Source organism: Nocardia sp. NPDC004068 (assembly GCF_042874315.1).
In the GTDB taxonomy this organism is placed as follows: Bacteria; Actinomycetota; Actinomycetes; order Mycobacteriales; family Mycobacteriaceae; genus Nocardia.
Genome location: NZ_JBIAMW010000012.1, coordinates 53,565 through 165,839, shown reverse-complemented (window position 1 = coordinate 165,839; position 112,275 = coordinate 53,565). Strand labels below are relative to the sequence as shown.

At 67.3% G+C, this 112,275-nt stretch carries 103 protein-coding genes, 3 tRNA genes and 2 pseudogenes (1 of these 108 cut by a window edge); 54 read left to right on the top strand and 54 right to left on the bottom strand.

Annotation, left to right across the window (positions count from 1 at the left end):
- From ACFYTQ_RS28100 to ACFYTQ_RS28090, 3 genes are all read left to right on the top strand, one after another.
- A protein-coding gene (locus ACFYTQ_RS28100; protein WP_387367368.1) for a hypothetical protein crosses the window boundary here: on the top strand, positions 1-65 show its 3' end. The gene continues 334 nt to the left of window position 1, outside the view; the window shows 65 of its 399 coding nt (coding positions 335-399); its start codon lies beyond the left edge, outside the window; its stop codon occupies positions 63-65.
- 125 nt (positions 66-190) lie between these two features.
- On the top strand, positions 191-616 hold the full coding sequence (locus ACFYTQ_RS28095; RefSeq protein ID WP_387367365.1) for a hypothetical protein: 426 nt from the start codon (positions 191-193) through the stop codon (positions 614-616).
- A 362-nt stretch (positions 617-978) separates the two neighbouring features.
- Positions 979-1,515: a hypothetical protein gene (locus tag ACFYTQ_RS28090; RefSeq protein WP_387367363.1), complete on the top strand. Its 537-nt coding sequence runs from the start codon at positions 979-981 to the stop codon at positions 1,513-1,515.
- A 1,008-nt stretch (positions 1,516-2,523) separates the two neighbouring features.
- Here the strand turns inward: ACFYTQ_RS28090 and ACFYTQ_RS28085 are convergent.
- The 6 genes from ACFYTQ_RS28085 to ACFYTQ_RS28060 all read right to left on the bottom strand — a co-directional run bounded on the left by ACFYTQ_RS28085 (position 2,524) and on the right by ACFYTQ_RS28060 (position 10,451).
- Entirely contained in the window at positions 2,524-4,020 is a 1,497-nt protein-coding gene (locus ACFYTQ_RS28085; protein ID WP_387367360.1) for a cutinase family protein, read from the bottom strand.
- Positions 4,021-4,135: 115 nt separating this feature from the next.
- Entirely contained in the window at positions 4,136-5,146 is a 1,011-nt protein-coding gene (locus tag ACFYTQ_RS28080) for an NlpC/P60 family protein (RefSeq protein WP_387367357.1), read from the bottom strand.
- Positions 5,147-5,153: 7 nt separating this feature from the next.
- Positions 5,154-6,170 carry a replication-relaxation family protein gene (locus ACFYTQ_RS28075; protein WP_387367354.1) on the bottom strand — a complete coding sequence of 339 codons (1,017 nt, stop codon included), beginning with the start codon at positions 6,168-6,170 and terminating at the stop codon, positions 5,154-5,156.
- Positions 6,167-8,758 carry a helicase HerA domain-containing protein gene (locus tag ACFYTQ_RS28070; RefSeq protein WP_387367351.1) on the bottom strand — a complete coding sequence of 864 codons (2,592 nt, stop codon included), beginning with the start codon at positions 8,756-8,758 and terminating at the stop codon, positions 6,167-6,169. The genes ACFYTQ_RS28075 and ACFYTQ_RS28070 overlap by 4 nt, the downstream gene beginning before the upstream one ends.
- The gene (locus ACFYTQ_RS28065; protein ID WP_387367349.1) at positions 8,755-9,783 is read right to left on the bottom strand and encodes a TRM11 family SAM-dependent methyltransferase; all 1,029 of its coding nucleotides are present in this window, start codon (positions 9,781-9,783) and stop codon (positions 8,755-8,757) included. Before ACFYTQ_RS28065 ends, ACFYTQ_RS28070 begins: the two co-directional genes overlap by 4 nt.
- A gap of 53 nt (positions 9,784-9,836) precedes the next feature.
- Positions 9,837-10,451, bottom strand: a complete 615-nt coding sequence (locus tag ACFYTQ_RS28060) for a hypothetical protein (RefSeq protein ID WP_387367346.1) — start codon at positions 10,449-10,451, stop codon at positions 9,837-9,839.
- Between the two features lie 499 nt (positions 10,452-10,950).
- Between ACFYTQ_RS28060 and ACFYTQ_RS28055 the strand changes: the two genes are divergently transcribed.
- From ACFYTQ_RS28055 to ACFYTQ_RS28040, 4 genes are all read left to right on the top strand, one after another.
- Positions 10,951-11,838, top strand: a complete 888-nt coding sequence (locus ACFYTQ_RS28055) for a hypothetical protein (RefSeq protein WP_387367343.1) — start codon at positions 10,951-10,953, stop codon at positions 11,836-11,838.
- Positions 11,829-12,239 carry a pilin gene (locus tag ACFYTQ_RS28050; RefSeq protein WP_387367340.1) on the top strand — a complete coding sequence of 137 codons (411 nt, stop codon included), beginning with the start codon at positions 11,829-11,831 and terminating at the stop codon, positions 12,237-12,239. The genes ACFYTQ_RS28055 and ACFYTQ_RS28050 overlap by 10 nt, the downstream gene beginning before the upstream one ends.
- Positions 12,240-12,541: 302 nt before the next feature.
- The gene (locus ACFYTQ_RS28045) at positions 12,542-14,116 is read left to right on the top strand and encodes a hypothetical protein (RefSeq protein WP_387367337.1); all 1,575 of its coding nucleotides are present in this window, start codon (positions 12,542-12,544) and stop codon (positions 14,114-14,116) included.
- The gene (locus tag ACFYTQ_RS28040) at positions 14,113-17,073 is read left to right on the top strand and encodes a PrgI family mobile element protein (protein ID WP_387367334.1); all 2,961 of its coding nucleotides are present in this window, start codon (positions 14,113-14,115) and stop codon (positions 17,071-17,073) included. The genes ACFYTQ_RS28045 and ACFYTQ_RS28040 overlap by 4 nt, the downstream gene beginning before the upstream one ends.
- A gap of 128 nt (positions 17,074-17,201) precedes the next feature.
- Here ACFYTQ_RS28040 and ACFYTQ_RS28035 read toward each other — a convergent pair whose 3' ends face one another.
- Entirely contained in the window at positions 17,202-17,441 is a 240-nt protein-coding gene (locus ACFYTQ_RS28035; RefSeq protein WP_387367331.1) for a hypothetical protein, read from the bottom strand.
- A gap of 1,519 nt (positions 17,442-18,960) precedes the next feature.
- Here ACFYTQ_RS28035 and ACFYTQ_RS28030 point away from each other — a divergent pair.
- Positions 18,961-19,968 (top strand): annotated as a pseudogene (locus tag ACFYTQ_RS28030) (recombinase family protein); the annotation flags it as partial.
- A gap of 309 nt (positions 19,969-20,277) precedes the next feature.
- On the opposite strand, the gene ACFYTQ_RS28025 reads toward ACFYTQ_RS28030, so the two are convergent.
- The gene (locus ACFYTQ_RS28025) at positions 20,278-20,538 is read right to left on the bottom strand and encodes a hypothetical protein (RefSeq protein ID WP_387367328.1); all 261 of its coding nucleotides are present in this window, start codon (positions 20,536-20,538) and stop codon (positions 20,278-20,280) included.
- Between the two features lie 326 nt (positions 20,539-20,864).
- Positions 20,865-20,938, bottom strand: a tRNA-Arg gene (locus tag ACFYTQ_RS28020).
- 184 nt (positions 20,939-21,122) lie between these two features.
- On the opposite strand from ACFYTQ_RS28020, the gene ACFYTQ_RS28015 reads away from it, so the two are divergent.
- Positions 21,123-23,162 (top strand): cytochrome c oxidase assembly protein, encoded by a 2,040-nt coding sequence (locus tag ACFYTQ_RS28015; RefSeq protein ID WP_387367325.1) that lies wholly within the window; start codon positions 21,123-21,125, stop codon positions 23,160-23,162.
- Positions 23,159-24,115: a threonine/serine dehydratase gene (locus ACFYTQ_RS28010; protein ID WP_387367322.1), complete on the top strand. Its 957-nt coding sequence runs from the start codon at positions 23,159-23,161 to the stop codon at positions 24,113-24,115. The genes ACFYTQ_RS28015 and ACFYTQ_RS28010 overlap by 4 nt, the downstream gene beginning before the upstream one ends.
- Before the next feature lies 1 nt (position 24,116).
- On the opposite strand, the gene ACFYTQ_RS28005 is transcribed toward ACFYTQ_RS28010, so the two are convergent.
- On the bottom strand, positions 24,117-24,791 hold the full coding sequence (locus ACFYTQ_RS28005; protein ID WP_387367319.1) for a hypothetical protein: 675 nt from the start codon (positions 24,789-24,791) through the stop codon (positions 24,117-24,119).
- Between the two features lie 349 nt (positions 24,792-25,140).
- Between ACFYTQ_RS28005 and ssb the strand changes: the two genes are divergently transcribed.
- From ssb to ACFYTQ_RS27980, 5 genes are all read left to right on the top strand, one after another.
- The gene (gene ssb, locus ACFYTQ_RS28000) at positions 25,141-25,629 is read left to right on the top strand and encodes a single-stranded DNA-binding protein (protein ID WP_387367316.1); all 489 of its coding nucleotides are present in this window, start codon (positions 25,141-25,143) and stop codon (positions 25,627-25,629) included.
- A 102-nt stretch (positions 25,630-25,731) separates the two neighbouring features.
- A complete protein-coding gene (gene ettA, locus ACFYTQ_RS27995) occupies positions 25,732-27,408 on the top strand; it encodes an energy-dependent translational throttle protein EttA (protein WP_387367313.1) in 1,677 nt (558 codons plus the stop codon).
- Positions 27,409-27,781: 373 nt separating this feature from the next.
- Complete coding sequence (locus ACFYTQ_RS27990; RefSeq protein WP_387367310.1) at positions 27,782-32,668, top strand: NAD-glutamate dehydrogenase; 4,887 nt, start codon at positions 27,782-27,784, stop codon at positions 32,666-32,668.
- A 166-nt stretch (positions 32,669-32,834) separates the two neighbouring features.
- Positions 32,835-33,254, top strand: a complete 420-nt coding sequence (locus tag ACFYTQ_RS27985) for an acyl-CoA thioesterase (RefSeq protein WP_387367532.1) — start codon at positions 32,835-32,837, stop codon at positions 33,252-33,254.
- 16 nt (positions 33,255-33,270) lie between these two features.
- A complete protein-coding gene (locus tag ACFYTQ_RS27980) occupies positions 33,271-33,957 on the top strand; it encodes a hypothetical protein (RefSeq protein WP_387367307.1) in 687 nt (228 codons plus the stop codon).
- A 21-nt stretch (positions 33,958-33,978) separates the two neighbouring features.
- Here ACFYTQ_RS27980 and ACFYTQ_RS27975 read toward each other — a convergent pair whose 3' ends face one another.
- A complete protein-coding gene (locus tag ACFYTQ_RS27975) occupies positions 33,979-34,293 on the bottom strand; it encodes an AzlD domain-containing protein (RefSeq protein WP_387367304.1) in 315 nt (104 codons plus the stop codon).
- A 52-nt stretch (positions 34,294-34,345) separates the two neighbouring features.
- Positions 34,346-35,209 (bottom strand): AzlC family ABC transporter permease, encoded by an 864-nt coding sequence (locus ACFYTQ_RS27970; protein WP_387367301.1) that lies wholly within the window; start codon positions 35,207-35,209, stop codon positions 34,346-34,348.
- 75 nt (positions 35,210-35,284) lie between these two features.
- On the opposite strand from ACFYTQ_RS27970, the gene ACFYTQ_RS27965 reads away from it, so the two are divergent.
- Entirely contained in the window at positions 35,285-35,857 is a 573-nt protein-coding gene (locus tag ACFYTQ_RS27965; protein ID WP_387367298.1) for a helix-turn-helix domain-containing protein, read from the top strand.
- Here ACFYTQ_RS27965 and ACFYTQ_RS27960 read toward each other — a convergent pair.
- A complete protein-coding gene (locus ACFYTQ_RS27960) occupies positions 35,836-36,807 on the bottom strand; it encodes an NAD-dependent epimerase/dehydratase family protein (protein ID WP_387367295.1) in 972 nt (323 codons plus the stop codon). The two genes, ACFYTQ_RS27965 and ACFYTQ_RS27960, sit on opposite strands and share 22 nt — an antisense overlap.
- Before the next feature lie 175 nt (positions 36,808-36,982).
- Positions 36,983-37,675, bottom strand: a complete 693-nt coding sequence (locus ACFYTQ_RS27955; protein WP_387367292.1) for an HNH endonuclease — start codon at positions 37,673-37,675, stop codon at positions 36,983-36,985.
- A 266-nt stretch (positions 37,676-37,941) separates the two neighbouring features.
- Here ACFYTQ_RS27955 and ACFYTQ_RS27950 point away from each other — a divergent pair, with 266 nt between their 5' ends.
- The 5 genes from ACFYTQ_RS27950 (at position 37,942) to ACFYTQ_RS27930 (ending at position 41,573) form a co-directional block, all read left to right on the top strand.
- Entirely contained in the window at positions 37,942-38,346 is a 405-nt protein-coding gene (locus ACFYTQ_RS27950; protein ID WP_387367289.1) for a globin, read from the top strand.
- Positions 38,347-38,479: 133 nt separating this feature from the next.
- A complete protein-coding gene (locus ACFYTQ_RS27945; RefSeq protein ID WP_387367286.1) occupies positions 38,480-40,063 on the top strand; it encodes a glycoside hydrolase family 13 protein in 1,584 nt (527 codons plus the stop codon).
- A gap of 73 nt (positions 40,064-40,136) precedes the next feature.
- Complete coding sequence (locus ACFYTQ_RS27940; RefSeq protein WP_387367283.1) at positions 40,137-40,409, top strand: hypothetical protein; 273 nt, start codon at positions 40,137-40,139, stop codon at positions 40,407-40,409.
- Positions 40,396-40,866, top strand: a complete 471-nt coding sequence (locus tag ACFYTQ_RS27935) for a DUF5130 domain-containing protein (RefSeq protein ID WP_387367280.1) — start codon at positions 40,396-40,398, stop codon at positions 40,864-40,866. The genes ACFYTQ_RS27940 and ACFYTQ_RS27935 overlap by 14 nt, the downstream gene beginning before the upstream one ends.
- A gap of 347 nt (positions 40,867-41,213) precedes the next feature.
- Positions 41,214-41,573 carry a helix-turn-helix domain-containing protein gene (locus tag ACFYTQ_RS27930; protein WP_387367277.1) on the top strand — a complete coding sequence of 120 codons (360 nt, stop codon included), beginning with the start codon at positions 41,214-41,216 and terminating at the stop codon, positions 41,571-41,573.
- Between the two features lie 139 nt (positions 41,574-41,712).
- Here the strand turns inward: ACFYTQ_RS27930 and ACFYTQ_RS27925 are convergent, their stop codons facing one another.
- Both ACFYTQ_RS27925 and ACFYTQ_RS27920 read right to left on the bottom strand, forming a co-directional pair.
- The gene (locus ACFYTQ_RS27925) at positions 41,713-42,303 is read right to left on the bottom strand and encodes a ClpP family protease (protein ID WP_387367274.1); all 591 of its coding nucleotides are present in this window, start codon (positions 42,301-42,303) and stop codon (positions 41,713-41,715) included.
- Positions 42,300-42,902, bottom strand: coding sequence for a ClpP family protease (locus ACFYTQ_RS27920; RefSeq protein ID WP_387367271.1), 603 nt, complete (start codon positions 42,900-42,902; stop codon positions 42,300-42,302). Before ACFYTQ_RS27920 ends, ACFYTQ_RS27925 begins: the two co-directional genes overlap by 4 nt.
- A gap of 461 nt (positions 42,903-43,363) precedes the next feature.
- Here ACFYTQ_RS27920 and ACFYTQ_RS27915 point away from each other — a divergent pair, with 461 nt between their 5' ends.
- Positions 43,364-43,882, top strand: coding sequence for a MarR family winged helix-turn-helix transcriptional regulator (locus tag ACFYTQ_RS27915; RefSeq protein ID WP_387367268.1), 519 nt, complete (start codon positions 43,364-43,366; stop codon positions 43,880-43,882).
- 6 nt (positions 43,883-43,888) lie between these two features.
- Positions 43,889-44,875 (top strand): EamA family transporter, encoded by a 987-nt coding sequence (locus tag ACFYTQ_RS27910; protein ID WP_387367265.1) that lies wholly within the window; start codon positions 43,889-43,891, stop codon positions 44,873-44,875.
- A gap of 3 nt (positions 44,876-44,878) precedes the next feature.
- Here the strand turns inward: ACFYTQ_RS27910 and pepN are convergent, their stop codons facing one another.
- Complete coding sequence (pepN, locus tag ACFYTQ_RS27905; RefSeq protein ID WP_387367262.1) at positions 44,879-47,440, bottom strand: aminopeptidase N; 2,562 nt, start codon at positions 47,438-47,440, stop codon at positions 44,879-44,881.
- 133 nt (positions 47,441-47,573) lie between these two features.
- On the opposite strand from pepN, the gene ACFYTQ_RS27900 reads away from it, so the two are divergent.
- Entirely contained in the window at positions 47,574-48,398 is an 825-nt protein-coding gene (locus ACFYTQ_RS27900; RefSeq protein ID WP_387367259.1) for a phosphoribosylaminoimidazolesuccinocarboxamide synthase, read from the top strand.
- A 96-nt stretch (positions 48,399-48,494) separates the two neighbouring features.
- Here ACFYTQ_RS27900 and ACFYTQ_RS27895 read toward each other — a convergent pair whose 3' ends face one another.
- The 3 genes from ACFYTQ_RS27895 to ACFYTQ_RS27885 all read right to left on the bottom strand — a co-directional run bounded on the left by ACFYTQ_RS27895 (position 48,495) and on the right by ACFYTQ_RS27885 (position 51,516).
- On the bottom strand, positions 48,495-49,703 hold the full coding sequence (locus ACFYTQ_RS27895) for an RNA polymerase sigma factor (RefSeq protein ID WP_387367256.1): 1,209 nt from the start codon (positions 49,701-49,703) through the stop codon (positions 48,495-48,497).
- Positions 49,704-49,898: 195 nt separating this feature from the next.
- Positions 49,899-50,291, bottom strand: coding sequence for a YciI family protein (locus ACFYTQ_RS27890; protein ID WP_387367253.1), 393 nt, complete (start codon positions 50,289-50,291; stop codon positions 49,899-49,901).
- A 4-nt stretch (positions 50,292-50,295) separates the two neighbouring features.
- Positions 50,296-51,516 (bottom strand): NAD(P)/FAD-dependent oxidoreductase, encoded by a 1,221-nt coding sequence (locus ACFYTQ_RS27885; protein ID WP_387367250.1) that lies wholly within the window; start codon positions 51,514-51,516, stop codon positions 50,296-50,298.
- Between the two features lie 143 nt (positions 51,517-51,659).
- Between ACFYTQ_RS27885 and ACFYTQ_RS27880 the strand changes: the two genes are divergently transcribed.
- Positions 51,660-52,310 (top strand): DsbA family protein, encoded by a 651-nt coding sequence (locus ACFYTQ_RS27880; RefSeq protein WP_387367247.1) that lies wholly within the window; start codon positions 51,660-51,662, stop codon positions 52,308-52,310.
- A gap of 270 nt (positions 52,311-52,580) precedes the next feature.
- Here the strand turns inward: ACFYTQ_RS27880 and ACFYTQ_RS27875 are convergent, their stop codons facing one another.
- On the bottom strand, positions 52,581-53,690 hold the full coding sequence (locus tag ACFYTQ_RS27875; protein ID WP_387367244.1) for a M48 family metallopeptidase: 1,110 nt from the start codon (positions 53,688-53,690) through the stop codon (positions 52,581-52,583).
- Positions 53,691-53,768: 78 nt separating this feature from the next.
- Between ACFYTQ_RS27875 and ACFYTQ_RS27870 the strand changes: the two genes are divergently transcribed.
- Together ACFYTQ_RS27870 and ACFYTQ_RS27865 are read left to right on the top strand one after the other, a co-directional pair.
- On the top strand, positions 53,769-54,239 hold the full coding sequence (locus tag ACFYTQ_RS27870) for a ribose-5-phosphate isomerase (protein ID WP_387367241.1): 471 nt from the start codon (positions 53,769-53,771) through the stop codon (positions 54,237-54,239).
- A gap of 32 nt (positions 54,240-54,271) precedes the next feature.
- A complete protein-coding gene (locus tag ACFYTQ_RS27865; protein WP_387367238.1) occupies positions 54,272-55,087 on the top strand; it encodes an Fpg/Nei family DNA glycosylase in 816 nt (271 codons plus the stop codon).
- Positions 55,088-55,091: 4 nt separating this feature from the next.
- Here ACFYTQ_RS27865 and ACFYTQ_RS27860 read toward each other — a convergent pair whose 3' ends face one another.
- Both ACFYTQ_RS27860 and ACFYTQ_RS27855 read right to left on the bottom strand, forming a co-directional pair.
- Complete coding sequence (locus ACFYTQ_RS27860) at positions 55,092-55,949, bottom strand: DUF1542 domain-containing protein (protein WP_387367235.1); 858 nt, start codon at positions 55,947-55,949, stop codon at positions 55,092-55,094.
- A gap of 300 nt (positions 55,950-56,249) precedes the next feature.
- Positions 56,250-57,251, bottom strand: coding sequence for a diguanylate cyclase domain-containing protein (locus tag ACFYTQ_RS27855; RefSeq protein WP_387367232.1), 1,002 nt, complete (start codon positions 57,249-57,251; stop codon positions 56,250-56,252).
- A gap of 406 nt (positions 57,252-57,657) precedes the next feature.
- Here ACFYTQ_RS27855 and ACFYTQ_RS27850 point away from each other — a divergent pair.
- A tRNA-Gly gene (locus ACFYTQ_RS27850) sits at positions 57,658-57,728 on the top strand.
- 20 nt (positions 57,729-57,748) lie between these two features.
- Positions 57,749-57,822, top strand: a tRNA-Pro gene (locus tag ACFYTQ_RS27845).
- A 691-nt stretch (positions 57,823-58,513) separates the two neighbouring features.
- Here ACFYTQ_RS27845 and ACFYTQ_RS27840 read toward each other — a convergent pair.
- The 12 genes and pseudogenes from ACFYTQ_RS27840 to ACFYTQ_RS27785 form a co-directional block, all read right to left on the bottom strand.
- Positions 58,514-59,470, bottom strand: a pseudogene (locus tag ACFYTQ_RS27840) (recombinase family protein); the annotation flags it as partial.
- Positions 59,471-59,572: 102 nt separating this feature from the next.
- A complete protein-coding gene (locus tag ACFYTQ_RS27835; RefSeq protein ID WP_387367229.1) occupies positions 59,573-61,036 on the bottom strand; it encodes a tyrosine-type recombinase/integrase in 1,464 nt (487 codons plus the stop codon).
- The gene (locus tag ACFYTQ_RS27830) at positions 61,033-61,416 is read right to left on the bottom strand and encodes a helix-turn-helix domain-containing protein (RefSeq protein WP_387367226.1); all 384 of its coding nucleotides are present in this window, start codon (positions 61,414-61,416) and stop codon (positions 61,033-61,035) included. The genes ACFYTQ_RS27835 and ACFYTQ_RS27830 overlap by 4 nt, the downstream gene beginning before the upstream one ends.
- Positions 61,417-61,464: 48 nt before the next feature.
- A complete protein-coding gene (locus ACFYTQ_RS27825; RefSeq protein WP_387367223.1) occupies positions 61,465-61,860 on the bottom strand; it encodes a helix-turn-helix domain-containing protein in 396 nt (131 codons plus the stop codon).
- A 210-nt stretch (positions 61,861-62,070) separates the two neighbouring features.
- Positions 62,071-62,424 carry a hypothetical protein gene (locus tag ACFYTQ_RS27820; RefSeq protein WP_387367220.1) on the bottom strand — a complete coding sequence of 118 codons (354 nt, stop codon included), beginning with the start codon at positions 62,422-62,424 and terminating at the stop codon, positions 62,071-62,073.
- Between the two features lie 80 nt (positions 62,425-62,504).
- Positions 62,505-63,539, bottom strand: coding sequence for a DNA-methyltransferase (locus ACFYTQ_RS27815; protein WP_387367217.1), 1,035 nt, complete (start codon positions 63,537-63,539; stop codon positions 62,505-62,507).
- The gene (locus ACFYTQ_RS27810) at positions 63,536-64,558 is read right to left on the bottom strand and encodes a replication-relaxation family protein (RefSeq protein ID WP_387367214.1); all 1,023 of its coding nucleotides are present in this window, start codon (positions 64,556-64,558) and stop codon (positions 63,536-63,538) included. Before ACFYTQ_RS27810 ends, ACFYTQ_RS27815 begins: the two co-directional genes overlap by 4 nt.
- Positions 64,555-66,744: a type IV secretory system conjugative DNA transfer family protein gene (locus ACFYTQ_RS27805; protein ID WP_387367211.1), complete on the bottom strand. Its 2,190-nt coding sequence runs from the start codon at positions 66,742-66,744 to the stop codon at positions 64,555-64,557. The genes ACFYTQ_RS27810 and ACFYTQ_RS27805 overlap by 4 nt, the downstream gene beginning before the upstream one ends.
- Positions 66,734-66,940, bottom strand: coding sequence for a hypothetical protein (locus tag ACFYTQ_RS27800; RefSeq protein ID WP_387367208.1), 207 nt, complete (start codon positions 66,938-66,940; stop codon positions 66,734-66,736). The genes ACFYTQ_RS27805 and ACFYTQ_RS27800 overlap by 11 nt, the downstream gene beginning before the upstream one ends.
- 392 nt (positions 66,941-67,332) lie before the next feature.
- Positions 67,333-67,623, bottom strand: a complete 291-nt coding sequence (locus ACFYTQ_RS27795; protein ID WP_387367205.1) for a hypothetical protein — start codon at positions 67,621-67,623, stop codon at positions 67,333-67,335.
- Positions 67,620-67,907, bottom strand: a complete 288-nt coding sequence (locus ACFYTQ_RS27790; protein ID WP_387367202.1) for a hypothetical protein — start codon at positions 67,905-67,907, stop codon at positions 67,620-67,622. Before ACFYTQ_RS27790 ends, ACFYTQ_RS27795 begins: the two co-directional genes overlap by 4 nt.
- 73 nt (positions 67,908-67,980) lie before the next feature.
- On the bottom strand, positions 67,981-68,286 hold the full coding sequence (locus ACFYTQ_RS27785; protein ID WP_387367199.1) for a hypothetical protein: 306 nt from the start codon (positions 68,284-68,286) through the stop codon (positions 67,981-67,983).
- A gap of 182 nt (positions 68,287-68,468) precedes the next feature.
- Between ACFYTQ_RS27785 and ACFYTQ_RS27780 the strand changes: the two genes are divergently transcribed.
- Positions 68,469-69,809, top strand: a complete 1,341-nt coding sequence (locus ACFYTQ_RS27780; protein ID WP_387367196.1) for a hypothetical protein — start codon at positions 68,469-68,471, stop codon at positions 69,807-69,809.
- 404 nt (positions 69,810-70,213) lie between these two features.
- Complete coding sequence (locus ACFYTQ_RS27775) at positions 70,214-70,573, top strand: hypothetical protein (protein WP_387367193.1); 360 nt, start codon at positions 70,214-70,216, stop codon at positions 70,571-70,573.
- 60 nt (positions 70,574-70,633) lie between these two features.
- On the opposite strand, the gene ACFYTQ_RS27770 is transcribed toward ACFYTQ_RS27775, so the two are convergent.
- From ACFYTQ_RS27770 to ACFYTQ_RS27760, 3 genes are all read right to left on the bottom strand, one after another.
- Entirely contained in the window at positions 70,634-70,966 is a 333-nt protein-coding gene (locus tag ACFYTQ_RS27770; protein ID WP_387367190.1) for a hypothetical protein, read from the bottom strand.
- Between the two features lie 4 nt (positions 70,967-70,970).
- On the bottom strand, positions 70,971-71,165 hold the full coding sequence (locus tag ACFYTQ_RS27765; RefSeq protein ID WP_387367187.1) for a hypothetical protein: 195 nt from the start codon (positions 71,163-71,165) through the stop codon (positions 70,971-70,973).
- Positions 71,166-71,227: 62 nt separating this feature from the next.
- The gene (locus ACFYTQ_RS27760) at positions 71,228-71,407 is read right to left on the bottom strand and encodes a hypothetical protein (protein WP_387367184.1); all 180 of its coding nucleotides are present in this window, start codon (positions 71,405-71,407) and stop codon (positions 71,228-71,230) included.
- Between the two features lie 201 nt (positions 71,408-71,608).
- Between ACFYTQ_RS27760 and ACFYTQ_RS27755 the strand changes: the two genes are divergently transcribed.
- The 3 genes from ACFYTQ_RS27755 to ACFYTQ_RS27745 are packed head-to-tail and all read left to right on the top strand — an operon-like array spanning position 71,609 to position 73,351.
- Positions 71,609-72,076, top strand: a complete 468-nt coding sequence (locus ACFYTQ_RS27755; RefSeq protein WP_387367181.1) for an NUDIX domain-containing protein — start codon at positions 71,609-71,611, stop codon at positions 72,074-72,076.
- Between the two features lie 2 nt (positions 72,077-72,078).
- A complete protein-coding gene (locus ACFYTQ_RS27750; RefSeq protein ID WP_387367178.1) occupies positions 72,079-73,005 on the top strand; it encodes a carbohydrate kinase family protein in 927 nt (308 codons plus the stop codon).
- Between the two features lie 25 nt (positions 73,006-73,030).
- The gene (locus tag ACFYTQ_RS27745) at positions 73,031-73,351 is read left to right on the top strand and encodes a hypothetical protein (protein WP_387367175.1); all 321 of its coding nucleotides are present in this window, start codon (positions 73,031-73,033) and stop codon (positions 73,349-73,351) included.
- Here ACFYTQ_RS27745 and ACFYTQ_RS27740 read toward each other — a convergent pair.
- The 6 genes from ACFYTQ_RS27740 to ACFYTQ_RS27715 all read right to left on the bottom strand — a co-directional run bounded on the left by ACFYTQ_RS27740 (position 73,348) and on the right by ACFYTQ_RS27715 (position 77,155).
- Complete coding sequence (locus ACFYTQ_RS27740) at positions 73,348-73,638, bottom strand: hypothetical protein (protein WP_387367172.1); 291 nt, start codon at positions 73,636-73,638, stop codon at positions 73,348-73,350. The two genes, ACFYTQ_RS27745 and ACFYTQ_RS27740, sit on opposite strands and share 4 nt — an antisense overlap.
- Positions 73,639-73,658: 20 nt before the next feature.
- Positions 73,659-74,027, bottom strand: a complete 369-nt coding sequence (locus tag ACFYTQ_RS27735; protein WP_387367169.1) for a hypothetical protein — start codon at positions 74,025-74,027, stop codon at positions 73,659-73,661.
- Between the two features lie 76 nt (positions 74,028-74,103).
- Entirely contained in the window at positions 74,104-74,409 is a 306-nt protein-coding gene (locus tag ACFYTQ_RS27730) for a hypothetical protein (protein WP_387367166.1), read from the bottom strand.
- Between the two features lie 261 nt (positions 74,410-74,670).
- Complete coding sequence (locus ACFYTQ_RS27725; RefSeq protein WP_387367163.1) at positions 74,671-75,324, bottom strand: hypothetical protein; 654 nt, start codon at positions 75,322-75,324, stop codon at positions 74,671-74,673.
- A 5-nt stretch (positions 75,325-75,329) separates the two neighbouring features.
- The gene (locus tag ACFYTQ_RS27720) at positions 75,330-76,475 is read right to left on the bottom strand and encodes a radical SAM protein (protein ID WP_387367160.1); all 1,146 of its coding nucleotides are present in this window, start codon (positions 76,473-76,475) and stop codon (positions 75,330-75,332) included.
- Positions 76,472-77,155 carry a hypothetical protein gene (locus ACFYTQ_RS27715; protein ID WP_387367157.1) on the bottom strand — a complete coding sequence of 228 codons (684 nt, stop codon included), beginning with the start codon at positions 77,153-77,155 and terminating at the stop codon, positions 76,472-76,474. Before ACFYTQ_RS27715 ends, ACFYTQ_RS27720 begins: the two co-directional genes overlap by 4 nt.
- A 193-nt stretch (positions 77,156-77,348) precedes the next feature.
- Between ACFYTQ_RS27715 and ACFYTQ_RS27710 the strand changes: the two genes are divergently transcribed.
- The 4 genes from ACFYTQ_RS27710 to ACFYTQ_RS27695 all read left to right on the top strand — a co-directional run bounded on the left by ACFYTQ_RS27710 (position 77,349) and on the right by ACFYTQ_RS27695 (position 81,751).
- Positions 77,349-78,785, top strand: coding sequence for a helix-turn-helix domain-containing protein (locus tag ACFYTQ_RS27710; RefSeq protein WP_387367154.1), 1,437 nt, complete (start codon positions 77,349-77,351; stop codon positions 78,783-78,785).
- On the top strand, positions 78,782-79,681 hold the full coding sequence (locus ACFYTQ_RS27705) for a phosphotransferase enzyme family protein (RefSeq protein ID WP_387367152.1): 900 nt from the start codon (positions 78,782-78,784) through the stop codon (positions 79,679-79,681). The genes ACFYTQ_RS27710 and ACFYTQ_RS27705 overlap by 4 nt, the downstream gene beginning before the upstream one ends.
- Positions 79,682-79,787: 106 nt before the next feature.
- Positions 79,788-81,104, top strand: a complete 1,317-nt coding sequence (locus tag ACFYTQ_RS27700; protein ID WP_387367149.1) for an AAA family ATPase — start codon at positions 79,788-79,790, stop codon at positions 81,102-81,104.
- Positions 81,101-81,751, top strand: a complete 651-nt coding sequence (locus tag ACFYTQ_RS27695) for an HNH endonuclease (RefSeq protein WP_387367146.1) — start codon at positions 81,101-81,103, stop codon at positions 81,749-81,751. Before ACFYTQ_RS27700 ends, ACFYTQ_RS27695 begins: the two co-directional genes overlap by 4 nt.
- A gap of 1,704 nt (positions 81,752-83,455) precedes the next feature.
- On the opposite strand, the gene ACFYTQ_RS27690 is transcribed toward ACFYTQ_RS27695, so the two are convergent.
- Positions 83,456-83,794: an Lsr2 family protein gene (locus ACFYTQ_RS27690; protein WP_387367529.1), complete on the bottom strand. Its 339-nt coding sequence runs from the start codon at positions 83,792-83,794 to the stop codon at positions 83,456-83,458.
- 277 nt (positions 83,795-84,071) lie between these two features.
- Between ACFYTQ_RS27690 and ACFYTQ_RS27685 the strand changes: the two genes are divergently transcribed.
- The 3 genes from ACFYTQ_RS27685 (at position 84,072) to ACFYTQ_RS27675 (ending at position 86,892) form a co-directional block, all read left to right on the top strand.
- On the top strand, positions 84,072-84,851 hold the full coding sequence (locus tag ACFYTQ_RS27685; protein ID WP_387367143.1) for a DUF4389 domain-containing protein: 780 nt from the start codon (positions 84,072-84,074) through the stop codon (positions 84,849-84,851).
- Between the two features lie 42 nt (positions 84,852-84,893).
- Positions 84,894-85,361: an NUDIX domain-containing protein gene (locus tag ACFYTQ_RS27680; protein ID WP_387367140.1), complete on the top strand. Its 468-nt coding sequence runs from the start codon at positions 84,894-84,896 to the stop codon at positions 85,359-85,361.
- A gap of 64 nt (positions 85,362-85,425) precedes the next feature.
- Positions 85,426-86,892, top strand: a complete 1,467-nt coding sequence (locus ACFYTQ_RS27675; protein WP_387367137.1) for a sensor histidine kinase — start codon at positions 85,426-85,428, stop codon at positions 86,890-86,892.
- A 6-nt stretch (positions 86,893-86,898) separates the two neighbouring features.
- Here ACFYTQ_RS27675 and ACFYTQ_RS27670 read toward each other — a convergent pair whose 3' ends face one another.
- Together ACFYTQ_RS27670 and ACFYTQ_RS27665 are read right to left on the bottom strand one after the other, a co-directional pair.
- Complete coding sequence (locus ACFYTQ_RS27670) at positions 86,899-87,480, bottom strand: hypothetical protein (RefSeq protein WP_387367134.1); 582 nt, start codon at positions 87,478-87,480, stop codon at positions 86,899-86,901.
- A 137-nt stretch (positions 87,481-87,617) separates the two neighbouring features.
- Positions 87,618-90,086, bottom strand: a complete 2,469-nt coding sequence (locus tag ACFYTQ_RS27665; protein ID WP_387367131.1) for a phosphoketolase — start codon at positions 90,084-90,086, stop codon at positions 87,618-87,620.
- A gap of 105 nt (positions 90,087-90,191) precedes the next feature.
- On the opposite strand from ACFYTQ_RS27665, the gene ACFYTQ_RS27660 reads away from it, so the two are divergent.
- The 7 genes from ACFYTQ_RS27660 to ACFYTQ_RS27630 all read left to right on the top strand — a co-directional run bounded on the left by ACFYTQ_RS27660 (position 90,192) and on the right by ACFYTQ_RS27630 (position 96,589).
- Positions 90,192-90,761, top strand: coding sequence for an FKBP-type peptidyl-prolyl cis-trans isomerase (locus ACFYTQ_RS27660; protein WP_387367128.1), 570 nt, complete (start codon positions 90,192-90,194; stop codon positions 90,759-90,761).
- A 104-nt stretch (positions 90,762-90,865) separates the two neighbouring features.
- Positions 90,866-92,236, top strand: coding sequence for a trigger factor (gene tig / locus ACFYTQ_RS27655; RefSeq protein ID WP_387367125.1), 1,371 nt, complete (start codon positions 90,866-90,868; stop codon positions 92,234-92,236).
- Between the two features lie 197 nt (positions 92,237-92,433).
- On the top strand, positions 92,434-93,030 hold the full coding sequence (locus tag ACFYTQ_RS27650; protein ID WP_387367122.1) for an ATP-dependent Clp protease proteolytic subunit: 597 nt from the start codon (positions 92,434-92,436) through the stop codon (positions 93,028-93,030).
- Positions 93,031-93,058: 28 nt separating this feature from the next.
- The gene (locus ACFYTQ_RS27645; RefSeq protein ID WP_387367119.1) at positions 93,059-93,724 is read left to right on the top strand and encodes an ATP-dependent Clp protease proteolytic subunit; all 666 of its coding nucleotides are present in this window, start codon (positions 93,059-93,061) and stop codon (positions 93,722-93,724) included.
- A 279-nt stretch (positions 93,725-94,003) separates the two neighbouring features.
- The gene (gene clpX / locus ACFYTQ_RS27640; protein WP_387367117.1) at positions 94,004-95,287 is read left to right on the top strand and encodes an ATP-dependent Clp protease ATP-binding subunit ClpX; all 1,284 of its coding nucleotides are present in this window, start codon (positions 94,004-94,006) and stop codon (positions 95,285-95,287) included.
- Positions 95,288-95,415: 128 nt separating this feature from the next.
- Positions 95,416-96,009, top strand: coding sequence for a TIGR03086 family metal-binding protein (locus ACFYTQ_RS27635; RefSeq protein WP_387367114.1), 594 nt, complete (start codon positions 95,416-95,418; stop codon positions 96,007-96,009).
- A 124-nt stretch (positions 96,010-96,133) separates the two neighbouring features.
- Entirely contained in the window at positions 96,134-96,589 is a 456-nt protein-coding gene (locus tag ACFYTQ_RS27630) for a MarR family winged helix-turn-helix transcriptional regulator (RefSeq protein ID WP_387367111.1), read from the top strand.
- A gap of 139 nt (positions 96,590-96,728) precedes the next feature.
- Here ACFYTQ_RS27630 and ACFYTQ_RS27625 read toward each other — a convergent pair whose 3' ends face one another.
- The 3 genes from ACFYTQ_RS27625 to ACFYTQ_RS27615 all read right to left on the bottom strand — a co-directional run bounded on the left by ACFYTQ_RS27625 (position 96,729) and on the right by ACFYTQ_RS27615 (position 100,462).
- Positions 96,729-97,262 (bottom strand): hypothetical protein, encoded by a 534-nt coding sequence (locus tag ACFYTQ_RS27625; RefSeq protein WP_387367108.1) that lies wholly within the window; start codon positions 97,260-97,262, stop codon positions 96,729-96,731.
- A 93-nt stretch (positions 97,263-97,355) separates the two neighbouring features.
- Entirely contained in the window at positions 97,356-98,171 is an 816-nt protein-coding gene (gene fdhD / locus ACFYTQ_RS27620; protein WP_387367105.1) for a formate dehydrogenase accessory sulfurtransferase FdhD, read from the bottom strand.
- Positions 98,168-100,462, bottom strand: a complete 2,295-nt coding sequence (locus tag ACFYTQ_RS27615; RefSeq protein WP_387367102.1) for an FdhF/YdeP family oxidoreductase — start codon at positions 100,460-100,462, stop codon at positions 98,168-98,170. The genes fdhD and ACFYTQ_RS27615 overlap by 4 nt, the downstream gene beginning before the upstream one ends.
- 134 nt (positions 100,463-100,596) lie before the next feature.
- Between ACFYTQ_RS27615 and ACFYTQ_RS27610 the strand changes: the two genes are divergently transcribed.
- The gene (locus ACFYTQ_RS27610; protein ID WP_387367099.1) at positions 100,597-100,998 is read left to right on the top strand and encodes a hypothetical protein; all 402 of its coding nucleotides are present in this window, start codon (positions 100,597-100,599) and stop codon (positions 100,996-100,998) included.
- On the opposite strand, the gene ACFYTQ_RS27605 is transcribed toward ACFYTQ_RS27610, so the two are convergent.
- Positions 100,908-102,407: an MFS transporter gene (locus tag ACFYTQ_RS27605; RefSeq protein WP_387367096.1), complete on the bottom strand. Its 1,500-nt coding sequence runs from the start codon at positions 102,405-102,407 to the stop codon at positions 100,908-100,910. The genes ACFYTQ_RS27610 and ACFYTQ_RS27605 overlap by 91 nt on opposite strands.
- Positions 102,408-102,482: 75 nt before the next feature.
- Here ACFYTQ_RS27605 and ACFYTQ_RS27600 point away from each other — a divergent pair, with 75 nt between their 5' ends.
- Positions 102,483-102,926 carry a MarR family winged helix-turn-helix transcriptional regulator gene (locus ACFYTQ_RS27600; RefSeq protein WP_387367093.1) on the top strand — a complete coding sequence of 148 codons (444 nt, stop codon included), beginning with the start codon at positions 102,483-102,485 and terminating at the stop codon, positions 102,924-102,926.
- 68 nt (positions 102,927-102,994) lie between these two features.
- Positions 102,995-103,789, top strand: a complete 795-nt coding sequence (locus ACFYTQ_RS27595) for a VOC family protein (protein ID WP_387367090.1) — start codon at positions 102,995-102,997, stop codon at positions 103,787-103,789.
- 7 nt (positions 103,790-103,796) lie between these two features.
- Here the strand turns inward: ACFYTQ_RS27595 and ACFYTQ_RS27590 are convergent, their stop codons facing one another.
- The 3 genes from ACFYTQ_RS27590 to ACFYTQ_RS27580 form a co-directional block, all read right to left on the bottom strand.
- Complete coding sequence (locus tag ACFYTQ_RS27590) at positions 103,797-104,348, bottom strand: DinB family protein (protein WP_387367087.1); 552 nt, start codon at positions 104,346-104,348, stop codon at positions 103,797-103,799.
- 97 nt (positions 104,349-104,445) lie between these two features.
- Positions 104,446-105,972: a glycerol-3-phosphate dehydrogenase/oxidase gene (locus ACFYTQ_RS27585; RefSeq protein ID WP_387367084.1), complete on the bottom strand. Its 1,527-nt coding sequence runs from the start codon at positions 105,970-105,972 to the stop codon at positions 104,446-104,448.
- Positions 105,973-106,101: 129 nt separating this feature from the next.
- Positions 106,102-106,692, bottom strand: coding sequence for a TetR/AcrR family transcriptional regulator (locus ACFYTQ_RS27580; RefSeq protein ID WP_387367081.1), 591 nt, complete (start codon positions 106,690-106,692; stop codon positions 106,102-106,104).
- 113 nt (positions 106,693-106,805) lie between these two features.
- Between ACFYTQ_RS27580 and ACFYTQ_RS27575 the strand changes: the two genes are divergently transcribed.
- The 3 genes from ACFYTQ_RS27575 to ACFYTQ_RS27565 all read left to right on the top strand — a co-directional run bounded on the left by ACFYTQ_RS27575 (position 106,806) and on the right by ACFYTQ_RS27565 (position 112,268).
- Positions 106,806-108,383: an FAD-binding oxidoreductase gene (locus tag ACFYTQ_RS27575; RefSeq protein ID WP_387367526.1), complete on the top strand. Its 1,578-nt coding sequence runs from the start codon at positions 106,806-106,808 to the stop codon at positions 108,381-108,383.
- Positions 108,380-109,369 (top strand): diacylglycerol kinase family protein, encoded by a 990-nt coding sequence (locus ACFYTQ_RS27570; protein WP_387367078.1) that lies wholly within the window; start codon positions 108,380-108,382, stop codon positions 109,367-109,369. The genes ACFYTQ_RS27575 and ACFYTQ_RS27570 overlap by 4 nt, the downstream gene beginning before the upstream one ends.
- 205 nt (positions 109,370-109,574) lie before the next feature.
- The gene (locus ACFYTQ_RS27565) at positions 109,575-112,268 is read left to right on the top strand and encodes a valine--tRNA ligase (RefSeq protein ID WP_387367075.1); all 2,694 of its coding nucleotides are present in this window, start codon (positions 109,575-109,577) and stop codon (positions 112,266-112,268) included.
- The last annotated feature ends 7 nt before the right edge of the window (positions 112,269-112,275 follow it).

The window sequence follows — 112,275 nt, the reverse complement described above, 5'->3', positions numbered from 1 at the left end:
TGCTGCCCGACGGCCGGGTGTTCGACAACCCCACCGCCGCCACGCTGGCCGTGCGCGGACAGTGACACCCACACCGCCGCGCAGCGGAACCACGGCACGCGCGCCGCCGCGTCCCGCCCAGCCCCGCCGGGCTGGGCGGCACACCGGGGCACCCCCTTTTTTGATCCGATTAGAGAAAGGCTCGACCGGAATGACCGAGACCATCAACGCCAGCACCCGCGCTCGTTTCGCCGCTGTCGCGGTCGCGTTGCACGAGGCATTCGACGCCTCCCCGCACGCCCCCGACAGTGTCGAGGTGTGGCTGGCGATCGCCGAGGAGGCCGCGCGCCGCCTCGCCACCGATACTGTTGCGCCGCAGTGGTTTCCGGTGTTCGCCATCTACCGCAAGGTGCGGACCGAGGCCCGCGTCTACCCCGACACCGGGCAGGTGGAGATCACCAGCGGAGATCTGGAGGGAAATACCTATCCCGATCTCGCGGGCGCGGCCCGCGCGGTGGTCCTGAACTACCACCGTTGGGCCGGGGTCGGTGCGATCGGCGGTCCGCCTGCGTGGCGGCTGGACAGCCTCGGGCACCTGCCGGTTCGGCGGGCTCTCGCGGGCACCCCCGGCCACTGATCTCACCGGGCCACCCGGGCTAACGACGGACAGGGGTCGGGCAGAACCATCTGCCCGGCCCCTGTCCGTCGTGTCGGTCCGGCGGCGACGTGGGTCACCACCGGGGTGCCCTGGCGGGTCAGCGCGGGCGCAATGGGGGGAATCCCGCCGGATGTGGGAATCCTGCCGGTCATAGCCGCGCGTCTTGCCGTGTGTCTGCCCGTCGTGAATAGGGCGGGTTGACATTCCGGGCCTATCGAGCGTCAATGCATTCACGGGAATTGTTCCCGACCCAGATTTTCGGGCTTTGGCCGCACTGCGGGAGTAACCGGCGTTTCTCTCGCGGGCGGTTTTCATTTCATCTTGTGACAGGGAGTGCGGTAATGAATAGTGCGATCGTGGACACGATTGTGTCGCATATGGTGCGCGGTGACGACCTCGGGGTACTGACCGATTTCGCCGCGAGACACGTCACCCACGGGTATGAGACGAGTGGACCGTGGGAGGCGGGGGAGGGGCGGTGGGAGGTGCTTCTGTCGCAATCGCTGGCCTCCGACCTCGGGCGCGAGGAGATCGAGGCCCGCTGTGCGGCAGCGGGTCTGACCTACATGGGCACCGCGACCGAACACCTCATGCACGACACGGCGACACACGACAGCCAGGGTGTGATCAAACTGTCAGCCAAACTCGGCGGGAGCGTCTATGTGTCCGTGTGCGATAAATACGCCAAAACTGTGGGCAGAGTGTGGTTGCGATCCCCTGACACGTGTAACCACGGCGTGACGATATGCCACCAATGCGCCGAGAGCTGGGAAATAGATTACGACGTCCTGTATTCGAAAACCCAAGCCGGGCGGAAATTGTCTCAGCAACGCGCCGACACCCGCCCGACACCTGCCCCTCCGTTCCCCGCTGAATAGGGACGGGATACGATACGGGCACCGGGATGCCGGTTCACACCCATGTGGACGACCCCGGTGCCTGTATCGGTTGTCGCGGGGGTCGGGGCCGCCCCGCCACGCTGACGCCGCGATCGGGCGGGGGAGGAGGGGGACCCGGCACGGCGGGTGTGTCCGGTGACCTACTGCCCGCGCCCCCAACCGCCCGGCGGTCCCGTCCAGCGTCCCTCACTCGCTAGCTGGTGCGCGTCCCCGCAGCCGCGCCCTACCTTCCCCCAATCGCACCGCCGTGGTTCGCGATTCTCTGTAACGTGTCCGGCCGCGCCCCTGATGATTGTGGCATAAACCCATGTCCCTGGTGTTCGTCGCGCTGATGCACCAATATTTGGTCGGTCTCCCACGGCTTTGGCGGGCAGCGTCTTCAGGCGTCACCGCAGAGGATGGGGTTCACTGAGCAAGTCTGCGAGAGGCGAAGCCGGTCGCAGACCGTGCAGTTGAGGTTTAAGTTCGGGACTCCAGGCGTTGCGAGAGCCCCGGTACGCCGGTATGGTCGTTCCCCGTGAAGCGAGCCAACAGGCTTCACGATGAAGTCGGCCCCCCGCACGCGCGGGGGACTGCCAGCGAAGGGGATCCGGCGGGTCGTTGCCTCCTTCGCTTATAGCGACTTTGTGTAGCTTTGCAAGACACGTCAAGATCCCGTTAGCCGGGCAGGACTTGGCTCAACCAGACACGTTCTGGTCGAGCTGAGGCTGCCCCACCCTCACTCGGCCATCGAGGAGGGACGGTAAGTAGTGAACGGGTATCAGCTCGCCGTGCTGGTCGGTGTGAGCGTGACCGGTGTCTCTGCGTCGATAGCTGCCGCCGTGGCAAAGGTTGTCGTCACCAAGAACAAGATCAGGCTCACGCGTGAGGCATTGAAGGGCGTGCGTGGTCCCGATCGGGCTGCTGTGCTCCAAGCCCTCGGGGACGTTCTGTGAGCGCGACCGGCTCATGCGAATGCCGGACCGTGAGGACTAGAGCTGTGCGACGCTATCGGTCGGTGTCGATTCGGTTGTCCAGCCAGGTCACGATCTGCTCGATGTTGGTGGAGTAGCTGCTGGGATGCGCCTGCGAGTTGGTGAGGTGAGCGGCGTCCCCCATTCGGCGGGCCATGTCGGTCAGGGCGGTGCTCGTGGTGGGAGCGGTCGCGGCCGTGAAGCTGTCGGCGAGGGTGGGGAGCCGGGTGCCGGTGAAGGCGGTGGCCGTGGTCGCGGCGAGGTCGGTGGCGATGGGCGCGAGGCGGGAGACCGCGAGCAATGCGGCGAGGGGGTCGCCCGCGGCGAGGGCTTCGAGGGCGGTCCAGGCGGTTTCTTGGGCGTGGCCGAGGTCGGTGGCGATGCGGGTGATGTCGAGGTCGGCGAGAAGGTCGACGATTTGCGCGGCTAATGCCGTCCAGCCGGTGGTGTCCAGTGGTGCGGCGAGCGTCAGCGCTTGTGCGACGAGGTGTAGGTCGATCCCGGCGAGTAGATCCACGAGGGGACGGAACTGGTTGTTGAGGTCTCCGGCGATGCGGTGCAGTCCGGGGATGTCGCCGGTGCTGATGAGGGCGGGTAGTTGGGCGAGATCGGCGGCGATCGTGGGTACGTTCGCTGCGAACCGGGACAGCGCGCCGAGCACGGACACCACCTGGTCGAGGACCTCGGCGGCATCCAGCCCTCCACTCGGCATCGTTGAGCCCGCGCTCGGGTCGGGCACCGGCGCGGGGGTCGAGTCGGGAACCGGGGTCGCGGTGGGTGCCGCACCCGGGGTCGGGAACAGGGCCGGGCCCGGGGCGGGCAGGGGGTCGTCGGAGGCCGGAGTGGCGGTGACGGCGCGGCCGACCGGAGCGAGGGCGGGCGTTGCCTGGGCTGGGGTGGCGCAGGTTAGGTCGTGTTCGTCGCAGAGGGTGCGGACGCGGTCGGTCAGTGCGCCGAAGTCGTGGGAGCGGAGGCCGAGGATGCCCTGGCCGGGCAGCGGGCGGCCGAGTTGTGGGGTGGCGGGGTCACGGCGGGGGTCGGCGACCAGACCGACCGCGACGACCCGGGAGGCGGGGATCGGGCCCTGGTTGTGGCCGATCGCCGCGGCGAGGTCCCCGGCGCCTCGGGCACCGTCGGAGTATCCGGCGAGCACGACCCTCGTGTCCGAACACAGCCCGGCCAGGGCAGCCGAAACCGCTTGTGTCCCTGCTGTTTCGGAGCGGGAGTCGGGGGTGTAGGTCACGGTGCGGACATCGATGTCGCGGCCGTAGCGGGCGCGCAGCGCCTCGGCGACGGGAGCGAGTAGTCCTTCCGGTCGAGCAGGGTCGGGGGCCGAGGTCGTCTCCGACGCGGCGGGCACCAGCAGCGCGGTCCAGCGCGGGCAGGGCGTGGCGGCCGGAGTCGGGTCGGCGGCGGCGATACCGGCCCCGGCGGCGGTCAGAGCGGCGACGGCCGTACACAGCAGCGCGCGGGCGACGCGGCGGTGGGAGCGGTCGGCTCGGGGAGAGCGGTAGTGGTGCCGGGTGGGCATGGTGGTGTGTTCTCCTTTCGGTGGCCTCGGGGCCGAACAGGTGGGGGCCGAGGCGATTTCGGGTGAATCGAGGTAAGAGTCCGGGGAGGCGGGCACGCGGCGCGCCGGGCTGGTGCTAGGCGGAATCGCGTGCGCCTACCTGTGCCGGTACGGCAACGGCGGCGGGGCGGGTCGCGCCGTAATAGTCGTCGCCGGGGTAGCGGTAGTTGCTGATCTGGACGGGTTGTCCGACGTCGGGGGCGTGGATCATGCGGCCTGCTCCCAGGTAGAGGCCGACGTGGTGGATGTTGCCGGGGGTGCCGTAGAAGAGGAGGTCGCCGGGGGCGGGGCCGCCGAGAACAGTTGGGCCTGCGGCGTATTGGGTGTCGGTGGTGCGGGGCAGGGTGATGCCGCTGGCGCGGTAGGCGGCTTGGACGAGGCCGGAGCAGTCCCAGCCGCCGTTGATGTCGGGGCCGTTGCCGCCCCACACGTACGGCACTCCTAGTTGCGCGCACGCGAACGAGATCGCCTGCACCACAGCCGTATTCGCCGCCGAGGACGGTCGGCAGTCCCCGGTGCCGGGGTCGGGGGCGATGCGGTAGCGGGCGGCTTGGTCCAAAACTTGGTCGACGTACCAGTCGGCGTGGTTGTACGCGAAGATCGCCGCGTGGAGGTCGGTGGGTGCGCCGGAGTCGCAGAGGTAGTAGGCGGCGGCGTGGATGGCGTCGGACGGGTTGTAGCGCGAGGGCGGGCTCGCCCCGCCCGGAGGTAGCGGGTGGCGGGCGACGACCGAATCGAAGGTGGGGGCGAGGAACTGCATCGGCCCGGCGGCTCCCGCGGCGTTCTCCCCCGACCGCACTCCAGGCAGGGACGAGCGGCCGTGGTCGGTTTCGATCTTGCCGATCGCGGCGAGCACCGACCAGTCCAGTCCGGGGCAATCGTTCGCGGCTGCCTGGTAGAGCACCAGCAGATCGGGTGGAATGTCTTGGCGCGCTTGCGGACTCGGTTCGCTACCGCCTCCGGCCGTGGGTGGGGTGGGTGTGGGGAGGGGGTGGTCGTAGAGGATGACGGTGGTGACCACGGCGGCGATCACCACGACGCAGAACACGACCGCTGTCCCGCCCGCGGCGAGGGCTTTGACCAGCATCGCGGTCTCACCAGGGCTCGGGTGCGGGCGGGCGCGGGGGTGGTGGGGCGAGCAGGACCTGCCCGGCGAGCGTGGCCGTGGTCGTGGGTTCGGTGTCGAGGGTGTCGGGGTCGGGTGGGGTGCGCCGCGGCCAGGCGGCGGCCAGTTCGTGCACCCGAAGCCGCTCGGTTCCGCCGCTGTCGAGGGGTAGCCAGACCCGGTCGGCGGGGCTCGGGTCGGGAAGGGGGGTGAGGAGTTCGGCGGCGGCGGTGGCGACCGGTACCGTCCCGGGGTCGGGGAGTCGGTCCCAGGTGTGGCGCAACGCGTGCCGGGCGCTGGTCTCCCGGGCGAGGGTCGGCACCCAGAACAAAACCGGGGTGATGACCCCGGTGGTGCGGGCGAGTTCGCTGTAACCGCTCAGCTTGGCCGCGACGCGAGCCAGGGTGGTGCTGGCGAGGTCGTATTCGAGGAAGAAGTCGAGCACCGTGCCGGTGTGGGTGTGGCGGCCGAAGGCGTCGGGGCGGGCGAGGTCGCCCCACAGCCGTTGGCAGCGGTCCTGCGACCACCATGCGTCCACTCGCGCGCTCGCGTCGGGGTCGTCGTGGGGGTGGGGGTGGCGGGTGAGGGTGGTGAACCAGGTGTTGATGCCGAGGGTGTGGGTCAGGTGCACGCTGTGCGCCACGGCGAGGGCGCGTTGGGGGTTGTAGCCCAGCTCGCGGACGGTGACTCCGGCCTCGGCGGCGAGCACCGCGGCGCCGGGAGAGGCGAGGACCCAGTGCGAGGGCGCGCTGCCTCGCGGGCGCAGCGGCCGGAACCGGTCCACGACGCCGTAGCGGTGCAGCCGCGCCAGCCGCCGCAGGGCCAGTTTCGGGCTGGAGAAGGCCAAATCACCGAGCTGGAGGGTGGTCAGGACGCGGTGCTCTAGCAGCATCCGCAGGATCCAGCGGTCCCGCGCGGTCAACCGCGACACCAACACCACAACCTCGCCGCCCGAGGCGGGGCGGGGGGCACGCAGATCGGCTTGCCGGTCAGGGAAGGAGATCATCGGTGCGAGTGCCCCTTTCGTGCGGGGAGGCGGGGATCATGGCGGACCGCCGACCCGCCGGGGGACTCACCGCGGCGGGGAGCGGGCGGCGGGCTGGGTGGGGTCGCGAGGCGGGTGTGGGCGGCGGCGGCGATCTCGGCGGCGCGGCCCGGGATCGGCGGGGGCAGGGGGCGGGTGGTGAGGGTGAACGGGCGCGCGTTTTGGCCGTCGACGAGGAGACGGGCGGCGGCGTGGAAGGCGTCGAGGTGGGTGAGGTCGTGCACCGTCAGCCAGGGGTCGGTGTGGCGGGCCAGGTCACGGGCGTCCTCGGGGCTCACCGCGAAGATGATCTTGTTTCTCGCGTTGGCGGAGATGCCGTCGCGCAGTTCGCTGGTCAGCTGGCCGAGGTTCTGGTGGGCGAGCGCCAAGGACAGGCGCAGGCCGCGGGCTTCGGCGAGCATGTCCTCCACGGGCGTGCTGAGATTCAGAAAATTTTGCGCCTCGTCGAGCACGAGGGAGGCGTCGGGCCGGTTGGCGGCGGGGACGCGGGCGCGGGCGGTGGCGGCTTGCCAGGTGCGGGCGACCAGCAGTGACCCGACCAGGCGGCTGGTCTCCTCCCCGAGCGACCCCTTCGGCACGCGGGCCAAACAGATTCCGCCGTGGTCGAGGACATCGGCGAACTCGACAGTCGACGGTCCGCCCGCGAGGGCGGCGCGCACGAACGGCCGCAACAAGAAAGCGCGGAGTTTGTTCAACAACGGGCCGATGAGTTGGGCGCGGCCGGTGTCGCTGAGTTGTTCGTAGCTGTCCCAGAAGCCGCGCAGGACCGGGTCGGGAGTGGTGCGGGTGACCCTTTGGCGGAAGGCGGGCTCGGTGAGCAAACGCGGGAGATCGGCGAGGGTGGGGGTGCCGGGTTGGGCGCACAGGGTGAGCAGGCTCGCCCGCATGATGTCGTCGGTGCGCGGCCCCCACCACGCCTTGTAGATCCGGTGGAACACGGTCACGAGGTTGTCCACCGTGAGGTCGAGCCCGGTCCGGCCGATCCGGCCGATGTCGAGGGGGTTCACGCACGGGGGTGGGGCAGTGGAGTCGGCGTCGAACAACACGACCCGGTCGGCGAAGCGCGACGGGAGCCGGGACAGGATGTCGGTGACGAGGTCGCCTTTGGGGTCGATGACGATCACGCCGCGTCCGGCGTCGGCGTCGTCGAGGATCACCCGCGCCAGCAGGGTGGATTTCCCGACCCCGGTGGGGCCGAGGATGTGCAGGTGGTGCCGGGCGTCGGACACCTTCACTGCGACCGGGCGGCGACTGCCGCTGTCGGCGAGGCCGAGGGGCTTGGTGTGAGGCCCGGAGGTGGGGATCTGCGGGGCGGGGGGCAGGGCGCGGGCTCCGGCGCGGTGCAGGCCGGGCAACCCGTCGTCGCTGGGGAGGTGCGCGATCGCGGCCAGTTCCGGCACCGACAGCACGTCCCCGCGCCCGAGCCGCCGCGCACCCAGCAACGCGTCGACGCGGACGCGGCGGCGTCGCCGGTAATAGTTGTGATCCGACACCGCCCCGAACACCGTCGCCAGGGCGTCGGCGCGGCCCCGCGCCACCGCCCGCGCCCCCGCGACACCCGCCCGCCCGGAGGTTGCGCCGTCCTCACCGTCCGCGCCGTCGTCGGGGACAGGGACGGAGACGGCGTAGCGCACGACGGTCTCCCAGTGCGGGCCGCGTGCTTTGATCGCGGCGGCGCGTGCGGCGGCGGCGTATTCCAACCGGGTCTGCTGATCGGCGGGCCGCGCGTCGACTGCGCCGCTGCTGCGGGGGGTGCGGGTGGTGGGGCCGGGGGTGAGCAGGTTCAGCACGTCGAGGGCGAGGGCGGCGGCCAGCCCGCTCGCCGCGCCGCCGGTGCGGCCGGTGCGGCCGGTGCCGGGGGTGCGGGTGGCGCGGGCGACGCGGCGGCCGGTGACCGGGCGGGCGAGGATCTGCACGCACGCGGCCTGGCCGGGGCCCAGGTCGTCGGCGGCGGTGATCAGATCCCGCACCAGATCCCCGTCGTAATCGGTGCGGATCGGCAGCCCCTCGCGGCGGCCCAGCCGCAATTCGCCCCCGGCCACCACCCGCCGCCGACCCGCTTCGGGTTCGGGCAGGGGCGGTGGCGCGGTGTGGTCGGTGGTGGTGTGCGCGCCCGGCCACGCGGAGGTGACGGCGCGTTCGATCAACCCGGGCGGGACGCTGGCGGGGACCCAGAGCCGGATCGCGGCCCCGTCCTCGGGGGTGACGGTGTACTCGAAGCCCAGATGCGGCTGCCCGAACAACACCCTCGCCCAGGCGGGGCGCAGCTGCCCGATCAGGTGAGCCCAGAACGCGAGCGCGCCTTTCGGATCGGCCTCGGGCGGGGTGAGCACGGTGACCAGCCGCGCCTCCGCGCTCAACCGTCGCCGCCGCAGACTCACTGCCGCCCGTGCCGCGGCGAGCACGCACACCGCCACCGCCGCCGCGGCGACCGCGGCCGGGATCGAGGCGGCGTGCTCGACCCGGGCGCCGAGGTCACCGAACACCGTGTCGGGGTGGAGCAGGATCCGGCCCAGCCACCCCTGCTCCGGGTTCGCGAGGGTGCTCACGCGGCCACCGCCGGGTGCGCGGTGCTGACGCCCCAGAACGGGGCGGCCCCGAACTGCGGGCGGGGACCGTGCCCGCTGCCGGTGGCCGTGGCGGTATCGGGTTTGCGCAGCACGATCACGTCCTCATGCGCGATCAAATGCATCGGCAGCCCCGCCGCCCGGTTCTTGATGATGAAGTCTCGTTGGAAGAAGCTGCTGCGGGCGACGAGGTCGCCGTCGGCCAACCGCCCCAGCAGCGCCACGCACCGCTCGACCGGGACGAGCCCGGCCAGGGTGCCGCAGGTGATCAGATGCGCGGGCAGGTTCACCAGTTCTGCGTGCTGCCGCCACGGGCGCGCCGTGATCACCACGTGCCCGCCGGGGGCGAGGTAGTCGGCGGCCCCGCCCAGGATGCGCGTGAATCCCGACAGCAAGCGGCCGAGGCCGACGTTGGCGAGATTGCCGCGGTCCAAGGTCGACCCGTAGCGGTGATCGAACTTGTGCACCTGGTGGCCGGGACGGATGCGGACGTGGCCGTGGACGGAGTCGCCGTAGGGCGGGGAGGTGATCACCAGCCGCACCCGCCCGCGCAGCGAGTCCGGTAGGAGTGCGGGGAGTTTGCGGGCGTCGCCGGTGTAGACGGCGGCGTCGAGATCGATCCCCGCCTCGCGGGCGAGCCCGATGTTGGCGCGGGCGAGGTCGGCCCAGCGGGGTTCGTATTCGACGCCGATCGCGCGGCGGCCGGTGTGGAGGGCTTCGACCAGGGTGGTGCCGATCCCGCACATCGGATCCAGCACCAGATCACCCGGGGCGGTGTAGGTGGTGACGGCGTGGGTCACGATTGCCGGGAGCATCTTCGCCGGATGCTTCACGCTGTCGGGGTGGTAGCGGCGGCCCCTCCGCTGCACGGCGGGCGTGGCCTGGCCCGTCGCCCACACCGACACCGGCACCGACGTGATGGAGAGGGCCTCGGTTCCAGTGCCCGAGTCGCCGCTGCCGGGGGTGGCCTCGGGGGTGGTGGGGGTGGGGGTGGGGTCGAGAGTCATGCGAGTGTCCTTCGAGTCGAACCGGGGTCGAGGGGGAGTGGCCGGGCGGGGGGTCATGCGGAGGGGCGGAGGAACACGAACACGTCGGTGTGCACGACGACATGCGGTGCGGGCAGCGGGTCGGGGGCGTCGGCGGGCGGGGCGGCGGGGATGGTGTCGCCGGTGACGGGGGCGGCGATAATGTGCTGGAGGTAGAGCAGGTCGGCGGCCTGGGCGGCGGCCACCACGGCACCGGCCGGATCGAGCAGCACCCCGCCGCGGGTGTGGCGGCAGCGGGCGAGCACGACCAGCACCGCCCCCGCCCCCATCCGCTCCACCGCCGCATCGACCGCGCGGTCGGCGGCGTCCGCCTCGGTGTCCTCGCCCAGCAGCGTGACCACCACGAGATCGGCGGACTCCTCGAGACCGGGGGCGGTGTGGCGGCCCAGGGCGCGCACCGCCGCCTGCGCGGCCTCGGTGTCGGGCTCGGCCACCCGCAACCCGCCGCGGGTGGTGGGGGCGGGCCACCCGAGCAACGCCACCCGCTCGCCAGGCGCGGAGAACTCGCGCACCGCGCGCGACATGATCGGTGCGGGCCACCGCTGGCCGGGGTCGAGCGGGCCGGGGCCGATCGCCCAGAGGGTCGACGGCACCACCACAGTGGCCGAGGCGGGGGAATTCGCAAGCATGAGAAGAGCGCTCCTTGGTGAGAGAGGACTGTCACTCACCTACTTCCGTCGAAATCGTCTTTTCGGGACACCGCCCGGAAAAATTCTTCGACGCAATCCGAGCGAGTGGGGGCTGGGGCGATATCGCCGCCGCGATGAGAAATCTGGCTGGCCAGAAATCCAGGGAGAATTCTGACCATTAGCTCGGGGAGGAACACGGCATGTCCCGGCGGCAGCCGCACCGCATCCTGATCACACCCGCTCGTACACATCTACTGGTAGAGACACTGTTTGTGAGGGGCTGAGGTGCGAGAGTGAGAGGGTTCACCGGTTGATAGCCGAGTTCATCGGGTGTGGTGTGGATGTTTTGCGGGGGTGTTTTGGGTGTGCTGTGGGTGTGGTTTGGGTGTGGGTGTTCGGTCTGCTTGTGAGGTCGGAATTCTTTTCGTGACTTCACGAGCAGGAGTTGATGATGGCGAATTCGAGATCGAGAAACCACGCGAGCCCGGGAGGGTCGCCGTTGGAGGTGGTATCGGCGGCATTCGACCGCCTCGCCGACCACCGTCTGCCCGCCGATCTTCTACCGCTCCCGCTCCCGGTCCCGGGCGCGGACGCGGCGGGTGGCTGGGTGGAGTCGTGGGCCGGGTTGCGGGCGCTGTTGTGGGACCGCGCGCTGCCGATCGCGGCGGTCGACGCGATCTGGGCGCGGTTGATCGGCCACGCCCGCGGACACGGCGGCGACGCGACCCTGGTGTGCGCGGGTTCGGCGGTGCCGATGCTCGCGGGGATGGCGAGTTTGTTCGCCGCGCCGGGCAGCCGGGACCGCCACGACGTCGAAGCCGACGTGCTCGCGGGTTTCCTCGCCCACCTGGGCCGGGTCGAGCTGGAGGGCCCGGGGTTGTGGCATCGGCTGCGGTGGGCGGCCTACCGCGCGGCGGACCGGGCAGCGCGCCACCAGCCCGTGCTGCCGCTCCCCGACCTCGACCGCGATCTCGACTGGCTCGGCGCCGCGAGGCCGGTGGCAGGAGCCCGACCGGGTCACCCGGAGGCGGTACTGGCCGAGGCGGTCGCGGCCGGGGTCCTCAGCCCGGAGGCCGCGGAGTTGATCGCTGAGTCGCGGTGGGAACGCCGCACGCTCACCTCGCTGGCTCGTGCGCGAGGGCAGTCCCCGTACCGGTTGCGCAAGCTGCGCCGCCGCGCCGAACACGCCCTGCTGCCGTGGCTGACCGACCGCGCCCGCGACCTCGGCGACACCCACACCGTCGAGGCCCAAGCGATCATCGCCCTGCCCGACAACCCCGCCCCACCCACACCCCACAGCCCTCGCCAGCGAGAACCGCACGCGCCCACCGCGGCGCGCCCGCGAACCGGATTCGACGGATACGAGGAGGTGCGGGCATGCGCGTGACACGAATCCTCGACAACACCCCCCGCCTCACCCGCGGCCCGCGGCGACGCCGCCTGCGGTGGCTGACGGTGCTGGTGGTGGCGGCAGCGGTGCTCGTGGTGTCGGCGGCCTCAGCGTCAGCCGCGCCGCCCGCGCCCTCGGTGCAGGGCGAGCAGGTGCTGGCGATCGCGTCGTCGCTGGGTCAGGTGCTCGACAATCTGCGCACCTGGTTGATCGGGCTCCTGGCGGCGCTCGCGACAGTGTGCCTGACGGTTGCTGGGGCGCGGTATCTGATCGGTGGGGGCGATCCGGGCGAGCTGGAGAAGGCCAAGACCGCGCTGCGGGCGGCGTGTGTGGGCTACGCGCTGGCGATGCTGGCACCGGTCATCGTCGACGTCCTCAAATCCATCGTCGGAGCCTGAGCATGAACACGCTGGCTCCCACCCGGCCCGCCCCCGCGCCGCGACGGGCACCCTGCATCAGGCGAGTCTCGGCCGCCGCGGTGGGGGCGGTGCTCGCCGCGGCACTGACCATCCTGATGGGCGGCGGGACCGCTGGGGCGCAGCCGCCGCTCCCGCCGGTACCCCCCACCATCCCGACAACGCCCACACCGCCTGTCACGAGCACACCGGCACCTTCGCCGCCCCCGGGGGTTCCGTCCTCGCGGTGGGCTCCGCCTCCACCGACGACCTCGGTGCCCCCCTCGGTCCCGCCGAACCCGGGGGTGACCGGCCCGCTGGTTCCGCCCCCGGATTCGCCCGGCGGGGGCGGGTGCGGGGTGATCAACATCGGCGGCTGCGTGGCGACCGCGATCGACGGATTCTTCCAACGGCTGGTCGACTCCGGCCTGGACCCGATGCTCGGGCTGCTGTCACACACCCTGCTCACCACGCCGGGCCCGGACGACTTGCCGCAGACGAAAGCACTGTGGTCGCAGTCGTGGGAGCTGGTGGTCGCGGTGTACGGGCTGCTGGTGATGGCGGCCGGAGTCCTGTTGATGCTGCGCGAGACGCTGCAAACGCAGTGGTCGCTGCGCGAGCTGGCACCGAGGCTCGTGGTCGGGTTCGTCGCGGGGGCGATGAGCATGGCCCTCGCCACCGCCGCGATCGGTCTGGCCAACGCTTTGGCCCAGGCGGTCGCCGGGGACGACGGCGAGTCCGACTCGGCCGCGGCGGCGTTGCGGCAGTTGGTCGGGGCCGGGGCGCACACCGGGATCTTCGCGCTGCTGCTGATGAGCGCCCTGCAGGTGATGCTCGTGGTGCTGTTGGTGACCTACGTGGTGCGGGTCGTGGTCACCATCCTGCTCATCGTCGCGGCCCCGCTCGCCCTGATGTGTCACGCGCTGCCCGGCGCGGACGCGGTCGCGCGATGGTGGTGGCGCTCGTTCGCGGCGTGCCTGGGCATCCAGGTCGCGCAATCACTGATCCTGGTCACCGTCGTGCGAGTGTTCCTCACCCCCGGCGCGTGGGGGTTCTTCGGCCCCACCAAAACCGGGATGGTGGACCTGGTCGTCGCGCTCGCGTTGATGGCCGTGTTGATCAAAACACCGTTCTGGCTGCTGTCGACCCTGCGGATCGGGAACGGCCGTCGCACCTTCATCGGGTCGCTGGCCCGCGGCTACGTCGCCTACAAAACCTTCGGCCTGCTCAAGGGCGGCGGCGCAGCCCGCACCGCCGCTCGGTCGGCCTCGCGAGCGCGCCGCACCGCTGCTGGGCCGCCCGACCCGTACGCGCGGGTGCGCGCCACCCGCGACGGGCAGCTGATGCTTCCCCTCGAAGGCGTGCACCGCGTCCGCAAACCCCGCCGCGACCCCCCACCCTCCCCGTCCGCCGGTGCGCAGCCGAAACCCGCCCGCCCGGCACGGGGCAGGCAGCTCGCGTTCGACTTCAGCTCCACTGAACCCGACCCCTACCGGGGGATCCGGCCCCGCCGCGACGGCCAGTACCCGCTGCCGATCCCCGTGACCCGGGTCAGCAAACCCACCTCACCGCCCGGACCGCGGCCCGCGGCGCGCGCCCCGGCGGTGCCGCGCGGTCGCCGCCCGGAGCAGCTCGCGTTCGACTTCGACACGCCCGCGCCGGGCGGGGACGACCCCTACGCGGGGATCCGGCCGCGCCGCGACGGCCAGTACCCGCTGCCGTTCCCCGTGACCCGGGTCAAACCCGCCCCGCCGCCGCCCCCGCCTCCACTCCCGCCTGCGCGGGTGCGGCCGGTGGGGCGGCAGTTGCATCTTCCGTTGCCTGATCTGCCGGTGCGTCGCCGCGCGCCGCGCGCTCCCCGAGGAGGAACCCTTCGATGACCACGACCGTGCGGATCCCCGCCGACGTCGACCGCGGCGACCGGCTGCTGGGCCCGTTCACCGCCCGCCAGCTCGCCGTCCTCGCAGCCACCGCCCTGCTGCTCTACGCGGCATGGCTCGCCAGCCGCACCCTGATCCCGCCCCTGGCGTTCCTCGCCGCCGCCACACCCCTCGCGAGCCTCGTCACCGTCGCGATCCTCACCCGCCGCGACGGCCTCCCCGCTGACCTGCTCCTCGTCGCCGCGATCCGCCACCGCCTGCGCCCACGGCACCTCGTCACCGCCCCGGAGACCGGGGTCATCGCGAGGGCGCCGAGATGGATCACCGACCGAACGAGGCGAGCACGCCCGCGCCCCCCGGTCCCGACCCCACTCGCGCCCGAGGCGTTGCGGTTGCCGGAGGCGGTGGCCCCGCGCGGCGGGATCGGGGTGATCGACCTCGGGGCCGACGGGTTGGCGGTGGTCGCGGTCGCGGGCACCGTCAACCTGTCCCTGCGCACCCCGACCGAACAAGACGCGCTGGTGGGTCAGCTCGCGGGCTGGCTACACACCCTGCGCCAACCGGTGCAGATCCTGCTCCGCTCCGCCCGCCTCGACCTCACCCCCTACCTCGCCACGCTGCACGCCGCCACCAGCGACATGTCCCCGGAGCTGGCTGACGCCGCCCACGACCACCTCACCCACCTGACCGACCTCGCCACCGACGACCACCTCACCCGCCGCCAGGTCCTGCTCATCTGGCGCGACCCCCTCGACACCCTCACCGCCCCCTCCGGCCTCGGGCTGCGCGGACGTCGCCGGGCCCGGCGGGGGGTGTCGGAGGCGGCGCGGCGGAGCGCGGAGTCGCGGCTGCTGCGCCGGATGAGCGAGGCCGCCGACACCCTCGCCCCGCTCGGGGTCACCGTCAGCGCCCTCGATGACACTCAAGCCGCCGCCGTCCTGACCAGTTGCTGCAACCCCGACCACCTCGTCACGACCGAGGAGACCACCGCCCGCGACACCGTCGTCACCACGGCGACCGGGTTCGCTGACACCGGCCTCACCGTCGAGGATCCGTTCGCGCCCCGGGGTGGGTTCGGGCCGGAGTCGGTCACGATCGGCACCCGCCACCTCGTGCTCGGCGGGGACTGGACGACCACGCTCGCGGTCACCGGCTACCCCCGCGAGGTGACCGCCGGGTGGCTGTCTCCGCTGCTGTCGCACCCCGGACGCGTCGACGTCGCCGTCCACATCGACCCCGTCGACCCGGTCACCGCCGCCACCCGCCTGCGCCGCCAACTCGCCCGCCTCGAATCCTCCCGCCTGCACGACGCCGGACGCGGACGGCTCCCCGACCCCCACGTCGACGTCGCCGTCGAAGACGCCGCCGACCTGTCGGCGCGGGTGGCGCGGGCCGAGGCGCGCCTGTTTCGGGTGGGGGTGTATCTGTGCGTGCACGCCGACAGCGAAACCGAGTTGGCCGAGGAGGTCGCCGCGGTGCGCGCGCTGGCGGCGAGCCTGCTCGTGGACACCTGCACCCTGTCCTACCGCGCCGCCCAAGCCTGGGCCACCACCCTGCCCCTCGGCCTGGATTTGATCCGGGTCCAGCGCACCTTCGACACCCCCGCCCTCGCCGCGATGGTGCCGTTCGACTCCCCCCAACTGCCCGTCGCCGACCCGGTCGCGGCCACCCGCCCCCACGGCGTGCTCTACGGCCGCGACGCAGGCGGGGGACTGCTGATCGTGGACCGGTTCGCCCCGGAAGCCCACAACCACAACACGGTGATCCTCGGCCGCAGCGGCGCTGGGAAGTCCTACCTGGTCAAAACCGAGATCCTGCGCTCGCTGTATCGGGGCATCGAGCAGGTGGTGATCGATCCCGAAGACGAGTACCGCCGCCTCGCCCACGCCGTCGGCGGCACCCACATCCGCCTCGGCACCCGGCACCGGCTCAACCCGTTCGACCTGGAAATCCACACCCACCCCGACGGCCGCCACACCGCCCCACCCGACGCCCTCACACGGCGAAAACTCGTCCTGCACACATTGATCCAGGTCTTGCTCGGCGACCAAACTCCCGCCCAGCGCGCCGCGCTGGACACCGCTCTGACCGCGACCTACACCGCCGCCGGGATCACCGACGACCCCGCCACCTGGACCCGACCCGCCCCCACCCTGACCGAGCTGCGCGAGCATCTGACCCGCCTCGGCGCACCCGCCGCCGCGGAACTGGCCGCCGCGTTGCATCCGTATGTCGCGGGCGGGGCGTTCGCCGACCTGCTCGACGGCCCCACCACCATCAACCCCGACGGCGGGCTGGTGGTGTTCTCGCTGCGGGACCTGCCCGAGGAGTTGATGGCGATCGGGACCCTGCTCGTGCTGGACGCCACCTGGCGGCGCGTGGCGAACCCCGCCGACCGGCGGCCCCGCATGGTCACCGTCGACGAAGCCTGGCTGCTCATGCGCCAACCCGCCGGAGCCCAATTCCTGGCCCGAGCGGCGAAAGCCTTCCGCAAACACTGGGCCGGACTCACCGTCGCCACCCAGGACTGCGCCGACGTGCTGTCCACCGACCTCGGGCGCGCGATCGTCACCAACGCGTCCACCCAAATCCTGCTCCGCCAAGCCCCCCAAGCCATCACCGAGGTCGCCGCGGCGTTCCGGCTTTCCGAGGGCGAGCAGCAATTCCTGCTGGCCGCCGGGCGCGGCACCGGGTTGCTCGCCGTCGGGACCGATCGGGCGATCTTCGCGTCGTTGGCCTCACCCGCGGAGAACGCGCTGATCACCAGCGACCCGAACGAACTGGCTGCCCTCGACACCAGCGACAGCAGCGATGACATCGACATCGACCGGTCGATGTCGCTGAGACCGCTCACCGAACCCGACCCTGATCCCACGGCCGCGCTCGACGCCTGCGGTGAGGTCACCGTCGACACCGCCTACGAGCAAGCCGCGTTTAACAGGAGAGAAGCGGCATGACCCGTGCTTCACGCCCTCGCTGCACATGGGCTTGCTCCCGGGGGCGTTGCCGCATGAGTGATTCTGCGTTTCGACTACGCCTTGTATGGTCACGAGTTACAGCCACCGCGACCGACACGCGAAACATGTCAGTGTCCGAAAAGATGCAGACGACTCGCCACCTGCGTGCCAATCACACCGGCAGCGCCACTCGCGCTTGCGATTACCCAGCGGAACCGCTCAAGTGCCCTGATCCGCGTTTCGTGGTCGACATTGCCAGCTACAAGCTGTTCGACCTTGGTTTCCAGGCGGGCAAGCCTTTCCGCCTCCTCAAGGCCGCGGCTCGGCTGTGCAGGCAACTCCGGACGACCCGATGCGAAAATAGACATGAGGAACTAACCCCTTCCGGGATCTCGTTCCTGGTACCCATCTCCAGGCGGCCACGTGCATGGACTGAGGAGCGTCCAAGTCTCACTTATGCGGCGCGGGCCCTGTTAAATTGACGGTCAACTCTATCATGAGCGGCCAACCGACCTCGGGCGAGCCATCCATCGATCCGGTGGAGGTACGAAAACCCCGCTGCGCCAAGCAATTTGGTACTCGCGGGGCGCGCCCGATCGGTCAGGATGGAGGCCCGCAATCGCTTTCTCGGCCAGCGGCCTAGGCATGGTCGCCAGGATGTCTTCCGAAGGCGGCTCCGGCTTCATAGCTGCTTCCATCAACTCAGAGGAGCCCAATTTTACATGTCCGTGCTTGCATCCGACCTGCCACCATCGGTCGAGCCCGTCCCAACAGTCAGCGAAAGCCCAGTTGCAAATACCATGCCTCCTCTTTCCGCTCGACGTTTTGCCAACAAAGTAGAAGCGCTGTGCGTCGACCCTGCGAAATTCGTATACCCTGCCAAGCTGGCAACCATTGTCGGGGCACCGAAAGACCACCTGCGGAAGGGTAGAGCGGCGGCGCTGACTCAAGCTTGCAAGTTCGGCGGCGTACCATTCGCTGGCCTTTTTCCACACTGCCAGTTCAGCAGGCCAGGTTACGCTGCGTTGCCAATCGTGATAAGCGCGCCAGCCTTCCGAACTCTTGAGCATACCTCGCTGCAGTTCAGCTCGCCGTTCGTAGCCAGCCGTAGCGTCAAGCTCGGACTGCCACTCGTCCCACGGCTCAGGTCCAAACACTGCCACCCCCGCAGCACCCCCTCTCTACGCCTCGTAAACAACGCCGATGATACCGATTCCCGGGGGTGCAGGCGCGGCCAGGCGACGAGCCGAGGGCCTATCGGTTTCTCCAGGCGGGCCAGGCCCTGGGCCGTGGTTCGGGTCCATGCCGTCTTCGGGCACAGGGCCTCCCTGGGATTCCTGTGCGGTGTTTCTGCGCGCGGATTACGGCCGATTGGAATAGCAACCGGCAGCGGCGCTACACGAGACGATTGCTTGACAATTCCGGCACATGGAGCGTCCATTACGTTTTGCGCCATTGATTTGCCGATACCTGAATCGGTGCGTGCGACCAGAAATCGCATTGTTTCGGGGATTGGGCGACGGCGCGGAGAGAAAACGCGAGAAGTATTCCGCTCGAGAAATCGAAGCAACCGGAGAAAGGGATGGAGTTGGACGAGAGAACTACGGACGAGACGGTCGTGCCGCTACACGAAAGAAGGACCGTGCGCCGGTCACGACGGGCGCGGCGTCTCGCGGACGGGCGGGTCGGCGAGCTGACGGTGTCGTTCCAGGTGCGCTACGTCCACGGCGCTGAGGCCGACCGTGTCTCCGCCGCGCAGGCACGCGCGCTCGCCGCCCTGCTGCGATGGGCCGCCGCCTCCGCTGCGACCGCGCCGACTCCGGTCGAGCAGGCGATCGAGCGCGGCCCCGTGACAGGCCGCGACACCGGTGAGGAGGCCGCAGCGTGATGATGCCCGAAATAGCAACCGGCACAGCCGATTCGCTGGGATTGATGGGTCTCGGTGATCAGGCGCAGGTCCCGGTCGCGGTGTTCCTGCGGACCTCGACGCGGGATCTGCAGGACCCGACGTTGTCGCTGCCACGGCAGCTGGAGAACTGCCGCAGCGTGTTGCCGCCGGGATTCGTGATCGTCGCGTTCTTCTACGACGTGGAAAGCTCCCGTAAAGATCTCGATGAGCGCGGGTTCGGTCACGCCCACGAAGCGTTCGACATCCCGATTCCCCGCGATGGCGGGTTGGCCGATCTGCTGGCCGAGGCCAAACACCCCGGGCGGCGCTTCGAAGCGGTCGTCGTGGAGGAGATCGAACGCGCCGCTCGCTGGACCCACCAATCCACTCAGCTCGAACACGAGCTGGAATCGGTCGACGTGCCGCTGTTCGCCGCCGACGAGGGACCGATCGCCCTGACCGAGAAGCGAGCCACCCAGATCCTGGTGCGGCGCGTGAAACAGGGTGTGGCCGAGTGGATGCTGCGGCACACCCTCGAACAGTCCATGGAGGGGTTCCGCGAACACGCCCGACAGGGCTGGAACATCGGCAAAGCCTGCCACGGCTACCTCAACGACCACGTCCCGCACCCCGTCGCGGCCAAACGCGAGGAGGGCCGCACCAAGTCCCGTCTCGTCGTGGACCCCGAGCGGTCGCCAGCGGTGGTGCGGATCTATCAGTGGCGGCACGACGAGCGTCTCGCCTACAAGGTGATCGCCCAGCGGTTGAACCAGGACCTGGACCGTTACCCGCCGCCGCGCCCCAATCGCGGGGAACGGGCACGCGGCTGCTGGACCACCTCGTCGGTGCGGGAGATCCTGATCAACCCGAAATATACGGGGTACATGGTGTGGAACCGGCGAGCCAGCAAGAAGGGCGGAAAGCTCAACCCGCCCGAGAAATGGATCTGGTCACCCCAACCGACTCATGAGCCGCTGGTCACCCGGGAGATGTGGACCGCCGTGCAGCAGATCGCCGCCGCCCGGCAAGGGTCGCGGATGAGCGGCAAGAACAGCCATCCGGCGACCCGCCGCACCTACGTGCTGCGCTATTACGTGCACCACCGGCAGTGCGCGAAGCGGATGTTCGGCAAAACCCGCAAAGGTCACGCCTACTACACCTGCCAGCCCCAACTCGACCGTGTCGGTGACCCCAGCGCCTACGCCGACCACCCCCGCGCGGTGTACGTGCGTGAAGACAAACTGCTCGAATGCGTGCAAACCTTCTTCAACGAGCGCGTGTTCGGCCCCGACCGCACCGTACTGCTACGCCACCAACTACGCGGCCACGACTCCAGCGACCGCCACGATCTCGAACAGCGGATCGCCGCGATCGAGAAAACCCTCACCGACATCACCCGCCGCCAGAACAACCTCCTCGACGAACGCGAAACCCGCACCGTCACCGGCAGCGACGAGATCGCCGACGCCTGGGCCGAACGCATCCGCCAACGCTTCGCCGACCTGGAAACCGAACGCCGCACCAAACAAACCGAACTCGACACCCTGCGCGAACAAGCCGCCCGCGAACAACCCCACCAACCCGACCTGATCGAGGAACTACCCACTCTCACACTGAAACTCACCGACGCACCCGACGCCCTACAACGCGACTTCTACGCGGCGTTCGGCATCAAAGTGGTCTACGACCACGACACCCGCCACGTCACCATCTACGCCACCCTCACCACCGAAACACTGCCCGGCATCACCGACGCCACCACAGCGATAACAACCCCCCACAGCGGCACCACACCCCCCGAACCCCCGGCACCGCATCGGGCGACCCCGAACCGGCACACCGCCACCATGAGAGGAATACGCGACACCGCCACCAGCGGGACAACAGTTGCCCATGTTTTACGTGCCCCCGGCAGGAATCGAACCTGCGACCTAGGGATTAGAAGGCCCTTGCTCTATCCAACTGAGCTACGGAGGCGAGGCAGCACCACACACCATGCCGGGTTCTGGGCACGGTGTCCAGCGTGTTGATTATAGCGACCGTCCAGCTCAATCCTGGCTCTCGGCGAGCTAACGGTGCGGGTGTCGGGTGGATCACAGGGTTGTGGTAGAGGAGCAGGGTGGGGCGGAGGGGGGTGGGGGGTCGAACTACGCTGGGAGACATGTCGTCACCGCAGGACCCGTCCGTCGAAGTTGGCAGCCAGGCCATCCGGGCGGAGTCGAGGACGACGTTCGCCGTACTGGCCGTGTTCGCGTCCGCCGTGGCGGCTCTGGTCGCGCCGCTCGTGGTCGGGTTGTCGGCCGCGCGGGCCCTGACCTTGCTGGGCATTCCCGATCCGGGAGCGCTGACGACCTACGGGTTGCCCGCGGTGCGGGCCGTGGCCGATCTGTCGGGGGCGCTGGCCGTCGGGTCGTTGTTGTTCGCGGCGTTCCTCACGCCGCCGCAGCGGGACGGGCTGTTGGACCTCGGGGGGTATCGGGCCGTGCGGCGCGCGGGGATCGCGGCGTTCGTGTGGGCGGTCGCGGCGACGCTGCTGGTTCCGCTGACGCTCTCGGACACCACCGGGCAACCGGTCGGCAGCATTCTGCGGCCGGAGCAGATCTGGGACGCGATCCCCAAGGTGGAGGTCGCCGGGTCTTGGCGGGCAACGGCTTTCATGGCCGTGGCGCTCGCGGTGGCCTGCCGGTTGGTCCTGCGGTGGGGTTGGACGCCGGTGTTGCTCGGGTGGTCGGTGCTGTGCCTGCTGCCGGTCGCGCTCACCGGCCATTCGTCGGCGGGCGGCGCGCACGACATCGCCACCAACAGCCTGATCCTGCATCTGGTCGCGATGGCGTTCTGGGTGGGCGGGCTGTTCGCGGTGCTGGCCTACGCCGTGCGCGGGGGTGCGCACACCGCGTTGGCGACCGCGCGGTTCTCGACCGTGGCCACGTGCGCCTTCGTGATCGTCGCGATCAGCGGTGTGCTCAACGCCTGGGTGCGCGTGCCGTGGGACGACCTGTTCACCACCACCTACGGCCGCCTGGTGATCGCCAAGACCGCGGCCCTCTGTGTGCTCGGCGTGATCGGATTCTTCCAGCGGCGCAAGGCGATTCCCGCGCTCGCGGCCGACCCCACCGATCGGGGCGCGCTGATCCGCTACGCCGGAGTCGAGGCGCTCGTGTTCGCCGCGACCGTGGGACTCGCCGTCGGGCTCGGCCGGACGCCGCCGCCGGAGCTGGGGCGGGTGCCCTCGCCCACCGAGGTCGAACTCGGTTACAACCTGGCCGGGCCGCCGACGCTCACGCGGGTGCTGTTCGACTGGCGCTTCGACTTGATCTTCGGGACGCTGTCCCTCGTGCTCGCGGTGTTGTATCTGGCCGGTGTGCGCCGGCTCCGGGCGCGCGGCGACGCGTGGCCGATCGGGCGCACGGTCGCCTGGCTGTGCGGTTGCGCGGTCGTGCTGTTCGCGACCAGTTCCGGGGTGGGCCGCTATGCCCCGGCCATGTTCAGCCTGCACATGGCCCAGCACATGTTGTTGTCGATGCTGGCGCCGATCCTGTTCGCGCTCGGCGGCCCGGTGCTGCTGGCGCTGCGGGCGCTTCCGGCCGCCGGTCGGGACGCGCCGCCCGGGCCGCGCGAGTGGATCCTGGCCGCCGTGCACAATCCGGTGTCGCGTGTGCTGACCCAGCCGGTGGTCGCGTCGGTGCTGTTCGTCGCCGGGTTCTACGGGCTGTACCTGGGCGGGATCTTCGATCACGTCGTCGATCAGCACGGCGCGCACCTGGCGATGAATCTGCACTTCCTGGTGTCGGGCTACCTGTTCTACTGGGTGGTGCTGGGCATCGATCCGAAACCCCGTCCGGTGCAACCGCTCACGCGGGTCGGAATGGTGTTCGGCTCCTTGCCGTTCCACGCGTTCTTCGGGGTCGCGCTGATGAGCATGACCACGGTGATGGGCGGCTGGTTCTATCGTTCGCTCGGACTGAGCTGGAACACCGATCTGCTCGACGATCAGCACACCGGCGGCAGCCTGGCCTGGGCCAGCGGTGAGATCCCGCTCGTGGTCGTGATGCTCGCGCTGCTGGTGCAGTGGTCGCGCAGCGACTCCCGCCTGGCGCAGCGGCTCGACCGGGCGGCCGACCGCGATCACGACGCGGCGCTGGCCGCGCACAACGCCATGTTCGCGGAGCTGGCCAAGCGGGACCGGGAGGTCCGTCGGTGACCGATGCGAACGCATCGCGAAAAGTGAAGCGGCTCTACCGTTCCGACGTGCGCGAGGCCCGGCTGCGGCTGGGCCGCCGGACCCGGGTCACCCCGGTCTTCCACACCGATGTGAGCGGCCCGAACGGCCCGGTCCCGGTGACGTTCAAACTCGAATACCTCCAGCACGGCGGTACTTTCAAGGTGCGCGGCAGCCTGAACGCGCTGCTCGAGTGCCGCGGCGACGATCGTCCGGTGATCATCGCCTCGGGCGGCAACGCCGGGATCGCCGCGGCTCTCGCGTGCGCGCTGGAGGGCCGGTCGTGCACGGTGGTCGTGCCCGAATCCGCGCCGCACACCAAGGTCGCCGCCATGTGGGCCTACGGGGCGGAGGTGCTCTGGCACGGCACGACCTACGCCGAGGCGCACCGCTATGCCGACGAGATCAGCGACGAACGCGGCGCGGTCCAGCTGCACGCCTACGATCTTCCCGCCGTCGTGGCCGGCGCCGGGGTCGTGGGACTCGAGATCGAACGTCAGGTGCGCGGGCGTCCGCCCGTGCTCGTCGCCGTCGGCGGTGGCGGGCTGGCCGCCGGGATCGCGGCCGCGCTGGGCGCCCGCGGTCACGTCGTGGGCGTGGAACCGAAGGGCGCGCCGACCCTGCACTCCGCCTTGGCCGCCGGGCGCGCCGTGGACGTGCACATCAACAGCATCGCGGCGGATGCCTTGGGCGCCACCAGGATCGGGGCCATCCCCTTCGAGATCGCGCAGCGCTACGACATGGGTTCGGTGCTGGTCAGCGACGACGCCATCGCCATGGCCCGCGAATATCTGTGGCGCGAATTCCGCATCGTGGTCGAACCCGCGGGCGCGACCGCGCTGGCCGCCATCCAGAGCGGCGCCTACGTGCCCGAACCGGGGGAGCGTCCGGTGGTGGTGTTGTGCGGGGCGAATACGGATCCGGCGACATTGTGACTCATTGCGCCGAGGGCAGATGCCAGTCGAAGTGTCCGCCCGCGTGGGCGTTGATGGTGTCGCGCAGGTAGTTCGCCGACTCGACCACGATGCCGCCGCCGTCCTTGGTGCCGATCAGGATGCCGAGGAAGTCGGCGGTGTCCCGGCCGCTGCGGCGGTAGACGATGCCGCCGGAATCGCCCTTCTCCGAAGGGAAGTCGGCCACGAAGTAGCCGTTCTGCAGCGCGGTCACCGTCCCGCAGGTGATGCCGGTGGTGGAGCCGACGTGACAGATCTCGTCGCCGACCGCGGCCGTGCCGTCGGCGGTGGTGATCGTCAGCCGGTTCGACAGTGTGCTGGCCGCGGTGACCGACGACGCGTAGCGGACCAGCGCGAAACCGAGGTCGCCCACGGTGTCGTCGGTGCCGAAGCCCTGGTCGTACACGCCCACTCGCGATCCGTCGTGCGCGAAGACGTCCTTGCCGCCCTCGAAGCAGTGGCCCGCCGTGACCCCGTACTCGACCCCGCCCAGGAAACCGCTCAGCCCCAGGCTGCACCGTTTGTCGTCGGTGTTCAGCGCCATCCCCGGCGCGGCGGTGCCCATCGCGGCCCGCGCCTGGGACGGTATCGCGACGGCCAGGGCCAGGGCGGCCGCCAGGGCCAGCAGCAGTCGCGGAAAGCGGAAGGGATGATGCATGGGTCGTCGTGCTCTCTGCTCGCGTGCGCGGTCAGCGCAAGTGCTGGGATGTCAACGGCCGCAACGCGGATCGACCGCCGCCACGCGCAGAACCGTATCACCGCCGGGGGACATGCGCGATGCCGAGAGTTCGGGGGGCGCAACGGTTCCGGCGCAGGTCGGCGGGTGTCGGCGGGGTGGTCCGAAACAGGCGGAATCCACAACCGGAAATCCATCCACAAATCTCGATTCGACCTTTCGCCGAGGCCGATCGCCGAGGAGAGTTGGACGTGTTCCACCGGCCGAGGGGTTGCGGCCGGAAGCGAGATCCGCGAACTGTCGAAACGTCGAAAAGGCAAGGGGTGGAAGCATGTACGAGGCGAACACGGCCGTCGTCGGCAACGTCATCACCCATCCGGTGCGGCGCAGCCTGCCGGGCGGCGATCAGGTGGTGACGTTCCGCATGGCCAGCAATTCCCGCCGGTTCGACCGCGAGAGCGGCGGCTGGGTGGACAACGGCACGCTGTATCTCACCGTCAACTGCTGGCGCCGATTGGTCGAGGGGGTGGACGCCTCGATCCGACGCGGCGACCCGATCATCGTCTACGGACAACTGCGCTCCACCGAGTACGCGACCAAGGATGGCGTGCAGCGCCGCGATCTGGAGATGCGCGCCACCGCGGTCGGGCCGGATCTGGCGCGATGTTCGGCCGAGGTGGTCCGCCGCGGCTCCGGGAACTCGTCGAACGGCTCGATCGTTGCCGAACGAGGGGGCGAGGAACAGACCGAGCGCCCGCCGTCGCCGCCCGAAACTTTCGATAGTGTCGAGGCGACCCGCGAGGACCTCCGGACGGCCTGATCCGGCCCGTCCGTACCAGCCCGAGCGTCCGCCGCCCGAGGGGTCGTGCCCAGCGGGGCGGTGGGCGGAATCAGACAACCACTTACCGATAGGCTTTCGCACATGGCTGAGTTCATCTATCAGATGAGGAAAGTTCGGAAGGCACACGGCGACAAGGTCGTGCTCGACGATGTGACCCTGAACTTCCTTCCCGGCGCCAAGATCGGCGTCGTCGGTCCGAACGGCGCCGGTAAATCGAGCGTGCTGAAGATCATGGCCGGACTGGACCAGCCGAACAACGGCGAGGCGTGGCTCGCCCCCGGCGCGACCGTCGGCATCCTGCAGCAGGAGCCGCCGCTGAACGAGGAGAAGACCGTTCGCGGCAATGTCGAGGAGGGTCTCGGCGAGATCAAGGTGAAGCTGGACCGCTTCAACGAGATCGCCGAACTCATGGCCACCGACTACTCCGACGAGCTCATGGACGAGATGGGCAAGCTACAGGAGGACCTCGACCACGCCGACGCCTGGGATCTCGACTCCCAGCTCGAGCAGGCGATGGACGCGCTGCGCTGCCCGCCGCCGGACGAGCCGGTCACCAACCTCTCCGGTGGTGAGCGCCGCCGCGTCGCGCTGTGCAAGCTGCTGCTGAGCAAGCCCGACCTGCTGCTGCTCGACGAGCCCACCAACCACCTCGACGCCGAGAGCGTGCAGTGGCTCGAACAGCACTTGGCCCAGTACCAGGGCGCGGTGCTGGCCGTCACCCACGACCGGTACTTCCTCGACAACGTGGCCGGGTGGATCCTCGAGCTCGACCGCGGCCGCGCCTACCCGTACGAGGGCAACTACTCCACCTACCTGGAGAAGAAGGCCGAGCGCCTCGAGGTGCAGGGCAAGAAGGACCAGAAGCTGCAGAAGCGCCTCAAGGACGAACTCGCCTGGGTGCGTTCGGGCGCCAAGGCCCGCCAGGCCAAGAACAAGGCCCGCCTCGACCGGTACGAGGAGATGGCCGCCGAGGCCGAGAAGATGCGGAAATTGGACTTCGAGGAGATCCAGATCCCCGCGGGCCCGCGCCTGGGCAGTGTCGTGGTGGAGGTCGAGCACCTGGACAAGGGCTTCGGCGACCGCCAGCTGATCAAGGATCTGTCGTTCACGTTGCCGCGCAACGGCATCGTCGGCGTCATCGGTCCCAACGGTGTCGGTAAGACGACGCTGTTCAAGACCATCGTCGGCCTGGAACAGCCCGACAGCGGCACGGTGAAGGTCGGCGACACGGTCAAGCTGAGCTACGTCGACCAGAACCGCGGCGGCATCGATCCGAAGAAGACGGTGTGGCAGGTGGTCTCCGACGGCCTCGACTACATCGAGGTCGGCACCCAGGAAATGCCTTCGCGCGCATACGTTTCCGCGTTCGGGTTCAAGGGCCCGGATCAGCAGAAGCCCGCGGGCGTGCTCTCCGGTGGTGAGCGCAACCGGCTGAACCTGGCGCTGACGCTCAAGCAGGGCGGCAACCTGATCCTGCTCGACGAGCCGACCAACGACCTCGACGTGGAGACTCTGGGCTCGCTGGAGAACGCGCTCGAGCAGTTCCCCGGCTGCGCCGTGGTCATCTCCCACGACCGCTGGTTCCTCGACCGCACCTGTACCCACATCCTCGCCTGGGAGGGTGACGACACCAACCCGGCCAAGTGGTTCTGGTTCGAGGGGAACTTCGAGGCGTACGAGGCGAACAAGGTGGAGCGGCTGGGTCCGGACGCGGCGCGTCCGCACCGGGTCACCCACCGCAAGCTCACCCGCGACTGATCCAGCCCGGGGGCTCCCCGTGCCGGGGTGCCCCTCCCGGGTGATGGCCCATCACCCGAATCCCTGATCGTCGCGGCTCGTTGCACCTGTGTCATACAGCAAGGAGCTGGCTACTGCTCGGTTACTTATAGGCGAATAGTGTCAACCGGCCACGGCGGGCGGGCGCCCAAAACCCTGTCGGCGCAACGTGCTAGGCGTACCATCAGCGTGTTCGGCTGGTACGCGGGCGAATTCGTCTTCGAGCAACCGGTCGGGCGTTCGGACTTTGCCGTGGCTTTGGAAAGATTCCCTCCCGGCTGCTCCGGCACCCAGCTACTCTCGACCCCGGCGTCACTTTGTTACGGAACCGAATCCGAGGGAGTTGGCGAAGAAAATGACGGTCTCGTCCGAATTGTCCAGCGCGGCGTGGGTCGCGGGTTTGCCGGAGCAGTTGCGCGGCGAACTCGCCGCCCTCGAGGAGGCATACTTCCGCCACGTGGACGCCGGCGACGTCGACTGTGCGATCACGGGGAGTTCGCTCCAGGTGTTCCGCAGGCACATCGAACTGGGCATGCATCGACCACCGGGCGCGTCCCGGGTGCGCGTGTACCAGCCCGACGACGGCTCCGGTCTCGGGGCCGCCGTGCAGATGGTCACCGACGACATGCCCCTGCTGGTGGAGTCGGTGACCTCCTCGCTGAGCCGGATGGGCGTCAGCATCAGCGAGATCATCCATCCGATCTTCGAAGTGACGCGCGACGATTCGGGTCGGCTCGAATCCGCCGAACCGCACGGGGTGGACGGCAACGGCAACACGGGCCTGCGGGAGTCGTGGATGCACGTGCAACTGCATCCGGCGACCAGCCCGGAACTGCTCGACCGCGTCGAGGCCTCGATTCCCGACGTCCTCACCGACGTGCGGCAGGTGATCGGCGACACCGAGGCGATGGACACCGTGCAGGAGCGGCTGGCCGCCGACCTCGAGGCAGCCGCCGACTCGGACACGGCGCCGTTCAGCCGGACCGATCTCGTCGACTGCGCGCGGTTGCTGCGCTGGCTGGCTGCGGGCCACTTCACGGTGCTCGGCTACGCCCGCTACCGGCGCGACGACGCGAAATCCGTTGTGGTTCCGGACAGTTGCCTCGGCGTGCTGCGGCCGAACGTGGGCACCGACTTCGAGGTTCCGGTCAACGGCGGCAACCGGCCGCTGCTGATGCTGACCCAGGGCTTGGTCCCGGCCACCGTGCACCGTTCGGTGTATCCGTACTTCGTCGGCGTCGCCGAATTCGACGGCGCAGGCGCGGTCACCGGCGAACATCTGTTCATCGGCGTGTTCACCGTGGCGGCCATGCACGAGAACGTGCTCGACATCCCCGTCGTGGAGCGGCGGGTGCGGACGGTGATCGAGCAGAGCGGATTCGATCTGGACTCGTTCTCCGGGCAGGCCATGCTCGAGGTGATCCAGTCCTTCCCGCGCACCGAGCTGTTCTCCTCCGATATCGAGACCATGCGGCGCACCGCGAGCGCGGTGCTCAATGTGGGCATGCGGCGGCAGGTGCGGTTGTTCCTGCGCTCGGATTCCTACGGCAGATTCGTGGCCTGCATGGTCTATCTGCCGCGGGACCGCTACACCACCCGGGTGCGGCTGGAGATCCAGGACATCCTCGTGCGCGAACTCGGCGGCGTGTCGATCGACTACTCGGCGCGCGTCTCCGAAAGCGAGCTGGCGAGCGTGTATTTCACCGTGCGCCTGCCCGAACCGGGCACCCGGGTGGACACCTCCGAGGCCAATCGGCAGCGCATCCAGGCGCTGCTCGCCGAGGCCAGCCGCACCTGGGCCGACCACCTGCGCGACGAGTCGGCGGCCTCGGCGCTGCTGGATCCCGCTGTGGTGCAACGGTATTCGGCCGCGCTGCCGGACGCCTACAAGGAGGACTTCGAGCCCAGCCGGGCGATGGCCGACATCATCCGGCTGGAGCGGCTCGCGGCCGACCGGATCGATCACCATCTGTACCGACGGCCCGAATCCCAGCCCGGCTCCTGGCGTTTCACGCTCTACGTCGGCGCGGGGATCTCGCTGAGCCAGGTGCTGCCGCTGTTGCAGAGCCTGGGCGTGGAGGTCGTGGACGAGCGGCCCTATCACGTGGAATTCGAGGACGGCCGCGGCGCGTGGATCTACGACTTCGGCCTGCAGGCGCGGCCGGATCTGCTGCGTAAATCGCTGGACCGCAATATGGACGCCGAACTGGTCGAGACCTCCGAGCGGCTCGACGCGCTGGACGCCCAGGAGCGCGGTCTGCGGGAGCGGTTCACCGACGCGTTCGACGCGCTGTGGTACGGGCGTGCCGAGGCCGACGGCCTCAACGAGCTGGTGCTGCGCGCCGGTCTGCACTGGCGTTCGGTATCGATCCTGCGCGCCTACTCGAAGTATCTGCAGCAGGCCGACTTCCCCTACAGCCAGGCCAATATCGCCCGCGTGCTGCTGGCCTCGCCGGATATCGCGCGGTTGTTCGTGGAGCTGTTCGCGGCGCTGTTCGATCCCGACGCCGCCTCGGCGGAGCGGGCCGCCGAACTCGAGACGGCCGTGCGCGAGCGGATCAACGAGGTGGTCAGCCTCGACGCCGACCGGATCCTGCGCGCGATCCTGGCGCTGGTGAAGGCGACGCTCCGCACCAACTACTACCGCGTCGACGAGCAGGGCCAGCCCCGGCCGTATCTGTCGATCAAGGTGGAGCCCCGCGAGATCAGCGAATTGCCCAAGCCGCGACCGCAATTCGAGATCTTCGTGTACTCGCCGCGGGTCGAGGGCGTGCACCTGCGGTTCGGGCCGGTGGCGCGCGGCGGGTTGCGCTGGTCGGACCGGTTGGAGGATTTCCGCACCGAGATTCTGGGCCTGGTCAAGGCGCAGGCGGTGAAGAACGCGGTCATCGTGCCGGTCGGCGCCAAGGGCGGCTTCGTGGTCAAGCATCCGCCCGCGGGCACGGGCGATCCGGCCGCGGACCGCCAGGCGTTGCAGGCCGAGGGCGTGGCCTGCTACCGCACCTTCATCTCCGGCCTGCTGGACGTGACCGACAACGTGGACCACGCCACGGGCAAGGTGCTGCCGCCCGCGCGGGTGGTGCGCCGCGACGGCGACGACACCTATCTGGTGGTGGCCGCCGACAAGGGCACCGCGACGTTCTCCGATATCGCCAACGAGGTGGCGCAGTCCTACGGGTTCTGGTTGGGTGACGCGTTCGCCTCGGGTGGTTCGGCGGGATACGACCACAAGGCGATGGGCATCACGGCCAAGGGCGCGTGGGAGAGCGTGAAGCGGCACTTCGCCGAGATGGACATCGATACGCAGACAACGGATTTCACCGTGGTCGGCGTCGGCGACATGTCCGGTGACGTGTTCGGCAACGGCATGCTGCTGTCGCGGCACATCCGGCTGGTGGCCGCGTTCGACCACCGGCACATCTTCCTGGATCCGAATCCCGACGCGGAGCGGTCGTTCGCCGAACGGGAGCGGATGTTCGCGCTGCCGCGCTCGTCGTGGGCCGACTACGACACCTCCCTCATCAGCGAGGGCGGCGGGGTGTGGGACCGCACGGTGAAGGCCATTCCGATCAGCCCGCAGGCGCGCGCGGCGCTGGGCCTGGCCGACGACGTCACGACGCTGTCGCCGCCCGAGCTGATCCGCGCGATCCTGAAGTCGCCGGCGCAGCTGCTGTGGAACGGTGGTATCGGCACCTACATCAAGGCGTCCACCGAATCGAACGGCGACGTCGGCGACAAGTCCAACGACGCCGTCCGGGTGAACGCGAACGAGTTGCGGGTCAAGGTGATCGGCGAGGGCGGCAACCTCGGCGTCACCGCGCTCGGTCGTATCGAGTTCTGCCGCAACGGCGGCAAGTGCAACACCGACGCGCTGGACAACTCGGCGGGCGTGGACTGCTCCGACCACGAGGTCAACATCAAGGTGCTGCTGGACGGGGTGGTCTCCAGCGGTGAACTGGCCGCCGCCGACCGCAATCCGCTGCTGGCGTCGATGACCGACGAGGTCGCCGACATGGTGCTGTTCGACAATGTGTCGCAGAACTTCCTCATGGGCTCCTCCCGCACCGAGGCCCCGCGGATGCTGAACGTGCACATGCGCCTGATCGAGGAGCTGGAAGCGCGACGCGGACTCGATCGGGCGCTCGAGGCGCTGCCCTCGAACGCCGATATGACCCAGCGGCTCGAACAGGGGCGCGGGCTCACCTCGCCGGAGCTGGCGAATCTGCTTGCGCACGTGAAGCTTTCGTTGAAGGCCGATCTGCTCGAGGGTGAACTGCCCGACAGCGCGCACTTCTCGGCGCGGTTGCCGAAGTACTTCCCGACCCCGCTGCGGGAGCGATTCGGCGCGGCGATCAAGCGGCATCGGCTGCGCCGCGAGATCGTCACCACGATGATGGTCAACGAGATGGTCGATCTCGGCGGCATCACCTACGCCTTCCGGCTGTCGGAGGAGATCGGCGCGACCGCCGGGGACGCCATGCGCGCGTTCGCCGCGGCCAGCCAGATCTTCGATCTGCACTCGGTGTGGAGTCGGATCCGGGCCGCGGACACCGCGACCGCGGTCAAGGACGAGCTGGAACTCGAGACCAAGCGCACCCTCGATCGCGCGTCGCGCTGGCTGCTCAGCAACCGGCCGCAGCCGATCGCGGTCGGCGCCGAGATCCATCGCTACGCCGGTAAGGTGCACGAACTCGCGCCGAAGGTGCCGGGCTGGTTGCGCGGGCATCACATCGACACCCTCGAGCAGGAGTCGGCCAAGCTGATCAGCCGGGGCGCGCCGAAGGAGTTGGCGGCCGAGGTCTTCGGGCTGCTCAACCTCTTCCCGCTGCTGGACGTCATCGATATCGCCGACATCACCGACCGCGGCGGCGAGGAGGTCGGCGCGCTGTACTACGCGCTGAACGAGCACCTCAAGATCGACTGGCTGCTGCAGGCGGTCAGTCACCTCGAACGCGGGGACCGCTGGCACGCGCTGGCCCGGCTCGCCCTGCGCGACGACATGTACAGTTCGCTGCGCTCGCTGACCCTCGACGTGCTCTCCGCGGGTGACCCGGAGGAGACCGCCGAGGAGAAGATCGCGTACTGGGAGTCGAAGAACCAGTCCCGGCTGGGTCGCGCCCGCGCGGCGTTGTCGGAGCTGTTCGAGTCCGGCACGCATGATCTGGCGACCCTGTCGGTGGCGGCCCGGCAGGTGCGCAGCATGGTCAGCGGCGTCGGCGCGCAGTCGGAGGTGCCGAGGTAATCCGATCCGGCCGTGCCCGCCGCCCCGCCCGACGGGGGCGGCGGCGCGGGCCGGGACGGGACCGAGCGGACAGAGGCGGCATACTGGGAGCTGCCGACCGATCGGAGGTAATGCGTTGACTAGTGGTGATTCGCGGTCCGGGAACGGGTCGGGGGACGGGACTCTCGTGCTGCCCAGGCGGTTTCATACCAAGGTCGAGGTGCGCTGGTCCGATATGGACGCCTTCCAGCACATCAACCACGCCCGCATGGTGACCTTGCTGGAGGAGGCCCGGATTCCCTGGCTGTTCGACGACCGGCCGACCTCGGGTCTGCGGTCGGGCTGCGTGATGGTCGATCTGCACGTCCGGTACAAGGCGCAGTTGCGGCACGAGGACACGCCGCTGGATGTGGCGATGTGGATCGAGCAGTTGCGGACCGTGGACTTCACGATCGGCTACGAGGTGCGCGCCAACGGCGTCGCCGCGGGTTCCGCGCCCGCGGTCGTCGCGAGCACCCAGCTGGCCGCCTTCGACATCGAGTCCCAGCGCCTGCGGCGGCTGTCCCCGCTGGAACGCGAATACCTCAGCCAGTGGAAGGCCGACTGAGGCACCCGCCGACGAGATGACCTTCGACTACAGCGATCAGCGGGTGCTGCGCGTCCCGGATCCCGCCGAACGGGAGAATCTGGCGACCTTCGTCGCCCGCGCGACCCGTCTGGACCCCGCGGCCGTCATCCGCTTGCGCCGTCGCGGCGGCGATTACGTCGCGGCCTGGGCCGCAACGGGTTTCGAGGCGCTCGCGGTCCGGACGGTGGTCGCCGAGCTGGGCGTCGACGACGTCACCGTCAGCGGCGATGTGATCCTGTCCGGGCTGAGCGGCATCGACGCGAGCGGCCCGATCGACCTCGGCTACTCGATGGACTCCGCCTGGCGCGGCGCGCTCCCGCCGGCCGACGGCTTCACCCACGTCGACGACGTTCCCGCGCGCGCCCTGGTCGAATTGGCCGAGCGCGGCGCGGAATTGGCCAACGAACATGGCGGCGGCCACGGCCCCCCGGCGTCGCTGCTCGACCAGACCGTCGTCACCGTCACCGCGGCCGCCGAACGGGTCGAGGTCCCCATGCGCGTCGTGTTCGCCCTGACCGCAATGGATTTCATCCCGCACTCCGGCGACAAGGCCGACTCCCGCCGCATCTCGGCGAGCGAGATAGTCCGGGTCCGTGCCACCCGCACCTGGCTCCGGCTGGACGCCCGCTACGGCTCGGTCGCCCGCCGTCGCGGGCCGGGCATGCCGCTCACCCCGGCGTAGTCGCGCTCCCCACGACCGTCGCTAACCGACCCCGACGAGCCGCAACAAGGCGGTCGCGCCGACCGCGGTCAGGGCCACCACGATCAGAGGCGCTCGCCGCCAGGCCAGCACGAGGGCCACCGCCACACCGGCGATCAACGCGAAGCTCACCGCGTGGCCCGAGGGAATCAGCTCGGTGACCGCCAGGGCGACCAGCAGGACCACCGAACCGGTCTCCAACAGCTCGGTGACGCGGGGCGGGACGTCGAGCCGACGGCGCAGCAAGGGGCCGACGAAACGGATGGCGTAGGTTCCGGCCGCGAGGGCGACCGCTCCGGCCAGGAGGGTGATATTCACGTGCTTCGCCTCGTCTCTCGGAAGTCGTTGTGCGGGAGCGTCGTCGGCGGATTCACTCGACGGCTCGAGCCGGGCACGAGGTCGACGCGCCCGCCAGGGAACGAACGGCGGCCCTGCCGTCGGGTGTCCCGTCCACAGCGTCACCACGCTCGCGGCCATCGGCGAGATCGGAGCCCTCGTTCACCCGTCGATCGCGGTGCGGAGGAGCCAGCTCCGAAGCGCCGGAGGCGCTTTCGTCGGACGCCGACCCGCCCTTCCGACCCCACGCCAGGAACGCCGCCGGAAGCGCCAACAACACCGGCAATCCCGCCGTCAGGAACGGGCTCGTGACCGCCGCGATGACCGCACCGGCGAGCACCGCCCGCCGAGTCCGCTTGCCGCGCAACGCCGGAAGCGACAGCGCGAGCAGGACCGCCGGGAAGACCGCGTCCAACCCGAAGCGCGAGGGATCGGGGACGGCGGCTCCGATCACCACGCCGAGCAGGGCGCCCACCGGCCAGGCGAGGACGACACCGACACCGCACAGCCAGTACCGGGCGCGGCGGCGGGCGGGCTCGGATTCGGCGAGGGCCATGGCGACGGACTCGTCGTTCATGACATGGGTGCCGATCAGGCGACGCCAGCCGGTGCCGACGACGTCGGGGACGGACAGTCCGTAGGGTAGGTGGCGAGCGTTGACGAGCAGGCCGACCAGCACGGCCGCGATCACGCTGCCGCCCGCCCCGACAATGCCGATGAACAGGAACTCCGAGCCGCCCGCCACCACCAGCAGGCTCATGAGCAGCGGCAACCAGGCCGGCAGGCCCGCGGTCACCGCCGTCGCGCCGTAGGACACGCCGATGACGCCGACCGCGACGGTCACGGCCGCGATTCCGGTCAGGTCGGTGCGATCCAATGTTCGCCATATCGAACGCATGACTTCTATAATGAACATGCCGCGGGGGTTCGTCAACGAGGCCGACGCCCCGCACGGGTACTGTCTGATTCCACTATGACCGAGCACGACGGCGCGCGGTCCGCGCCACCGCAGGAGGCCATCGCGGCCGCGTTGCGCCGGGAGCGCACGCGGTCGGGGCTGTCGCTGACCGAGGTCGCCAAGCGCGCCGGGGTGGCGAAATCCACACTGTCGCAACTGGAATCGGGCACCGGCAATCCGAGTATCGAAACCCTGTGGGCCCTGTGTGTGGCGCTGGGCATTCCGTTCTCGCGACTGCTGGATCCGCCGCGTCCGCAGGTGCAAGTGATCCGGGCGGGGGAGGGGCCGGTGCTGGCCTCGGCGCAGGCGAACTATCACGCGACGCTGCTGGCCGCCTGTCCGCCCAATGTGCGGCGGGACATCTACCTGGTCGCCGCCGAACCCGGCCAGCCCCGGCAGTCCGATCCGCATCTGCGCGGTGAGATCGAACACGTCATTCTCGCCGCGGGCCGCGCGCTGGTCGGACCGTCCGACGATCCGGTCGAATTGCGTCCCGGCGACTACATCCGTTATCCGGGCGACCAACCGCACACGTTCAAGGCCCTGGAGCCGGGCACGTGGGGAATTCAGGCCAGCGAGTACGGCTGACCGGCGAGCGGACCCGGCTGCGCGACAACGGTTTTCCACCAGGCCACGGTCTGGGCGGCCACCTCGGGAATCGGCGTCGGACGCAGGCCCAGGCGCGCCTCGCTCGCGGTCGAGTCGAGGATGAAGGGGCGCTCGAACTGGTAGTTCATCTCGGCCAGTTCGCGCATCATCTCGTTCATCAGACCGGCCGCGCGCAGCGTCCACGTCGGCAGGGCGAGCACGCGCGGGCTCGGCACACCGGCGGCGGCGGACAGGGCGGCGACCAGGTCCCGGATCGTCACCGCGGGGGCGGTCGGGGCGTGCAGGAACGAATTCCACAGCGTCCGGTCGGCGGCGGCCTTGATCATCGCCGCGGCGAGGTCCGGCATGAACGTGAACGAATGCGGCACATCGGAACGGCCGAAGACCTGAACCGCCTTGCCGCGCAGGATGTTCGGGATCATGCGCTCGCCCGCGTGCGACATCCGCACGTGCGGCCCGATGAAGTCGGAGGCCGCCACGCTCACGGTCGGGGTCGCCGACTCGTCGCGGGCTCGCAGCAGCGCCACGCGGACGGCGGGCTTACCGAAATCGGCTGTGCGGGGCATGTTCTCGGTCATCGGTCCGTCGACCGGCCCGTAGGAGTACAGGCTCTCCGGGAAGACCACCACCGCGCCGACCCGATTCGCGACGGCGAGCACGTTCTGCTCGGTCGCGGGCAGCTCCGCCCACCACGCCTTCGCGGCGTAGCGCGAGCCGTGTGTGCAGTGGTAGATCGCTACGGCGCCCTCGGCGGCCGAGGTCAATTGATCGGCGCGGGTGACATCCACGCGACGGCGCTCGATCAGCGGATGGTCGGGACCGCTGCCCGAGCGGGTCAGGATCCGAACCCGCTTGCCCGCGGCGGCCAACTGCTCGGCGACGGTCGTTCCGACGGGACCGGCTCCGGTGACGACGTGCAACTCGGACATCTGGGTGACTCCTTCTGCTTTGAGAGCACTGCTCTCGGTGTGCTCAAAGCATGCGTCAGCGACCCACTCCTTGTCAAGAGCAGTGCTCTCTTTCGTGATCGCTGAGCGCGGCAGCGATCGTTCCCGGTTCCGCGACGGAGCGAAAATCCTTGCCGCGCAGCGTCTTTCGGGAAACCTACGCGGCACCCTCACCCAGATACTGCAACCACACCGGATCCAGATCCGCCGTCGTCGACAGCAACCGCCAATGCGGCCCCTTCGGCGAGACCAAGGGCTGCCGCAGCGTCCACCCGATCTCGCTGAGCAGCTTGTCGGCCTTGCGATGGTTGCAGGGGGCGCAGGAGGCGACGCAGTTCTCCCACGAATGCGCGCCGCCGCGGCTGCGCGGGATCACATGATCGATGGTCTCGGCCTTGCCGCCGCAGTAGGCGCAGCGATATCGGTCCCGGTGCATCAGCGCGGCGCGGGTCATGGGCACGCGGGCGCGGTAGGGGACGCGGACGTAGTTGCGCAGGCGGATCACCGAGGGCAGGGCGACCGACGCACCGGCCGAGTGGACCACGGGACCCTCGGGATTGTGGTGGACGGGATCGGCCTTGTCGCAGATCAGCAGGATGACGGCGCGACGCGCGGACAGGGCGGTCAGCGGCTCGTAGGTGGCGTTCAGAAGCAACACCCGGCGCTTGACCCAGGGGGCGGAGTTCGGCGGGGTTTCGGTGGTGCGGTGCGCGGGCGCACCCGGATAACTGTGATTCTCTGTTACGACATGCAGCGGAGTAGCCCCCGACCCACGATTGTGGACGTCGGCGGGCTGGAGTTGTCGGTGTGTTCTCGCCTCGTGTGGCCGGGCGCCGTGCCGCTGCTTCATGGGAACCCCGAATTCGTATGGTCCGGTTCGTGTGGTATCTGGGCAGACACTGCCACTCAGTTGACCATGGAACCGCCGCCTTTGCCAGCTGATTTGACACATTCCGTCTGTGGTGTTCGTGAACGCGTGGTTACACCCGGGGGTGGTATGTGTTCCGCCCGCGCACATCGGTCCCGCCCGCCGCGGCGGGCGGGAGAATGGGGTCGCCCGACCGCGCCGGGCACAATGGAGCGGGATGAGCGGACGAGCGGAAGATTCGAGGGTCGATGAGTTCGGGTGAGCAGGCGGTGACGTCGTTCTACGAGGCGGTCGGCGGGGCGGAGACGTTCCGGCGGCTGGTGAGCGCCTTCTACCGGGAGGTGGCGAACGACGAGGTGCTGCGGCCGCTGTACCCGGAGGAGGATCTGGGGCCCGCGGAGCGACGCCTGCGCATGTTCCTCGAGCAGTACTGGGGTGGGCCGCGGACGTACTCGGACGAGCGGGGGCATCCGCGGTTGCGGATGCGGCACATGCCGTTCACCATCGGGCCGATCGAGCGGGACGCGTGGTTGCGCTGCATGCGCATCGCGGTGGCCGAACTCGAGCCGGAGGTGCTCGACGACGAGCATCGCAAGGCGTTGCTGGATTATCTGGAGATGGCGGCCAACTCGCTCATGAACGCGCCGTTCTGAGGTTGTCGAACCGATTCGCTTGCGGCGCAGACCGTTTCGAGCCCATCCGCGGGCCGCGACCGGTGGTCCGATCACCGCTACGCCCGCTCGCTCGGCGGGAAGCCCGCGGAAATCTTTGGCACTATGGGATTTCGTGACACCTTCCTCCGGCGGCTCTCCCGTCGACCCGTGGTGGCGATCGGCGGTCTTCTATCAGGTGTACCCCCGATCCTTCGCCGACTCCGATGGTGACGGCGTGGGCGATCTCGGCGGTCTGCGCGATCGGCTCGGTTATCTCGAGGCGCTCGGGGTGAACGCGCTGTGGATCTGCCCGATCACGCGGTCGCCGATGGCCGACGGCGGCTACGACGTCAGCGATCCGCGCGACATCGATCCCCTCTTCGGTGACATCGACACCTTGCGCGAGGTGATCGCCGAGGCGCACCGGCGTGGCATCCGGGTCACGATGGATCTGGTGCCCAACCACACCAGCGACCAGCACCCGTGGTTCGCCGCGGCGTTGGCCGCAGGGCCGGGCAGTGCCGAGCGGGCGCGCTACTTCTTCCGCGACGGGCGCGGGCCGGACGGTTCGGAGCCGCCGAACAATTGGCCCAGCATCTTCGGCGGCCCGGCGTGGACCCGCGTCACCGAATCCGACGGCCGCCCCGGGCAGTGGTACCTGCACACCTTCGCTCGCGAACAACCCGATCTGAACTGGGACAATCCGGAGGTCGCCGCGGATTTCGAACGGACGCTGCGGTTCTGGCTCGAGCGCGGCATCGACGGTTTCCGCATCGACGTCGCGCACGGTATGGCCAAACCGCCCGGCCTGCCGGATATGGATCCCGTGCCGACCGGCATGTTCCACCTCGAGGACGACGACTACCGCTTCAACAATCCCGGCGTGCACGACATCCACCGGCGGATCCGCAAGGTGATGGACGAGTATCCGGAGGCGGTGACGATCGGGGAGGTGTGGGTCAACGACAACGTGCGGTTCGGCGAATACGTGCGGCCCGACGAACTGCATCTGGCCTTCAACTTCAAACTCGCCGAGACCGGCTTCGACGCGGCCGAAATCCGTTCCGCCATAGACAATTCCATTCAGGCGGTGACCTGGGTGGGGGCGAGCGCGACCTGGACGCTGTCCAATCACGACGTCGAACGCGAGGTCACCCGCTACGGCGGTGGCCCGGTCGGCGTGGCGCGGGCGCGGGCGATGATCCTGCTGGAGCTGGCGCTGCCCGGCGCGGTGTTCCTCTACAACGGGTCGGAGCTGGGTCTGCCGAATGTCGACGATCTGCCCGAGGAGGTGTTGCGGGATCCGGTGTGGGAGCGGTCCGGGCACACCGAGCGCGGGCGCGACGGCTGCCGGGTGCCGATTCCGTGGGAGGGGGACCGGCCGCCGTTCGGGTTCACGACCGGGCAGTCGTGGCTGCCGATTCCGCCGGAGTGGGCCGAGTTGACCGTGCGGGCCCAGTCGGAGCGACCGGATTCGACGTTGTCGCTGTATCGTTCCGCGCTCGTATTGCGTTCGCGGCGAAGCGAATTCGCTGTCCAGGATGTGGTGTGGCGGCACGGTCCGGCGGACTGCCTGGTCTTCGAGCGGGGTGGGCTGGTGTGCGTTCTCAACGCGAGCGCCGCGCCGGTTCCGCTGCCGCCGGGTGAGCTGTTGCTGGCGAGCGCGCCCCTCGCGGACGGGCGGCTGCCCGCGAACGCCGCGGCCTGGCTGGTGTGATCGAAACCCACCCGTGATCGCGGTGGGCTCACCGGTGGATTGCGCCGTCGGACGCATCGTCTACCGTTGGGTCGTGAGCATTCTCGAGACAGTGCTGATCTTTGTCGGCATCCCGCTGGTGATCTACGCGGTGATCGCCGGATTGTCGTTTCTCGGCAAGCCGCTGCCCGGCGAGAAGCCGGTCCACTACAACCTCGGTGACAAGTGGACCTCCGAGCCGGTGCTGTGGAGTGCGACCGACGAGGTGACCGCGACGGGTCACGGGCATACCTCGCACGGCAGTCATGCCGCAATCGAATCCGCCGAGGCGAATCTGATCGGAGGCCGGGCAAGTGGCAAGTTCTAGATGGCCCGCGGTGGTCGAGGCCGACCTGCCGCACGGATACGCGGTGACCAGCAGCGGTCGCGTCTCCGGCGTGCACGAGGCGGGCGACGTGTTCAAGGAGGCGCCGTTCAACGACCGCGAACGCCTGCTGATGGACAACACGCTCACCGAGGCCACCCGCAGCACCAAGGTCCGCTTCAACATCTACATCGGCGACCTGGGCGCGGACCCCGCCACCGGCGTCGACACCCTGTTCCCGTCGACCCCCGAGGCCGCCCACTCGGTCCTCATCGCCGTCTCCCCCAACGAGCACGCCGTCGAGGTCCGCTCGGGCCGCGAGGTCGCCGACCGGGTCAACGACCGCGTATGCCAACTCGGCGTCACAGCGGCGCTCGCCTCCCTGCGCCAGGGAGAGCTCATCGACGGCCTCGTCTCCGCGGTACGAGTAATGGCCGCGGCCATCGGCCGCCCCAACTGACGCTCGGCTCTGCCGTTCGACGCAGCCGCTTCGGGTTCGAAGCGGCTGCGGGGCGTTGGAGAGCCCGGTATCGCTCGCGAAGCCAGGCTCGGCGTCCTCGAAGCGGGTGCCGGGCCGCAATCGCTGCTCGCACCGTCGTCAAGTCGGCCGTGGGGGTCTAGCTTCGTCCCCGAGGCCGTTGCGGGGCGGCAGTGGTGCTTGGGTGTCGCCCCTGAAGCGGATGCGGGACGACAGTACTGCCCGAAATCGACCTCGAAGCGCCTGCCGTACACCGAAATCGCGCCCCTTTGTACGCCCTGAGCGTAATCACAGGGCAGGCCAATGGTTTCGGACCGTAGGCTCATACCATGGCCGAGCATCCCAGACTGCACTCCATCCCCGGCGGGCGCGAGGACGAGCCGGTGCGCGAACCCCTCTGGCGCGAGGTACTCGGCCGCCGCCTTCGCACCCTCCGCCGCGACCACGACGAGACCCTCGCCGAAACCGCCGCGCGCGCAGGCATTTCCCCCCAATACCTCTCCGAGATCGAACGCGGCCGCAAAGAGCCCTCGAGCGAGATGATCGCCGCCCTCGCCGGAGCCCTCGGCACCACCCTCGCGAACCTCACCGAGCAGGTGGCCACCGACCTCCGCCACCACCGCACCGCCGCCCTCCTCCGCCCGACGGCTCCCCACCGCACTGCCACCCCCACCCTCCTGGCTGCCTGACCACCCCCCCCAAAAAACGGCCCGGCCCCCAGGTCCGGCAACACCAGACGCACCCTTTATTTGGATCCGCACCCCTTCCAGGGCTCTGAAACGGGTGCGGATTCGAATAAAGGGTGCGGCTGGGTTCGTGGGGCTGGGGTTAGGGGCGGGCGCCTAGGACCTTGTCGACGAGGCCGTAGTCGATGGCGGCTTGGGCGGTGAAGACTCGGTCGCGGTCGGTGTCGTGGCGGAGGGTTTCCACGGATTGGCCGGTGTGGTGGGCGAGGATGGATTCGATTTCGGCTCGCATGCGGACCAGTTCGTCGGCTTGGAGGATGAGGTCGGGGATGGTGCCCTGGCCTCGGGCGGCGGGCTGGTGGAGGACGACGCGGGCGTGGGGGAGGACCGAGCGGTGGCCGGGGGCGCCGGCGGCGAGGAGGACGCCGCCGACGGCTATGGCCTGGCCCACGCAGGTGGTGGCCACGGGGGAGGAGACGTGTTGCATGGTGTCGTAGATGGCGAGCATGGCCGAGAGGTCGCCGCCCTCGCAGTTGATGTAGAGGTTGATCTCCTGGCCGGGGCTGTCGGCGTCGAGGTGCAGGAGCTGGGCGATGAGGGCGTTGGCGACGCCGGAATCGATGGGGGTGCCCAGGTAGACGATGCGCTCGGTGAGCAGGTGCGAGTAGACGTCCATGATGCGCTCGCCGCGCGGATGCTGGGCGATGACATTGGGGATGGTGTAGCTGGTCACGAGATGCCCACCTTCTGCCGTTGCGGAATGACCTGACCGAACGAGTCGACGATCTTGTCGATGAAGCCGTACTCCAGCGCCTGCTGCGCGGTGAAGTAGCGGTCGTGCAGCGAATCCTCGTAGACCCGCTCGTAGGGCTGACCGGTGTCCTCGGCGATGAGGCCCAGCACCGTCTGGATGGTGTGCCGCAGATCGTCGGCCTGGATCTCGACCTCCCCCGCGCTGCCGCCGATCCCCGCCGAGCCCTGATGCATGAGCACCCGCGCGTGCGGCAGCGCGTACCGCCGCCCCTTCGTCCCCGACGAGAGCAGGAATTGCCCCGCGCTGTACGCGGTTCCGAGCGCCAGCGTCGACACCTCGCACGGCACCAGCCGCATGGTGTCGCGGATCGCCAGCATCGACGGCACCGACCCGCCGGGCGAATGGATCCACAGCGAGACCCCCGCCTGCGGATCCTCGGCCGCCAGCGTGAGGATCTGGGTCATCAGCAGGGTGCCGTTGTCGTCGTCGAGCGGACCGTCGAGCACCACGATGCGCCGCGCCAGCAGCTGCTCCCGCGCCCGCCAACCGAACAGCGGAGTGTTGTTGTCCTGAGCCATGTTCCGAGCCTGCCCCAGGAATACGCCCGATCGCGCCCCACGCTGCCCACAGCAGATCTGCCCACAGCAGCGAGCGAGCGGCGGTCGCGGGGCACGCCGGGCACCGCCCCGCAGCACTGTCGCCGCGATCGCTCATCAGCTGCGCGCCTGGACACCGTCCGGATCACGGCAACCGAAGGACACGCGCCCTCGGACACCGTCCGGGTCTCGACAGCGGCCGCGTGCCGTCCCGCTGCCGGGGACGAATCAGCTTGTCGCCCAGAACTTTCCGGAGTTCCGGGGTGCCGGGGTCCGGATCGAGCACCGGCCCCTGAGACGCGCGTATTGTGCCGCCCCGAATCTGGCCCGCCGCACCGGGTTCGCGACCTCGGGCCGAAGAGCACGTGCCGCGCGCTCAGACGCCGTCCGGGGGCATCGCGGGGGCGGCGATTGGTCGCAGCTCGAAAGGGTATGCATGACTCATGCATGACACCCGGTTGGCCAATTTGCTCGGCGCGACCGTCCTGGCCGTCAACGACCTGATGCTCACCCGAATCCGTGAGGTGGGGACGGTCGGCACGAGCGGGGCGGGCGCCCTCGTGACCCTGGCGACCGCCCCCGGCATCGGCGTGAGCGAGGTGGGTCGCCGGGTGGGGGTGACGCAGTCGGCGGCGGTGCGCATGGTCGACGGGCTGGAACGGGCCGGGCTGGTCCGCAGAACGCGGGCGAGTGGGCGGGTCGTGGGCGTGGAGCTCACCGAGGCGGGTCGGCGAGCGGCCGAGCGCATCCTCACGGCCCGTGCGGAAGCGTTGCGGGATTTGGTTTCCGGGCTCGACGAAAGGGAGCGACGGGAGTTGACCGGATTGACGACCAAGCTGCTCACCCGACTGCACGGTACGGCCGGTGACTCGAACAGACTGTGCCGCTTGTGCGATCGGGTCTGCTGCACCGACAACGCCGTCTGCCCGGTCGGGCAGGCCGAACGAGACGCGCGGGAGTGATCGCGAATGGGTACCATCCTGGCCTTGCTCTCCGCCCTGAGTTACGGCGTCTCGGACTTCGTCGGCGGGATCGCTTCCCGCCGCATCGGATTCGCTCGCAGCGCGCTGCTCGGCCAACTCGGCGGCCTGCTCGTGACGATCGTCGCCGCGCCGCTCGTGTCCTCCGGCGCACCCGCCGTGCGAGATCTGTTGTGGGGCACGCTGTCCGGCGTCGGCACCGGGATCGCGATGACGTTCCTGTTCCGCGGGATCGGCCGCGGCGCCCTGTCGGTGGTCGTGCCGATCAGCGCGGTCGGGGGTGTCGCCCTGCCCGTCGTCGTCGGAACCGCGGTCCTCGGTCAGCATCCGCCCGCGCTGGCGTGGGCGGGCATCGTGCTGGCCCTCCCGGCGCTCTGGCTGGTGGCCGGTGGCTTCTCGGGCGGCCCGGTCGTCGGCGCGGCGATCGGGGACGGACTGCTCGCGGGCGTCGGCATCGCCGTGCAGTATCTCGCTCTGGCGCAAGCGGATTCGGCGTCGGGGATCTGGCCGGTCACCGCCGGGCGCGCCGCGGCGGTGCTGCTCGTCGGCGCCATCGCCGTCGCGCTCGGCCGCCGTCCCGTGCGACGATCGCCCACCCGGCCCGGGGTCCCCACGTGGGCCTCCGGCGGGCTGGTGGCCATGGTGCTCGGCGGCCGTCCCGCGCGACAATCACTCACCCGCCCCGCCGCGTTGGCCTCCGGGGGGCTGGCGCTCGGCGGCCGTCCCACGCGACGCTCGCTCACCCGGCCCAGGGTCGCGGCGTTATCCTCCGGGGTACTCGCGGCCGCCGCGCTCGTCGCCTACCTGTTCGCCGCGCGCACCCAGTACCTCGCGGTCGCGGTCGTGCTCTCCTCGCTGTATCCCGTCGTCCCCGTGGCGCTCGGCGTGACCGTCCTGAACGAACGCCTGCGCCGAAGCCAGCTGGTCGGTCTGGCTTCGGCGCTGGGCGCGAGCGTGCTGATCGCGGTGGGGTGAGGGTTAGCCTGCGTCGAAAGCCCGTGCGCGCAACGACCTTTCGATACCGGCCTTCCCCTCGACCACCAGGCGGCGCAGGGCCGGGGGATGGTCCTGGTCGAGGAATTTGTCGGCGACGGCGAGGGCCTCGGTGGAGATGGCCCAGTGCGGGTAGAGGCCGACGACGACCGTCTGGGCGACCTCGCTGGAGCGCCGTTCCCAGACCGCGGGAATATCGGCGAAGTAGCGCTCGGTGAAGCCGCTCAATAGGTCGGACTGGCCGACGGGGGAGAACCCGCCGACGATGGCGCGGGCGGTGATATTGGGAATCGAATCGTCGTTGACGACGGTCTCCCACGCCTGGTCCTTCACCGCGGCGATGGGCCGGGCGGCGGCGGCCGCGGCGGCCTGACGACGACCCGCGGCGGTGGGGTCGCGCTCCAATTCGGCGTCGATGAACGGGGTTTCGACACCGTCGGAGTCGATCTCGCCGCCCGCGGCCAGCGCCTGCACGATGCGCCAGCGCAGATCGGTGTCGACGACCAGACCGGGCAGCCCGACCTTCGCGGGGTCGCCGTCGAGCAGTTCGCGCAGCACCTCGAGATGCCACGGCGACAGCAGCGCCCCGGTCAGCGAATTGACGAACGCCAGTTGATGATCCGAGCCGGGCTCCGCCTCGCGGGCGAGCTCGAGCAGCCGATCGGCGAAGCGCGGCCAGCCCGTCCCGGCGGCCCAGCCGGGATCGGCGTAGCTGCCCAGCGCGGTCTGCGCCTGCAACAGAAGCCGTTGCACCACACCGATTTCCGATTCCGCGCCGACACCCCGCTGAACCAGCGCCACGAAATCGCGCGCCCGCAGTTCGGCCTGGCGGGTCATCTCCCACGCCGCCGACCAGCACAGCGTGCGCGGCAGCGATTCGGCGATATCGGCGATGCGGGCCACCACGGTGTCGAGGGACTCCGGATCCAGCCGCACCGAGCAGTAGGTGAGATCGTCGTCGTTGATCAGCACCAGCTTGCCGCGCTCGACGCCGACCAGCTCCGGCACCTCGGTGCGCTCGGCGGCGTCGAGATCGAGCTCGATCCGCTTGGTACGCACCAGCTTTCCGTCCCGATCGTCGTACACGCCGATCGCCAGCCGGTGCACGCGACGCTCACCCGCGCCGGGGGTCGCGCCCTCCTGGACGACCGCGAAGCGGGTGAACTTGCCGTCCGCCACCTCGAAGTCGGGCCGCAGGATGTTCAGGCCGGTCGTCTTGAGCCACTGCGCGCCCCACGTGGAAAGGTCACGGCCCGAGGACTTCTCGAGCGCGCCCACCAGATCGTCGAAGGTCGCGTTGCCGTAGGCGTGCGCGGCGAAGTAGTCGCGCAGCCCCGCCAGGAACGGCTCCAGCCCCACATACGCCACCAGCTGCTTGAGCACCGACGCGCCCTTGGCGTAGGTGATGCCGTCGAAGTTCACCTCCACCGCGGCCAGGTCGGGGATGTCGGCGGCGATCGGATGGGTGGACGGCAACTGGTCCTGCCGGTAGGCCCACGACTTCTCGACATTCGCGAATGTGGTCCAGGCGCTGGTGTATTCGGTGGCCTGCGCCTGGCACAGCACCGACGCGAAGGTGGCGAAGGACTCGTTGAGCCACAGATCGTCCCACCACTTCATGGTCACCAGATCGCCGAACCACATGTGCGCCATCTCGTGCAGCACGGTCTCGCAGCGGCGCTCGTAGGAGGCGCGGGTCACCTTGGAGCGGAACACGTAATCCTCGAGGAAGGTGACCGCCCCCGCGTTCTCCATCGCACCCGCGTTGAACTCGGGCACGAACAGCTGGTCGTACTTGCCGAACGCGTAGGGCACGCCGAAGTTGCGGTGGTAGAACCCGAAACCCTGCTTGGTCTCGGTGAACAACCGTTCGGCGTCCATGTGCTCGGCCAGCGACGCGCGGCAGTAGATGCCCAGCGGGATGTCGCCGTGCTCGTCGGAATAGGTGTCGGTCCACTTGGCGTACGGCCCGGCGATCAGCGCCACCAGGTAGGTGCTCATCCGCGGCGTGGTCGCGAAGGTGTGCTCGACGACTGTGCCGAGCTGGCGGGTCTCGATGCACGCGCCGTTGGAGATGACCTCCCAGTCCTGCGGCGCGGTGACCACCACGTCGTAGGTGGCCTTCAGATCGGGCTGGTCGAAGCAGGCGAACATCCGCTTGGCGTCGGCGGTTTCGAACTGCGAGTACAGGTAGACCCTGTCGTCGGCGGGATCGACGAAGCGGTGCAGGCCCTCACCGGTGTGCGAGTACTCGCAGTCGGCCTCGACGACGAGTTCGTTGCGTTCGGCCAAGCCGGTCAGGCGCAGCCCCTCGGCCTCGTCGTAGCCGCTCACGTCCAGCGGTTCGCCGTTCAGCGTCGCCGAGCGCACGCCGCGGCCGACGATGTCGACGAAGGTCTCCGCGCCCGGGGTGGCGGTGAAGGTGGCGATGGACCGCGAGAAGAAGGTGTCCGGCTCGGTGAGGTCGAGTTCGACGCGATAGTTCTCCACGCGGACGGCCGCGGCCCGGGCGATCGCCTGCTCCCGGGTGAGATTCGGTGCGGACAAGGAAGCTCCTTCGCTGATCGGATTCCGGACGCAACGCATCCCACAATGCCATCAACCCCGTGGTTCGGGCGCGCGCATATCCGCGCATCGCCGATCGGTAGGGTGAGACGTCGGCACGGACAGAGGAGGATTGGTGCGGCACATCCACGCGGGCAAGGTGCGCGACCTGTACGAGGACGGCGATTCGCTGCTGCTGGTCGCCTCGGACCGGGTGTCGGTGTACGACGTGGTGCTGCCGACGCCTATCCCGGACAAGGGCGCGCTGCTGACCCAGCTGTCGAACTGGTGGTTCGAGTTCTTCGCCGACGTGCCCAATCACGTGGTGTCCACCACCGATATCCCCGCCGAGTTCGCGGGGCGCGCGGTTCGGGTCCGGCCGCTGAAGATGATTCAGGTCGAATGCATCGCGCGCGGCTACCTGTCCGGCTCCGGGCTGAAGGAGTATCAGCGCACCGGCTCGGTGTCGGGGATCGCGCTGCCGCCCGGGTTGCGGGAGGGCGACAAGCTGCCCGAACCGATCTTCACCCCGACCACCAAGGCGTCCGAGGGCCACGACGAGCCGATCACCTTCGAGGATGTAGTCCGGCAGGAGGGCGTGGAGGTGGCCGAGCGGCTGCGCGAACTCACCCTCGCCGTCTACGCGCGCGGGGCGGCCTACGCCGCTGAACGCGGGGTGATCATCGCCGACACCAAGCTCGAATTCGGTTGGTACGCGGGCGAGATCACTCTCGCCGACGAGGTGCTCACCAGCGACTCCTCGCGCTATTGGCCCGCCGCCGAATGGGAGCCGGGACGCACGCAGCGCTCGTTCGACAAACAGTTCGTCCGCGACTGGGCCACGGCCACCGGCTGGGACAAGGAACCCCCCGGCCCGGAGATTCCCGCCGATATCGTCGAGGCCACTCGGGCCAAGTATCGGGAAGCCTACGAACTGATCACCGGGCACGCCTGGTCCTAGCTCCCGTCCCCTCGAAAGCGCAACGGCCGCAGCGAACTGGTTGGTGTCAACTCTTGTCGAGCTGTGCCCGCAGGGGCCGCGAATTCGACGGTCGTGCTATTCGGTGCGCAACCGGGCCGCGCGCAACAACAGGTAGTCGCGCTCGGGGGTGCTGGCCGTGCGATGGGCGGCGGCGGTGTAGCAGGTGATGGCGGCGTCCGTCTCGCCCGCCATCTCGTGCAGATGGCCGCGGACGGCGGCGAGGCGGTGATGGTCGGGGAGCCGATCGTCGAGGGTGGCGAGCAGTTCCAGGCCCGCGTGCGGGCCGTGGACCATGGCGACGGCGACCGCGCGGTTGAGGGTGACCATCGGGTTGGCGGCGATACGGTCGAAGATGTTGTACAGCAACAGGATTCGGGGCCAGTCGGTGTTCTCGGCGCGGTCCGCCTCGGCGTGCACGGCCGCGATGGCGGCCTGGACGCGATAGGGGCCGTCCAGGCCGTGGGCGATCGCCTCGGTCGCCAGGCGCAGGCCCTCGGTGAGCCGGGCGCGGTCCCAGCGGGTGCGGTCCTGGTCGGCGAGGGGGACGAGTTCGCCCGCGGGGCCGGTGCGGGCGGCGCGGCGCGCGTCGGTGAGCAGCATCAGGGCCAGCAGGCCCGTCACCTCGGGATCGTCGGGCAGCAGGCGGTGGGCGACGCGGGTCAGGCGGATGGCCTCCGCCGACAGATCGGTGCGGTAGAGACTGTCGCCGGTGGTGGCGGTGTGGCCCTCGGCGAACATCACGTAGAGCACGTGCAGCACCGCGGCGAGGCGTTCGGGGGCGGCGTCGGCGTCCGCGAACGGCCGGTCCAGGGCGGCGAGGCGTTTCTTGGCGCGCGAGATGCGTTGGCCCATGGTCGATTCCGGGACCAGGAAGGCGCGGGCGATCTCCTCGGTGGTGAGGCCGCCGACCGCGCGCAGGGTCAGCGCGATCGCGGCGGCGGGGGAGAGGACCGGATGGCAGCACAGCAGGAACAGCGTCAGGGTGTCGTCGCGATCGCGCGCCGCGTCGATCGGCGGCCGCGCCTCCCGCACGGCCACCGCGTCCTCCCGGGCCCGCCGCGCGATCTCCGACCGCACATCGTCGACGAGCCGCCGCTGGGCCACCCGCGTCAGCCACGCCCGCGGATCGTCCGGCAGCCCCTCCCGCGGCCACTGGGTCGCCGCGGCCAACATCGCCTCCTGCACGGCGTCCTCGGCGGCGTCGAAATCGCCGAACCGCCGGGTGAGCGCGCCCACGGTCGCGGGCGCCAATTCCCGTAGCAGCAAAGCGATTTCGTTCACCAAGTCATCGATCCGCGGCCGGGGCGCTTGTCGCCGCGATCTCGTTCCCCGCGACACGGATCCGCAACCGGGGCGCTCATCGCCGCGATCTTGTTCACCGGTCGCGGGTTCGCTGGCGGGGCACTCTTCACCGCGATTTCGTTCACCGGGTCGCAGGTCCGCGCCGGGGCACTCATCGCCGCGATCTCCATCACCGGGTCACAGATCCCCGGCAGGGGCGCTCATTACCTGTCGCACCTCGATGGCCTCCGCGATCGGCTCGCCGCCCGGGCCCGGTGCGGCCGAGGCGCGGGCGGCGATCTCGAGGGCTCGTTCGGGGGTGTCCACGTCCACGATCCAGTAGCCCGCGAGGAATTCCTTGGACTCCGGGAAGGGGCCGTCGGTCACCACCGGGGCGGATCTGCCGTCGGAGCGGACGATGCGGGCCTGGTCCGGGAAGGCCAGGCCCTGGGCGTCGACGAGTTCGCCCGAGCGGCGCAGCTCCTCGCCGAGCACGCGCTGGAACTCGATGTGCGCGCGAATCTCCTCCGGCGTCCACTCCGGGCCGGTGCTCGCGGCCGGATCGTAGGACTTGAGCAGCATGTATTTCATTCGGTTACAGGTCTTCCGAGGTGTCGGTCAGCCGAGCGGGATCGATCGGTCGCTGCGCCAGGATCAGGTCCTTGATCCGGTCGGTCACATCCCACACGTTCACGTTCATCCCCGCCAGCACCCGATTGTCGGGGGTCAGCCAGAACGCGACGAATTCGCGCGCGCCGAGATCGCCGCGGACCACCACGCGCGCGTCCTGATCGGGGGCGACGTGGCCGGTGTACTCCATGCCCAGGTCGTACTGATCGGTGAAGAAGTACGGCAGCCGGTCGTAGACCGCGTCGCGGCCGAGCATGGTCAGCGCGGCGACCGCGGGCTGATTGAGCGCGTTCGCCCAGTGCTCCACGCGAATTCGACGGCCGAGCACGGGATGCTGGTGCGCGGCGATGTCACCCACGGCCACGATGTCCGGATCGCTGGTCGCCAGGCTCTCGTCCACCAGCACACCGCCGTCCACCGCGAGCCCGGCGTCCGCGGCCAGTTCGACATTGGGGCGCGCTCCGACGGCCAGCAGCACCGCGTCCGCCGCGAGCACCGTGTCGTCGGCGAGGCGCACCCCCGTGGCCCGGCCGTCGGCGGTGACGATCTCGGCGACCTGGGCGCCGCAGCGCAGATCGACGCCGTGCTCGCGGTGCAGGTCGGCGAACACCTCGCCCATCTCGTCGCCGAGCGCGGCGTGCAACGGCACCGGCGCGGTCTCGACGACGGTCACCTCGAGTCCGGCGGCGCGGGCGGACGCGGCGACCTCGAGCCCGATCCAGCCCGCGCCGATGATCGCCAGTCGCCGCGCCGAACCGAACAGCTCGATCAGGGCGTCGGAATCGTCTATCGTGCGCAGCACGTGCACACCGGCCGCGTCCGCACCGGGCAGCGGCGGCCGCCGCGGGCGCGAACCGGTGGCCAGCGCCAGCTTGTCGTAGGGCAGCGTCGAACCATCCGGCAGCGCAACGGTTTTCGTGGTCCGGTCGACGGCGGTGACGGTGCTGCCGAGCAGCAGATCGACGCGATGGTCGCGATACCATTCGGGCGTGTCGACCGTGAAGTCGGTCAGTGCCTGCTTGCCCTGGAGATGTTGCTTCGACAGCGGCGGGCGCTCGTAGGGCAGCCGCTCCTCCGCGCCGATCAGCGTGATCGTTCCGTCGAAATCGTTGGCGCGCAACGCTTCCGCGAGCTTGGCCGCGGCCAGCCCGCCGCCCACGACGACGAACCTGGAATCTGTGGTCATGGCGAACCTCCGTAGGACGGCAACCAGGTCGCCTCCGACCCTACTGCGCCGCCCGGGAAGTATCCGCGCGTTCGGATCGTTGTCCCGAACGACGGTGGCGTGCGCGCTGCCGGAGAACCCGAGCTGCCCGAGAGGACGTCGACGTGACCGACAACAACACCGGTGCCAAGGACCGTGTGGACTTCTGGTTCGATCCGCTGTGCCCGTGGTGCTGGATCACCTCCCGCTGGATCCTGGAGGTGGAGCAGGTGCGCGACATCGAGGCCCGCTTCCACGTCATGAGCCTGTCGGTGCTCAACGAGGACCGCGAGGATCTGCCCGAGCAGTACCAGGAGCTGCTGCGCACCGGCTGGGCGCCGGTCCGGGTGGCCATCGCCGCCGCCCGCGAGCACGGCGACAAGGTGCTGGCCCCGCTCTACACCGCGATGGGCACCCGCATCCACAACCGCCGCGCCGAGTACGAGCGCGAGGACCGCGCCGCGTCGCTGGCCGCGGTGATCGCCGACTCGCTCGCCGAGGTCGGCCTGCCCGCCGAGCTAGCGAAGGCCGCCGACAGCGGCGACTACGACGAGGAGTTGCGCCGCAGCCACCACGCCGGAATGGACAAGGTCGGCAAGGATGTCGGCACCCCGACCATCCACATCAACGACGTCGCCTTCTTCGGCCCGGTGCTCTCGCGCATCCCGCGCGGCGAGCAGGCGGGCAAGCTGTGGGACGCCGCGGTCGCCCTCGCCGCCTACCCGCACTTCTTCGAACTCAAGCGCACCCGCACCGAGGACCCGGTCTTCGACTGACGGTTCGGGCGCTGGGCCGCAGCTCTCCTGGTTTCGGGGCCGTCAGGTCCGCGTACGGCCCCGGGGTCCGGTAGTACCCGTACGGCCCTCCGTCCCCGGGCTGTGCGGGGTACTTGGCGTGCGGCCCCTGGTCCCGGTGCTACCCGTACGGCCCTCGACCCCCTGGCTGTCCGGCGTACTCCCCGTACGACCCCTGGTCCCGGTGCTATCCGTACGGCGCTCGATCCCCGGACTGTTCGGGGTACTCCGCGTGCGGCCCTGGTTCCGGCGCTACCCGTACGGCCCTCGACTCTCGGGCTGTGCGGGGTACTCCCCGTACGACCCCGGATCGCGGGGCAGGCCGGGGACCTCGCCGTACTGGCCCGGCGGCGGGTAGCCCCCGGCCGGGGGATAGCCCGAATACGCTTGCGGTGGAGGCGGATTCGGGCGCAGGAACATCCGGCCGTGCCTGCTGCGGTCACGCAGCGCCCACATCCGCCAGGTCAGCACGGGGTGGCTGGACACGGCGTTGACCACCCAGATGAAGAAGCCCTTCTCCCGCGGGGCGCGGTCGGCCATCTCGTCGAAGTCGACGAGCGCGTTGAGGTATTTGCCGCCCGCCAGCACCTTCATCGCGCCGGGCGCGCCCTGCGGGCGGTTGCAGTAGCCGTGGTTGTCGGCGGTGTACTCCTGCGCGCGGATCAACGCGTCGCCCAGCAGCGGCAGGAACGGCACGAGGAACATGCCCAACTGCCGCCAGTACGACACGTGCCCCGCCGCGATGTGCCCGACCTCGTGGCCGATGATGAACGCCAGCGCGTCCGGATCGCGGGCCGCGCCGCCGACCTCGAACAGATCGGAATAGACCACCACGTAGCGCCGGAACCCGTGCCCGGAGGCGAACGCGTTGATCGCCCCGTTGCCCAGCAGCACGTACGCGTCGGGCACCTTGGCCATCCCGAACCGCGCCGCCGCCTCCTCGACCATCCGGAAGCCCTCGGGGAACTGGGTCGGCGACATCTTCACCGCGTTCAGCCGCTGCGTCGAGTAGTTCACGCCGCGCCCGAACCACAGCAGCAGCGGGGCCAGGATCAACAGCACCACGTACTGGTCGAAGTAGCCGAACAGCAGCAACGCCACGCAGAGCAGGTAGGCCAGCGCCGTGGCGATGATCACGATCACCAACAGCGGGATCTCCCAACTGTGCCGCGCGGGCAACCCGAACGGCGACAGGCCGCGGGTGGGCTGGTAGGTCGGCGTCGGCGGCGGCGAATACGGCTGCTGCGGAGCCCAACCCGGCGGTCCGACCCGCGGATCCCAACCGGCCATACCGGTTACGGGATTCCAGCCGGGCGGGCCGGTGTGCGCGGAGGGCTGGGCCCACTGATCATCGGACTGCATGTAAGGAACTCTAGTTATCGGCCTCCGGTGTTATCCCGGCGCGAAGGGAATCTCGCCCGCCTGACAGAATCGGGTCCCATGCGCGTATACCTGGGTGCCGATCACGCCGGATTCGAACTGAAGAACCACGTCAAGGCCCATCTCGAGCAGGCCGGTCACGACGTCTTCGATTGCGGGGCGCACGAATACGACGCCGTCGACGACTACCCCGCCTTCTGCATCGACGCCGCCCGCCGCGTGGTCGCCGACCCGGGCAGCCTGGGCATCGTGTTCGGCGGCAGCGGCAACGGCGAGCAGATCGCCGCCAACAAGGTTCCCGGCGCCCGCTGCGCGCTGGCTTGGAGCGTGGAGACCGCGAAGCTGGCCCGCGAGCACAACAACGCGCAGTTGATGGGCATCGGCGGCCGCATGCATCCGCTCGAGGAGGCGCTCGCGATCGTCGACGCCTTCATCGCCACCCCGTGGTCGCAGGAGGCGCGCCACCAGCGCCGCATCGACATCATCGCCGAGTACGAGAAGTCCGGCGAGGCCCCCGCCGTGCCGAATTGATCTCGCGCGCAAGGTTTTTCGAGAGGTAGGTCATGCCCGAGGGGCATACGCTGCACCGGCTGGCGCGCTCGCACAACCAGCGGTTCGCCAAGGGCGTGGTGCGGGTGTCCAGCCCCCAGGGCCGCTTCGCCGAGGGCGCCGCGCTCGTGGACGGGCGGGTGCTGGTGCGCGCCGAGGCGTGGGGCAAACATCTGCTGCACTACTACGACTCCGGGCTGATCGTGCACGTGCACCTCGGGCTGTACGGCACGTTCACCGAATCGCCCGCGCCGCTGGCGGATCCGGTGGGGCAGGTGCGGATGCGGATGATCGGGGCGGGCCGCGCGGGCGCGGAGGTGTACGGCACCGATCTGCGCGGGCCGAACGCCTGTGAGGTCCTGCACGAACCCGAGGTGGCCGCCCTCACCGCGCGGCTGGGCCCGGATCCATTGCGCCGCAACGCCGATCCCGATCGGGCCTGGCAGCGCATCCGCAAGTCCACCCGGCCGATCGGGGCGCTGTTGATGGATCAGGCCGTGGTCGCCGGGGTGGGTAATGTGTATCGCGCGGAACTGCTGTTCCGGCACGGTATTTCACCGCATCGGCCGGGTCGGGAGGTGTCGGCGACCGAATGGGCCGAGCTGTGGGCGGATCTGGTGGAGCTGATGCGGACCGGGGTGCGGCGCGGCAAGATCGTGGTCGTGCGGCGTGAGCACGATCGCGGCGCGCCCTCCTATGCGGAGGGCAGGCCGCGGACGTATGTGTATCGGCGGGCGGGTGAGGCGTGCCGGGTGTGCGGGTCGACCGTGCTGCACGCGGTGCTGGACGGGCGAAACCTGTTCTGGTGCCCCGGGTGTCAGCCGAGCTGACGGGTCAGAACCCGCCGTCGAAGCCGCCCCCGTCGAATCCTCCGCCGTCGAACCCACCCCCATCGAACCCGCCGCCGTCGAAGCCACCCCCGTCGTAACCGCCGCCGAAGTCGCCGCTGTCGTAGCCGCCGCCGTAATCGCCGCCGTCGTAGGCGCCCTGCTGGTCGAAGCCGCCGTCGGCCGCCTGCCCGGCGTCGAATCCGGCGTCGTAACCCTCCCCGTAGCCGCTCTCGAAACCGGTGGCGCCGTAGGCGACTCCCGACATCCCGCTGAACAGCGCGTCGAACAGCAGCACCGAACCCACGCCCCAGGCGCCCGCCACGAGCGCGGTCTTCCACCACGGCTCGGAGTACCACCCGGCCGGGACCGGACGGCCCGCCACGCGGCCGCCGGGATAGTAGTTCGGGGTTTGCGCCGACGGGGTCGGCGACGCCTCGATGCTGCGGCCGTCGAAGTCGACGGTGCGATCCTCGGTGACCCGCCCGGCCGTGCGCTGACCGTCGAGTTCGGGCACCGCCGGGCCGGGATCCAGGCCCATGGCCGTGCGGGCCGCGCGAATGTAGTACAGGCCCTCCAGCGCGGTCTCCTTCGCCAGCCTGGCCTGCGCGACCGTCGTCGCCTGTTCGATCTGCGAACCGGCCGCGTTGAGCCGCTCACCCGCGTCGGCGAGGGCCTGCTTGGAGGCGGTGTCGGTCCCGGTCAGGTTGTACACCTGCCCCCCGAGGCGTTCGATCAGCCGCCGCGCGTCGGCCTTGGCATCGGCCAACTGGGTTGCCTGACGATTGCGCGAGTTGCGCCCCGCGAACGTCACCGCCACGAACACGATCAGCACCACGACCAGAAGAATCAGCAAGAGTGCCACGACGACCAGCGTACGCGTCGGCCACGCGAACCCGACTTATCCGGCGCACGCCTGCGGCGGTGTCGGTGAAGTGGCCCCGGCCGCTGTTCGCTCTCGCGTCGGGCGCGGTTCGGGTGAGCGGCCTCGCGCCCGCTATGCGGCTGGCGGCCACGGCCCCCTGAGCGCGAGTGACAGGTACCCGAAGGTCAGCGCGCTCGCCGGCGCGAGTCCCGTACCCCCGACGCGCGGTTCGGCTGGCGCGGGCCGTGATTTCGCTGCGGCCGGTGGCCGTGGTTCGGTCGAGGGACCCCCAACCGCGGCTTACCCGGCGACGGCGGTGTCGTAGATCGGGCGGGTGTCGGCCAGGGGCGCTGGCTCAACCTCCTCGTCGATCTCCGACAGCGCGAAGCGGCGCTTGCCCGCGGTCTTCGCCGAGTACATCGCGCGGTCGGCGCTGCGCAGCAGGTCGGAGAAGTCGCAGACGCGGCCGGGTGGGCAGAACGCGGTGCCCACGCTCGCCGAGACCGGGACCGGGCCCGATGTCGTCTTGACCGGATCGCGCAGCGCGGCCAGCACACCCATCGCGACCTCGCTCAGGGTGTCGCGGCGGGCGGGCAGGGCGAGCACGAATTCGTCTCCGCCGTAACGGCATACGACCGTCTCCTCCGGGCAGATCGCGCGCAGCCGCCGGGAGATCTCGACCAGCACCTCGTCGCCGACGGTGTGGCCGAAGCCGTCGTTGATCTGCTTGAAGTCGTCCAGATCCAGCAGCAGCAGGCCGACGCCCCGGGACCGGTCGGCGGCCATCTGGCGCACCCGCTCCTGGAGCAGCGACCGGTTCGCGAGATCGGTCAGCGCGTCGTGGGTCGCCTCGTGGCGCAGCCGGTTCTGCAGGGCGGTGATCTCCCGCACGCGCACCGAGACCTTCTCCGACAGGCTGCGTTCCTGCTGCGCGAGCGCGCGCTGTTGCAGCGCCTCGGCGTAGCTGTCGATGGCATGGCTGGCCACGAACGACCAGCGCGTGCCGACCAGCGAACCCGGTTCGCCCGGCGCGAAACCCAGCAGGGCCCGGGTCGCCGGGGCGAGCATGCGGGTCCGGTCGAACGGCGCCTCGGCCAACCTGCGGCCGATCGCGCGGGCCGCCGCGACCGGAAACGGTTCGCCTCCCGCCAGATCCAGCAGTTCGGCGACGATGGCCGCGAACAGCTGCTCGAGATGTTGCTTCGGGACCGTCAGGCCGCTGCCGCTGTGCACGGCTCGGGCCCACTCGCGAGTGGTGGCGGCGATGGCCGCCGTGGTCCGGGCGTCGGTGTCGGTGGGCATCGCCCTCACCCCGCGCAGACGCCGTCTGTGCCGACGGTATCGCCGGTCACGCCCTCCGGATCGTGCTCACTGCTATGCGGTCCTGTACACCATCGGCGCACGCTCACCGCCCCCTTTCCAGATACCCCCGTCCGGCAAAAAGGATCCTAGCAAGCCACTCGACACCGAAATGCGATGTTTTACAACCTGTTACGGTGTCTCGCGAATGGCGATCGCTGGTGAGATCGCTTGTCTGCCTGCGGTGTTACAGCTCTTGCGGTGTGTCGCGCCCGGGCGTGTTCGCGTGTCGCACGCGACGCGCCGACAACTTCCGGTACCGACGAGCCGATTGGCGTTCGAGAAGCGACGTTCGGTACAGTCTCAGACGCAGACGGCATCGTGGCGATCCCATCGGTGTCGTATGCCTGCGGGCGTAGTTCAATGGTAGAACCTCAGCCTTCCAAGCTGATGGTGCGGGTTCGATTCCCGTCGCCCGCTCTGTCCCTTCTGGGGTGTATCGGGGTGTAGCGCAGCTTGGTAGCGCATCCGCTTTGGGAGCGGAGGGTCGCAGGTTCAAATCCTGTCACCCCGACGTGAGCGGCCTTAGTTGAACCAGCGACCGAAAAAACGCTGGTGAGACTAGGGCCGCTTTGGTCTTTCTGCGGTGGCTCGTTGTTCGGTGCCGCTCTCTTCGCTGGGTGTCCAGCACGCTCCCCGACTAGGGCAAGTCCGTCTGAAACTACCGCGTGATGCTGCCGGTAGGCGCGGTGTGCGTCGTGGAGTTCATGCATGATCGGCGTCTTATCGTCTTCGACCACCTCCAGATCGTCCAGGTAGAACCGCTCGTAGAACGTCTCATTGAGTAGTCGCCGAGTTGCGTCGTCGCCGCCTCGGTAGAGCCGCTGCGGGTCCGATGCCAAGTGGAGCGCGTCATCGAGGACCTGCGCACCGGCGGCGAGTTCGGCGCTAGTTTGGGTCAGGCCTGCTTCGGCCCGTTCGCGTTCAATCTGGATATCGAGCAGTTCGGTACGGATCTTGGCCTCCGGCATAGACCCGAACCGCATGAGCCGGATCAGCCGGTCCTCCTGGTCATCGAGTTCCTTCAGCCTGCGGGTGAGTGCCGCGTGCAGCTCTCGGGTTGTCGTCGCCTCGTCGGCAACGACCTCCGCCATCCTGGCGCGAACCTCGGTGATGAAGTCCGCGGGCAGCGTGAGGGTGCCGTAGTGGTCGGTGACGGCTTGCTCCACCAGTTCGACTGGAAGGTGTGGCAGGTCGCAGACGCCTTCTTGCCGGCCACGGCAAACAAAATAGCGGTAGCGAACATGGCTTCGACCCTGCGGCTCGGTGTAGATCAGGCGGGACGTTCGCCCGGCCTTGCGGCACCGCTGACAAAACAGAAAGCCCTTCAGGTGGTGCTGGTGCACTCGGTCGCGCTGTCCTCGGCCACTGCGCGCCTGGAGGACTTCTTGAACGCGCTCGAATAGCTCGTGACTCACGATCGGCTCATGGCGACCGGGGTACACCTGACCCTTGTACGTCACGAAGCCGATGTAGTAGGGATCGCTGAGCATGGTGTGCAGCTTGCTGCCCGAAACCGGTTGCTCAGGATAGCGTTTCGTCGCCTTCGTGGTGAGTCCGAGATCGGCCATCGTGGCTTCGAGTCGTTCTATCGAGTACTCGTTGGTGGCGTACAGCTCGAAGGCGCGCAGCACCAACGGCGCTCGCTGCTCGTCCAGCCGGATCGTGTTGACGTCATGGCCGTCCACTTTGATGGTGACGTTCAGATAGCCCAGCTTGGCCCGCCCGAGGGTGCCACCGAGATCGACAGCCTTGCGGCGCATCTTCTCTTGGATGTCGAGGCCCTGGACGGTCGTGGTGAGCTGATTCATCACGTCGACCACTCCGGCGATCGCCTCGGCGTAGGGACCTTCGCCGAAGTCCTCGTGGACGCTCACCAGGCGTATGCCGAGCTGCTTGAGCTGATGTTCCACGATCGCGGCTTCGTAGCGGTTGCGGAAGATCCTGGAGCGCATGTAGACGATGACATACTCGACCTCCCGGTGCGTCGTCACGTACGCCCAAAGCTCCTTGAACACCGGTCGTTGCTCGATAGTGAGCTTGGATGCGGAGTAGCCCGGTTCGATGAAGAACTCGACCACTTCGGCGCTCAGGGAGGCTGCCTTGGTCTCGGTGCTGGCGCGCTGAGTGCCGATGGACAAGCCGTCAGGGTCGGCATCCATTGCAGTTCCCAGTTGTCCCTTGGTTGATACTCGCAGCAGCGCAACGGCCTTCTTGAGCTGAGGCCGCCCAGCACGGGCAATCTGTTCGGTCAACGGTTTCTCCTAGAAATCGAGGTCTGCCGGAACCCGGCTGTCGGTGAAGGGGGTCGTTAGCGGTGTGAGAGTTTCCCGAAGTGGAATCCACTCCCATAGGACAAGGTTCGCCTGGTCGGGCTGACGGCTATTTCTGACGGCAACAGCGCCGAGAACGTGCGCGTTTGTGGCAACGCGCAGGCGTTGGAGTATTGAGGTGATACTGGGGTCGCGTCGGAGATGCGAGATTTTAGTGGATAAAAGATCTTCGCGGACTTGGAGAACGACGGACGACCGCTGTTGGAATGGGGCTCCAACTGCGGCCAAAGCCACTTTTGACGGTGAAGTTTGACGGCTACTCCCACTGTCATCTGCGGCCAGCAGCAATCTATCCTCCAGACGGCTCAAAGCTTCGTGCTGAGCCTCGCTGTCACCATGTTGGTAGATTTCCTGCGTCGTTGATATGCGCGAGTGCCCAAGAATGAGTTGGATGTCGCGATCCGGCACGTGATAATTCTTGAGCAGAGTTGCAGCGGTATGACGAAGGTCGTGTATCCGAATGCGACGCACTCCAGCGCGCTTGCAGATATCCGAGAAGACTTTGTATAGCTGCGACTGCGACAGCGGTTCGCCGCTTTCGCCAACGAAAATGAAGCCGTCAGGGTTAACGCGAGAAGGGCGATCGTCAATAATAGCTTGGTACCTATTGAGTGCCTGACGTACGAAGGTGAGAAGAGGTAGCCGCCGCTTTCCCTTGGCGGTCTTCACTGGCCCTACATGCGTCTGTCCTCGTATCACCTGGCGCTGCTGGCGTATGCGAAAGGCGTCTCTATCCCAATCAATATCGGACCATTGCAGACCGAGCACTTCGCCCTTCCTCATGCCATAGAGCGTCAGCATCAGAAAGAGGGGGTATAGATCTTCGGATTGGGCAGCCACAAGAAACCGCGCGGCTTCGTCAGCGGACCAGGGTTCAATCTCCTTGGGGTCATGGTGCGGCAGCACAATAAGGCGCGCGACGTTCCTGACAACAAGGTCTTCACGCATGGCTCGCGTAAGAGCCGCGCTCAGTACGAGCTTTGTGTGCATTGCAGTCGGAATTGTCATACCGTCAGCAATTTCGCTATCAAAGACCTGCTGCAGGCCGGTCACAGTCAAACGAGTGAGTGGACGTGACCCGAGCATCGGTTTTAGATGGCGCTCGATGACATTGGAGTATCCGGATATCGTTGCAGGTCGGAGCGTCTTCGGAGCTACCTCCTGGAGGAAGTAGTCCAGGTACGTTCTGACCGTCCACGATCGTTCCGGAATCGGAATGCCACGCTTTGCGTCAGCAAGTTGGAGGGTTAGCTTCTCGCCGGTTTCTTTGCGAGTTTTCCCATAGACACGAACTCGGCGCAGTTTTCCGCTCGCAGTAGGCAGATAGGCGGCACCCTCCCAACGCCCATCCTTTCGGAGATAAATACTGCCTTCGCCCCGGCCACGACGAGTCATAGTGCGCTCCCATCTGCAATAAGAGTCTTGAGAAAGCGCTCGACCTCGCGAAGCGGTACAAACCTTCGGCTGCCGACCTTTACGGTTCGCAGTTCACCATTGTGCATCAGCTTATAGACGCTCCACTTGCTGAGCCGAAGGCGCGAACACGCCTCCGCGAGCGTGAGTAGATCATCATTATCGGCGCGTCTAATATCCAGTCGCGCAAGCTCGTCAGTCAGCCAACGGCGATCTGGAATATCCCCCTCCGACAGCTTCAAGGCAAGCGTGCCGAGAACTCGAAGCAGTGGCTTAACATCACGTGGCAGAGTAGGGGAAATAGTATTATTTCGCTGCGTCGTCCGCGGTGCAACCTTGGGTTTCTCCAGTAGTTGATTCATGATCCCCTCCTCTCCTGTTAGGTCGAAAACGTTGTTCTCCGAGTCTTGTTATACGAACGGTGTACGCTCAGACGGGTCATACGGGTCAATATCGAAACTGACACCATACTGCTCGGTTAATGCCACAAGATAGCCTCTAATGCGCTGATGTGCCTCAACAGGCAACTCGCTGTATCTCGTCTGCAAGTACGGGCTGATGCTAGGTAGTTCATCTGACGGCAACCAGCCGAGCAGAGCGAAGAGGTCAGTACACGAGAGGTTTAGCGCTCGCGCGATCGCAGTAATATTCTCGACCTGCGGTTTGGCAACTACACCCGTCTCGATACGCCAATACGTTGTGTAGTCGAGCTTAGCCCGCTTGGCGACTTCTTTACTGCTCAGGTTCAGCACTCGCCGCCGTTCGGCTAGTATCGGCTGTAGTAAAGAGCTGCTGTCTGATTTCATTTTTATTTAATAATTCTCCTTGGTATAGAAATAATACCGAAATCGGTTGCGCAATTGCAAGGATAATGCACAATTTGACAACACAAATTGGAGACGATTTTTCTATTTTTCATGTTCGTTTCAGTTTTGTGTGATGAGCCGGTCGGGCGGCAGCCGAACAATATGTTCGTGCTGCCACCCTCCCGGCGTGCCGAGTGCTGAACGTTCGGTTCAGCTTTCCGTCGACCCCTGATCGCTCTTCTGAGCCCGGCGGGACCGCGGGCGCGGCGCGCTGTCGCTGTCACCTTCGGGCGACGTGACAGGCGGAGTAGTGAAGAGCGCGTCAATCGCCTCCTGTCGGGCGCGGGCTTCGCGCTCGATCTCCTCGCGGACCTTGGCAGCCTGGCTGAGGAGTTCCTGATCCTGCTTCGCCGCCTCGATGTGGGCGTCGATGGCGTCGAGGAACTCTTGGGTCAGTGTGTTGCCGCGAAGCTTCGCGATCCATGAGAGTTGCGTGTGACGGTAGGGGTTGAGTCCGACGGCAAGTTTCTTTTCTTGCCCGTCGGACGCATCGGGTGTGGACATTTTGGTGCCTCCTCGGCGGTGATGCGGCCGGTAAGCGCTGGTGGCTTACGACAACGGCCGCATAGCGCCGACGAGGCGGCCTACGCCGCAACATCGACCGGCCCGGCCCGCGGCCGGATCGCTGAGGCCGCTGTGCGCGCTGCTGCAATCCGTTCGTCCGCCAGCCGCGCAAACGTCGGATTGAGTTCGACCCCTACCCAGTCCCGACCAAATCGTTCAGCGGCTACGGCCGTCGTACCGCTGCCCATGAACGGGTCGAGCACGAGCCCCGGCTCCGGCGTGGCGTCGCAGCGGCACGACGGAGTAAGCGCCGACCGGACAGCCCGGCCGCCGAGCTGACGAATCACCCGGCGCCGCCACGGCAATTTGCATATGGAGCAACGCTGCTCGGGCGCGCCGGCCTGGATGGCACGGTCAGCCAGCGACAGCGGAAAGGTCGCGTGGTGGGCTCCCCGAAAGGTGGAGGTGGCCAATTGCCAGACGTCACCAGGGTTCTTGCCGAGCGGATGCCCGACGCGCCCCTCCTGCTTGACCACAGCAAGGCCGTTCGTCGTGTCGGTGTTTGGGCCGCGCCACTCGCGACCTCTGTCCGGTACGGCCACGCGAGACGACTTCGGCGGCCGGGAACGGTGCGGCGTGCGAATACTGTCCAGATCGAAGAAGTACGACGACTGTTTCGCCAGGACGTACACCAGTTCGTACGTCGTGTTCAACCGGTCTCGGGCGTTGCTCGGGATCGGGTTGGATTTCGCCCAGACAACCTTGTTGCGCACGATCCAGCCGTCCGCCTGGAGACGGAGCAGGAGCCGTTCAGGTGCCAGAAGCAGGCTCTTGTAGGTGGCCCCTTGGCGTCGATGAGTCGAGTACGTGTCCCCGAGATTCAGCCAGTACGTGCCTGTCGGCACGAGGACACGGTGCACGGCGCGGCTGACGTCTAACAGTCGGCCTGTCCACTCGTCGACGTGGCCTTCAAGTCCGAGTTGCCCGCTGGCGTCGTAATTGCGGAGTCGAAAATACGGTGGGCTGGTCAACACCATATCCACGGCCGCGTCTGGGAGTTGGCGAAGCATGGTAGTGGCATCACCAATGAGCAGCCTATTGCGAGGTACGGTCATAGGCTGCCTCCTTGCTTCACGAGGCTGACCAATTCATCGGCAACGATGACGCAGAACAGTTCGCTCGGCAGGTTTCGGTCTCGGTCGATCGCCTCCCGAAGTGCTACCTTGCGCCGCAAGGCTTTTGCGGGGTCTTTGGCGGACATAGACCAGATGATGCGCGGGAACGCGCCGTCATTTTGGTCCTGCTCGATGCCCGTACGACGATAGGTCTCGTAATCCCGGCACTTCTTGATAAGTCGAGGAATCGGCTCGGTCCCTCGGTCTACTTCCAAGAAGTAATCGTCTATGTAATCGCTGCCTTCACTCGGCGAGACGCTGAAATGCATGTCAGGCTTGAGGGTAAGGCGCGCCCCGCCGGGTGCGATATAGCGCCGCCAGCATGCAGGCTCCATCGCATAGGATAATAGTTCCAATTCGTCCGCACGGTGGGCGCGCACCAGTGTCACATGCGCATCCGCAATGGCAAGCGCGTGCTTCAAGAACGTTTCGCTTGGGTCTGTCAGATGACGCCTGACCGGCTGCCCGGTCTCTGCACGTAGCAGCCGTTCGCCGTTCGTGTCGACAAAATGCACCATGCCGTCTGATCCTGCTTCGGCACCGCCTTTCCGCCGTTCGATATCTCCGAGTATGTGCAGCCTGCGCAGCCGTTCAAGGACACGCTGTGCACTTCGTCGACCATGTGTCGGGCTCAGGTCGGCAAAATGGATTTCGTATATCTGCCTGACAGTCAAGAACCGATGCTCGTAAACGGAGCGAAGAATGTCCCAATCTCGTTCACTGAGACTTTCGCCGATGCTCCAGACATCACGGCGCACAACCACAGACCTGCCAGGGTCGGCCGGGGGTGTGGTGCCCGTATGGGCACCATCAGTCGTTGCACGAGCTGCCGGGCGGACACGGCTGACCAGGGGTGATGCTGTGGAATCCGCTGAGGCGAGGTGGCTGCCGATACGGCTGCCAGGAACGGCTCTGATCTTCACGTCTACCTCCACTGCGATATCTTGAGAACGGTTCATGCCTGCCTCCTTCTGCGGTGCATGGCGGTGGGCGTATCACTGATGTCGTCAAGCAGTCCGGCGAAGCCGGCCTCGATCTCATCGAGGGGCTGTCCGTATTGCGCTCGACTCAGGCGGCGAATTTCCTCTGGGTTGCTCACAACCGGGGGCGGTGGCAATGTCACCCCTGATACCCAGGGCTGCACGCTGTTGTCTCGCACCAGGCGCGCGTAAATGTGATACGCGGGCAACTCGCTAAAATCTTCGGGACTGAGCACTGATTGCCCGGCTGCGGCGTTCTTTGCGTCGCCCGGTTGCAGCTGGAAAGCGATGCGATTACGCGCATTATTACGAAATGCCTCCAGCATGGTTTTCGGGAGCTGCGCCTCATGCTGATGCGCGACATGGAATCCAGCTTTCAGGCTGCGTGCCATTGCCAGCGCGTCGGGCAGGTCCTGCGAGAAGCGCAGGAACTCTTGGGCTTCATCGACGTACACCATGACGGGCGTGCGGCTCGCCTCCGGAGTTCCAGCACGTTCCAATATGGCGTTCCAAAGCTGGTACAGCACTCCTGCCGATAGCAGCTGTGCCGACTCGGGACCGATGACCCCCTTCTGAAGCGGCACCAAGAGGACCTTGTTTTCAGTGAGAACCTGGCGTACATCGAACTTGGGGCTGCGCTGCGATAAGACGCCGCGGAGTTGTTTCGTGAGTAGTGGGCGCAGTTTGTTCGACAGCGGGGCAATAATGCTGGTGGCGGTCTCCGGCGACAGGCTGTCGAACTTTTCCCAGAACCAGGCCGCATTATATGGATCGTCCTTGATGACGCGCTGGGTGATCGACCGCCGAAAGCCTGGGTTGGTCAGCAGGATCGGCAACATGATTAGAGAGGTGCTCTCATGAAAGGCGAGGGCGAGCAAAGCATTTCGCAAGATATCCTCGCTGCGGTAGCCGAGATTATCGCCGTAGATGGATTTGAACATGCCGAACAGAGAGTCAGCCACAACGTACGGCGTCCGGTTGCCTCGGTAGCGTCCATCGAGCGGATTGAGGCCAACCGGCGCGCTGTCCATCGGATCGAGCAGCACCACGTCGTGTTTGCGATGCTCGGGGATGCGTTCGAGCAGATCGGCAATCAGGTCCTTCGGCTCGATCACCACCACCGGCCGGTTGGCTTCGAGGTCTTGCACGATCAGATTGAGCAGCAGCGCCGATTTACCCACGCCGGAGGGCCCGGTGATCCAGGTGTGCCGCAGTGCGTCAACGACGTCGTACCCGATCGTCCCATCCGCACCGGGCGCGTTCGCCAGTGCAACCGTCCGCGTACCGGCCTGGACGGCGGGCGTCGGCCGCACTGGCTTCGGATGGATCGGCGGCTGGCCGGGGAACTGGTCGCTGTCGTGGTCACTGATCGGCCAGGCGATGAGCGAACTCACTTCGGGCACGCTGAAGTGCTGTGACGGCATGAATAGCGACCAGCGCGGTTGTGGCGTATTGACGTGTGCCGGTTTGTCATCCGCGAGGCGCAAGCGGACTCCGGCCGCTTCTACCGTGCTAATCGCCGCGGCCAGGCCGAGCAGCAACGTCCGGCGCCGCTCGGCCGTGACTGCGTGCACCCCAAGCCGGAGGACAACCTCGAATCCGTGTTGACCGAGCTTGCGGGTCAACGCCTGCCGGACTTCGGCGCGACGGTCGGGCAAAATCCCTTGGAGCAGTTTGCTCGTGACCGTCTGATCGTCGCGAGCTGGTGCCGGAGGCGGCAAGGCCGGCTCGTGACGAGGCCCGAGAACGGCTTGGATCACCAGGCGTTCATTTTTCCCGACTGCCGTAAGCGCACTCAGGATGGAGCGGTGGGAGGCCACCGCGTCGACCGGTTCCAACGGCCGGTTGGTCGTGCTGGCTCGCAGGCGACGGGTGGTACTGACGGTGGCTCGGTCGGTGCTCTCGAACTCGGTGACGATGCTGCCGCGCACCAGTTGTTCGACAGTGCGCCGGATGGCCTGAGCGTGGCGCAGGCGGCTACCGATCAGATATTCGACACCAGTCACATCGGCGCGAGCTTCGAGGATCAGGAGCGGCGCGTGCTTCTGGGCGGCCCACGTTGTCAGCAGCGACAGTGCTGCCGCTTCGCGGAGTGGGTGCGGCCAGTGCACCTGTTGCCAGACCAACGTGTCGGGGCCAAGCGAGGAGGGACGGTCAATCGTCATGGTCGCGTTCCTCCTCTTCGCTCCCGGCTGCGAGGGCCTGCGCTTCGGCCTCGGCCATCGCTGCCGCGATGACGGCGCGACCCAGCTTGCGCAGATCCGGCACGCCGCGCCGTTCGCTGTAGACCGTGATGCGACGATTCGGCCGGTTGCGCCGACTCGGTCGTCGTCGTGGATTGGTACGTCCTGTTTTTGACATGCGTCGATCCCTCCTTGAATATCCGTTGGTTGATTAGCCCGCTCAGAACGCCGTTGCGGTCCGGGGCTCTTTGCTATTGCATCCGTGCAATAGCTCTGCACTCACTATGTATTGCATGGGTGAAATAGACAATTGAGGTTGGCATTTCTACAACACCCGATACGGCTACATGACCTTGCGATGAAAACGCTTGCCTTACCACTTTTGTCGAGTTGTACGGACGACAACAATCCCCAGCCACACCAGCCCAGCCAGGCCCGCCACAGCCAGCAGGGCAATGAGCGTGGGAAGTATGGCCTTTAAGATCTGGACGGCCAGGTAAAGGAAGATGACCCCCAGGAAGAAGCGGAGACAGCGACTGAAGAAACTATCTATCATGCCGCTCGTTTCTTTCACTGGTTTCTCCCGTTCACTTCGTCTCGGATACGTTGCTGGGCTTGCCAATACGCGGCATGGAGGCGGCTCACGCTGTCGGCCGCCTCCTCGTCAATACGCTGCAAGGCTGCGCTGGTGGTCTGGCGAAGGTTCTTGGCCTCACGGCGCTGCCGCCACCACTTCTCGCTCCTCAATAGGAGTTCGAGGAAAACGATTGACAGCAGAAAGCTGAGCGCGAACAGAACAAACAGTCCGGCGATCTGGCCGGTGGTAGTCCAGAAACCCTGAGCGAGAACGGTGGTCGTCACTGTGCCAACCCCTTCACCCATGCCAAGGTCGCCTGGGCGGCTGCTTGGGCAAAGGTCATGACGCGGTGCGCGCTCACCGGAGCCATGTCCTGATGGACGTCGACCATCATCCTGATATCGGCCAGCGCGGTCGACATGGAGACGACAACACCGGTCGCCAGGTGTTCGGCGACGATCGGGTGATCGCCGGGTGGCGTCACCTTCAGAAGATCAACCAGTTCATGGGCCAGCTGATCGAAATCGTCAGGCTCGCTGGCGCTTTCGGGAAGATCGGAAGTACTCATGTTGCATCCTTTCGTGGAGTGGGTTGGGGAAAGAAGGTGAGCGACCGGGGACGATCGCTCACCCCGTGATGCGTCAGTGACGGAAGCGCGCGACCTCACTGCCGACGTAGGTGGCGTACTGATCGACGATGTGCCCAAGGCGCGCAGCCGTTGCCGGATCGCCGTCAGCCTGAAAGGCCGCCTCGCGGCTAAGCATCGCTGTGGTTTGGAGACCGACAGTCGCGACCATGCCGGCGGCTTGCACGCGGGTGGCTGTCACCAGCCCGCGGGCAACCTCCTTGTTCTGAAGGCGTTGCAGCTCCTTGCCTTCGGTGCGGCTGAAGCCGTCCGGGATGCTCGACTCCAGCTGACTGCTGGGGCGGGGGATGAGGTTGGACATGTTGCTCCCTACTAATCGGTGATGTTCAACGACATCCAGGCTGCACCAAAAAAACGGGCTGAACTGGGCGGATATGCGGCCCAAAGCGGGCGGAAGTGGGCAGGAGTGGGCGAGCTGTCGTGTTGCCCAGCTCCGCCAGGGTTCGCGCCGCGCTGTCATGCTGAATGGGGCATGATCGGTGGATGATCGACGGCGTATTGCTGCCCTCTACCGACGAGGTCCATGAGGACTTGGTTGCCATCCGGAAGAAGGGCATCAACCAACTTGGGCGGGTGAACGTGCCTGCGCTTCAGAAGTGCGCCGTTCAAGCTGGGTTCATCGAATCTTCAGCGACACCAAAAGATCTCGAAATGCTGCTCAATATCAGCACTGATCGCATGGGAATCGAGGGTGAACGTACCGCTGTAGAATGCCTACTCGGTCTCGCGCCCGACCTGCGCCGCACATCACTTTCTGTCCGACGCGATCGAGCTGCACGAGCCGTCCATCTCTCCTCCGAGGGATTTCGGCGTCACATGGAGGCAACCTTAATTCGCAAATTCGCCATCGCAATTCTGGACGAATGCAAGGCGCGAATCGCCCAGGAGGAAGAACGGCGAGCGGGGGAACCAGAGCCGGAGCCGGAGGAAACTAATAATTTTGATAAAGAGGCGCAAACCACAAAGGAAAAGCGTTGGCGACAGTTCTACCAACGCCTGGAGGAGGGGGCGAAAAAGTTCAACAATTCAGAGATACGAAAGACGGCGGGAATTGGGTGTGGCGCAATCTTAGGTGTTATCGGCCTGGTGCTGGCACTCAATCAATGCCAGAGCCCACACGACACAGCCCAACAAAGTCCACCCGCCGTATCTCCACAACCTTATCCAGGCGGACCGCCGCCCTCGAATCCGTCAGCCACGAATGAGATATATATCGCAGGCGACAGGTTCTTGAACCAAGATTTTGAAAATCCAGATGAGGCCTACTGTGGCAAATCTCCTGCCTCGAACCGCGCGGATGCGTATCTCTGTGTACTTCCCCCGCAACTAGGGCCGACGCGTCCCAAGCTCGACCCATGTTTTGGAGTCGATGACAAGTCTGTTGTATGTGGCGAACTCGGTGAGCCGCAGAAGTTCTGGCGATTTCACGCCCGGGGCGTCCAGGCTGCCGACTCAAACCCAGTACCTCCGGGCACGCGCACTTGGCCGTTTCAGGTCGTTCTAGACGACGGCACCGTATGTCGTTCGATTACTGGCGTCATGATTCGGGAGGGTGACAGCTATCTCATGGGGCTTCGCAACCAGCCACCTCTTAAAGAGGAGCCTATGTACTTTTGCGGCACCCAGTTCGGCCCAACTCTAGCCACGGAGTGGAAAACCGGCGATGATGGACTTCTTGATACAGTGCGCTGGCTCGAACCGCCTGACACCAAGAAAGCTCAGCTCAGTAGTTTAACCGTCGAAGGCGGTTCTTGGTATGCCATGTACTCACCCCAGGAGGGTACGCCGTACAAGCGGACTCACATTGCTATGGCTGCTTTCTAAGGGCATCTTTGCGTCGAGGTCTGTCGATAAGGAACCACCTAATACCGAGTTGGACGAGTCCTACCAAGCCAATGAGGGGGAAGATAAACAGGAGAACTACATAGATTATTAGTTCAGTCTTCATCGTGCGCTTCTTGTACTGCCATGCAGTTTCATCTGCGTAGTCTTTGATATTTGCGGGCCGATTCATTCTTCGTCATAGCTGCTGTAATTATACTTAAATAAAATCCATCTGCAAATACTCACAGGCACCTCTTCTGGTAATTGACGATTGATACAAAATATGATACAATAAATATACCGCAGACAGCACGCCGGACTATTCGCCGGTGCGATGCCTGCGGTCGTCGGCATTCCCGTCGCGACTCTGGTTCTATCCAGGAGCTCTCGCTTCGGAGGTTAAAATGGCGGCGATACTCCGTTCCTTCAATCAGTCGCACGATGGCTGGCGCTACAGCTGGTACGGCGTGTTTGTGCACGCCGTCTACGAGCCCGCACTCATCGTTTTCGACCTCGTCAATCTGTACTACCAGTGGGACTACATGTCGACGTGGAAACAAGCACTTTTCATCGGCTGGGCAGTAGGCATTCTCGCCTGCTTCGTCAAGACGATAAAATGCTTCCGCTACCGGCTGGACGAGTACGCCGAGCGGTGTGATCTGGCTCAGGACTACTGGGACACGATGATCCAGTTGCAGGACGAGTTGGCAGAATTGCAGGGCGAGAGGCCCAGCACAGTGGACGCGAACAGCGACGCCACATGAAGGGACCGGGCCGTGTTGTCAAAAGACAATGCGGCCCTCTTCATTTGGCTTGTTTTTCCACTATGAGGTGTCGCTATCCATCCACGGAGGTCGCCGAATCGGCGTTGCCCGTATCGGCGGCCGAACATCCTGCATCCGTGGCAACACCTCCGTGTCATCATCGTCGCTCCACCAGCGAGAAGCCTGGTCCGATGCCGGCGTCGGGTCGCTTCCCGTTTCATCCTCATCATCGTCCTCAGTCAGCTCCTCGTCCCAGGGGTCCTCGTTCGCCACCACCTCCACCCGATGCCGCCCTGCGGTGCCAGTCGAACTCCAGTAGACCCCAATCCGGTAGCTGAGCATCGCCGTAAAGAACACCGACGCGGGCCACAACACCCAGACGAACGAGGACACCACCTCAGTCGGCCTCGATCATCAGCAGATAGGCCGCCTCCAGGTGCACCGTGCACTCGTCGGGGTGGTGGTGCCGGTGGATGAATCGCAGTTCCTCGGCGCGCTCCGGCGTCAACTCCATCAGGTGCGCGCGGCACAGGACCTCAGCCAGAACGCTTTCCGCGTACACGAACGTCCGATCCGGCACCGGCGTACTCATATCTTGTGTTCCTCTCTGCGGAATAAATCACTAGAAGCATTGGGCGACAACCGCTTTACTCGTCAGTCCCAGAGTTCGGCACACGGCAACATCGGCAGATCGGCGCGCACGTCGTCGTCCACTGTCACCACCAGTTCCAGCGCGGCCAGCTCCTCGGCGACCTCGCAAACCTGTTCGGCTGAGGCTTGGTAATCCAACTGCAGCGCGCCGTATTCGATGTGGATGTGTCGCACGCGGCGCATGTCCACCATCTCCGTTTCGTTAATCGGCCAAAATGCCTGGTAACGAGGGTGAACGGGCCATGCGCCCGTATCCATACGCGAACCCATTGGTCGGTATACGTCGGGCGTATATCGCGGTGCGTGGCGAACGAATAAGCTCAGCCTGCCTACGTCTTGTTGCAAAACCGCAGGTCAACTACTACGGGAGAAGGATTTCACTTCATGACAGAGATCATCACTCCGCAGACTGCCAGCTCGAAGCCCCAGCGCCACAAGGTGACAGGGGATGTGCATCTCGTCTTGCGTCGAGGCAGTGAGGTGTTGTTCGGACAGCGCCAGAACACCGGTTTCGAGGATGGAGCTTGGCATCTGCCGAGTGGCCACCTCGAAGCCGACGAATCCGTGGTCGATGCCCTGATTCGCGAGGCCGAAGAGGAAATCGGCATCACCATCGCACCGGGCGACGTACACTTCAGCCACATCATGCACAACTCGTCGTCCGGCGGACGGATGGCATTCTTCTTCACCGTGCGTACCTGGCAGGATGAGCCGACGAATCGGGAGCCCGAAAAGTGCAGCGCGCTCGAATGGTTCGCGGCCGACGCCTTGCCGGACCACATGATCGACTACTGCCGCGTGGCTATGGAGCACACCGCCCATGGTCGTTCGTTCTCTGTCTACGGCTGGTAGCAATGAGCAATCCGGCGGGGCCGGTGGTGTGCGTCAGCTACTTGGCGCTGGCGGAACTGTGGACGGTGCCGCAGTTCCCGCTTGCCAACCACGGGACGGCAATCCGAAGCATCGAACAGTCGATAGCGGCCGATGGGCCGATGACAGCGGCGGCGCTCGCCGCTCTGGGAGTGCCAAGCCTGCTGATCTCGAATGACGTTGGCGACGACGAGCACGGCGAATACATTCGTGGATGGCTCGATGAGCGTCACGTCGAACATGCGGTTGCCGCGCGGCCGGAGCTTGTCACGCCGCGGATCGTCGTGACTGGCGACGACCAGCACACGCGCACCTGGTTCGCGTACGTGCCGGATGTGGTGGCTAGTTTGCAGCGAGCCGACCTGTCACCACTGACCAGGGCCTCGTTCATCTATCTGGACTGCTACGAGCTGATCGAGGCCGCAGCGCTCCGCGTGATCGAGGCCGGCCGGGCCGCCGAGGTGCCATTGCTGCTCAATCTCGGAGGTTCCGAACTCTCGCCTGCGCTGGTGGCCGCGGTACGTGGATACTCCGGCCTTGTGGTACAAACCAACGTCGATGATGCTGCACACCATGACGCCGCGACTCTGGCTCGATCTGTGCTGCACCAGACGCAAGCAGCCTGGGTGATCGTGACCGCTGGCGCCCACGGTGCAGTCGCACTCAGCCGGTCGGAACTGGTTGAGCTGTCAGCGTTCCCGGTAGAAGTTCGCCACACCCACTGTGCCGGTGCCGCCTTTTCCGCTGGTCTGGTCTATGGCCTGCGGGCGGGGTGGCTGATGCAGCGGAGTATGTCGCTCGGATCGGCGAGCGGAGCGTTGAGATGTGCACGACTCCAGAAGGCCCCACTGCCAACGCTGGCTGAACTTCTGGCGGTACTTTCGGCCGAAAAACACTCAGCCGCAAGCTGATCCCGCTCTGCACGTGGTGCCATAGATGAAGCAGTTTCTTTTTGGGAGGCCGATCATGTGTGAGTACATTTACCGGGAGCGGGCACATCTCGTGGCACATCTTGCCGCCATCTATCCGAGCGTGCGCGTGACCGATCCTGAGGAGCCTGACGCCCCAACTGTCGTCACTGTATGGCTACCAACAGGTCCGGCAGGCTGGCACGTCAGACCATGCGATCTTCATCTGTTCGAGCATGTTCCACCAGGGGATAACCACTACGACGGCTACGACACCGAAGAGAAATATCGTCGCCTCGATGAGGCGACGATGCGACTGGCGAAACTGAAAAAGGTCGATAACTCCTAGAGCTGACCAATCTTCTCAATCAGCTCTTTGTAAAGCTCGTCGGCATTTTCAGGATCAACTTCTAGCTCTCCGGCAATAGTTAGAACCTCGTCAAGAGGATCATCGTCACCCAGTGTACGGGCAAACTCGGTCGCCATGAGCCCGGCAATTTCGTAGGCGATCTGTAATGCCTGGCCTGGCTCGTCACGCAACCTTACCGCCTGTTCTTTCAAGAACTGCGTCATATGTGCTCGTGCTTCTAAACTGGCCAGTTTATCAATATGATTGGATAGGGTTTGCAATTCCATTAACAGAATACTCTCGGAACCTACAGTCTATCTATAATCGCCAGTAGCTCATCCCAGGCAGTCTGGTTGTTAGTGTCGATGTCCAACTTCCCTGAAAGTTGGAGTGCTTGGAATAATTCCGGTTCATCCTCCTCGGTTATCCAGTCATCACCTTCGACGCCATCAGCACCTTGCCAGGCCAGGGCGCCGCATATATAACCTGCTGGGTCGCCCCATCCTGCACCCTTCCCGCGAAGCATGTCTTCGTTTGAAACCGCCCGAGCTTCAGCCGCTCGCCGACGTAAGTATTCGACGATGTAGGGGCGAAGCTTCTTCGATGTCGGTTCAGAATAGACTTTTAATCGAAGTTGCGTTTCGTCAAGCCGTTTTGGGTTGGTTGGTTCGTTCATAATAGTCTAATTAGATAAATTCTAGTGTGATGAGCCCGGTTGGCTCGACCCCGAACGGGTCGAGCCAACCGAGTGTTCACCAGCGGTGCGTGCGGTCGTGCTTGTGCTCATCGGAGTTGTGAGCATCGCCGAGCGCGGCGGAGCCGATGGTGCTGTGAGGCGAGCGGTTGAAATTCTCACCTCGGTGGCCGTGTTTGTGGCCCGGCCTGCCTTCGGTTTCCCTCGGCCCGTAGAGGGTGGTGCCGTCCTTCTGCTTGCTCTCGAAGTTGCCGGTTTTGCGCGGCTTCTTCTTGGGCTGCGACTGCCGCCTCTGGTGCGGCGGCTGCCAACCCCGTTTGCACGAGGAGCAAGGGCAACCAGGTTCGTAAGAATGGCCTGCCATTTCTAGATCCTCTCGGAGAGATGTGCGAGATGGTTCTCGCGGGAATGTGCCGGTTCGGCAACTACTACTATCAGTAGTAGATTTTTACGATAACATCTAAATAGAAGCTTGACAATAGAAAATGACGATAATGCTCGACATTCCAATTACCGTTTAATGAGTATTTAATAACTGAGGTATCGAATAGTCCATAGGCGCGGCGAAACACGAAAAAATCCGTATCCAGCCGAATAGCCGGATACGGATCTCTCGGTTAGTGGTTCAGGCCACGCCCCATTCCTCCAACCAGCCAGATACCTCCGCGAACCGCGCTCGGCTCATCTGCTTCTTTTGCGCCTCCTCTTTGCGCTCGTCCTTCGCCCCGAACTGCCACCATGCCTCGTTGGTGTGCCGGTCCATCACCAGGAACTTTTCTTTGACCGCTGGCCCGCGGATGACGAGGCTCGCGGTGAACGGCTCCGCGACGACGGCGTGCACCATCGAGTGATGCAGGGCGTACGTCGTGCCTACCGGTTCCTCACAGACATGGAGGACGGGCAGCTTGTCCGGCTCAACCTGTTCGTCCAGCTCGGCGTTTCCGAATAGGTAATGCCGGTAGTGTCCGCGCAGGATCTTGCTGGCGTAGCTCCAGCGGTGATTGTGCGGCCGGTCGAAATAGCCTGGTAGGAAGACGTGTAGCCGCAGCCGCACGCCCGGATCGTCCTCGCTGGCGAGCACGATCTTGTCCAGGATGTCGTAGTGCTCGCACAGCTTCAGCAGCTCCGGCCGGTTCACCAGGTCGGCCAGCCGGCCCCGGACGATGCTCGGGTTCGCCACCAGTTCATCGAGGGCGGCGCGGCACATCATCTCGACCTCGTCGATGTCGTTCCAGTCGATCCAGCACAGTTCCTCGACCACGCGATCCATGTCGTCCATCGGTTTCACTCCTCGGGCTTTGCGCTGGATTTCCACAACCGGCAAACCGGCACGATGTCGTCGTAGGCCGCGCACGAGGACTGACCCATCACGACCTCTTCGGCCGGGCAGCCGCCCATGCAGGCTCCCGCCTTGCAGCCGCCGCAAGCGCTTTCGGTCAGAGGCTGCGTGAACAGATCGAACTCGTTGACGTCGTGGTTGAGCTGGACGTGGCCGTCAACCATTTGCGCGAAGTGCAATTCGGTGTCGAACAAGTACGAGCAGACGTAGCAACGGCCGTCCGGAAAGATCGAGATCCGGTCCAGCGTGCGGCCGATGCACCCCTGATACCCCTCGGCGGCGTAGCGCTCCATCTGATCGCGCCGGGCGTACGTCGGCTGATACCACACTCGCGTCTTGTACTGCGGTGCAATCTCGCTCAGCCGATCGCAGAAGTCCACCCATTCCGGCGGTGTCATGGCCATATCGGCGTTGCCGTGACCAGTCCCGATGGTCGAGAACACGTGGAACTTCACCAGGCTGACGCCCAGCACATCGGCAATGGCGAGGAGCTGCATCACGTCTCGCTCGTTGGCTTTGTTGACGGTGCAGATAATCCGGACGTCGAAACCGCGTTCGGCCAACTCCCGCGTGGTTTCCAATGCCTCATCGAAGGTGCCAGCGCCGCGCACGGCGTCGTGCGTTTCCTGGCTGCCGCCGTCGAGGCTGACCTGCACGTAGGCGAAGTCATCCGGCGTGAGCTGGCGGAAGCGGCGGAGGGCGGGTTTCTGGGCGTTCGTCGTGGTGATGACGTGCTCGTAGCCGAGTTGCCGACTGAGCCGGATCGCCTCGCAGTAGTGCGGGTGCAGCGTCGGTTCGCCGCCGAGGATGGTCAATTTGCTCCCGCCCAGCCGGCGCCAGGTGGTGAGCGTGTCCACGATCTTCGGGAGCGGCATTTTCAGCGCTCGCTCCAGCCGTTCGCCCATGTAGCAGTGCTCGCACCGCAGTTGGCAGGCCTCCGTGATGTAGAGGTAGACGTTGCGGAATCGCCCGTACGCCACGCGGTCGATCTTCTGTGGCTCGGGGACATTGCCGCCCCTGGGCATCCGTGCGTGGCCGTACCCATTGCCGCTGGGCTTCAGTGACGGCATAGGCAGATTGGTACTCGTCATGACACTGGACTCCGTGAAATTAGAAGTGGTGCAAGCAGATTGGCTGCACCGTCGATGGTGTTGGTGGTGTCAAGCTGCGTGACCGCGAGACCGGAGGCGGTGAAGCCCTCCCGAATGCCTTCGGCCGCTTGGTGGTAGCGCTGGAGCCGGGCTTTGAACAGCCGCGGCGAGTCCCCGCGCCTGGGATGGAGCAGGCCGCCGCACCGACTACACGCCCAGTCGTCGTCCTGTGCGGGAACGGCAGGGAGCCGAGGGTCGTGAATCGGATCGTCTTCGCACCGATGACAGACCTTGCGGTGCTGGGCTCGCTGTTTCAGAGTTTTTGCGTCCGTTACGATCTCGACCGGCTCGATATGGACGGGTGGCACCAGCGGCCAGATTGTTGCCAGCAGTTGGCTTACCTGCGAGCCGGAACCGGGGAAGTTGTCCAGGAGGACCGTGTGCACCGTGGGATCAGCCTGAACGCCCGCGAAATATGCACGGAGCGCATCGGCGACGGTGAACTCGTCGATCCAGCCGAGGCGGGCGCTATCGGTAGCAGTGGCGGCAAGTACCTCCTTGGGGACATGCTCACGAAGGCGAAAGATCGTCCGACCGGGTGACAGGCCGAGGTGAAGGGTGAGCGTCGTTTTTCCTGCGGCCGGTGGGCCAAAGATGGGCACTACCAGGCTCAATGGCATGGCCAACCCCTTTCGATAGGACCGGGTGTGTCCGGTCCCCAGGGTCGGTTTCGGGCCGATACGCCACCACGACCACGGCGAATGCGCGATATACATGGAATGCATATCCGCCCGAGAAAACCGGTGGTAACGTCATCTGACCAGGGCAAACGGGGTGATGAGGTGCCCCAAACGACCAAAACGGAGTGGCCTCATGACGCGCGTACCCGATCAGCAGCGCTACTGCGTTCGGTGCGGGAGCAGGCTCAACAGCTATAACGGCGAATCACTTTGTGGCCCTTGTACTCTCGGCGCACGCCGCGAACTATATCGACCGCCGGACGTACCACCGGCGTTCTGGCAGACCGACCAGATGCGCGATGCACTCGCCACCTGGCATATGGGCCGCGTGATCTACGCCTACCGCAACCATCCGTATCATCGGCAGCCGTTGCCGCAAGAGCGGGTTGCGGAATGGCTTGGGGTGACGCAAGCACAGCTGAGCCGACTGGAGAAGGGCTCGGCTCCGGAGAATCTGTCCAAGTTGCGGCGATGGGCTGAAGCCCTGAACATCCCGCCTGAACTGCTGTGGTTCAAACTGCCGGGCGCTGTAGTCGCTACGCTCGAAGATGTGAAGCGCCAGGACTTTCTACGCGCCGCCCTTGGCGTCACGGTGACAGGGGCCGCCGCGCCGCTGCTTGAGTTGCTGAACACCCTGGAGCCAACCCCCGTCCCATCCCTGGTCGGCTCGACCGAGATCGAACAGATTCGCCGAACTGCTCGCGAGTTCAGCACGTGGGACCACACCTACGGGGGCGGGCTGGTTCGAGAAGCAGTCGCCGCGCAACTCCGGTACGCCGTGACTCTGCTGAACGCCCATTGTCTGGAGAAGCATCGAACCGACCTGCAAAGCGCTGTCGGGTTCCTGGGCCACACCGCGGCGTTCATGGCCTTCGACGCCTACGCCCATGCCGACGCTCGAAGTATGTTCCGCTTGGCTTGGACGTGTGCCGAAGAAGCCGGCGACTGGCACCTTCGCGGCAAGGTGCTCTCGTCAATGGCCCGCCAAGCGATCTGGTGCGGCAATGTGGACGACGGACTGACCTACATCGAACTCGCGATGGTGCGCGCCGACCGGCTGACGGCGACCGAGCGCGCCATGCTGCATTCGGCACGAGCGCGGGCACTCGCCAAGTTGCATCGGGTCGAGGAGGCAGCTCAGGCGGTTGGACAAGCCGACGACGAGTTTTCCCATTCCGCACCGCAGAACGATCCGCCTTGGATGAGTTACTACGACGCAGCACAGCACTCCGGCGATACCGGCCACGCACTGTTCGACCTGGCACTTCAGGGTCAGTTCGTCACCGAAGCGCGCTCGCGACTCCAAACAGCCGTAGAAGGGCACACCGAGACATACGTCCGATCCAGAGCGATTTCGGGTATCAAATTGGCGTCGCTCACGATGGCGACCGGCGATCCGGATGAAGCGACAGCCTTCGGCAATGCGGCGCTGCTCGACGCCGGACACATTCGATCGCGGCGGGCAGCCGACGATCTGCGCGAGCTGGCCGGTTTTTCCGAACAACACAGCAAGGCAACCGAAGTCGAAGAACTTCGGACTCGAATCGGTGCCACTGTGGCGGGTGTATGACCGCCGAGTCAGCTGCGGACGACACCCTCGGCATCCTGCACGCTGCCTGCGTGAAGGTTGGGCAGGATGCCGACGGTGCGGAACTGCTGCACCGAAGCGAGAACGCTATCTACCGACTACCAGGCAACGTGGTGGCGCGGATCAGTCGGCCTGGCCAGAACGCCGCTGCTCAACGTGAGATCAATGTCGCGCGGTGGCTGGGGGCCTCCGGCATATCCGCCGTGCGAGCTGTTCCGGGCGTAGAACAACCCGTGGAGATCGAAGACCGATCGGTGACGTTCTGGCGGGAGCTGCCGCCGCACCATCACGGCACACCCGCCCAGGTCGCCGCCGCGCTCAAGCAGCTTCATGCGCTGGCGCCGCCGGCGAATTTCACGCTCGGGGAGGTCGCGCCCTTCGTTCGCCTGGAAGAGAGGCTCACGGCGGCAACGGTTCTCGCAGATGATGATCGACGCTGGATGTTCGAGCACCTCGCCGAGTTGCGGCAGCGGTGGAGTGAACTGCCGGAGGGGCTGCCTTGGTGTGTGATCCACGGCGACGCCTGGGTGGGCAACGTCGTGGCTGCCGACGACGGCCGCGTGATCCTGCTCGACCTGGAACGGACGTCGATCGGGCCGCCGGAGTGGGACTTGGTGCACACGGCGATCAAGTGGTCGTCGTTCGGGTGGATCAGCGCGAAACAGTACGGCGAGTTTTGCGATGTCTATGGGTATGACGTCACGGCGTGGGAGGGGTTCGAGCTGCTTCGCGATATCCGGGAGTTCCGGATGACGGCGATGGCGGTGCAGGTGGCCACCAACGATCCAGCATGGCGAGACCAGGCCAATCACCGGCTGCGGTGCATTCAGGGCCAGATGAGCGAGCGGCCGTGGAAAGGATGGAGTGCGCTCAACTAAGCGCAACGGACCCCACCCACCTGCAAGGTAGCTCCATAGCGACGCGGAACAGTATTCTCAATGCCTTCAATTTCTGTTACTTTTATCATATGCAGGGGAGTAAAGTGTGACAAGTTCCGAAAATGAAATATCGAGTCCGCCGCCGGGCTTCAAAGCGTTAACGTTACATAACTGGCGTCAGTTTGAGAAAGTAGAGATCGACTTTCACCCTCACCTGACAATTCTCACAGGAGCCAATGCGACAGGTAAGAGTACGATTCTAGGTATTCTTGGTCGCCACTTCAATTGGTCGCAGTCTTATTCCGCGTCCCCTGTGCGACGTGATGGAAAAGATGATGTCGAGTGGTGGACTTTCTGGAAACAGAAAGTTGATGAGCAAGACGATACCACGGTGGTAAGTGAGCCAATGGTCGAGATTGGCAGCTTAACTTACGGTTTTGGAGAGCCTGCGCCGATTAGCGTGCCAACTCGTCCGTCGAATGAATCTCAGCGATCTAACTACGACCTCCATATGCCGCACGCTCAAGAGGTAAAGGGTGCCTTCCTCACCTCCCACCGGTCTATGACAAACAGTTACACTCAAGTCGACACGATTCCCACTCTATTTGGTGATGCTAACCAGATTTTCGAGCAGTTCACCAATGAATTGCGCGTGAGATGGGCGGGAAGCTGGAGTGGCAAGAGCCCGCAACGTGCACTAAAGGAGTCACTTATAGCGGCGGCAACGTTTGGTGGGCGGGGAAATGATTCGGTTGATTTCAATCCCGAAGCTACTGCGGTATGGACTGGGTTTCAAGAGGTCCTGAAAGAAGTAATGCCTCGCTCTGCGGGATACACCGGTATGCGGGTACGCGTCCCCGATGTGATCGTGCAAATGCGCTCCGGTGACTTCATTTTGGATGATGTTTCAGGAGGCCTATCCGCAATAATTGAGGTTTCGTGGCAGATCTTTCTGAAGTCGAGGACAGAACCTTCGTTCACTGTATTACTTGACGAACCAGAGAATCACCTACACCCAAGTTTGCAGCGGGAGATACTGCCGAGTTTGCTAAGAGCTTTTCCGGCAGTGCAGTTCATTGTCGCCACTCATAGTCCATTTGTCGTAACTGCAACCCCTGACTCAGCGGTCTATGCACTGGACTATAACGAGTCTGAACGTGTCGAATCGAGACTACTGGACTACGCCAATAAAGCAGCAAGTGCAGATGCGACGTTACGCCGAGTGCTCGGCGTCGAAAGTACTATGCCGAGGTGGGCGGAAGAGGCATTTGATGAGATCGTGGATCGATACGCATCAGGTCCCCTCGATGCCGAGCGGTTGAGGTCGCTTCGGAACGAGCTTAAAGAACGCGGCCTAGACATGGAGTTTCCTGACGCCGTTATTGCTTTGACTGACCGGGATAATCCAGGGACGTCAGCATGAGGCAGTTAACCAAAGGCGAGAAGCCGGCAATCCTCAAGGAAAAAGAAGACGAATGGACAGAGGCATACGTTGCTGCGGTCGCAGAAAGGAAAGAACGGAAACCTGAACACTGGCGAGATCCACAAATTAAGACTACTCTTAGCGAAGAGACTTCGGGAAAGTGTGCCTACTGCGAGTCTCTTATGGCGGATATCTCGTATCCACATGTTGAGCATCTGATCCCGAAGGCGCTTAGACCCGAACTGGCCCATCAATGGACTAATCTGACCTGGGCGTGTCAGGTATGTAATACCGAGAAGGGCGACTTCTATGATGAGACCGAAGGGTTGATTAATCCTTACGAGGACACAATAACCGCTCATCTACGTTTTTCTGGCCCGTACTTGAGCCCCCACCTTGGAGCAGGGCGCGGAGAAGTCACCGTTAAACAACTGAAGCTCAACAGGATGGATCTGGTAAATGCCCGGGCAGAGAGGCTGACTAAGGTATGGGAAATGCTGGATCGCTGGCATTCCGCGACGGGTCCTCGCCGCGAGATTTTGGCCGATACCATCCGATTGGATGCTGCGGATGGAGAGTTTACTGCGATGATCCAAGCATACCTTCGGAGTCTTGGTTTCCCCATTGATACCGAAACGGAGGCATAACAGCTGGTACTTATTGGCGGTTGCTCGACTCATCAACCACAGCTTGGAGAGCTTAAATCCTGAATCCTTGAAAGGATACGACAGCGCCGAAATAACACCTGCGGGCTAGTCAAAAATGTAATACGTTTTTTGCATAAAAGCATTGCTTTTCCGTATTACATTTGTAATACTAGAAGTATAACAAGGTGCATGGCTCAGGATTTGATAGTACCAAATCGCCAAGCAATCAACTTGTTCCCATTTCAAACGACAAGCAAAGACCGGCCGCTCGAGCCGGATTTTGTTTTTGTTTACATTCACGTCTCCCTGAAACCAGAAATCCCCGTTGGTAACGGGGCTCACGGCCGAGATTTACGTGCAGCGATTTCGAGATCGTCATCTCGAATACCCATTTCAAACGACATTGGAACTAGGTTCGAGCTGCGGATGTAAATGCTCTGTCTCAATTGTATCGCATACCTATCGGCGCTTGCAATAGCAGAATATTCCTACTTGTGGCGAGAATGCTGAGCCGGATATATCAGGTTGGGATCACAGGATTCTCTACACAGACGGCGCGCGAAACCCTAGGCGAGGTGAGGTCATTCATCGGATATTTCGCCTCAAGACCTCACGTACGCTACTCTTCGCCTTTCCAAGGCGTCGCCCAATCTCAGCATATGAGTGCCCCTCGCCGTACAGCTCTACCGCCTGTGCTACTTGTTGATCGTTCAGTCCACGCTGTCTCGTCTGCACCCCGGCCTCTCGGAGCAGCTTCAAAACGCTGGTCTTGGACACGTCGTAGCGTTTGGACAACTTTAGTGTCGACATGCCCGCTTCGTAGTCGGCCACTAGCGCAGCGACGACGGCAGGCGACAACCGCCATCCCAGCCGCCGGACCCGAACGGGCGCAGGGCCCTCCGGCTGGCGTAGTGGAGACACGTCGACTCGCTCGATCACTCGACGGAGTTGGTCAGACGGCCACTGGTTCGAGTACCGTCCTAGCAACTCGACCATGGGCTGATCGGATCCTTGACTTGGGTAACGGGCCGGGGTGGGTCCTGGTGAAGGGTGAACTTCGTCGCCGTCGAGGAGTAGGGGTATACGCCCACGGCGGTCGCCGGATGGGTGTCCGGCCGTCGTGCGACTGCCCTCGGTGTCCGCGTCCTCGGTCGTCGAGCACTCACCGCCTCATTCGCTGCCGGTGTGCTCGGCTGGTGAGTCCGGTATTCCGGCCGAGGGCTTCGAGGAAATACTCGAAGCCGTATGAGCCGCTCGTCAGGGGCGAAATCGGTTGAGCGGCAACAAGACCGTCACCCAGATTCATGACCTCGACCTGGTGACCGGGGTGATCGCCTGCGCGGCTTGGCCCAGGACGGGTTCGCTATGTGCGGCACCTGCTCGACGCGGGTAGTTCCAGCGACGCCGTCGGGCGGCAGCTTGCCGGTGCGACGGCCGAGATGATGACCGCCGCGACAGGGACCAAGAGGCCGTCCGATAGAGCGGCGACATCGCGCGGGCCTGCTCGGTTCTCACCGCGACATTGCCGACAGTCTCGGATCTGGCTTCAGCCCGGCTGCAAAAGCGTCTGAATGAGACCGCTGTCGCGTTGCAGCCCTATGTGAAAGTGCCTGAGGTGCGCCGGTTTCTGGGGATGATGGCGGAAAAGGCTACTCGAGCGCCGAATTCGTAGGGTATGGCTCAGCCGGAACCAGGGTGCAGCCGCTAACTCGCCTTGTTGTACGCCTCGATGACCTCACCCTGAATGCGTCCGCGGCTCGACACGTCGTAACCGTTCTTGCGGGCCCACTCGCGGATGGCGGCGCTCTGTGCCTTGTCCGTCGAGGTCCTCGACGTGCCGACGGTGCGCTTGCCCCTGGCGATCCGGCCGACCTTGCGGGCGGGTTTCACCCACGGCTCCAACGTTTCCCGCAACTTGCCCGCGTTGAGTGTCGACAGGTCGATTTCGTACTCGACGCCGTCGATGGCGAAGCGAATCGTCTCCTCGGCCTTGGACTCGCCGTCATAGTCGTCGACCAGCTCGACGGTGACCTTCTTTGCCATGCGTAACAGCCCTTTCGTCGCGCGGTGAATTGCCGGAGGGCTCATGATAATACGGCGGTCTCGAATCACCGCGGGGGATCGGAAACGCGGACGTCTAAGCGCCTTGTAAATTCCGGCTCGAACGGTACTTACTGAACGTTGCGAAGGTTCGGTGCTCGAGTTCGGGGGTTCCGAATTCGGCGTCGACTTCCTCCGGACGCGTCTCGGTTCGACCGCGCGAACGAAACCTCGGCGTGGATCCCGCGATTCGCTGACGAGTTGCCTATCGTCTGCGAATATGACCGTCGCCCCCGGACAGCTGCCCGCCGCCGAGGCACCCGAACCCGTCGAGCTGGATATTCTCGCGCCCTACCCGCAACGCCGGTGGACCGTGCTGCTCCGATTGCTGCTGGCGATTCCGCAGCTGATCGTGGTCTGGGCGCTGCAAGTGGCGGCCCTCGTCGTGGTGATCGTGGGGTGGTTCGCGGCGCTGGTCCTGGGGCGGTTGCCGCAGTGGTGTGGGGAGGTGTTGCGGGGGATCGTGGCCTACGAGGTGCGGGTGGGGGCGTATGTGATGCTCGTGGTGGATCGGTATCCGCCGTTCACGTTCGAGGCGGCGCCCGCGGATCATCCGGTGCGCGTGGGGTTTCCGGCGGCGACGCGGTTGAATCGGGTGGCGGTGTTCTTCCGGCTGGTGCTGGCGCTGCCGGTGCTCGTCGTGACGAATCTGCTGTACGCGGGGTGGTCGAGTGTGGCGATCGTCGTGTGGGTGGTGGTGCTAGTGCTCGGGCGGCAGCCGCGGGCGTTGTTCGAGGCGTCGGCGGCGGGGCTGCGGCTGCACCTGCGGACCTCGGCGTATGTGTATCTGCTGACGCCCGCGTATCCGTGGGGGCTGTTCGGAGACGCCCCGGCCGCGGGGACGGCCCCGCACTCGCCGACCCGGCCGCTGCTCGTGTCCACCGCGGGCCGGGTGCTGCTGGTGCTGTTCCTGATCCTGGGGATCATCGCCGAGGCCACCGGCGGCGGGGTCTCCACGACCGACGACGGCGACGGCGATTCGTCCGAGACGACTGCGTAAGCCGTTGGCGGCGCGCGGGTTTCGATACGGCAGACTGCGACCATGAGATACAGCGCGGGAGTCCTGGTCTATCGGCGGCGGCCCGGCCTGGAGGTGTTGCTCGGGCATATGGGCGGACCGCTGTGGGCGCGCAAGGACGAGGGCGCGTGGTCGGTGCCCAAGGGCGAGTACGAGCCCGGCGCCGAGGAGCCGCGGGTGGCCGCGGCGCGGGAGTTCACCGAGGAACTCGGGCTGCCGGTGCCCGCGGGGGAGTGGGTGGACCTCGGCGAGGTGCGCTACAGCGGCGGCCGCAAGCAGGTCGTGGTGTGGGCGGTCGAGGGCGATCTCGATCCGGACGACGTCGTGCCGGGGACCTTCGAACTGGAATGGCCGCCGCGCTCGGGCCGGACGCAGACGTTCCCGGAGATCGATCGGGCCGCGTGGTTCGCACCGGACCTCGCCCGGACCAAACTGTCCGCGGGCCAGCGGCCGCTCATCGATCGGCTGATCGAGCGCCTCGGCGTGGGCTGAGCGCTCAGCAAACGCCCAGGACCGACGCAGTCCGCTCCCAGCGCCCGGCGGTAGACCTGGACCTATGATCAGAGCGCTGACCCGGGCGGGAATCGCGCGCCGGGTCTCGGCGATCCCGTTGCGCGTGGGCCTCGTGGTGGCGATGGTGACCCTGGCCGGAATCGTCCTGGCCGCATCGGGTTTCGCCGTCACCTCCGCGCTGTCGAGATCGCTCACCGCCCGCATCGATGATCAGCTCTACGACGCCGCGCGGGACTGGGCGAAACCGCGCCCGGTGACCCGCGTCGACTCGCCGGAGGGCGTGCGCTACGTCCCGGCCGGGATGCCCGGCCCGCCGCCGCAGGCGCAGGACGCCGATCAGCCGCGGCGCTTCTTCGAGGTGCGCAGCCTGCCCGACGGCGAGGTCTATCTGGACCATCGCGAGCGATCGGCGCCCGATCTGACCGAGGTGCACGGATCCGGTCCGGTCACGGTCGATTCCGCGGCGGGCGGGGATACGAAGTGGCGGGTGCTCACCGTCGCCAACGACTACGGCTCCACGGTGATCGCGTTGCCGCTCACCGACAATCGCGACACCGTCTCCCGGCTCATCGTCTTCGAGACCGGCACCGGCGTCACCGCCCTCGTATTGCTCGGTGTCGCAGGCTATTTCGTGGTGCGCCGGGGTCTGCGCCCGCTGCGCGAGGTGGAGGAGACCGCCGCCGCCATCGCGGGCGGGGACCTGAACCGCCGGGTGCCGGTGCGGGGCGTGGACACCGAGATCGATCATCTCGCGCGCTCGCTCAACGCCATGCTCGCCCAGATCCAGCACGGCGTCGCGGCCACCGAGGCGTCCGAGGAGGCCGCGCGGCGGTCGGAGGCCAATATGCGCCGGTTCATCGCCGACGCCAGCCACGAGCTGCGCACCCCGCTCACCACCATCCGCGGCTTCGCGGAACTGTATCGCCAAGGGGCGAGCCCGGATCCGCATCTGGTGCTCGAACGGATCGAGGCCGAGGCCGCGCGGATGGGCGTGCTCGTGGAGGACCTGCTCATGTTGGCCCGGCTCGACGCGCAACGGCCCCTGCGCCGCGCGCCCGTGGATCTGCTGTCGCTGGCGGGGGAGGTCGTGCACAGCGCTCGCGTCATGGCCGAACGAGAGCATCCCATCGATCTCGACATCGCCTCGGGCACAGGCACTCTGGAGATCTCCGGCGACGCGGGGCGGCTGCGGCAGGTGCTGATGAACCTGGTCGGCAACGCGGTCGCGCACACCCCGCCGGGCACGCCGATCACGGTGCGGCTCACCCCGGAGGCCGAGCGGGTGCGCGTCGAGGTGATCGACCGGGGCCCCGGCCTGTCCGAGGACGCCGCGGCGCGCGTCTTCGAACGCTTCTACCGCACCGACAGCTCCCGCACCCGCGCCAGCGGCGGCACCGGGCTGGGGCTGTCGATCGTGCAGGCACTGGTCCAGGCGCACGGCGGGCGGGTCACCGTGACCAGCGCGCCCGGCGCGGGCGCGACCTTCACCGTCGAGCTGCCGCGCGGGTGAGCCGAATCAGCTTGCGGTGGCGAGCCGTTCGACCAGCGACAGCGCGTCCTCGATCAGTTCGACCCGGCGCAGCTCGTGGACGTGCAGCGGATGCACCGGCCGCGGCAGGCTCCAGGTCGGCGGCAGGTTGCGGCGGCGGGCCGCGTAGGCGGTCATCAGATCGCGGGCCAGCCGGGCGGGGGAGATCCGGTCGGTGACATGGGTGGAGATCACCAGCACCAGCAGATGTTCGGCCGGATCGTCCAGACCGCCGAGCACCCGGAACGATCGCGCCCGCACGGGTGCGGCCGAGGCGGTCGGCATCGGCCCGGTCACGAATTCGTCCACCGCCCGGGACAATTCGCCCGGCGTGACCAGCACCGGAACGAGATCGGGAATCGGCGCGGCCTCGGGTGCTAACACCAGATGCGCCGCCGCCGATTCCACCGTACGAAGGGGTTCGTGCCGGGCGATCAGATCGGCGACCGCGTCGCGCAGCCCGACCGCGTACAGGTAACCGGTGAATCGCAGCGCGAACGAGGTCGTGCCGGTGACGGTGTCGGCGTGCCACGGAGGCGTGGGCATCGTGCCGGTGCTGCGCAACTGCATGCGGTTGTCCAATCCCTCATCCCTGCCCCTGTTGCCAGGGGCAATGACGGGAGCTTATAACCGCACGCACGGTTTTGGTGGATTGTATTCATTCTTAATCGGTATGACGACTTGGCTACCATCGCGCGACCGCGATCTCAGGACCGCTGGTAGGGCCAGGTCCAGTCGGCCACCTCGGGGATGTCCTCGCCGTGTTCGCGCGTCCACGACCGCGCCGCCAGCCGCGCGTCGACCATCTCCTGCCGCAGTCCCGCGGCCCGCGCGCCCAGTCCCGGCACCCGGTCGATGACGTCCATGACCAGGTGATACCGGTCCAGATCGTTGAGCATGACCATATCGAACGGCGTTGTGGTGGTGCCGTTCTCCTTGTAGCCGCGCACATGCAGTTCGCCGTGGTTGGTGCGGCGGTAGGTGAGCCGGTGGATGAGCCACGGGTAGCCGTGGAAGGCGAAGATGACGGGCCGGTCGGTGGTGAACAGGGTGTCGAACTCGCGGTCGGGCAAACCGTGCGGGTGCTCCTCGGTGGGCACCAGGCGCATGAGATCCACCACGTTCACCACGCGGATGCGCAACCGCGGCAACCGGTCCCGCAGGATGGCCGCGGCGGCGAGGGTCTCGAGCGTCGGCACGTCCCCGGCGCAGGCGAGCACGACATCGGGAAGGGTGCCCGGTTCGTCGTTGTGGCCCGCCCAGTCCCAGATGCCCACCCCGCGCGCGCAGTGCGCGGCGGCCTCGGGCACCGACAGCCAATCCTGTTGCGGCTGTTTGCCCGCCACCACGACATTGACGTACTGCCGTGAACGCAGGCAGTGGTCGTAGGTGGACAGCAGCGTGTTGGCGTCCGGCGGCAGGTACGCCCGCACGATCGAGGGCTTCTTGTTCAGCACGACGTCGAGGAAGCCGGGGTCCTGATGGGTGAACCCGTTGTGGTCCTGCCGCCACACATGCGAGGAGAGCAGGTAGTTCAGGCTCGGAACCGGCCGTCGCCAGGGCACTTTCGCGCTCGCGTCCAACCACTTGGCGTGCTGGTTGAACATGGCGTCGACGATGTGGATGAACGCCTCGTAGCAGGTGAACACCCCGTGCCTGCCGGTCAGCAGATAGCCCTCGAGCAGGCCCTGGCACATGTGCTCCGACAGCACCTCGATCGCCCGGCCGCGGCGATCGAGGCCCACGTCGAATTCGCCGATCTCGGCCTGCCAGTTGCGGCCGGTGACCTCGAGGATGTCCTGGAGCCGGTTGCTGGCCAGCTCGTCCGGGGCGAAGGTGAGGAAGTTGTCGGGGTTGGCGGCGGTCACGTCGCGCAGCCACGCGCCCAGCACCCGGGTCGCCTCGTGTTTGCTCGCACCGGGTTCGGTGACCTCGACGCCGTACTCCCGCCAGTCGGGCAATCGCAGATCCCGCAGCAGCGCACCGCCGTTGGCGACCGGGTTGGCGCTCATGCGGCGCTCGCCGATCGGATTGAGCCGCAGCAGCCGGGGTTTCGGGCGGCCGTCGTCGTCGAACAGGTCCTCGGGGCGGTAGGACCGCAGCCACTGTTCGAGCACCGCGCGGTGCGAGGCGTCCGAACGCGCGCCGGGCAGCGGGACCTGATGCGCGCGGAAGGTGCCCTCGACCCGATCGCCGTCCACGACCGGCGGACAGGTCCAGCCCTTCGGAGTGCGCAGCACGATCATCGGCCAGGTCGGTCGCGTGCCGTCGGCGCCCGCGCGGGCGACGCGCTGGATCTCGGTGATCCGGTCCAGGCACGAGTCGACGGCCGTGGCCATCGTCTGATGGACCGTGGCCGGGTCGTCGCCCGCGACCACGATCGGCTCGTATCCGTAGCCGCGCAGCAGCGACACCAGTTCGGACTCCGGAATGCGGGCCAGCAGCGTCGGATTGGCGATCTTGTACTGGTTGAGCGCCAGGATCGGCACCACCGCGCCGTCGCGCGCGGGGTTGAGGAACTTGTTGGCGTGCCAGCTGCCCGCGAGCGGTCCGGTCTCCGCCTCGCCGTCGCCGATCACGCAGAACACGGTCAGCTCCGGATTGTCCAGCGCCGCGCCGAACGCGTGCAGCAGCGAATAGCCCAGCTCGCCGCCCTCGTGGAACGATCCGGGCGTCTCCGGGGCGCAGTGGCTGGGCACGCCGCCGGGGTAGGAGAACTGCCGGAAGAACTCCCGCATCCCCTCGGCGTCGCGCGGAATGTGGCTGTACAGCTCGGAATACGTGCCCTCGAGCCAGCCGCACGCGTTGGGTCCCGGGCCGCCGTGTCCCGGGCCCGCCACGAAGACGGCGTCCAGCTCGCGGGCCAGGATCGCCCGATTGGCATGGGCCCACACCAGATTCAGCCCCGGGACGGTGCCGAAGTGGCCGAGCAGGCGCGGCTTGATGTGCTCGGGTTCCAGCGGTTCGCGCAGCAGCGCGTTGTCCATCAGATAGATCTGGCCGACCGCCAGATAGTTCGCCGCGCGCCACCAGGCGTCGAGGTCGGCGAGCTGATCACGATCGAGCGGGCCGGGCGCCTCGCCGAGGCGGTACGGCTCGGGTGCGACGGTGTCGCCGCCGCGGCTGCCGACATTGTCGGCCGAGGTGTCGCCCCCGGCGCTGGCCAACTGGGTCATGCGAACTCCTCACGTGGGTGTCGCGAAGGGCCTACCCATCCTGCGGCTCGCCAGTCACGCTACCGGCGCACGGCGGAGTCGGCACGGTGGAATAGGGTGCCGCCCATGACCTCTCTGGCCCGGATCCTCGGCTCGACCGCGCTCGCCGCCGCCGCGGTCGCGCTCACCGCCTGCGGCAGCGGCGACGACACGAGCACGCCCGCGCCCTCGTCGTCCGCCCTCGCCCGCCCGTCGACCGCCGCGGCGACGCCCACCGCGAGCCACGGCCGCGAATGCGCCGCCGAGGACATCGGCGTCACGGGCGGCTTCGGCGAGGCGCCGACCATCACCATCCCCGAAAACTGCGATCCGCCGACCAAGCTGATCACCAAGGATCTCGTCGCGGGCAGCGGCCCGGGCGCGGTCGCGGGCCAGCCGCTGACCATGAACTACACCCTGGTCACCTGGTCGGATCGCCAGAAGCTGGACAGCTCCTTCGACCGCGGCGAGCCGTTCCAGCTGACTCTCGGTGCCGGCCAGGTCATTCCGGGCTGGGACCAGGGCCTGCTCGGCGTCCAGCAGGGCGCGCGCCGGCTGCTGATCGTCCCGCCGAACCTCGGTTACGGCCGCGGCGGCAACGGCATCAAGCCCAACGAGACCCTGGTCTTCGTCACCGACGCGGTGAAGGTGGGCTGACGCGCGGCCGATTGCAGTCCGGTCGGTGCCGTCGACTAGCCTTAGCTGGATGTGATCGGGGGGAAACCGACATCGTCACAACGAACAGAACGAGGAGCATGTCCGTGAAGAGCACCGTCGAGCAGCTGAGCCCGACCCGGGTCCGCATCAATGTCGAGGTGCCCTTCGAGGAACTGAAGCCCGACTTCGACAAGGCGTACAAGGCGCTGGCCCAGCAGGTGCGCATCCCCGGTTTCCGGCCGGGCAAGGCCCCCGCCAAGTTGCTGGAGGCCCGCCTGGGTCGCGGCGCGATCCTCGAGCAGGTCGTCAACGACGCGCTGCCCGCGAAGTACGGCGAGGCCGTGCAGACCTCCGACGTGAAGGTCATCGGCCGCCCGGAGATCGAGATCACCAAGATCGAGGACGGCGAGGAGCTGGCCTTCACCGCCGAGGTGGACGTCCGCCCCGAGATCGAACTGCCCGAGTACTCGAGCATCGCGGTCACCGTGGACCCGATCTCGATCTCCGACGAGGACATCGAGGACCAGCTCCAGTCGCTGCGTCAGCGCTTCGGCACGCTGAAGAACGTCGAGCGTCCCGTGCAGGACGGCGACTTCGTCTCCATCGACCTGTCGGCCACCGTCGACGGCCAGGAGGTCAGCGAGGCGTCGACCACCGGCCTGTCGCACGAGGTCGGCTCGGGCCAGCTCATCGAGGGCCTGGACGAGACCCTGATCGGCATGACCGCCGAGGAGTCCAAGGAGTTCACCTCCACCCTGGTGGCCGGTGAGTTCGCGGGCAAGGAGGCCGTCATCACCGTCAAGGTGAACTCGGTCAAGGAGCGCGAGCTGCCCGAGGCCGACGACGAATTCGCCCAGATGGCAAGCGAATTCGACACCATCGAGGAACTGAAGACCGATCTGCGCGGTCGGGTGGAGCAGTCCAAGAAGGTGCAGCAGGCGGGCGAGATCCGCGACAAGGTGCTCGAGGCGCTGCTGGAGCGGACCGAGGTGCCGCTGCCCGAGGGCGCGGTGCAGGCCGAGGTCGACGCGGTGCTGCACGACGCGGTGCACGGCTTCGACCACGACGAGGCCAAGCTCGCCGAGGCCCTCGAGGCGCAGGGCTCCTCCCGCGAGGAGTTCGACAAGGACACCAAGGAGGCCGCCGAGCGGTCGGTGAAGACCCAGCTGCTGCTGGACGCCATCGCGGAGAAGGACAACACCCAGGTCGGCCAGGACGAGCTGACCGAGCGGATCCTGTTCCAGTCGCAGCGCTACGGCATGTCGCCCGAGCAGTTCATCCAGCAGGTGCAGCAGGCCGGTCAGCTGGGCGCGATCTTCGCCGACGTGCGTCGCGGCAAGGCGCTCGCGGGCGTGGTCGGCCAGGCCGCGGTGACCGACACCGAGGGCAACACGGTCGACACCGCCGAGATGTTCGGCGACCCGGCCGCCGAGGAGGCCGACGCGGCCGAGGCCGTCGAGGCGAGCGCCGAGTAATCATGCATCACCAGCGCGAACGTCCGGGAATGGTTGCGAGCGTTGCGCTGTGAGCGAAGCGAGGGCGGTACCGGGAGTTCGGTGCCGCCCTGCTTCGTTAGGGTTTGTGTCAGCGAATCAGAAATGGCCGTGCTAGCTAGCACCGTGCCGGTGAGAGAGGGCAGGTATCCGTGACAATCAATCAGGCAGGGCCGGTCATGACGTCCCCCACTGCTGGGCTCAACCTCAGTGATTCGGTCTACGAGCGCCTGCTGCGGGAGCGCATCATCTTCCTGGGCACCCAGGTCGACGACGACATCGCCAACAAGCTCTGCGCTCAGATCCTGCTGTTGTCGGCCGAGGACCCCACCCGCGACATCGCGCTCTACATCAACTCTCCCGGTGGTTCGGTGACCGCGGGCATGGCGATCTACGACACCATGCAGCTGGTCGAGTGCGACATCGCCACCTACGGGCTGGGCCTGGCGGCCTCGATGGGCCAGTTCCTGCTGACCGCGGGCACCAAGGGCAAGCGGCACGCGCTGCCGCACGCGCGGATCATGATGCACCAGCCCTCGGCGGGAATCGGCGGTTCGGCGGCCGACATCGCCATCCAGGCCGAGCAGTTCGCCCACACCAAGCGCGAACTGAACGAGCTGCAGGCGTTGCACACCGGGAAGTCGCTCGAGCAGGTCACCGCCGACGCCGACCGCGACCGGTGGTTCACGGCGAAGGAGGCCCTGGAGTACGGCTTCATCGACCGGGTGATCTCGCACGCCCGCCAGGTCGGCGACAGCAACGGCGCCGCCCAGTAGCTCACCCATTCGAGACTTGGAGACGAAGATGATCATCGATCCCCGCGCCGGCCTGTCCGGAACCGCGCCCGCCGGGCCGCAGTCGCGCTACATCCTGCCCTCGTTCATCGAGCACTCGAGCTTCGGTGTCAAGGAGTCCAACCCGTACAACAAGCTGTTCGAGGAGCGCATCATCTTCCTCGGCGCGACGGTGGACGACACTTCGGCCAACGACATCATGGCCCAGCTGCTGGTGCTCGAGTCGCTGGACCCCGACCGCGATATCACGATGTACATCAACTCGCCCGGTGGTTCGTTCACCGCGCTGATGGCCATCTACGACACCATGCAGTACGTGCGCGCCGACGTGGCGACCGTATGCCTGGGTCAGGCCGCCTCCGCGGCCGCGGTGCTGCTGGCCGCGGGCACCCCCGGCAAGCGCGCCTGCCTGCCCAACGCCCGCGTGCTGATCCATCAGCCCTCGCTCGAGGGCGGCATCCAGGGCCAGGTCTCCGACCTGGAGATCCAGGCCGCCGAGATCGAGCGCATGCGCCGCCAGATGGAGAAGACCCTGGCCCGCCACACCGGCAAGGACGCCGACACGATCCGCAAGGACACCGATCGGGACAAGATCCTCACCGCCGAGGAGGCCAAGGAATACGGCATCATCGATACGGTGTTCGACTACCGGAAGTTGAGCGCCCAGAAGAAGTGACCCGCGGCTGCCTTCCGTCGTCGCGGCGGAAGGCAGCCGGAGTGAGAAACGTGCCCCAAGTTGTCGACCTGTTTCGCGCCGACCGGGTACGGTCACTTCAGGGACCTTTGCTCATGGTTGTCGGCACGGTCGAAGGCCTGAGAACGCACTGCCGAAGCTTCGAAAAATCCGATCAGCGCACGACACTGATCGATGTGGGCGGGTAGCGTAGTTCGAAGGCGGCTTGTCGGCTTCCGAGACAGACGGTTGCACGCGGACAAGGAAGTAGGGACCCACGAGATGGCGCGCATCGGTGATGGCGGCGATCTGCTCAAGTGCTCGTTCTGCGGAAAGAGCCAGAAGCAGGTCAAGAAGCTCATTGCGGGACCGGGTGTATACATCTGCGACGAGTGCATCGATCTGTGCAACGAGATCATCGAAGAGGAGCTGGCCGAGTCCAGCGAGGTGAAACTCGACGAGCTGCCCAAGCCGGCGGAGATTCGAGAGTTCCTCGAGCAGTACGTGATCGGCCAGGATTCGGCGAAACGCACGCTCGCCGTCGCGGTGTACAACCACTACAAGCGTATTCAGGCCGGGGACAAAGGCCGCGACAATCGCGGCGAACCGGTCGAATTGTCCAAGTCGAACATTCTGATGCTGGGCCCCACCGGCTGCGGGAAGACCTACCTCGCGCAGACGCTGGCCAAGATGCTCAACGTCCCGTTCGCGATCGCCGACGCCACCGCCCTCACCGAGGCGGGCTATGTCGGCGAGGACGTCGAGAACATCCTGCTCAAGCTGATCCAGGCCGCCGACTACGACGTCAAGCGCGCCGAGACGGGCATCATCTACATCGACGAGGTCGACAAGATCGCCCGCAAGTCCGAGAACCCCTCGATCACCCGTGACGTGTCGGGCGAGGGTGTGCAGCAGGCGCTGCTGAAGATCCTCGAGGGCACCCAGGCCAGCGTGCCGCCGCAGGGCGGGCGCAAGCATCCGCATCAGGAGTTCATCCAGATCGACACGACCAACGTGCTGTTCATCGTGGCGGGCGCGTTCGCGGGTCTGGAGAAGATCGTGCAGGACCGGGTCGGCAAGCGCGGCATCGGTTTCGGCGCGGAGGTGCGGTCCAAGGCCGACATCGACACCGCCGATCACTTCGCCGAGGTGATGCCGGAGGATCTGATCAAGTTCGGCCTGATCCCCGAGTTCATCGGCCGTCTGCCCGTCGTCGCCTCGGTCACCAACCTGGACAAGGACTCGCTGGTCCGCATCCTGTCCGAGCCCAAGAACGCGCTGGTGAAGCAGTACGTGCGCCTGTTCGAAATGGACGGTGTGGAACTGGAGTTCACCACCGACGCGCTGGAAGCCGTTGCGGATCAAGCGATTCTGCGCGGCACGGGCGCCCGCGGCCTGCGCGCCATCATGGAGGAAGTGCTGCTGCCGGTGATGTACGACATCCCCAGCCGCGACGATGTGGCCAAGGTGGTCGTCAACGCCGATACGGTCAACGACAACGTCCTGCCGACGATCGTGCCTCGCAAGCCGGTCGCGCGGACCGAGCGCCGGGAGAAGTCGGCGTAGTTCCCCGCTTTCGAACGGGCCCGGGAGATTCGTCTCCCGGGCCCGTTTCGTTGTGTCGGCTCCCGCTTGTTCAGCGGACGTAGATAATAAGCGTAGACATACGATACTCATGCGCTTACTATTCTTGTATGACAGACATTCGAGACCTCAACCGCCGCGCGGTCGACTACAGCGTCGAAATCGTCGCCCACGCCAAGCCCGACGACCTCGATCGGCCCACCCCCTGCTCCGCCTGGAACCTTCGAGACCTGTTGTCCCACATGACGGCTCAACATCGGGGCTTCGCCGCGGCAGCCCGAGGCGAGGGCGCCGACCTGGCCGTCTGGCAACCCACTCCCCTCGGCGACGACCCGGTGGCCGACTACGCGGCCGCCGCCACCGAGGTGACCACCGCCTACGCCTCCCCCGACGTGCTGACCAGAGACTTCGCCCTCCCCGAATTCGCCGAGGGCTTCACCGCCCCCGGCCACCAGGCCATCGGCTTCCACTTCATCGACTACGTCGTCCACGGCTGGGACGTGGCCCGCGCCCTCGACCTCGACTACCACCTCCCACCCGCCCTCGCCGACGAGGCCCTCCGCATAGCCCTGGCCGTCCCCGACAACGAATACCGCCACATCCCCAACGCCCCCTTCGCCCCCGCCCTCCCCACCCCCACCCCCGCCGACCCCCTCACCCGAATCCTCACCGCCCTCGGCCGCTCCCCCCACTGGCCCCACTGACCGGCAACCCAGCCGCACCCCTTATCCGAATCCGCACCCCTTCCAGGGCCCCGAAGAGGGTGCGGATTCCAACAAAGGGTGCGGCTGTGCTGCCGAACCTGGGGGAGTGGATATGTTGGGCGGCATGGGTGAGGTGGAGCGGCCGGATCTGGCGGCGATGATCGTGCCGTTGGGGCGGATTCTGATGGCGTTGGAGAAGCCGGTGCTGGCGGAGCACGGGGTGAGCATGTGGGGGTACAGCGTGTTGGTGGCGCTGGGGCGGGGGACCGCGCGGGGGCAGGGGGTGCTGGCCGAGGAGATCGGGGCCGACAAGACGCGGATCATTCCGGTGCTGGACGAGTTGCAGGCGCGGGGATGGATCGAGCGGCGGCCGGATCCGGCGGATCGGCGGGCTCGGTTGCTCGCGCTCACGCCCGAGGGGAGGGCCGTGCGGGACGCCGTACAGACGGACATCCAGGCCAGAGAGGAAGCGCTGCTCGGGCGGCTCGATCCGGCGGACCGGCGCGGGTTCCTCAATGCCCTGACCACTCTCGCGGCATTGCCGCGCGAGGAGATCACCGGCGAGAGCGCCACCCCGTAGTGACGCCCCCCCGCGACCTCGCTATCGAACTCGGTGACGACCGATGCCCCCAGTCGCGCCCGTTGCCGAAGATCGCCGTTGATCCTCCGTGGTTCGCCGTTGAACCTTTGTCCGATGTCTGCTCATCGCCTACGGTGACTCACCTGTTACGACGGCCCGGCAGCCGGAAAGTCATCGGCTCGGGATCGCGCAACCGGACCCGTTCGCGCGGCGCGGCCAGCAGGGCGGCCAGGCCCAGCACGGGCAGCAGGATCACCGACAACAGGCTGAGCGTGTAGTTCCCCGAAGACATTTCGGCCGGTTTGTGCGCGGCGTGGTAGATCAGATGGATCACCCCGAACACCACCCACCCCAGCCCGGCCACCCGGGCCAGCAGACTGTCGCCGAAATACAGCGCCGCCCCCGCCACCGCCGCGAGCCCGAGGAAGAACGCCCCGACGTCCCCGGCGAGGTGATGGTTGTAGGGCCCGTCCATCGCGACCCAGTTCATCCCGAGCCCGGGAAAACTGCGATACCACGCCTCCGGCGCGACCGTCGCCCACAGCCCCACATACGCCCCGATGACCGCGAGTGCGCCGAGCGCGATCTGCGTGATCAGCCACCGGCGTCGATTCACATCCAACCGCATCCGCACCCGCAGGTTGTCACCCGCCCGTTGCACCGAGATCCGCATCGGGGCCTCCCGTTCGCCGTCGCATTCCGGTGCCCACACCGTAGAACGGCCGGTGTCCGCGAACAAGAGCGTGGGCCCGCGAATCCGGCTGCGTCAGCGCGGCTTCAGCCGATGCACGCCGGAATACACGTTCATCGTCTCCCCGCGCAGGAATCCGACCAGTGTGAGCCCGGATTCGACGGCCAGATCCACCGCCAGCGAACTCGGCGCGGATACCGCCCCCAGCACCGGAATCCCCGCCATCACGGCCTTCTGCGCCAGCTCGAACGACGCCCGCCCGCTCACCATCAGCACGAGATCGTGTGCGGGAACCCGGTTCTCCCGCAACGCCCACCCGATCACCTTGTCCACCGCGTTGTGCCGCCCCACATCCTCGCGGACCGCGAGCGGCGTGCCGTCCACGGTGAACAGCCCGGCCGCGTGCAAACCCCCGGTGGCGTCGAAAACCCTTTGCCGAGAACGCAATTCGTCCGGCAACGCGGCCAGCACCTCGGTGTCGACGAGTGGCCCGTCCGCCGGAATCGGGAACCGCGTCCGCGTGCGCACCTCGTCCAGCGCGGTCTTCCCGCACAATCCGCACGCGCTCGTGGTCAGGAACCCGCGCGCCGTGATCGGCGTGGGCGTGCGCAGGTGGATGTCGAGCACGTTGTAGGTGTTGCGCCCCTCGGCGTCGGTCCCGGCGCAGTAGCGCGCGGAGACGATGTCCTCCCGCGCCCCGATGATGTTCTCGCTCAACAGGAATCCGTGCGCGAGATCCACATCGTCGCCGGGCGTGCGCATGGTGACGGTCAGCGAGCGCCCGTCGACCCGCAACTCCAGCGGCTCCTCCACCGCCAGGGTGTCGGGCCGCTGCGCGACTCCGGCGGGGGAGATGCGCGTGGTCCTGCGGCGCGCGGTCACCCGGCTCACGCGGGCGTCCGTTCCAGCCGGATGGTGACCGCCTTGGACACCGGGGTGTTGGACCGCTCGGCCACATGATCCAGCGGCACAAGGGGATTCGTCTCCGGATAGTAGGCGGCGGCGTTCCCGCGCGGTGTCGCGTACGGCACCAGCCGGAACCCGCCGACCCGCCGCTCGCTCCCGTCGACCCACTCCGACACCAGATCCACCAGCTCGCCCTCGGCGAAGCCGAACGCGGCGATATCCTCCGGATGCACCAGAACCACCTTGCGCCCGTGGTGAATTCCGCGATACCGGTCGTCGAGCCCGTAGATGGTGGTGTTGTACTGATCGTGGCTGCGCAGCGTCTGGAGGATCAATCGCCCGGGCGGCACCGGCAACCACGCCAGCTCGTTCACCGCGAAATTGGCCCTACCCGTCCCCGTTCGGAACTCGCGGGCGTCGCGCGGCGGATGCGGCAACTGGAAACCGTTGCGCTCCCGTACTTTCCGATTGTAATCCGCACAACCGGGCACGACCCGGCCGATCGCGTCGCGGATCGTGTCGTAGTCGCCTCGGAACCGCTCCCACGGCACCGGATGCTCCGGCCCGAGCAGCTCCCGCGCCAGCTCGCACACGATGGCGACCTCGCTGCGCAACTCCGCGCCGACGGGCGTGAGCCGACCGGTCGACAGATGCACCATCGACATCGAATCCTCCACCGACACCTGCTGTCCGACCCCGCCCTGTACGTCCCGGTCGGAGCGCCCGAGGGTCGGCAGGATGAGCGCGGTGCGCCCGTGCACGACGTGGCTGCGATTGAGTTTCGTGGAGACCTGCACGGTCAGCTCGCATCCGCGCAGCGCCGCCTCGGTCACCGCGGTGTCGGGTGTGGCGGATACGAAATTGCCGCCCATCCCGAAGAACACCTTCGCCTTCCCGTCGCGCATGGCCCGGATCGCGGCCACGGTGTCATAGCCGTGCCCGCGCGGACTGCGGATGCCGAACTCGGAATCCAGTGCGGCGAGGAAACTCTCGGGCATCTTCTCCCAGATCCCCATGGTCCGGTCGCCCTGCACATTGGAGTGCCCGCGCACCGGGCACACCCCCGCGCCGGGTTTGCCGATCATGCCGCGCATCAACAGCACATTGGTGATCTCCTCGATGGTGGCGACCCCGTGCCGCTGCTGGGTCAACCCCATCGCCCAGCAGACGATGGTCGCCTTCGAGTCGGCCAGCAGGCGCGCGGTGCGTTCGAGTTGTGCGCGGGTGAGGCCGGTGGCCTCCTCGACCAGGTCGAGATCGACCGCGCGGGACTGCTTCTCGAATTCGGCGAAACCCACGGTGTGCGCGTCGACGAAGGCGCGGTCCACGACCGTGCCGGGCGCGCGGTCCTCGGCCTCGAACAGCAGCCGCGCCAGCCCCCGGAACAGCGCCATATCGCCGCCGAGCCGGATCTGGAGGAAGTCGTCGGCGATGGTGACGCCGGTGGTCAAGCCCTCGAGCGTCTGCGGGTCGCGGAAGCCGATCAGACCGGTCTCGGGCAGCGGGTTGATCGCGATCACCGTGGCGCCGTTGGCCTTCGCGGTGGCCAGCGCCGACAGCATCCGGGGATGGTTGGTGCCCGGATTCTGCCCGGCCACCACGATCAGGTCCGCCGCCGCGAAATCGTCGATCGACACCGAACCCTTGCCGATGCCGATGGATGAACTCAGCGCCGCGCCCGAGGACTCGTGGCACATGTTGGAGCAGTCCGGCAAATTGTTGGTGCCGTAACAGCGCACGAGCAGTTGGTAGAGGAAGGCCGTCTCGTTGGCGGTGCGCCCGGAGGTGTAGAAGACGGCCTCGTCGGGAGATGCCAAGTCGCGCAACGTGTTCGCGATCAGCCGGTACGCGTCGTCCCAGGCGATGGGGGAGTAGTGCGTGTCGCCGGGCCGCAGCACCATCGGATGGGTGAGCCGTCCCTGCTGGCCCAGCCAGTAGCCGGACTTGTCCGCGAGATCGGCGAGGGAATGTTCGGCGAAGAACTCCGGGCCGACCGTGCGCAGCGTGGCCTCCTCGGCGACGGCCTTGGCCCCGTTCTCGCAGAATTCGGCGGGTCGGCGATGTCCGGTCGGTTCGGGCCACGCGCACCCCGGGCAGTCGAAGCCGTGCCGTTGATTGAGCCGGGCCAGCGTGCGCGCGGTGCGGACGACGCCCATCTCCTCGACCGCGCGCTCGAGTGCCACGGCCACCGCCTCGACGCCCGCGGCCCGATCCTTGGGCGGCGTGATCGTCACCCGGGTCTCGTCGATGTCGCTGGTCGGCGCGTCACGATGCATAACGCCATCGTCCTCTTTTTGTCGCTTGCCCGGCAATCGAGCGTTTCCGCCCCCGGTTGCCCGCGTGTCGAGCGAGGATGGAGGCCGACCCGCGGGCGACGGCCGCCCGGGAATCGAGATCGAACAGGATGCACATGACCAGCAGGATCGGAGCAGCACTCCTCGGCGGCGCGCTGGGCGCGGGCGCCCTCGCCCTCGCCGCGCCCGCCGACGCCGCGGTGACCCAGCTCGGCGCCGGATCGGACGTGAGCTTCGGCTCGGCCACCAACTACGGCACGGGGTGCCACTACGGCTTGCAGGCACGGGTGACCGATCCGGTCGGCCGCGTCGCCTTCTTCGACAACGGCCAGCTCATCGGCTGGGCCCGTTCCGGTTCGGCCACCTCGGTCATCGACTGGGTGCCGACCACCCAGGGGCAGCACATTCTGGCCGCGGTGCAGGAGAATCAGTCGCCCGACATCCCGGCGGCCACCTTGGAGCTGTCGGTCGGGCAGGGCATCAACGTGCTCGGCTCCTGCATCGTGACCGGCGGCTGAGCCGACTCCCGGCGCAAACCGAACAGGGCCGCGAGCAGTGTGGCCGCGCACGCGCCCGCCCCGACCCAGAACGCCACTGTGAACTGGCCCTCCTGCGGCAGCGGCAGCCGCGGCAGCAGTTTGGCGGTCAGCAGCGTCGTGATTATCGCGCTGCCCAGTGAGCTGCCGACCGTGCGGGAGATGGAGTTGATGCCGTTGGCGATGCCGCTCTGATGATGCGGCACCGCCGCGGCGATCAACGCGGGCATGGCCGCGTATGCCAGGCTGATCGCCACACCGACCACCACCCCGGCCCAGATCACCGAGCCGGTGTCGTCGTGCGCGAGCGCCAGCCAGGCGAATCCCGCCACCCCGACCAGTCCGGCCAGCGCCAGCACGAGCCGACCGCCGATCCGGCCCACCAGGATCCCGCCCAGCGGCGCGGCCGCCATGGAGGCGAGCGCGGTGGGCAGCAGATATTCCACCGAGGCCCGCAGGATCGACGCCTCGAACCCGTAACCCGTTGCGTGCCTTGGCATCTGGGCCAGGTACGAAATGCCCATGAACAGCAGGAACATGGCGAAGCCGACGAACATCCCGGCGAGGTTGGTGAACAGCACCGGCCGGTGGGTGAACATGGCGAGGTCCACCAGCGGCGCCGCCACCCGGCGTTCGATGAGCACCCACGCCACCCCGAACACCACCGCCGCGGCGAAGCAGCCCAGCGTCGCCGCCGAGGTCCAGCCCCACTCGTGACCCTGCGAGATCGGCAGCAACAGCAGGACGAGGAATCCGCCCAGCGCCGCCGCGCCCGGCAGGTCCACGCTGCCCGGATGCCGGGTGCCCGTCGCCGGGACAGCCACCGCGGCCGCGACGAGCGCCAGCACCGACAGCCCGGCCGTGAACCAGAACACCACGTGGTAATCCGGATGCGCGCCCTTGGTCAGCAGGCCGGTGGTCACCAGGCCGAGGCCGCCGCCGAAGCCGAGCGTGCCGCTCACGATCGCCATCGCGTGATGCAGCCGGGCGGGCGCGACCTGTTCGCGCAGCATGGCCAGCGCGAGCGGGAAGATCGCGGTCGCCACGCCCTGCAATGTGCGGCCCACCAGCAGCGTCCCCAGCGAATTCGCCAGCGCCGACACGACCGAACCGATCGCCGCCACCACCAGCACGACCAGCAGCGTGGGCTTCTTGCCGTACAGATCCCCGACGCGCCCGAGCAGCGGCGTGCACACCGCCGCGGACAGCAGCGTCGCCGTGGTCACCCAGCTCACCGAGGTGGTCGAGACGCCCAGATCGGTGGCGATGAGCCCGAGGATCGGCACGGCCTGGGTCTGCATGACCGTCACGATCATCGCCGCGAAGGCCAGCACGCCGGTCAGCAGCGAACCCTTCGATTCGGCCACGAGCACCTCCAGATGCTTGAACACAGATAAGTTTGAAGTCCTCAAGCATCTAAGGCTTCAAAGATCGTCGATGTCAATCGTGGAGGTAGGATCGCGACTATGAGCCCGGCCACAAGCCGAAGCGCGCTGTCATTGCTGATCGCGCGCTTCGTCACCGCGTACATGCACGACTTCCTCACCGCGGCCGAGGAACACGGGCTCACGCTGACGCAGGCCAAGCTGTTGCTGGCGTTGAACGAGCCGCCGGGGGAGCTGCCCATGCGGGCGCTGGCCGCGCAGCTGGCGTGCGACCCGTCGAATCTGACCGGGGTGGCCGACCGCATGGAGACGCGGGGGCTGGTGCGGCGCACGGTGAATCCGTCGGATCGGCGGGTGAAGTATCTGGCCCCCACCGACGAGGGCCGCGAGCTGGCCGACCGGATCCGGGCCGCGCAGGTGCGGACTTACAAGGCGCTGGCCGAACTCACCGGGGACGAGGAGGCGCTGCTGGAGGGGATGCTCGACCGGCTGGTGCCGAAACTCGAGGCGCGCGACGACCACTGAGGCGATGAATTCCGGGCGCGCGGGCCGTCGAAGTAGGTGAGCAACATCCCCTCCCGAGAGGAGTCGTCATGACCTACACCTTCAGGCCCGGAGACCCGTGCTGGGTCGAGCTTTTCACCCCCGACGCCGAGCGGGCCGTCGAGTTCTACGGTGAGTTGTTCGGCTGGACGGCCGATATCGCCGAGGAGTTCGGCGGGTACATCACATTCCGCAAGGACGGCAACGCCGTGGCCGGGGGGATGCGCAACGACGGCTCCGACGGCGCGCCGAACCAATGGACCGTCTACCTGGCCGCGCCCGACGCCAAGGCCGTCGCCGACGCCGCGCCCGACCACGGCGGTCGGGTTCTGTACGAGCCCATGCCCGTCGGTGACCTGGGCACCATGGCCGTGCTGGCCGATCCGAGCGGTGCGAGCGTCGGCGTGTGGCAGGGCGGGGTGCACCCCGGGTTCGGCAGCTTCGGCATCGCCACGGGCGGCGTGTGGAGCGACCACGTCGACTACCCGACCTGGTTCGAGCTGCACACCCACGACTACGACCGGGCGCTGACCTTCTACCGCGAGACGTTCGGCTGGCAGGACCCGTTCACCGTCTCCGACTCTCCCGAATTCCGTTACACCACAATCCATTCCGAGTCGCCCATGCTCGGCGGCGTGATGGACGCGACGCCCTACGAACCCGCGGGCTCGCCCAGCGCCTGGAAGATCTACTTCGGCGCCGAGGATGTCGACGCGGCGGCGAAGAGGGTGGTGGAACTCGGCGGCTCGATCGAGATGGAGCCGCAGAACTCCCCGTACGGGCGGCTGGCCGCGGTGGTCGATCCGTCCGGCGTCCGCTTCAGCCTCGGCGGTGACCCCCGCTGAGTCGATCTCAGAGCCCGACGGCACCGTCGATCCGCTCCCGCAGCAGGTCGGCGTGGCCGTTGTGGCGCGCGTACTCCTCGATCATGTGCGCCAGCACCCAGCGCAGGGAGACCGGGCCCAGCCACGAATCCTCGCCTGTCACATCGAGATTCGCGGCTCGATCGGTGAACTCCTCGGCGAAGGCGACCTCCGCGCGCCAGGCCCGCCAGGCGGCGTCGGCGGTGTCCGGGGTGGCGTCGTCGAAGTCGGCGTCGGGCCGGTCGGGGGTCGAGAAGTGCGGCGGGGCCGGTTCACCGGCGAGTACCCGGCGGAACCAGCGGCGTTCGATATCGGCGAGGTGCCGAACGAGGCCGAGCAGCGACAGCGCCGAGGGCGGTACCGAGCGGAGCGCCGAATCCTCGTGCAGCCCTTCGCATTTCAGCACCAGCGTCTGTCGTTGACCGGCGAGGATCTCGGTGAGCACCTGCCGCTCGTCGCCGGTGGTGTGGCGCCGGGTGCGGGGGTCGGCCGCCTCGGGCACGAACATCTCGACGCGGCGCGCGGGTGCCGGATCGGTCACGGGGCCGCTCCTTTCTCGGGGCCTCCCGAGCCTACGGGCCTTCCGGTCTCGCCGCGAAGTCGACCATCGGCTAACCAGCGCCGCCTTCGGACGCGGGTCAGTGGGCCTCGGCGAGCGCGGCTTCCGCGGCGGGGAGGGCGGCGGCTCGGTCCTCGGCGACGAGGCCCAGGCGGGTGCGGCGGTCGAGGAGGTCGGCGGGGTCGAGGGCGAGCTCGTGCGAGACGGCGTAGGCGAATTCGGCGCGGAGGACGTCGAGGCCGGGGGCGACGGGTTCGGCAAGGGCGGGATCGCGGCGGGCGAGGTCCATGACGATCGTGGCCTCGCTGCCGTAGCGCTCCACGAGCAGCGGTGGGGCGGGCACGCGGTCCCGGGCCGCCCCGGATACCGCCCCCACCAACGGGATTCGCGCGGTGCGGCAGGGGCCTGCGGTCAGGCGGGCCTGGGCGACGGCGGCGTCCACGGCGTCCTCGGCCATCCGGCGGTAGGTGGTGAGTTTGCCGCCGACGATGGTGACGGGTGCGCCCGGGGCGCGCAGGACGGCGTGTTCGCGGGAGATGTCGGCGGTGCTGTCGTCGGCGGTGCGCAGCAGCGGGCGCAGGCCCGCGAAGCGGCCGCGGATATCGCTGCGGCGCAAAGGTTCTCGGAGGACCGTGTTGACGGTGTCGAGCAGGAAATCGATCTCGGCGTCGGTCGGTTCGGGTTCGTCGGGCACCGGGCCCGGCGCGTCCTCGTCGGTCAGGCCCAGGTAGACCCGCCCGTGCGCGGCGGGGAAGGCGAATACGAAACGGCTGGTGCTGCCGGGAATCGGGACGGTCAGCGAGGCCGACAGCCCGCCGAACGCCGCCGCGTCGAAGACCAGATGCGTTCCGCGGCTGGGCCGCAACGAGATTCGTGGATCCACCTGATCCGCCCACACCCCCGCGGCGTTGATCACGATCCGGGCGCGGACCTCGAGGGTCTCCCCGGACACCGTGTCCCGCAACACCGCCGAATTCTCGGTCACCCGGGTCGCCTCCACCCGGGTGAGCACGCTCGCCCCGTGCGCCGCCGCCGTCCGCCCGATCGCCACCACCAACCGCGCGTCGTCGGTGAGCTGCCCGTCCCACGCCACCAATCCGCCCCGCAACCCCGCTCGCCGCAGAGTCGGCGCCATCCGCACCGCCTCCGCCGCCGCCACCCGCCGCGACCGCGGCAACACCCCCGCCGACGTCCCCGCGCTGCGCCGCAACACATCCCCCGCCGCGAACCCCGCCCGCACCAGAACCCGCTGCGCCCCACCGACATTCGGCAACAACGGCACCACCTGCGGAATCGACCGCGTCAAATGCGGCGCCGTCCGCGTCAACAACACATCCCGCTCGATCGCGCTCTCCCGAGCGATCCCCACCCCACCACTCGCCAGATACCGCAACCCCCCGTGCACCAGCTTCGAACTCCACCGACTGGTCCCGAACCCCAAATCCCGCCGCTCCACCAGTACGGTCCGCAACCCCCGCGCAGCAGCGTCCAACGCCACCCCCACCCCGGTAACCCCACCCCCCACCACGAGCACATCCACAACCCCCCCGTCCCCTAACCCCCGCAACTCCCGCCCCCGCCGCTCGCCATTCAACACCGCATCCATGACCACTCCCATCCAAATCCCGACGATTACCCGCCCACCAACCCCAGCCGCACCCTTTATTCGGATCCGCACCCGTTGTAAGGCCCTGTAAGGGGTGCGGATTCGAACAAAGGGTGCGGCTGGGGTCGTTTACGTGGGGTGGAGGTAGCCGTCGAGGGCGTGGGTGAGTTCGGTGTCGAGGGTGGGGGCGTCGAGGAAGGGGGCGACGGTGGTGGCGGATTGGACGGCCGACTGGGCTATGAGGAGGAGCATGGTGGCCATCTGGTCGGGGTCGCCGGGGCGGATGCTGCCGTCGCGGTGGCCCTCTCGGATGAGGGCGGCGAACAGCAGGATCAGTTCGCGTTGGTTGCGGCCCAGGCGGCCGAAGACGTAGGTGAGCATCAGGTCGGTGTCGGTGCGGAAGATCTTGGCGAACAACGGGTTCGAGCGCAGCGCGCCCGCGCCGCGGACCACGCCGTCGACCAGGCGGGTGCGGGCGGGGCCCGTGACGGGGATGGTGCGGCCGACGATGCTCCGCATCTCCCGCACGAGCAGGTCCGCGATCAGGACCCCGGTGTCGGGCCAGCGACGGTAGACCGTCGGACGGCTCACGCCCGCGCGGCGCGCGACCTCCGTGAGAGTCGTTCTGCGCACGCCGAATTCGGCCACGCAGGCGCGGGCCGCGTCGAGAATCGCCACGTCCGTGGCGGACAGATCCTCCGGCGGTTCACTCGCGGTCATCGCGCACCTCCCGTTACTGCTTGACATTCTATGTCAGACTGTAACGCATGACGGAGACGAATGCGCCGGGTTCTTCCCATCCGATACCGGGCGAGTCGCCCGAACCTCCGAGTATGGTGTGGAACGCCTGGGGCATTCCGTCCGGACATGCGCCGCTGCCGGAGCAGATCCGCGCGTTGCTGGCGCAGGTGTTCGGGGTGTCCGGTGAGCCGGTGGCCCGTCGCGATGAGGGCGACGTGCCGCTCCGCGACTCCGCGTTGACGGCGGAGCGGCTGGCGGAGCTGTCCTCGGTGGTCGGTGCGGACCGTGTGTCGATCGACCACCGGGACCGGCTGTTGCACGCGGGCGGCAAGAGCACTCTCGATCTGTTGCGCCGCCGCGCGGACGGTCCGCAGGACGCCCCCGACGCCGTCGTCTTCCCCGCCGATCACGACGAGGTGCTGGCCGTGCTGGCCCGCTGCGCCGCCGCGCGAATCGCGGTGGTGCCCTTCGGCGGTGGTACCAGCGTGGTCGGCGGCGTCGATCCGGCGCGCGGCGAATTCGAGGCGGTCGTCGCGGTGGATCTGCGGCGGTTGGACACGCTCGTCGAGGTCGATCCGGTCAGCCACACCGCCACGCTCGGCGCGGGGCTCACGGGTCCGCGGGCCGAGGCGCTGCTGGGCGCGCACGGGCTGTCGCTGGGCCACTTCCCGCAGAGTTTCGAATTCGCCAGCATCGGCGGGTTCGCGGCCACCCGCTCGTCGGGGCAGGCGTCGGCGGGCTACGGCCGCTTCGACGACATGATCCAGCGGCTGCGCGTGGCCACCCCGAGCGGCACGGTCGAACTCGGCCGCGCCCCGGCCTCGGCCGCCGGACCGGATCTGCGCGAGCTGTTCGCCGGATCGGAGGGCACGCTCGGCATCGTCACGGAGGTGACACTGCGCGTGCATCCGATCCCGGAAACCGTTGCCTACCAAGCGTGGTCGTTCCCGGACTTCGCCACCGGTGCGGACGCGCTCCGGACCGTGGTGCAGACCGGCGCCGCCCCGACCGTGCTGCGCCTGTCCGACGAGGCCGAAACCGGACTCAACCTGGCCCGCGCCGGTGACATCGGCGGCGCGCCCGTCACCGGATGCCTGGCCGTCACCACCTTCGAGGGCACCGCGGCGCACGTGCGGGCGCGCGCCGCGGAGGCGGGCGATCTGCTGGCCGCCGCCGGGGGCACCGCGCTGGGCGAGCAGCCCGCCCGCGACTGGGAACACGGCCGGTTCCGCGCCCCGTATCTGCGCGACGCGCTGCTCGACGTCGGAATCCTGTGCGAGACACTGGAAACCGCGACGAACTGGTCGAATCTGAGCGCGCTCAAGGCGGCGGTCACCACCGCGCTCACCGAAAGCCTCACGGCCCAGGGCACACCCGCGCTGGTGATGTGCCACATCTCGCACACCTATCCCACCGGCGCCTCGCTGTACTTCACCGTCGTCGCCAAGCAGGCCGACGATCCCCTCGACCAGTGGCTGCGCGCCAAACGCGCCGCGAGCGAGGCCATCCTCGCCGGCGGCGGCACGATCACCCACCACCACGCCGTCGGGGCGGACCACCGTCCCTGGCTCGGCGCGGAGATCGGCGAGATCGGCGTCCGCGTGCTGCGCGCGGTGAAACAGGCGATCGACCCCGTCGGAATCCTCAACCCTGGGAAGCTGATCCCGTGAGCGTGCGATCGGTCCTGCTGGTGACCAACCCCCTGTCCGGCCACGGCAAGGGCCTCACCGCCGCCGCCCCGGCGCGCGCCCGCCTCACCGAGCGCGGCATCCGGGTCACCGAGGTCCGCGGCGCCACCGCGGCGGAATCCACCTCCCTCATCCGCGCCGCCCTCACCGGCGACGACCCGCCCGACGCCGTGGCCTGCGCGGGCGGCGACGGCCTGATCTGCATCACCTTGCAAGCCCTCGCGGACAACGAGGTCCCCCTCGGCCTGATCCCCGGCGGCACCGGCAACGATCTCGCCCGCGAACTCGCCATCCCCGACCACGACCCGATCGCCGCGGCCGACATCATCGCCGCGGGCCGCACCCGCCCCATCGACCTCGGCCTGATCGAGCCCGGCCCGCGGCCCGAAACCCGACCGCCCCTCGGAACCGGGCCGGGGGAGGCGCGCGAGCCGGAATTCGGCGGGGACCCCCTCCCCGAACCGCTACGCTTCGCCACGGTCGCGGGCACGGGCTTCGACGCGCGAGTCACCTTGCGCGCCAACAGGATGCGGTACCCGAAGGGCCCGCTGCGGTACACCCTGGCGGCGGTCGCCGAACTCGCCGGTGGCCTCGCGGTGCCCTATCGCATCGAATTGGCCGGGGCCACAGGGCAATCGGAGGTCGTGGAGACCGACGCGATCATGGTGGCGGTGGGCAATACGCACAGTTACGGCGGGGGAATGATGATCTGCCCGGACGCGGTGATCGACGACGGGCTGCTCGAGGTGAGCGTGATCGGGGCGATGTCGCGGCTGGAGATGATGCGGCTGCTCCCGGCGCTGTCGGCGGGGAAAAGGGTGGATCATCCCGCACTGCGGCAGTACCGGGCGGCGGCGGTGACGCTGCGCGCGCCGGGAGCGCCCGCGACCGCCGACGGCGAACCGGCGGGGCGGCTGCCCGCTACGTTCCGCGCGCTTCCGGCCGCCCAGCACATCCTCGTACCGTGATCGGTTGTGGCCGGTCCCAACGACAACCGCGTGCAAACACTCACCCAGACAACGGATTCGGGCAAAACCTGAGAATTCCATATGGATTCTTCGGCCGCGCGCGGATCGGCGGTAACCTGAACATGTGAGCGGGGTTTTCGGTGTCCCTCATCCGCCGAAAACCCCGCTCTTCGGGTCCTCACCCCCTCTTCCTTAGAATCGCACGGTGACCAGCACAGCCCCTGAGAACTCACGTAATCGTGCCGATGCCCTCCCCAAGAGCTGGAACCCCGGCGAGGTAGAGGGCCAGCTGTACGAGCGCTGGGTAGCCGCTGGTTACTTCGCGGCCGACGCGACCAGCGACAAGCCGCCCTACTCGATCGTGCTGCCCCCGCCCAATGTGACCGGCAGCCTGCACATGGGCCACGCGCTCGACCACACCCTCATGGACAGCCTCACCCGCCGCAAGCGCATGCAGGGCTACGAGGTGCTGTGGCTGCCCGGCATGGACCACGCGGGCATCGCCACCCAGACCGTCGTGGAGAAGCAGCTCGCCGTCGACGGCAAGACCAAGGAGGACTTCGGCCGCGAGCTGTTCATCGAGAAGGTCTGGGACTGGAAGCGCGAGTCCGGCGGCCAGATCCAGGGCCAGATGCGTCGCCTCGGCGACGGCGTGGACTGGAGTCGCGACCGCTTCACCATGGACGACGGCCTGTCCCGCGCGGTGCAGACCATCTTCAAACGGCTCTACGAGGCCGGGCTCATCTACCGCGCCGAACGCCTGGTGAACTGGTCGCCGGTGCTGAAGACCGGCATCTCCGATCTCGAGGTCGACTACAAGGACGTCGAGGGCGAACTCGTCTCGCTGCGCTACGGCTCGCTGAACGACGACGAACCGCACGTGATCGTCGCCACCACCCGCGTGGAGACCATGCTCGGCGATACCGCGGTCGCCGTGCATCCCGACGATCCCCGGTACAAGGATCTGATCGGCACCACCCTCTATCACCCGATCACCGGGCGTCAGATCCCGATCGTCGCCGACGACTACGTCGACCCCGAATTCGGCACCGGCGCGGTCAAGATCACCCCCGCGCACGACCCCAACGACTTCGAACTCGGCCTGCGCCACGGCCTGCCGATGCCGACGATCATGGACGAGAGCGGCCGGATCACAGGCACCGGAACCGAATTCGACGGCATGGACCGGTTCGAGGCGCGGGTCAAGGTGCGCGAGCGCCTGGCCGCCGAGGGCCGCGTGGTCGCCGAGAAGCGGCCCTACGTGCACAGCGTCGGCCACTCCGAGCGCAGCGGCGAACCGATCGAGCCGCGGCTGTCGATGCAGTGGTGGGTCAAGGTCGACGCGCTGGCCCGGGCCGCGGGCGACGCGGTCCGCAACGGCGACACCGTGATTCACCCGCCGAGCCTGGAACCGCGCTGGTTCGCCTGGGTCGACAACATGCACGACTGGTGCATCTCGCGGCAGCTGTGGTGGGGCCATCGCATCCCGATCTGGTACGGGCCGGAGGGCGAGGTCGTCTGCGTCGGACCCGACGAGCGGGCGCCCGAGGGGTATGTGCAGGACCCGGACGTGCTCGACACCTGGTTCTCCTCGGGGCTGTGGCCGTTCTCGACCATGGGCTGGCCCGACTCCACCACCGAACTGTCCAAGTTCTATCCGACCAGCGTGCTCGTCACCGGCTACGACATCCTGTTCTTCTGGGTGGCGCGGATGATGATGTTCGGCACGTTCGTCGCCGAGGACACCGCGCTGACCGCGGGCAAGCCCGCCGGGCAGAAGCAGGTGCCGTTCCGGGATGTGTTCCTGCACGGGCTGATTCGCGACGAGCACGGCCGCAAGATGTCCAAATCGCGCGGCAACGGCATCGACCCGCTGGACTGGATCGACGAATTCGGCGCGGACGCAACGCGTTTCACGCTCGCCCGCGGCGCGCAGCCCGGCGGTGACCTGTCGGTGGGCCCGTCGCACGTGCAGGCGTCGCGCAACTTCGTCACCAAGCTGTTCAACGCCACCAAATTCGCCCTGCTCAACGGCGCGGAACCCGGTGCGGTCGGCGACCGCGCGGAACTCACCGACGCCGACCGCTGGATCCTCGACCGCCTCGACGAGGTGCGCGGCGAGGTGGACGCGGCCTTCGACCGGTACGAATTCGGCAAGGCGTGCGAGGCGCTGTACCACTTCGCCTGGGACGAATTGTGCGACTGGTACCTGGAATTGGCGAAGGTGCAGTTCGCCGAGTCCGAGGCGCGCGCCGAGCGCACCCGCCGGGTGCTGGGCAGCGTGCTGGATTCGGTGCTGCGCCTGCTGCATCCGGTGATCCCGTTCGTCACCGAATCGCTGTGGCTGGCGCTCACCGGCGGCGAGTCGATCGTCGTCTCGGCGTGGCCGCAGGCGAGCGGGGTGCCCGCCGACGCCACCGCGGCCCGCCGCATCGCCGACGCGCAGCGGCTCATCACCGAGATCCGCCGCTTCCGCAGCGATCAGGGCCTCACCGACAAGCAGAAGGTGGCCGCCAAACTGATCGGCATCGAGGCCGCCGACCTGTCCGGGCTGTCCGCGGAGATCGCGAGCCTGGCCCGGCTGACCGAACCCGGTCCCGACTTCTCGGCGACCGCCTCGGTGGAGGTGCGGCTGTCCGAGCGGACCGTCACCGTGGCGCTCGACACCTCGGGCGCGGTCGACCTCGACGCCGAACGCCGCCGCCTCGAGAAGGATCTCGCCGCCGCGCGGAAGGAATTGGCCGGCACCACGGCCAAACTCGGCAACGAGGCGTTCCTCGCCAAGGCGCCCGACGACGTGGTGGCCAAGATCCGCACCCGTAAACAGGTCGCCGAATCCGAGGTCGAACGCATCGGCGCCCGGCTCGAGGAGATCGCGCGGATGGCGGACAAGCAGTGAGCGAGGA

Excerpts from the sequence above, each read along its gene's own strand:
- ACFYTQ_RS28095 (WP_387367365.1), top strand. The coding sequence starts at position 191 with ATGACCGAGACCATCAACGCCAGCACCCGCGCTCGTTTCGCCGCTGTC.
- ACFYTQ_RS28090 (WP_387367363.1), top strand. The coding sequence starts at position 979 with ATGAATAGTGCGATCGTGGACACGATTGTGTCGCATATGGTGCGCGGT.
- ACFYTQ_RS28085 (WP_387367360.1), bottom strand. The coding sequence starts at position 4,020 with ATGCCCACCCGGCACCACTACCGCTCTCCCCGAGCCGACCGCTCCCAC.
- ACFYTQ_RS28080 (WP_387367357.1), bottom strand. The coding sequence starts at position 5,146 with ATGCTGGTCAAAGCCCTCGCCGCGGGCGGGACAGCGGTCGTGTTCTGC.
- ACFYTQ_RS28075 (WP_387367354.1), bottom strand. The coding sequence starts at position 6,170 with ATGATCTCCTTCCCTGACCGGCAAGCCGATCTGCGTGCCCCCCGCCCC.
- ACFYTQ_RS28065 (WP_387367349.1), bottom strand. The coding sequence starts at position 9,783 with ATGACTCTCGACCCCACCCCCACCCCCACCACCCCCGAGGCCACCCCC.
- ACFYTQ_RS28060 (WP_387367346.1), bottom strand. The coding sequence starts at position 10,451 with ATGCTTGCGAATTCCCCCGCCTCGGCCACTGTGGTGGTGCCGTCGACC.
- ACFYTQ_RS28050 (WP_387367340.1), top strand. The coding sequence starts at position 11,829 with ATGCGCGTGACACGAATCCTCGACAACACCCCCCGCCTCACCCGCGGC.
- ACFYTQ_RS28040 (WP_387367334.1), top strand. The coding sequence starts at position 14,113 with ATGACCACGACCGTGCGGATCCCCGCCGACGTCGACCGCGGCGACCGG.
- ACFYTQ_RS28035 (WP_387367331.1), bottom strand. The coding sequence starts at position 17,441 with ATGTCTATTTTCGCATCGGGTCGTCCGGAGTTGCCTGCACAGCCGAGC.
- ACFYTQ_RS28015 (WP_387367325.1), top strand. The coding sequence starts at position 21,123 with ATGTCGTCACCGCAGGACCCGTCCGTCGAAGTTGGCAGCCAGGCCATC.
- ACFYTQ_RS28005 (WP_387367319.1), bottom strand. The coding sequence starts at position 24,791 with ATGCATCATCCCTTCCGCTTTCCGCGACTGCTGCTGGCCCTGGCGGCC.
- ssb (WP_387367316.1), top strand. The coding sequence starts at position 25,141 with ATGTACGAGGCGAACACGGCCGTCGTCGGCAACGTCATCACCCATCCG.
- ettA (WP_387367313.1), top strand. The coding sequence starts at position 25,732 with ATGGCTGAGTTCATCTATCAGATGAGGAAAGTTCGGAAGGCACACGGC.
- ACFYTQ_RS27990 (WP_387367310.1), top strand. The coding sequence starts at position 27,782 with ATGACGGTCTCGTCCGAATTGTCCAGCGCGGCGTGGGTCGCGGGTTTG.
- ACFYTQ_RS27980 (WP_387367307.1), top strand. The coding sequence starts at position 33,271 with ATGACCTTCGACTACAGCGATCAGCGGGTGCTGCGCGTCCCGGATCCC.
- ACFYTQ_RS27970 (WP_387367301.1), bottom strand. The coding sequence starts at position 35,209 with ATGCGTTCGATATGGCGAACATTGGATCGCACCGACCTGACCGGAATC.
- ACFYTQ_RS27965 (WP_387367298.1), top strand. The coding sequence starts at position 35,285 with ATGACCGAGCACGACGGCGCGCGGTCCGCGCCACCGCAGGAGGCCATC.
- ACFYTQ_RS27960 (WP_387367295.1), bottom strand. The coding sequence starts at position 36,807 with ATGTCCGAGTTGCACGTCGTCACCGGAGCCGGTCCCGTCGGAACGACC.
- ACFYTQ_RS27955 (WP_387367292.1), bottom strand. The coding sequence starts at position 37,675 with ATGAAGCAGCGGCACGGCGCCCGGCCACACGAGGCGAGAACACACCGA.
- ACFYTQ_RS27950 (WP_387367289.1), top strand. The coding sequence starts at position 37,942 with ATGAGTTCGGGTGAGCAGGCGGTGACGTCGTTCTACGAGGCGGTCGGC.
- ACFYTQ_RS27930 (WP_387367277.1), top strand. The coding sequence starts at position 41,214 with ATGGCCGAGCATCCCAGACTGCACTCCATCCCCGGCGGGCGCGAGGAC.
- ACFYTQ_RS27920 (WP_387367271.1), bottom strand. The coding sequence starts at position 42,902 with ATGGCTCAGGACAACAACACTCCGCTGTTCGGTTGGCGGGCGCGGGAG.
- ACFYTQ_RS27915 (WP_387367268.1), top strand. The coding sequence starts at position 43,364 with ATGCATGACACCCGGTTGGCCAATTTGCTCGGCGCGACCGTCCTGGCC.
- ACFYTQ_RS27910 (WP_387367265.1), top strand. The coding sequence starts at position 43,889 with ATGGGTACCATCCTGGCCTTGCTCTCCGCCCTGAGTTACGGCGTCTCG.
- ACFYTQ_RS27890 (WP_387367253.1), bottom strand. The coding sequence starts at position 50,291 with ATGAAATACATGCTGCTCAAGTCCTACGATCCGGCCGCGAGCACCGGC.
- ACFYTQ_RS27885 (WP_387367250.1), bottom strand. The coding sequence starts at position 51,516 with ATGACCACAGATTCCAGGTTCGTCGTCGTGGGCGGCGGGCTGGCCGCG.
- ACFYTQ_RS27875 (WP_387367244.1), bottom strand. The coding sequence starts at position 53,690 with ATGCAGTCCGATGATCAGTGGGCCCAGCCCTCCGCGCACACCGGCCCG.
- ACFYTQ_RS27870 (WP_387367241.1), top strand. The coding sequence starts at position 53,769 with ATGCGCGTATACCTGGGTGCCGATCACGCCGGATTCGAACTGAAGAAC.
- ACFYTQ_RS27865 (WP_387367238.1), top strand. The coding sequence starts at position 54,272 with ATGCCCGAGGGGCATACGCTGCACCGGCTGGCGCGCTCGCACAACCAG.
- ACFYTQ_RS27855 (WP_387367232.1), bottom strand. The coding sequence starts at position 57,251 with ATGCCCACCGACACCGACGCCCGGACCACGGCGGCCATCGCCGCCACC.
- ACFYTQ_RS27835 (WP_387367229.1), bottom strand. The coding sequence starts at position 61,036 with ATGACTCGTCGTGGCCGGGGCGAAGGCAGTATTTATCTCCGAAAGGAT.
- ACFYTQ_RS27830 (WP_387367226.1), bottom strand. The coding sequence starts at position 61,416 with ATGAATCAACTACTGGAGAAACCCAAGGTTGCACCGCGGACGACGCAG.
- ACFYTQ_RS27825 (WP_387367223.1), bottom strand. The coding sequence starts at position 61,860 with ATGAAATCAGACAGCAGCTCTTTACTACAGCCGATACTAGCCGAACGG.
- ACFYTQ_RS27820 (WP_387367220.1), bottom strand. The coding sequence starts at position 62,424 with ATGTCCACACCCGATGCGTCCGACGGGCAAGAAAAGAAACTTGCCGTC.
- ACFYTQ_RS27815 (WP_387367217.1), bottom strand. The coding sequence starts at position 63,539 with ATGACCGTACCTCGCAATAGGCTGCTCATTGGTGATGCCACTACCATG.
- ACFYTQ_RS27810 (WP_387367214.1), bottom strand. The coding sequence starts at position 64,558 with ATGAACCGTTCTCAAGATATCGCAGTGGAGGTAGACGTGAAGATCAGA.
- ACFYTQ_RS27805 (WP_387367211.1), bottom strand. The coding sequence starts at position 66,744 with ATGACGATTGACCGTCCCTCCTCGCTTGGCCCCGACACGTTGGTCTGG.
- ACFYTQ_RS27800 (WP_387367208.1), bottom strand. The coding sequence starts at position 66,940 with ATGTCAAAAACAGGACGTACCAATCCACGACGACGACCGAGTCGGCGC.
- ACFYTQ_RS27790 (WP_387367202.1), bottom strand. The coding sequence starts at position 67,907 with ATGAGTACTTCCGATCTTCCCGAAAGCGCCAGCGAGCCTGACGATTTC.
- ACFYTQ_RS27785 (WP_387367199.1), bottom strand. The coding sequence starts at position 68,286 with ATGTCCAACCTCATCCCCCGCCCCAGCAGTCAGCTGGAGTCGAGCATC.
- ACFYTQ_RS27780 (WP_387367196.1), top strand. The coding sequence starts at position 68,469 with ATGATCGACGGCGTATTGCTGCCCTCTACCGACGAGGTCCATGAGGAC.
- ACFYTQ_RS27775 (WP_387367193.1), top strand. The coding sequence starts at position 70,214 with ATGGCGGCGATACTCCGTTCCTTCAATCAGTCGCACGATGGCTGGCGC.
- ACFYTQ_RS27765 (WP_387367187.1), bottom strand. The coding sequence starts at position 71,165 with ATGAGTACGCCGGTGCCGGATCGGACGTTCGTGTACGCGGAAAGCGTT.
- ACFYTQ_RS27760 (WP_387367184.1), bottom strand. The coding sequence starts at position 71,407 with ATGCGCCGCGTGCGACACATCCACATCGAATACGGCGCGCTGCAGTTG.
- ACFYTQ_RS27755 (WP_387367181.1), top strand. The coding sequence starts at position 71,609 with ATGACAGAGATCATCACTCCGCAGACTGCCAGCTCGAAGCCCCAGCGC.
- ACFYTQ_RS27750 (WP_387367178.1), top strand. The coding sequence starts at position 72,079 with ATGAGCAATCCGGCGGGGCCGGTGGTGTGCGTCAGCTACTTGGCGCTG.
- ACFYTQ_RS27745 (WP_387367175.1), top strand. The coding sequence starts at position 73,031 with ATGAAGCAGTTTCTTTTTGGGAGGCCGATCATGTGTGAGTACATTTAC.
- ACFYTQ_RS27740 (WP_387367172.1), bottom strand. The coding sequence starts at position 73,638 with ATGGAATTGCAAACCCTATCCAATCATATTGATAAACTGGCCAGTTTA.
- ACFYTQ_RS27735 (WP_387367169.1), bottom strand. The coding sequence starts at position 74,027 with ATGAACGAACCAACCAACCCAAAACGGCTTGACGAAACGCAACTTCGA.
- ACFYTQ_RS27730 (WP_387367166.1), bottom strand. The coding sequence starts at position 74,409 with ATGGCAGGCCATTCTTACGAACCTGGTTGCCCTTGCTCCTCGTGCAAA.
- ACFYTQ_RS27725 (WP_387367163.1), bottom strand. The coding sequence starts at position 75,324 with ATGGACGACATGGATCGCGTGGTCGAGGAACTGTGCTGGATCGACTGG.
- ACFYTQ_RS27720 (WP_387367160.1), bottom strand. The coding sequence starts at position 76,475 with ATGACGAGTACCAATCTGCCTATGCCGTCACTGAAGCCCAGCGGCAAT.
- ACFYTQ_RS27715 (WP_387367157.1), bottom strand. The coding sequence starts at position 77,155 with ATGCCATTGAGCCTGGTAGTGCCCATCTTTGGCCCACCGGCCGCAGGA.
- ACFYTQ_RS27710 (WP_387367154.1), top strand. The coding sequence starts at position 77,349 with ATGACGCGCGTACCCGATCAGCAGCGCTACTGCGTTCGGTGCGGGAGC.
- ACFYTQ_RS27705 (WP_387367152.1), top strand. The coding sequence starts at position 78,782 with ATGACCGCCGAGTCAGCTGCGGACGACACCCTCGGCATCCTGCACGCT.
- ACFYTQ_RS27695 (WP_387367146.1), top strand. The coding sequence starts at position 81,101 with ATGAGGCAGTTAACCAAAGGCGAGAAGCCGGCAATCCTCAAGGAAAAA.
- ACFYTQ_RS27690 (WP_387367529.1), bottom strand. The coding sequence starts at position 83,794 with ATGGCAAAGAAGGTCACCGTCGAGCTGGTCGACGACTATGACGGCGAG.
- ACFYTQ_RS27685 (WP_387367143.1), top strand. The coding sequence starts at position 84,072 with ATGACCGTCGCCCCCGGACAGCTGCCCGCCGCCGAGGCACCCGAACCC.
- ACFYTQ_RS27680 (WP_387367140.1), top strand. The coding sequence starts at position 84,894 with ATGAGATACAGCGCGGGAGTCCTGGTCTATCGGCGGCGGCCCGGCCTG.
- ACFYTQ_RS27675 (WP_387367137.1), top strand. The coding sequence starts at position 85,426 with ATGATCAGAGCGCTGACCCGGGCGGGAATCGCGCGCCGGGTCTCGGCG.
- ACFYTQ_RS27670 (WP_387367134.1), bottom strand. The coding sequence starts at position 87,480 with ATGCAGTTGCGCAGCACCGGCACGATGCCCACGCCTCCGTGGCACGCC.
- ACFYTQ_RS27665 (WP_387367131.1), bottom strand. The coding sequence starts at position 90,086 with ATGACCCAGTTGGCCAGCGCCGGGGGCGACACCTCGGCCGACAATGTC.
- ACFYTQ_RS27660 (WP_387367128.1), top strand. The coding sequence starts at position 90,192 with ATGACCTCTCTGGCCCGGATCCTCGGCTCGACCGCGCTCGCCGCCGCC.
- ACFYTQ_RS27650 (WP_387367122.1), top strand. The coding sequence starts at position 92,434 with ATGACGTCCCCCACTGCTGGGCTCAACCTCAGTGATTCGGTCTACGAG.
- ACFYTQ_RS27645 (WP_387367119.1), top strand. The coding sequence starts at position 93,059 with ATGATCATCGATCCCCGCGCCGGCCTGTCCGGAACCGCGCCCGCCGGG.
- clpX (WP_387367117.1), top strand. The coding sequence starts at position 94,004 with ATGGCGCGCATCGGTGATGGCGGCGATCTGCTCAAGTGCTCGTTCTGC.
- ACFYTQ_RS27635 (WP_387367114.1), top strand. The coding sequence starts at position 95,416 with ATGACAGACATTCGAGACCTCAACCGCCGCGCGGTCGACTACAGCGTC.
- ACFYTQ_RS27630 (WP_387367111.1), top strand. The coding sequence starts at position 96,134 with ATGGGTGAGGTGGAGCGGCCGGATCTGGCGGCGATGATCGTGCCGTTG.
- ACFYTQ_RS27625 (WP_387367108.1), bottom strand. The coding sequence starts at position 97,262 with ATGCGGATCTCGGTGCAACGGGCGGGTGACAACCTGCGGGTGCGGATG.
- ACFYTQ_RS27615 (WP_387367102.1), bottom strand. The coding sequence starts at position 100,462 with ATGCATCGTGACGCGCCGACCAGCGACATCGACGAGACCCGGGTGACG.
- ACFYTQ_RS27610 (WP_387367099.1), top strand. The coding sequence starts at position 100,597 with ATGACCAGCAGGATCGGAGCAGCACTCCTCGGCGGCGCGCTGGGCGCG.
- ACFYTQ_RS27600 (WP_387367093.1), top strand. The coding sequence starts at position 102,483 with ATGAGCCCGGCCACAAGCCGAAGCGCGCTGTCATTGCTGATCGCGCGC.
- ACFYTQ_RS27595 (WP_387367090.1), top strand. The coding sequence starts at position 102,995 with ATGACCTACACCTTCAGGCCCGGAGACCCGTGCTGGGTCGAGCTTTTC.
- ACFYTQ_RS27585 (WP_387367084.1), bottom strand. The coding sequence starts at position 105,972 with ATGGATGCGGTGTTGAATGGCGAGCGGCGGGGGCGGGAGTTGCGGGGG.
- ACFYTQ_RS27580 (WP_387367081.1), bottom strand. The coding sequence starts at position 106,692 with ATGACCGCGAGTGAACCGCCGGAGGATCTGTCCGCCACGGACGTGGCG.
- ACFYTQ_RS27575 (WP_387367526.1), top strand. The coding sequence starts at position 106,806 with ATGGTGTGGAACGCCTGGGGCATTCCGTCCGGACATGCGCCGCTGCCG.